This is a genomic window from Skermanella aerolata KACC 11604 (assembly GCF_000936425.1).
In the GTDB taxonomy this organism is placed as follows: Bacteria; Pseudomonadota; Alphaproteobacteria; order Azospirillales; family Azospirillaceae; genus Skermanella; species Skermanella aerolata.
In genome coordinates, this window is sequence record NZ_AVFK01000009.1 from 114,944 (window position 1) to 201,973 (window position 87,030).

The window sequence follows — 87,030 nt, forward strand, 5'->3', positions numbered from 1 at the left end:
GACCGTGCGCCGGATATCCAGCACCCTGCCCTGCCATTCCTCCTCCACGGCCAGCGGACGCTCACCCAGATCCTCGCGCGACATCGCCTTGTCGCTCAACCCGTCCCAGCTCAGCCGGGTATTGTGATCGACGAAGTCCTGCCACGTGGCGCCTTGCCGGACCACCTTGGTCGGCAGGTTCAGCAGGCGGACGAAGCAGTCGTTCCAGGCGACGAGGTTCAAGTCCTTGTCGTAGACCGCGACCCCTTGGGCGATGTTGTCCAGCGTCGCCTGGAGCAGGACGGACTTCTCGGCCAGCTCCGTTTCACGCCGCCGGGTCTCGTCGCGCTTGAGATCGGTGATGTCGGTGTAGATTCCGACGACCCCGCCGTCGCGGGTCCGCCGTTCGTTGACCTGCATCCAGCGTCCGTCGGCCAGCGCGTGGACATACGGCCCCTTAGGCTGCCGGTGCTCGGCCAGCCGCTGGTGCAGCCAACTGACTCCCCCGTCCCGGATGTCCTGGACCGACCGGCTCCGGACCGCCTGAAGCGCTATCTCGGTGAATGTCACTCCTGGGACGATCTGCTCGCTGAAGGCCGGCCAGAAGGCCAGATACTTGCTGTTGCACATGACCAGCCGGTCGTCGCCGTCGAACAGGGCGAAGCCCTCGTTGACGGACTCGATGGCTTCGGCCAGCCGGGCCTGGACCGTCTCCGCCAGTTCCTTGGCGCGGGCAAGGTCGCGGTTGGACCGCTCCAGCTCGTGGAGCGTCCGTTCCAGTTCGAGCGTTCGCTCGCGCACCTTGGTTTCCAGCACGATGGCGGTCTGGAACAGCGAGAAGGCGTTGCCCTGGAAATCCATGCTGCGCTCGACGCGGTCCATCAGGACCTTGTTGATCCGGCGCAGCTTCTCGTTCTCGTGCTCGAGTTCGGCGATGCGCCGCTGCTCCGCCGACAATCCCGGCTGGTGCGGAGGGGGAGCGAGGCTCAGGCTTTGCATCGCGCACCTATGGCGACGCCGGTGAAGGTCTGGTTGACGTGCATCGCGTTGAACTGCTCTCCATAGGTGCAGAACCCGATCACATTGTTCCGGGACAGCACCTTCGACACCAAATGCTTGATCTGCTTCTGCTCCATCTCCAGGCTGCGAAGAATACAGTCGCAGCCCAGGATCAGTTCCGGCTCCCCGACATCATCGCGCAGGCGGGCGAACAGGTTCTCCAGGTTCTGGACAAGGTCCACCCCTTCCGCGACCGTCAGCACGATCCCCTCGTCGATCGCGCAGAAGAACGTCAGGCTCTCGTCGTCGTTGACCTTCTGGATCGAGCGGACGTGATACTCGCCGCCGACCCGGACCACGACCGGATACGCCGCGAAGATCATCGACGTCAGCGGCTCGCCCTCCAGCCCGACCATGCGAGCATATTCCCGCCCCGCCGGCTCGGCATTGATCTCGGTCACGATGCGCCGTGCGGGATCGGCCTCGGTTACGACCATCTTGCGGTCGGAACTGACGAAATGCTCCGTGCGGAAGACGCTGAAGCGGCGGAAGGTGTCGACCAGCACCAGGACCGCGGCGTCGGTGTGGAACCGGCCGTCGTGCAGCACCCAGGTCTGCTCGAACTTCAGGTCGTCGCCGGCGGAGCCGCCGAACAGCGGTATGTCGCCAAGCGCCGAGTAGAGCGAACTGACCACCGGCTCCTCCCGGATCGACAAGCCGTCGATCAGGAGCAGCGCGAAGCTGCCGGAGGCGGCGTCCCGGTGTTCCGGAGAGGCGGCGTCGCGCTTTGCGGTCAGGCTGCGGACCAGCGCCTGGGCATGGGAGATCTCGAAGCTTTCCAGATCGTCGATCCGCTCGGCGACAGCCGTGAAGTCGCTGCGCGGAAAGCTGACACCCGTGATCGACCCCGTCATGTATCCGGCCGGCGTGATCTCTCCCGCCGTGGTGCAGCCGATTACCAGGGTATCGCCGAACACGTCGGCCAGGGCCTCCCCCAGCAGGGGCAGATCGTATTGCGGTGAGCAGAAGACCAGCACGAACGCGGTGTCCGGCTGGGCGATGGCGTCGTGCAGCTCGACCGCCGCCCGCCTGGGATCGATATCATGGCTGAAGCCCCGGCGCATCCGGGGACCGGCCGCATCGGCAAAGGCCTGGGGCCGAAGCCCCATGTCCGAATCGACACCCGTTGCCGCATTGGCTTCGACCGCCGGCTCCGGCGCCAGCGTGTCGGCAACGAGCTGCCGTACCGGCGCGCGTGAGGTCCGGCCACCGATGCGGCCGGTGCGAGGCCCCTTGGCCATCAAAACTACTCCGCCTTTCCCCTGTGCCGGAGCCTGGAACGAGGGAAGTGCCCGCAGCTCCCCTCCCGGCTCCCGCCTACGCATAAAATTACTCTCCCGGCATCACTTCTGCCAAGGGCGCTGCCCTAGGTGCGACGTTAGACCAAAGTCTAAGGTGGGGAGAGGCAAGGGGAACGGCGCCGTCATCCCACTTTCGGACATACCGGATTAGGCCACCCTCTACTCGAAAGTCTGACGTCTCAAGGACGCCCGCGACACTTAGTCTTCACACTGAAAAAATGCGACCGGGAGGAAGTAACGCATGGACATGTCCGGCAGCTATCGGATCACGGCCCCCAGGGAAAAGGTCTGGGCCGCCCTCAACGATCCGGAAATCCTGAAACAATGCATCCCCGGATGTGAGGAGATCGAGAAGCATTCCGACACCGAACTGACGGCGAAGGTCGTCGCCAAGGTGGGGCCGGTCAAGGCGAAGTTCGCCGGTAAGGTGACCCTGAGCGATATCGATCCGCCCAACGGCTATACCATCACCGGCGAAGGCAGCGGCGGCGCCGCCGGCTTCGGCAAGGGAGGAGCCGCCGTCAAGCTCAACCCGGATGGCCACGACGCGACGCTGCTGGAGTATACCGCCCATGCCCAGGTCGGCGGCAAGTTGGCGCAGATCGGATCGCGGCTGATCGACGGAACGGCGCGCAAGATGGCGGACGACTTCTTCGCGAAGTTCACCCAGGTCGTCGGTCAGCCCCAGGATGAGGCGGACGGCGAGGCCGAGACGCCGTCGCGGCAGGAAGCACCGGCTGTCGGCGGACAGGTCGCGGCTCAGCCTGCGGCGGCGATGGCGTTCTCTCCGCCGACTCCCGCGTCAGCTCAGGCCGAAGCCGGCGAGCCGCCGGTCGATATGCGTCTGGTCGCGATGGTCGGGGCCGCCACCGTCGCCTTCATGGCGATCCTGTTCTTCGTGGCGGGCGGCTGAACTCCTCCCCCGGATCGTGGACAGCGCCGGTCGCCATTCAGCCGCCATTACCTGCGGCTGAATGGCTCCTCGGATTTCATCGACATTCGTGTAGATTGCCACCTTCCATAAAAGTGCCGGCCTGGAGCTGGTCACGATCCGCGAGGAATCACGCAATGAAAAAGAATGTGTTGTTCGGCTTGGTGGCCGGTGTCGCCCTGATGGCCGGCGTTTCGTCGGCTTCGGCCCAGAATGCCGCCGAAGGCGAGAAGGTCTTCCGTCAGTGCAAAGCCTGCCACAGCCTGGAAGCCGGCAAGAAGGGCGTCGGCCCGAGCCTGAACGGTCTGGTCGGCCGTAAATCCGGCAGCGTCGAAGGCTTCGCCTATTCACCCGCGATGCAGAACGCCAACATCACCTGGGACGCGGAGAACCTGGCCAAGTACGCCGCCGATCCGAAAGGCTTCGTTGCAGGCAACAAGATGGCCTTCGCCGGCATCAAAAAGGAAGAAGACCTGAAGAACCTGGTGGCCTACCTGCTCGAAGCCGCCAAGTAAGTCTTCAAGCCTGTCCGGAAGGAAGCCCCGCCAGCGCCGGCGGGGCTTTTTGCGTCCTGGCCTGAAGGCTTCACCTGAAGGCCGCGCTCCCGGCGTTCCGGAAGTAATCCGGATCCTTTTCGCGCCACTCCCGCTCCAGCAGGCCGAATACCAGCTCGTCGCGGAACCGGCCGCCGACCGGGAAGCTCTCCCGCATCCTGCCTTCCAGCTTGAAGCCGAGCTTCTGCGCGACGCGCTGGGAGGGCAGGTTTTCCGGATCGATGCGCAGCGTGAACCGGTGCAGCCCCAAGGCGCCGAAGGCATGGTCGAGAACGGCGTGGACGGCCTCGGTGGCAAAACCCCGGCCGTGATGCTCCTTCATCAGGATGAAGCCCATATGGGCCGTACCGCCGACGATGCCGTTGACCGACAGGCTGCCGACCACGGTCAGGCGATCCGGTGAACGGCCCAGACGGGTGGCTATCGTCCATTGGCATGAAGAATGCGCCTCGGCTCCTTCAATGACATGGCGGAACAACGCCCGCGTGTCGGCGACGCTGCCGTGGCGGTCGCCGAAGAAGCGCATGGTGTCGCGATCGGCGAAGACGGGAAACAGGATGTCGGCATCCGCCAGGGTCAGGGCTCGCAGGATCAGCCGCGGAGTGGTCAGTGTCGCCGGGTCCGCCATGCCGTTTGCCGTTTCCTCGCGCAGTCTTGTCAGACGTCTTGTCAGGCCATAGGTCTTCCTGAACCGGAAGAACCTTGTACATCATTCCTGACACGTCACTGGCATGTCTCAAAAATATCCCAGGAAGCGGCAATCCACCCTTGGCTTCCTGTTAACCATAAACTGGCATCGTAGCGGTCGTTCTCCCCGCCCCGCTTTTTCCGCGAGACCGGCATAATGGCACCCGATACCTTCACCTTAGAGCCCGACCAGGAAGTCCACTCGATCCACCGCGACCGCATTGGCGAATTGCGCACGCGCCTAGCGCTCCTGCAGCAGGAAAGCGACCGGATAACGCGCGGCTTCGTGCGGCTCCACGCCTTGCGCGCCGAGATGGCGACACCGGGCGCCGATCTGGTCGGCCGCGTGGAGCAGCTGATCGCGCGTCACGAGGCGGACATCATCCGCACCCATGCTCTGCTGTACGATGCCTCGACCCTGCTGGAAGAAACGGAAAACCTGTGGGCACGGCAGGCGATGCAGCATATCCCGGCGGGTTCCTGACGGGCGCCCCGCCGCCGGTCCGCTCGCGATCCTGACCCTAGAAACAATTCAGGGCCGCCCTTGCGGGCGGCCCTGATCTTTTTGCCGTCAGGCGCGCCCGAGAGGCGCTTCGTTCAGTAACTGCTGGCTCAGCAGCATGCGCTTGAAGATGGGCTTGTGCTCCAACCCGTCCGGAATGTCGAAGCTGTAGTCGAGCAGGTCGGCGCCCTCGCTCATGTAGAGCAGGAGGTCGTGAAGACGGGCGAGTGTCTCGTGGTCGGCGGATACCATCGCCTTGTCGAGCAGGCCATGAAGTTCCTGCTCAACCTTGACCTCGTGCCGCTGGCTCATATCGCCCTCCTTCGCAAAAGAACAACTACCGGAACAGTCTGTCTTATAAGACCGGCTTTGAAGCCGGCGCATCGGATGCATCACTTATACGGACGAGCATCCTTTATGGATGCACCGAGCAGGCGGAGCAAACCTAAAGGAGACACCCCTGCATAATATCATAGGAAGTATGCCCTCTATCCTGAGGGCAGCTTGTCAGAGCCGCCGCCCTGTCCCGGCCTCGAAGACGTGACCGTTGTTCAGGCGGGGCATCAGCCTGATCGTTTCTCCGGGGCGGAACGCATGGCGCTCCACGAACATCGCGCAGGCGTCGAGATCGCCGATCCGGCAGAACACCAGCGTATCGTCCCCCGTCGGCTCTATCACCTGGACCAGCGCCGGCACGCCTTGCTGGGCGGAGTCGGTCACCAGATGCAGGTGGCCGGGCCTGATGCCGTAGGTGACCGGCTGGCCGTCGCTTCCTCCTATCAGGGGATCGACCGGAAAGCTGATGTCGCCCGGTACCTCGACCCAGGCGCTCCGGCCGTCGCGGCGGAAGGTCCCTTCGAAGAAGTTCATCGCGGGCGATCCGATGAAGCCTGCGACGAAGGTGTTGGCCGGGTAGTCGTAAAGCTCCAGCGGCGTGCCGATCTGCTCGACATGGCCGTCATGCATGACGACGATTCGGTCGGCCATGGTCATGGCCTCCACCTGATCGTGCGTGACGTAGATCGACGTCGTCCGCAGGCGCTGGTGAAGCGCCTTGATCTCGGTACGCATCTGGACGCGCAGCTTGGCGTCCAGGTTGGACAGCGGCTCGTCGAACAGGAAGACCTGCGGGTCGCGGACGATGGCGCGGCCCATCGCGACGCGCTGGCGCTGCCCACCGGAAAGCTGCCGGGGATAGCGGTCCAGGTACGGGATCAGGCCGAGGATCTCGCCGGCCTCGCGCACCCGCTTGTCGACCAGTTCGGGATCGGCCTTCCGCAGTTTCAGGCTGAAGGCCATGTTGTCGAACACGGTCATGTGCGGATAGAGCGCGTAGTTCTGGAACACCATCGCGATGTCCCGCTCCTTGGGCGGCACCAGGTTGACGATGGTGCCGCCGATCGAGATCTCGCCGCCGCTGATCTGCTCCAGCCCCGCCACCATGCGCAGCAGGGTGGACTTGCCGCAGCCGCTCGGGCCGACCAGGACGACGAACTCCTCGTCCTCGATATCGATGTCTATGCCGTGGATGACTTCATTCTGCCCGTAGGCTTTGCGGACCTGGGTGATCCCGACGGATGCCATGGCGTTCCCTGTCTCCCTGTTCGGCCACTCTGACGGCGGCGTTCGATTTCAACAGGGTAACGGGTTCACGCCAGGGCAACAAGCCGCCTTCTGGACGCCGTCAGGCAGCGGACGGAACCGGCATTTCCTCCGATCGGCCCTGCCACTGGTCGAGCACGCCGTTGACTAGGGCGGCGCTGTTGTCCAGCGCCTCCTGCATCAGGCTGAGCTGGTTTGGCCAGGGCATTTCGATCCAGCCGGTCGCCTCGCCGCTATCGCATTCCAGCGTGCCGAGAAACTTGCGGACGATCGCCTGCATGCGGCGATTGCTGATCATGCAGATCAGCATCAGCCGGCGGAGCTGGCGGTTTCGGGCCACGGTCATGATCCGGCGCACGACCCCCGATCCGATCCCCTGCCCCTGGAACTCGCGCTCGACGCTGACCGCCAATTCGCCCTCGCCCGGCCAGACCTTGGGCTCAGTCCTCAGCTCGGCGACGGCGCGAAGCTCTCCGCGCACGAAGCAGCCGACCATGATGGTGAAACGCCAGTCGATGCCACGGCAATAGGCCGCGATCGACTCGTCGGTCTTGAAACCGCAGAAGCGCGCGTAGCGGTCCTGGGAAGACAGCCGGAGCAGGTGGTCCCGGTAGACGTTGAGGTCGGTGGGGAGAAGCTTCCGGTAAAAGGTCATGATGGACTTCACATCCGTATCTTCGGGAACGAACGCCTTCAGTCCTTGGAACCTTTCCATCCCTTTGTATCGATGGGACAGGGTCGCTCGGGTAGAACGCCCTGTCTCCGGGTAGCCGTTGGTCTAGCCACTTCACCTATATTGCATCGCAGCAAACGGATGAAAAGGCCACCTGTTGCTGCTATGCACAAAAGTCACCGACCGGTGTTCACCATGTCACAGTTGGCGAGAGCGGCCGAGGTGGTTATGCTCGCGCTGGACACCATCGACCGTTGGATATCATGAGCATCTGGGGAAAGATCCTGGGCGGAGCGGCGGGTTTCGCCATCGGCGGACCGATCGGGGCGCTGCTGGGCGCCGTCGCCGGGCACGCCGTCGATCTCTATCGCGAAGACGAAACCGATCCGTCTTCCGCCACCACCACCGAAGTAGCGCCCGACGCCACCCAGCAGATCGCCTTCACGATCGGCGTCATCGTGCTGGGCGCCAAGATGGCGAAGGTCGACGGCGCCGTCACCCGGCATGAAGTCACCGCCTTCAAGCAGGTCTTCCACATCCCGGAAGACGAGATGAAGAATGTCGGACGGGTCTTCGATCTGGCCCGGCGCGACAGCCAGGGGTGGGAGCCCTACGCCCGCCAGATCGCCAAGTTGCTGGCCGACCGCCCCGCCGTGCTGGAAGACCTGCTGGACGGCCTGTTCCACATCGCCCGCGCCGACGGCGCGCTGCGCGACGCGGAGATCGACTATCTCCACGGCATCGCCCGGGTCTTCGGCTTCTCCGACCAGGACTTCAACCGCATCCGCGCCTGCAACGGCTGCGCCCAGAAGAACGACGCCTACGCCGTCCTCGGCCTGACCCCGTCCGCCACGGACGAGGAGATCAAGGTCACCTACCGGCAGCTCGTCCGCGACCATCACCCGGACCGGCTGATCGCCCAGGGGCTGCCGCAGGACTTCATCGACATCGCCAACGATAAGTTGGCGGCGATCAACGCCGCCCATGACCGCATCCGGAAGGAACGCGGCGCCGTGCCGGAACCAGCCTGAACCCGGTTTTCGGTACGCACGGGCACGATGACGCCCTGACCTGCCGATATAGCGCTTGCCCTGATAGGGGGTATTGCCTTTATAGCATCCAATCATGGCACCTACTCCTCCCCTGGTCGCGCTGATGGGCGCCACGGTCACTTTCGGCGGTCTGCCGGTGTTCGAGAAGATCGATCTCGGCATCGCGCGGGGCGAAAAAGTGTGCCTGGTCGGACGCAACGGCAGCGGCAAATCCACCCTCATGAAACTGTTGGCCGGGCAAATCCTGCCCGACGACGGCGAACGCTTCCTCCAGCCCGGCGCGCGGGTCGCTTATCTGGCGCAGGAGCCGTCGTTCGACGGCTACGCGTCCGTCCACGACTTCGTCGCGGAAGGCCTGCCGCCCGACGACCAGGATGCCTTGCACCGGGTCGATGCCGTGCTGGACCGCCTCGGCCTCGCCGGCGACCGCGCACCTTCGACCCTGTCCGGAGGGGAGGCGCGGCGCGCGGCCCTGGGCCGCGCCCTGGTCTCCGCCCCCGATGTCCTGCTGCTGGACGAGCCGACCAACCACCTCGACCTGCCCACGATTGAGTGGCTGGAAGGCGAGCTTCAGTCCTATCGCGGCGGCCTGCTGCTGATCAGCCACGACCGCGCCTTCCTGTCGAAGCTGTCGCGCCGGACCCTGTGGCTTGACCGCGGCGGCATCCGGGAAACGGAACGCGGCTTCGCCGAGTTCGAGACGTGGCAGCAGGAGGTCTTCGCCTCCGAAGAGATCGCCGCCCACAAGCTCGACCGCAAGATCGCCGCCGAGACGCAGTGGATGCGCGAAGGCATCAGTGCCCGGCGGACCCGCAACATGGGCCGCGTCCGCGCCTTGCAGCAGCTTCGCGTGGACCGCACCGAGCGGGTACGCGGCGGCGCCCAGGTCAAGCTCGCGGTGGCGGAAGCCGAGATCAGCGGCCGTCTGGTGATCGAGGCGGAACATGTCGCCAAGGGCTTCGACACCGCAGAGGGGCGGCGGGAGGTCGCGAAGGACTTCTCCACCAAGATCCTGCGCGGCGACCGCGTCGGCCTGATCGGCCCCAATGGGGCCGGCAAGACGACGCTGCTCAAGATCCTGACCGGTCAGTTGCCGCCCGACAGCGGCACGATCCGGCTTGGCGTCAATCTCCAGCCGGTCTATTTCGACCAGCGCCGGGCATCGCTCGATCCGGAGGCGACGATCCACCAGACGCTCTGCCCGTTCGGCGGCGATACCGTCACGGCCGGCGGTCAGGCCCGCCACGTCGCGTCCTACATGCGGGACTTCCTGTTCGATCCCAGGCTCAAGGACACCCCGACCAAGGCGCTGTCCGGCGGCGAGCGGAACCGGCTGCTGCTGGCGACCCTGTTCGCCCGGCCGTCGAACCTGATGATCCTCGACGAGCCGACCAACGACCTCGACATGGACACGCTCGACCTGCTGGAAGAGGTCCTGAGCGACTACGACGGCACGCTGCTGCTGGTCAGCCACGACCGCGACTTCCTGGACCGGCTGGTGACCTCGGTCATCGCGGTGGAAGGCGAAGGCGAGGTTCAGGAATATGTCGGCGGCTATTCCGACTACGCGATCCAGCGCCAGGAACGGAACGGCGAGGCGGCCAAGGTCCGCCGCAAGGAAACCGCAGCATCTGCGGCCTCCGCGGAACCGAAGCAGCGCAAGAAGCTGGGCTACCAGCAGCAGCGGGAACTAGACCAGCTGCCGAAGACGATGGAAGACCTGACGAAGAAGATCAAGGCGGCCGAGGCCAGGATGGCCGATGCCGACTTCTTCAGCCGCGACCCTGCCGGGTTCCAGAAGACCAGCGAAGGATTGACCAAGTTGCAGGCGGAGCTTGAAGCGGCGGAGGAGCGCTGGCTCGAACTGGAGGCGTTGCGGGAAGAGCTGGAAGCTTCCTCTTGAGCCGGCGCGACATGGTGATGGCCCTGATCGTCATGGTGATCTGGGGCTTCAACTTCGCTGTCGCCAAGTTTGGGCTGCGCGACTTCTCACCCATCTTCCTGATGTGCCTGCGGTTCGCCAGCGTCGCGGTCCTGCTGCTGCCGTTCGTCCGGATCCCCCGAGGCCAGATGAAGGAGATCTTCATCCTGTCGGTGCTGCTGGGCAGCCTGCACTTCCCGCTGATGTTCACCGGCCTGACGGGCGTGGACGCGGCGACGGCGTCGATCGCGATCCAGCTCCAGGTTCCGTTCTCCTCGATCCTCGCGGCCGTGCTGTACCGCGACAGGCTGGGCTGGAAGCGCGGCCTGGGCATGGCGATCTCCTTCGCCGGCGTCATCGTGATCGCCGGGGAGCCGAGGGCGCTCGACAACACCTTCTATCTGTTCCTGGTCATCGTCGCGGCCCTGATCTTCTCGATCGTCAACATCCAGATCAGACGGATCGGCGATATCAGCGGATTTGCGCTGAACGGCTGGATGGCGATCATGGCCGTCCCGCAGCTGTTCGTCGCCAGCCTGCTGATGGAGACCGGCCAGTGGCAGCAATTGCATACCGCCACATGGCTGGGCTGGAGCGCCATCGCCTATATGGCCGTCATGGTGACGATCGTCTCGTACCTGATGTGGTACCCGCTGGTGCGGAAATACCCGGTCAACCAGACGATGCCCTGGACCCTGCTCGCCCCGGTGTTCGGCGTAATCTCCGGCATCTTCGTGCTGGGTGAGCCGATGACGCCCGCCATGATCGTCGGCGGCGCCCTTACCCTGGTCGGCGTGGCGGTGATCGTGATCCGCAAGGCGCCCAAGCAGAACCAGAACCAGTCGGTGACGTGATGGCCGCCGCCATCCCGGTCGCCTCCTATCCCTCGCCCAACCACGGCCCCCGCCCCAAAGGCGTGCCGGTCGATATCCTGCTGGTCCACTACACCGGCATGCCGACCGGGCGGCAAGCGCTGGAGCGGCTGTGCGATAGCCGGGCGCAGGTCAGCGCCCATTACCTGATCGAGGAGGACGGCACCGTCTTCTCGCTGGTGGATGAGGACCGCAGGGCTTGGCACGCCGGGATCGGCTACTGGCAAGGCGAGCGCGACATCAACAGCCGGTCGGTCGGGGTCGAACTGGTCAATCCCGGGCACGAATGGGGCTACCGGCCTTTTCCCGGCGTCCAGATGGCCGCTTTCGCCGCCCTGGCCGGTGCCGTCATGGAACGGCATGGGATTTTGCCCCACCGCGTGCTTGCCCACTCCGACGTGGCTCCTGCCCGCAAGGAAGACCCAGGGGAACTGTTCGACTGGCGCTGGCTGGCGGCCCAGGGAATCGGTTTCTGGCCCGTCCCCTGTGCCCTGGACGACGGTCCGGGTCATGCCGTGGCGGAAGCGCAGGCCCTGCTGGCCCGATTCGGGTACGAAGTCGAATCGACCGGGGTACTCAATCCGCAGACTCGAGTCGCGGCGACGGCGTTCCAGCGGCACTTCATCCCCGAGCGGTGCGGATACGGGCTGGACGCGGTTTTCATGAGGATTCTCAGGGCGGCCGTCAGGCAGGCGGGCGCTTTTTCAGCGACGCCGCCCTGATATCCGGGCGCCGCCGCTCGCTTTTACAGCCCGGAATCGGAGTTCAGCCCGCAATCCTGTTGCAACGCACCCTGCCAGTCCCTAAGTTCCGCTCCGCCAGACGGCCGGATGACCGCTTTTCGCAGGGTGACCTGTGGGGAGAGGAAAGTCCGGGCTCCACGGAAATACGGTGCCGGGTAACGCCCGGCGGGGGCGACCCCAGGGAAAGTGCCACAGAAAGCAAACCGCCTGTCCGGCCTTACGGCCCAGCGGGTAAGGGTGAAAGGGTGCGGTAAGAGCGCACCGCGCTCCCGGCAACGGGGGCGGCACGGTAAACCCCACCAGGAGCAAGACCGAATAGGGAAGACATGGGCCTTTACGGGTCCAGGCGCGTTTCCGCGCTGTCGTCCGGGTTGGTCGCGTGAGGCATCCGGCAACGGATGTCCCAGATGAATGGTCATCACCCGCCTCATCCGTTCGGAAGAGGGATGAAAAGCGGGTACAGAACCCGGCTTACAGGCCGTCTGGCACCACTTAGTTAAGCAATCGCTAATTCAACTTTCAGGACGCAACCGGAGTCCCTGGATTTGCAGGCGCCGGAGGCTGGGACAACGGTGAGACCTAACGGGATAAACCTGTGGACAAGCTGTTGAAGAAGGTTCGGCTACATTTCCGCGACTCTTTGCTGACAGCCGAGTCGTTCACCGGATCAAGAATTTGACAACAAAACTCCTTCGTTCGTTATAGGAACAAATAGTGAACGAAGTTGAGAAACCGCCTTAAGATTAACTTGATGTTTACCATCTCCCTAAAAAGCGCGGGAGTCGCAATCCAACCTTGAGCGAACACGTACGCACCCGCGAAATTTCTTGATTCCAAAGGCCATTTACTGGCAACGGCATTGACTGCCCATGAAATCCCATGTTATCCCATACTCACCCAAGCACAGGGTCGGTACCCGTATGGCGTAGTTCGCCAGGGGTCGCCAACCAGGGCGAAGGTGGTGCGGAACCGAGGGTTCGGACCGCGGGGCTTGAGGGTTAGATGGCCGTCTTCTTGTCCACCTACTTGAATAAAGTCGACAAGAAGGGCCGGGTGTCGGTGCCATCTCAGTTTCGTACTGTGCTGGCCAAACAGTCCCCCGAGGGTACCGCGACCGGTCTGGTGGTCTTTCGCTCCCTACAGTTTTCTGCACTCGAAGCGTGTAGTCCGGAGCACATGGAAAAGTTGGCCGCCGATCTCGAACAGATGGATATCTCCGCCGAGGAGCGTGATCTCTATGAGATGACGATTTTCGGCGACTCTGTCCAACTGCCGGTCGATGGCGACGGACGCATCCTGCTGCCGCAGGACCTGATGGATTACGCCGGCATCACGGAACAGGCGTCTTTCGTCGGCCGCAGCAAGACTTTCCAGATCTGGGAGCCGGGCGCCTATCAGGCCCGCGTGGAAGAAGCCCGCGCCCAGAGCCGCGCCTCCGGCATCTCGCTCAGTTCGATCTCGTCGGCCCGCCGGGCGGCCGCCTCCCCGTCGAAGGATTGAGGAGGACGGCATGACCCTTCATCAGGATGACTCCACCTATAAGAGCGGACATATCCCGGTACTGCTGGCGGAAGTCGTCGCGGCGCTGGCCCCCCGCGACGGCGGCGTCTATGTGGACGGCACCTTCGGACGCGGCGGCTACGCCCGCGCCATCCTGTCGGCGGCCGACTGCACCGTCCTGGGAATAGACCGCGATCCTTCGGCCATCGCGGCGGGTGCCGAGATGGCGCGCGAGTTCGACGGCCGGCTCACGATGATCGAGGGTGCGTTCGGCTCGATGGATGCCCTGCTGGGCGAGGCCGGCATCGGTCAGGTCGACGGCGTCACGCTGGACCTCGGCGTGTCGTCGCCGCAGATCGATGATCCGGCGCGCGGCTTTTCGTTCCGCGCCGACGGCCCGCTCGACATGCGCATGGGAAATCATGGGACGACCGCCGCCGACGCGGTCAACACCATGGACGAGGGCGACCTCGCCAACGTGATCTTCCGGCTGGGCGAGGAGCGGCTGTCCCGCCGCGTCGCCCGCGCCATCGTGCAGGCCCGGACCGAAGCGCCGATCGAACGGACCTCGCAGCTCGCCGAGATCGTCCGCCGCGTGGTGCCGAAGAGCAAGGACGGCATCGATCCCGCGACCAGGACCTTCCAGGCGCTGCGCCTGCATGTGAACGACGAGCTGGGCGAACTGGACCGCGGCCTCGCTGCCGCCGAACGCCTGCTTCGCCCCGAAGGCCGTCTGGCGGTGGTGTCCTTCCACTCGCTGGAAGACCGTCAGGTCAAGGAATTCCTGCGGCAGCGCTCGGGCAACGCCCCGGCGCCGTCGCGTCACGCACCGGTCGGCACGGATGCTCCCAAGGCTCCGACCTTCCGTCTGATTTCCCGTAAGCCAGTGACGCCCGGACAGGCCGAACTGACCCACAACCCCCGCGCCCGGTCTGCCCGGCTGCGCGCGGCCGAACGCACGAAGGCGCCGGCCTTCGAGGAGGCAGCATGATCAGCAAGTCCACTGTGATCTGGCTCGGCCTGGCGGGCCTGGCGAGCGGCGCACTGTTCCACACCAGCTATCAGGTGCAGGGCCTGGGCGAGGACCTCGCCAGCCTCAACCGCGCCATCGTCCAGGAGCAGGAAGCGATCCAGATCCTGAAGGCCGAGTGGAGCTACATGAACGATCCGAACCGGATCGAGGAGATGGCGCGCCGCCATCTGGTCCTCGGCCCGACCACGTCGGAGCAGATGATCAGATCGGCGGCGATCATCCCGCAGCGCCTCGATCCGATCGATCCGAACAACCCGCACGGCCCGGCCCTCGTCGCCGGCACGACGGTCCCGATGCCGGCCCGCAAGCCCGGCGGCCTCGGCGGCGTGCCCGTGCCGCCGGCCGCCGGTTCCGTCGTCCTCGCCAGTTACAAGGTAGCCCGATGACCGCCATGCATGAGCAACCCGGCTGGACGGCCACCGAGCGGGAGGCTGCCCCCACCCAGACCGCCGCCCGCCCGCGAGCCGGCAGCAGGGCGGCCCATGCGCTGGAAACAGCCAAGAGCAGGCTGATGGTCACCATGGCCATCTTCAGCCTCGCCTTCGGCGCCGTCGGCATCAAGCTGGTGGACGCCACGGTCATGAGCCAGGGAGGAGACACCGGTCTCGCCCAGGCGGCCTCCGCCCACGCCATTCCCGCCAGCCGGGCCGACATCGTGGACCGCAACGGCGTGCTGCTGGCAAGCTCGCTGGCGACGGCGTCGCTGCATGCCGATCCCAAGCTGATCATCAACCCGGTCGAAGCCACGCAGAAGCTGGTCTCGGTCCTGCAAGGGCTCGACTACAACGACACGCTCTCCAAGCTGAAGAGCGACAAGCGCTTCGTCTGGATCCGCAGGAATCTCAACCCGCGCGAGCATTACGAAGTCAACCGGCTGGGCATTCCCGGCGTCTACTTCCAGCGCGAGGAGCGCCGGGTCTATCCGAACGCCAACCTGACGGCCCATGTGGTCGGGTTCACCGGTGTCGACAACAGCGGCCTGATGGGGATCGAGCAGTCGTTCGACAAGCAGCTTCGCGCGTCTAGCGAACCGATCCAGCTCTCCCTCGACGTCCGCCTCCAGCATATCGTCAAGCGCGAGATCCAGGCCGCCGTCGACGAGTTCCAGGCGCTCGGCGGCGCCGGCATGATCATGGACGTCAAGACGGGCGAAGTGCTGGCGATGGTCTCGCTGCCTGATTTCGATCCGCATGCGCCGACCAGCGACGAAAACGCCCGTTTCAACCGCAACACGCTCGGCGTGTACGAGATGGGCTCGACGTTCAAGATCTTCAATTCGGCGCTGGCGTTGGAATCCGGCAAGATCCACATGGGCGACAGCTTCGACGCGACCAAGTCGATCCGCGTCGGGCGCTTCTCGATCAGCGACTACCACGGCAAGAACCGCTGGCTGACCGTGCCCGAGGTCTTCATGTATTCGTCCAACATCGGCTCGGTCCGGATGGCGATGGAAGTCGGCACCCCCGCCCAGCGGGCGCTGATGGACAAGCTCGGCCTGTTGAAGCGCTCGCCGGTCGAGATCCCGGAAGTCGGCGCACCGATGGTGCCGAATCCCTGGCGCGACGCCAGCACGATGACAATTGCGTTCGGTCACGGCCTGTCGGTCAGCCCCGTCCAGATGGCGTCGGCCGCCGGAGCGGCCATGAACGGCGGTATCCTGCATCCGGCCACTCTGCTCAAGCGGGCACCGGACGCCGAAATTCCCGGGGTGCGCGTAATTTCGCCACAAACTTCGGACCAGATCCGTCGGCTGATGCGTCTGGTGGTAACACAGGGCACGGCGACCGGGGCAGCCGCACCGGGCTACGTGGTCGGCGGCAAGACCGGTACGGCGGAAAAGACGAGCGGTCATGGCTATGCGAAGAAAGCTCTCCTGTCGTCCTTCGTCGGCGGCTTCCCGATCAACGACCCGCGCTATCTGGTGCTGGCCATGATCGATGAGCCCAAGGGCAACAAGCGCACCTTCGGCTATGCCACCGGCGGCTGGGTCGCGGCGCCGCTGGCCGGCAGGATCATCAGGCAGGTCGGGCCGCTGATGGGGATCAACCCGATCGACGAGAACCTGCCGGAGATCCGGAACGCCACCGAAATCCATTTGAACCCCAGGGGAAGCACCCTTGCGTCTTACTGACCTCGTCTCCTCCAACCCGTCATCTGCCGCGCCGATCCAGGCCCGCGATCCCCTGATCGCGGGCCTGACGAGCGATTCACGCGCGGTCGAGCCCGGCTGGTTGTTCGCGGCGCTGCCGGGCATCAAGGCGGATGGAAGGGCCTTCATCGCCGAAGCCGTCAGGCGCGGCGCCGTCGCGGTGCTGGCACCCGTCGGCACGGCTGCTAACGGCGGCGTCCCCGATGGCATCGCCGTAATCGAGGACGATAACCCCCGGCGGCGGCTGGCGCGGATCGCCGCCCGTTTCTTCGGCAGGCAGCCGGAGACGGTGGCCGCCGTCACGGGCACCAACGGCAAGACGTCGACGGTGCAGTTCGCACGGCAGCTCTGGGCGCTTCTGGGCCGCAAGGCGGGCAGCCTCGGCACGCTCGGCATCACGGCGCCGGGGATGGACCGTTACGGCTCGCTGACCACACCCGACACCGTGTCCCTGCACCGGGCGCTGGCCGAACTGGCGGATGCCGGAGTCGATCATCTGGCGATGGAGGCGTCCAGCCACGGGCTCGATCAGTACCGTCTGGACGGCGTAAAAGTGGTAGCGGCGGGTTTCACAAATTTGTCACGCGACCACCTGGATTACCACGGCAGTATGCAGGCATACCTCGCGGCCAAAGCGATGCTGTTCGACCGTGTGCTGCCCCAGGGCGGCGCTGCGGTCCTCAACGCTGACACGCCCGAATTCACCCATCTGTCAGAGCTGTGCGCCCGGCGAGGTCATCGCCTGATCGGCTATGGCGCGCAGGCGAAGGAAATTGTCTTGGCTGATCTGCTGCCCCTGCCCCACGGCCAGCGCCTGAAGCTGGAAGTGTTCGGGCGGGTCCACGACATCGACCTGCCGCTGGCGGGCCGCTTCCAATGCATGAATGCGCTCTGCGCGCTGGGACTGGTGATCGGCTCCGGCGAGGATGCCGGCGAGGCGACGGCGGCGCTAGAAAAGCTCGGCGGCGTCCATGGCCGGCTCGAACTGGTCGCCAACCATCCCTCCGGCGCTCCCGTTTACGTCGATTACGCCCACACCCCCGACGCGCTGGAAACGGTCTTGCGGGCGCTCCGCCCCCATGCGGACCGGAAGCTGGTGGTGGTGTTCGGCTGCGGCGGCGACCGCGACCGCGGCAAGCGCCCGGTGATGGGCGAGCTGGCGGCCCGCCTTGCCGACCGCGCCATCGTCACCGACGACAACCCGCGCACCGAAGTCGCTTCGGCGATCCGGCGGGAAGTCCTGGCGGGTTGCCCGGATGCGGAGGAGATCGGCGACCGTGCCGAGGCGATCCGCGCCGCCGTCCGCGACTTGTGCGAGGGCGACGTGCTGGTGATCGCCGGCAAGGGGCACGAGCAGGGTCAGATCATCGGGACGGAAGTCCGGCCGTTCGACGATGCGGAGACCGCCCGCGCCGCCGTGCGGGAGGTCCTGGCCTGATGACCGAAGCCACCTCTTCTTCCGCGCCGGTGCTCTGGACTGCCCGCGATGCCGCGGCTGCTGTCAACGGCACGCTCCAGGGGGCGGACTGGAACGCGACGGGCGTCTCGATCGACAGCCGTACGGTCAAGCCGGGCGACCTCTTCATCGCCCTGGCCGGTCCGAACTTCGACGGCCACGCCTATGCGGCGAAGGCCTTAACAGCCGGCGCCTCGGCGGTGCTGGTGTCGCACCGGCCGGACGACCTCCCGGCGGATGCTTCCGTACTGCTGGTCGAGGATACCTTCGCCGCCCTCCAGGATCTCGGCTCGGTGGCGCGTCTCCGCGCCAAAGCCAGGATCGTCGCCGTCACGGGGTCGGTCGGCAAGACCAGCACCAAGGAAGCGCTGGCGGTCTGCCTCGGCGCACTGGCGCCGACCTTCGCCACGGCGGGCAGCCTCAACAACCATTGGGGCGTCCCGCTCAGCCTCGCCCGGATGCCCGCGGACAGCGTCTATGCCGTGTTCGAGCTCGGCATGAACCATGCCGGGGAGATCGGTCCGCTGTCGCGTCAGGTCCAGCCCGACGTCGCGGTCATCACCACGATCGAGGCGGTCCACCTCGAGTTCTTCAGCTCGGTCGAAGCCATCGCCGACGCCAAGGCCGAGATCTTCGAAGGCATGTCGCCCAACGGGACCGTGGTGCTCAACCGCGACAACCCGCACTATGCAAGGCTGGTCGCCGCAGCACGGACCAAGGGCCTGTCGCGCATCCTCGGCTTCGGCACGGCGGAAGACGCCGCCGCTCGCCTGACCGAGTGCTCGGCCCATGCGACTTGCAGCGCCGTCACCGCCGTCATCAAGGGCGAGCCGATCCAGTACGGCGTCAGCCTGCCCGGCCGTCACCACGTCATGAACAGCCTGGGCGTCCTGCTGGCGGTCCAGGCGCTCGGCGGCGATGTCGCGACTGCGGCGCAGGCGCTGGCAAAGGTCAAGCCGATCAAGGGCCGGGGCGTGCGGAAGCGGGTCAGGCTCGGCGGCGACTGGCTGACCATCATCGACGAGAGCTACAACGCCAGCCCGGTTTCGATGGAAGCGAGCTTTCAGGTGCTGAAGGCCAGTGAGCCGTCCGCCGGCGGCCGCCGCGTCGCGGTGCTAGGCGACATGCTGGAGATGGGCGAGAAGTCGCCGCTGCTGCATGCGGCCCTGGCGGAACCGCTCCGGGCCAACGGCGTCGACCTCGTCTTCTGCTGCGGTCCCAACATGAAGCGGCTGTTCGACAAGCTGCCCACGGCCATGCAAGGCGCCTGGGCGGAGAACAGTGCCGCACTCGCGCCCAAGATCGCGCAGGCTTTGCGCGGTGGCGACTGCGTCATGGTCAAGGGATCGCTCGGCAGCAGGATGGCACTGATCGTCGACGCGCTGTCTGCTCTCGGCGATGCCGATGCTCCGGTCGAAAATTCGGCTTTGAACGACACTAACGGCAAGACGGCTCGCGCCGTCCAGCAGGGTTGAGGCGATTATCAGATGCTCTATCACCTGCTGTTCCCTTTGGCAGATGATTTTATCATCTTCAATTTATTCCGGTACATCACGTTCCGGACCGGCGGGGCTATCCTGACCGCGTCGGTCATCAGCTTCGTGTTCTTCCCGACCCTGATCCGCTGGCTGAAGTCCAAGCAGGGCGAGGGGCAGCCGATCCGCAGCGACGGACCGGAAACCCATCAGAAGAAGAAGGGCACGCCCACCATGGGCGGCCTGATGATCCTGATCGCGGTCGTCATAAGCACCTTGCTATGGGCGGACCTGACCAACATCTACGTCTGGGTCGTGGTGCTCGTCACCATCGGCTTCGGCGCGATCGGCTTCGGCGACGACTTCCTCAAGCTGACCAAGCGCAACACCAAGGGCCTGCCCGGCAAGGGCAAGCTGGCCGGGCAGATCGGCATCGGCGCCGCGGCGGCCCTGGTCATCATGGCCTTCGCCCGCGATCCCGGCACGACCGGCCTTGCGGTCCCCTTCATGAAGGACCTACTGATCGATCTCGGCTGGTTCTTCGTGCCGATGGCTGTCTTCGTCATGGTCGGCGCCAGCAACGCGGTCAACCTGACCGACGGGCTGGACGGCCTCGCCATCGTGCCCGTCATGATCGCGGCAAGCTGCTTCGGCCTGATAGCATATCTGGTCGGCAACACCGTCTTCGCCAGCTACCTCCAGATCCATCACGTCCCCGGCACCGGCGAGCTGGCCGTCTTCTGCGGCGCCATGGTCGGCGCCGGCCTCGGCTTCCTGTGGTTCAACGCTCCCCCCGCAATGGTCTTCATGGGCGACACCGGTTCGCTGTCGATCGGCGGGGCGCTCGGCGCCATCAGCGTCATCACCAAGCACGAGCTGGTGCTGGCGATCATCGGCGGGTTGTTCGTGCTGGAAACGGTTTCGGTCATCGTCCAGGTCACCTCGTACAAGCTGACCGGCAAGCGGGTTTTCCGCATGGCCCCGTTGCACCATCACTTCGAAAAGAAGGGCTGGGCCGAACCGACCGTCGTCATCCGCTTCTGGATCATCGCCGTCGTGCTGGCGCTGGTCGGCCTGTCCACCCTGAAGCTGCGGTGACGCCATGATCGATCTGCGCCACCTCAAGGGAAAACGCTACGCCGTCATGGGGCTCGCCAAGTCGGGTCTCGCCACGGCCAAGGCGCTGACTTCAGCCGGGGTCGAGATCCTGGCCTGGGACGACGGCGAGGCCGGCCGTGCCGCCGCGATCGCCGCCGGCATCCCGCTGACCGACCTGAACACGGCTGATCTGTCCGGCATCGAAGCCCTTCTGCTGTCGCCCGGCATCCCGCACACATATCCCACGCCCAACGCAGTCGCGACGAGGGCGAAGGCCGCAGGCATCCCGATCGTCGGCGATATCGAGCTGCTGTACGGCGCGCAGCCCCGGGCCGCCTATATCGGCATCACCGGCACCAACGGCAAATCGACCACGACGGCGCTGATCGGCCACATCCTCAGCCTGACCGGCCGCCCGGTTCAGGTCGGCGGCAACCTCGGCACGCCCGTCCTAACATTCGAGCCGCTGGGCGAAGGCGGCGTCTACGTGCTGGAGATGTCCTCCTACCAGCTCGAACTGGTCCCCTCGGTCGCCTTCAACGTCGCCGTGCTGCTGAACGTCACCCCCGACCATCTGGCCCGGCACGGTGGGATGGACGGCTATATCGCCGCCAAGCGCCATATCTTCCAGCACCCGAAGCGCTCACACACCGCCATCATCGGCGTCGATGACGAGCACTGCCGCAAGGTCTACGACGAGCTTGAAGCGGCGCTGGAAAGCGCCGTCGTGCCCGTCTCCGCCGAGCACGAGACCAAGGGCATCTACGTCCTGGACGGCAAGCTGTACGACGGCGGCACCGAGCCGATCATCGACCTGAACACGATCCCGTCCCTGCCCGGCCGCCACAACTGGCAGAACGCGGCGGCGGCCTTCGCCGCGACCCATGCCGCCGGCGTGCCGGTGGAGACGATCCTCGAAGGTCTACGGACGTTCCCCGGCCTGGCGCACCGCCAGCAGCTCGTCGCCGACCGCGACGGCATCCGGTACGTCAACGACAGCAAGGCGACCAACGCCGACGCCGCATCCAAGGCCCTGGTCTGCTACGACCCGATCTACTGGATCATCGGCGGACAGGCGAAGGAAGGCGGTCTCGACGGACTGGAACCCTTCATGCCGCGCATCCGCCACGCCTTCGTGATCGGTCAGGCATCGGAACAGTTCGCCACATGGCTTGATGCCCACGGCGTGCCCTATACTCTCTGCGGCGATCTGAAGACGGCCGTACCCGCCGCCACCGACCTCGCGCGGGCAGAAGGGCTGCGCGGCGCCACGGTGCTGCTGTCACCCGCCTGCGCCTCATGGGATCAGTTCAAGAGCTTCGAACACCGCGGCGAGGTTTTCGCAGCGCTGGTCCACGCCTCCATCGACCGGTCCGCTCCCGCGGAAAAGGAAGTCGCGCCATGACCGCTTTCGCCCGGACCGACCATTCCATATTCGGCAAGTGGTGGTGGACGGTCGACCGCTGGACGCTGGCCGTGCTGGCGGTCCTGATGGGTCTCGGTATCGTGCTGGTCCAGGCGGCGAGCCCGGCCGTTGCCGAGCGGATCGGGCTGGACAACTTCCACTTCGTCCAGCGCCACATCCTGACACTGGTGCCGGCCTGCCTGCTGATGGTCGGCGTGTCGCTGCTCAGCCCGCGCGGCGTCCGGCGCACCGCTATCGTCGCCTTCATAATCTTCACGATCCTGCTGGCGCTGACCATGGTCATCGGGTTCGAGATCAAGGGCGCGCGGCGCTGGATCCATGTGCCGGGCCTGTCGATCCAGCCGTCGGAGTTCGTCAAGCCGGCCTTCGCCGTGGTTGCCGCCTGGCTGTTCGCTCATGGCCGCACCAGCGACCGGTTCCCCGGCGCCGTCGTCTCGATCATGCTCTACCTGATGGTCGTCGGCCTGCTGATGATGCAGCCGGACTTCGGCATGACCTTCGTCGTCTCGGTCGTATGGTTCGGCCAGTTCTTCCTGGCGGGCCTGCCGATCGTCCTGGTGGCGATCCTGGGAGCGCTCGGCATCGTCGGCCTGATAGGGGCCTACATGTTCTTCCCGCACGTGGCGAGCCGCGTGAACCGCTTCCTCGACCCGGCGGCGGGCGACAACTATCAGGTCACCCGCTCGCTGGAGGCCTTCCAGAACGGCGGCGCGTTTGGCACCGGTCCCGGCCAGGGCAGCATCAAGATGATGCTCCCCGACGCCCATGCCGACTTCATCTTCGCGGTGGCGGGAGAGGAACTGGGGCTGTTCTGGTGCCTCGTCCTGGTAGCATTGTTCGCCTTCATCGTCATCCGCGGCTTCATGCGGGTAATGCGCGACGACAACCTCTTCGTCGTGCTGGCCGTCACCGGCCTGCTGACGCAGTTCGGCCTCCAGGCCTGGATCAACATGGCGTCCAGCCTGCACCTGATGCCGACCAAGGGCATGACCCTGCCTTTCATCAGCTACGGCGGTTCGTCGCTGCTGGCGCTGGGCTTCGGCATGGGCATGGTGCTGGCCCTGACGCGCAAGCGCTTCGGCGGGGGAGACGGCAAATGAACCGAGACACTACCCGCGATACCCAATCCTCACCCGTAGTCCTGGCGGCCGGCGGTACCGGCGGGCACATGTTCCCGGCGGAAGCGCTGGCCCGTGAGCTTCTGGCGCGCGGCCAGCGCGTCGTGCTGGTGACCGATCGGCGCGGCAAGGCCTTCGGCGACGCCCTGCCGGAAGTGGAAGTCCACCGTATCCGCGCCTCCAGCTTCGGCAGCGGCATCATGGGCAAGATCCGGGGCATGTTCGAGCTGACGCTCGGCGCCTTCCAGGCCCGCCGGCTGATGTCCCGCCTTAAGCCCGCCGCCGTCGTCGGCTTCGGCGGCTACCCCTCCGTTCCCACGGTGCTGCTGGCGCAGCGCGCCCGCGTGCCGACGATCCTGCACGAACAGAACGCCGTCCTGGGCCGAGCCAACCGGCTGGCCGCTCCCGGCGCCGTCCGGATCGCGACCTCCTTCGCGGCCGTCTCGGCGGTCAAGCCGGCGGATGCCGGCAAGCTGGTCTTCACCGGCAATCCGGTCCGCCCCAACGTCGCATCCGTCCGCGACCTGCCCTATCCGCCCTTGGACGACGGCGGCGAGGTTCGCCTGCTGGTGGTCGGCGGCAGCCAGGGCGCCCGCATCTTCAGCGAGATCGTGCCCGAAGCGCTGGCTCTCCTGCCCGACGCGCTCAAGCGCCGGATCAGGATCGCCCAGCAATGCCGCCCCGAGGATCTGGAGGCGGCCAAAACAGCCTTCGCCAGGGCCGGCGTCGAGGCCGAGCTATCGACATTCTTCCGCGATGTGCCGGAGCGTCTGGCCGCCTGCCATCTCGCGATCTGCCGCTCCGGCGCCTCCACCGTCGCCGAACTGGCCGCCGTCGGCCGGCCCGCACTGCTGGTTCCCTATCCCTATGCGATGGACGATCACCAGACCGCCAACGCCCAGGCCGTGGCCGATGCCGGCGGCGCGTGGCTGATGCCGCAGACCGCCTTCACGCCGCAGGCGCTGGCCGACCGCCTGACGGCGCTGCTCGACCTGCCGGCGACGCTGACCAAGGCGGCGGAAGCCGCCCGTGCCCGCGGCGCCACCGACGCCGCGTCGCGTCTGGCCGACGTCGTCCTCGCCACCGGAAAAAGCGCATCCTTGACCCATAGCGCCCCCCACAGCGACCGGCCGAGGGCCGGCGCCGATCATTACTCAACCGAGGCCGCCGAATAAAATGAGAGCCCTGCCCCTGTCCATCGGGACGATCCACTTCGTCGGTATCGGCGGGATCGGCATGAGCGGCATCGCCGAGGTCCTGCGGAACCTCGGCTACTCCGTGCGCGGCTCGGACATCGCCGACAGCGCCAACGTCAAGCGCCTGCGCGCACTCGGCATTCCGGTCGAGATCGGCCATCGCGGCGAAAACCTCGCCGACGCCTCCGTCGTCGTGATCTCCTCCGCCGTGAAGAAGGACAACCCGGAAGTCGTCGCCGCCCGCCTGGCGCTGATCCCGGTCGTCCGCCGCGCCGAGATGCTGGGCGAGCTGATGCGCCTGAAGTGGTCGATCGCGATCGGCGGCACCCACGGCAAGACCACGACCACCAGCATGGTCGGCACCCTGCTGGAAGGCGCCGGGCTGGATCCGACCGTCATCAACGGCGGCATCATCAACGCCTACGGCACCAACACCCGGCTCGGCTCCGGCGACTGGATGGTGGTCGAGGCGGACGAGAGCGATGGCACCTTCACGAAGCTGCCGGCGCTGATCACCGTCGTCACCAACATCGACCCTGAGCACCTGGACCACTACGGCACCTTCGACGGCGTCAAGGCGGCGTTCGAGAGCTTCGTCCAGAACATACCGTTCTACGGCTTCGCCGCACTCTGCATCGACCATCCCGAAGTGCAGGCGATGATCCCGCGCGTCGCCGACCGCCGCATCGTGACCTACGGCTTCAGCCCGCAAGCCGATGTCCGCGCCGTCGATGTCGTCACCGGCACTGACGGCGCCCACTTCAACGTGGCGCTCAGCGACCGCGTCGCCGGCGAGCCGCGCATGATCGAGAACATCCACCTGCCGATGTTCGGCCTGCACAACGTCCAGAACAGTCTGGCCGCCATCGCCGTCGGCAACGAGATGGGCATAGAGGGCGAGAAGATCCGCGCCAGCTTCGCCCGTTTCTCCGGCGTCAAGCGCCGCTTCACCAAGACGGGCGAGAGCAACGGCGTGACCGTGATCGACGACTACGGCCACCACCCGGTCGAGATCACGGCCGTCCTCAAGGCGGCCCGCACCGCCGGCACCGGCCGTACCATCGCCGTCGTCCAGCCGCACCGCTATTCCCGCCTGCACAGCCTGTTCGAGGACTTCTGCGCCTGCTTCAACGACGCCGACGTCGTCATCGTCGCCGATGTTTACGCCGCCGGCGAGCAGCCGATCGAGGGCGCCGACCGCGACGGTCTGGTGGAAGGCCTGCGGATACGCGGCCACCGTCAGGTGCTGGCTCTCCCCAGCGCCGATGCGCTGCCGTCGATGGTCCACGATCTGGCCCAGCCCGGCGATTTCGTCGTCTGCCTGGGTGCCGGCAACATCACCGCCTGGGCCAACGCCCTGCCGGGCGAACTCGACCGCCTGAACGGCCTGAACGGGAACAATTTGGACGGGAAGAACCTGGACGCGATGAAGACGGCCGGCGGAGGGCGGGCATGACGGCGGCGCCCCGCATGCATCCCGAACCGCACCTGATCGACCGCCTTCCGGCGGTGCGCGGCCGGCTGACCGCCGACGCCCCGCTCGCCAACGTCACGTGGTTCCGCGTCGGCGGTCCGGCCGAAGCGATGTTCAAGCCGGCCGATGCGGCCGACCTCGGCGATTTTCTCGCCGGATGCCCGACCGACGTGCCCGTCACGGTGATCGGCGTCGCCTCCAACCTCCTGGTGCGCGACGGCGGCGTACCCGGCGTCGTGATCCGCCTGGGCCGCGCCTTCGTCGATGTGTCCGTCAACGGGTGCGAGATCACGGCGGGCGCCGCGGCGCTCGACCTCAACGTCGCCAACGCCGCGCGCGACGCCGGCATCGCCGGGCTGGAGTTCCTGTCCGGCATTCCCGGCACCATCGGCGGCGCGCTCCGGATGAACGGCGGCGCCTATGGCCGCGAGTTGTCCGACGTGGTCGTCTCCGCCACCGCGCTCGACCGCTCCGGCCTCTCGCACGCGCTGAGCCGCGATGACCTCGGCCTCAGCTACCGTCACAGCAACGTGCCGGAAGACTGGATCTTCACCTCGGCCGTGCTGCGCGGGCATCCCGGCGACCACGCGGACATTGGCCGCCGCATGCACGAGATCGCGACGTCCAGGGCGGAAAGCCAGCCCGTCAAAGCGCGGACCGGCGGTTCGACCTTCGCCAATCCTCCCGGTGAAAAGGCATGGGCACTGATCGACCGCGCCGGCTGCCGGGGCCTGACCATCGGCGGCGCGCAGGTGTCGGAGAAGCACTGCAACTTCCTGCTGAACCTCGGCACCGCCACCGCCGACGACCTGGAATCGCTCGGCGAGGAAGTCCGCCGCCGGGTCTACGAAACCTCGGGCATCGAACTCCGCTGGGAAATCCGCCGCATCGGCGTCCCGGCATCCTCAAGCACCCTCTCACCCCTCCGCTCACAGGGAAACCGGCCATGAGCCAGCACGTCGCCGTCCTTCACGGAGGCTGGTCCGCCGAACGCGAAGTCTCGCTGGTCAGCGGCGCCGCCGTGGCGTCCGCCTTGAAGGAACGCGGCTTCCGCGTCACCCTGATCGATGTCGGCCGCGACTTGCCCGCACTGCTGGCGGCACTCACACCCCGTCCGGACGTGGTGTTCAACGCGCTGCACGGACGCTTCGGAGAGGACGGCACGATCCAGGGCGTGCTCGACATCCTAGGTCTCCGTTACACCCATTCCGGCATGCTGGCCTCGGCCATCGCCATGGACAAGTCGGCCACCAAGCGGTTGCTGAACGGCGTAGGCATCCGGTCCCCCAACGGCATGGTCGCGACCCGCGAACAGGTGCTTTCCGGTGACATCATGCCGGCGCCCTATGTCCTTAAGCCGAACAACGAAGGATCTAGCGTTGGAATCCAGATAGTACGAGAAGGCGATAACAGACATCCTTCCTATGCCGAAAGTTGGAATCACGGTGAAACTGTTCTGATTGAACAGTATATTCCCGGCCACGACCTGACCGTTGCAGTCATGGGCGACCGCGCGCTGACAGTGACGGAGATCAAGCCGCACTCCGGCTTCTATGACTACTCCGCAAAATACACCGATGGCCGTGCCACTCATCTGGTACCTGCCCCTGCACCCAAGGAAGTCTTGGAAGAGGCGATGAGGGTTGCCGTTCTGGCCCATAATACTTTGGGATGCACCGGCGTTAGCCGCAGCGACTTCCGCTGGGACGATACGATTTCGGGTATTTCCGGAGTTTATTTCCTAGAAATTAACACACAGCCGGGTATGACCCCCTTGTCGCTCGTCCCTGAACAAGCGGCATACCTGGGTATCTCTTTCGGTGAACTGGTCGTCTGGATGGTGGAGAACGCCGTATGTCACGCGTGAACAAGCCAGCACTCTGCGCCCCACGGGATCTGCGCACCCGCACCGCCGAGCGTGCGCGGAGCGCCACCCAGAAAGCGACCCAAAAAGCCAACCGCCGCCGGTCCTGGCCGCGCTGGACGGGCACTGCCCTGAAGTTCGGCATGGTGGCCCTGCCCGTCGTCATGCTCGGCGGCGCCGGCACCTGGGCATACCAGACCGGCTGGTTCGGCCAGATGGGCAACCGCATCACGGCGGCGCTGATCGACCTGACCGTCGATGCCGGTCTCGAAGTCCAGGAAGTCCTGGTCGAAGGCCGCAACGAGACTGACCGCAACGCCGTGATGGCCGCGATCCAGGTCAAGCGCGGCGACCCGATCATGCAGTTCGATCCGGAAGCCGCCCGCGCCGGCCTGGAACGGCTGCGCTGGGTCGCCAACGCCACGGTCGAGCGACGCCTGCCCAACACCGTCTTCGTCAAGCTGGACGAGCGCCGCCCGATGGCGCTGTGGCAGCGCGACGGCAAGCTGGCGCTGATCGACCGCGACGGCGAGGTCCTGACCGAGCGCGAACTCGGCCGCTATAACAACCTGCTTCAGATCATCGGCGCCGATGCTCCCAAGCATGCGCAGGAATTGCTGGGCCATCTCAGCACGGTGCCCGCGCTGTTCCAGCGGGTCAACGCCGCCACCCGGATCGGCGGGCGCCGGTGGGATCTCCATCTGGCCAACGGCGTCATCATCCGTCTGCCGGAAAGCGATATCGGCGGAGCGCTCCATCATCTGGCCGATCAGGAAGCGAAGCAGCCGGTCCTCGACCGCGATATCGTCGCGGTAGACCTGCGCCTGCCCGATCGCCTGGTAATACAGACTTCGACCGCTGCGGCACAACGCCGCCGTGCTCCAGAGCAAAAGATATGATGTCTCCGATGTATTAATCTAAAGAGGTAATCCACACCAAATGCAGTATCGAAATCGTTGTTTGAAATACTGCATCTTGGGATGTTAATGTGAATACACGAATAGGCGACAGCCTGAGGGGATGACGGGCGTAGCAATGGCCTTCAACGCTGGCAAGAGAGTTAAGAGACAGGTTCGCGGCGGGGTAATCGCTGCACTGGACGTCGGCACAACCAAGGTCTGCTGCTTCATCGCACGGGTCGAGGACGGCGGCGTGCTGCGCATTACCGGCATCGGACATCAGGTCTCGCGGGGTCTCCGGGCCGGCACGATCGTCGATATGGACGCGGCGGAGCAGGCTATCGGCACCACCGTCCACACTGCCGAGCAGATGGCCGGGGAGACGATCCGCGAAGTGCTGGTCAACATTTCCGGCGGCCAGCCGACTTCGCAGACCTCCAACGTGGAAGTGCCGATCGGCGGCCATGAGGTCAACAACGCCGACGTCCGTCGGGCGCTGGCCCAAGCCCGCCAGTTCCAGGGTGGGGCCGACCAGGAGCTGATCCACTCGATCGCGGTCGGTTATGCGATCGACGGCAACCGGGGCATCCGTGACCCGCGCGGCATGTTCGGCGACAAGCTGGGCGTTCAGCTCCATACCGTCACCGCCGGCTCCAGCGCCGTCCGCAACCTGACCACCTGCATCGCGCGCTGCCACCTCGACATCGACAGCTTCGTCGTCTCGCCCTATGCGGCGGCGCTGGCCGCCTTGGTGGAGGACGAGATGGAGCTTGGCTGCACCCTGATCGATATGGGCGGCGGCACCACGACCATCTCCGTCTTCTTCGACGGCAAGTGCGTCTACACCGACTGCGTTCCCGTCGGCGGCGCCCATGTGACCAACGACATCGCGCGCGGCCTGACGACCCCCGTGGCCCATGCCGAGCGGATGAAGACGCTGTACGGCAGCGCCATCGCCAATGCCGCCGACGAGCGCGAGATCATCGACGTGCCCCAGGTCGGGGAGGACGAGCCGTCCCAGGCCAACCACGTCCAGAAATCCCTGCTGGTCGGCATCATCCAGCCCCGGCTGGAGGAAATCTTCGAACTGGTCCGTGCCCGGCTGGAAGTCAGCGGCATGGGCAAGGTCGCCGGCCGGCGCGTCGTCCTGACGGGCGGCGCCAGCCAGTTGCCGGGCATGCGCGACTTGGCGCAGCTCATACTCGATAAGCAGGTCCGGCTGGGCAAGCCCATGCGGATCAACGGGCTGGCCGATGCGACCGGCGGCCCCGCTTTCTCGACCGCGGCGGGCCTGCTGGCCTTCGCCGTGCAGAGTCAGGCGGAACTTCCCGGCTTCAGCGCCGAGGACGAACCGCCGAAACATCTTTGGGGGCGTGTGGGCTTCTGGCTCAAGGAGAACCTATGAGCCGGGGACAGGAACAGGCAACCGAACGGAACAGCGCGCCGCGCGGATCTCGGGACAGAGACATCCCGATCCGGACGGCGACTGGAATGCAAGCGTAAATCAGACCGGCGGCGACCGGTGGTGTCAACAGGAACAGTAATCCACTCAAGTGGATTCGGGCGAACTCAAGGGAACTGGAGGCTGTCATGATCAATCTCAGCATGCCGGAAATCGAAGTGGATCTGCGGCCGCACATCACGGTGTTCGGTGTCGGTGGCGCGGGCGGCAACGCCGTCAACAACATGATCAAGTCCAACCTGGAAGGCGTCGAGTTCGTCGTCGCCAATACGGACGCCCAGGCGCTGAAAGGCGCGCTGGCCGAAAAGCGCCTTCAGCTCGGCACGACGATCACGCGCGGTCTGGGCGCCGGGTCGCGTCCCGATGTCGGCCGCGCCGCCGCCGAGGAACAGCTCGCCGAGATCATGGGCTACCTTGAAGGCGCCAACATGGTCTTCATCACCGCCGGCATGGGCGGTGGCACGGGCACCGGCGCCGCTCCGGTGATCGCGCGCGCGGCCCGCGAGCAGGGCATCCTGACCGTCGGCGTCGTGACCAAGCCGTTCCACTTCGAAGGCGCGCACCGCATGCGTCTGGCGGAGAGCGGCATCAACGAGCTTCAGCAGTTCGTCGATACCCTGATCATCATCCCGAACCAGAACCTGTTCCGGATCGCCAACGAGAAGACCACCTTCGCCGACGCCTTCAAGATGGCGGACGACGTACTGCATTCCGGCGTTCGCGGCGTCACCGACCTGATGGTCATGCCGGGCCTGATCAATCTCGACTTCGCCGACATCCGGTCCGTCATGACCGAGATGGGCAAGGCGATGATGGGCACCGGCGAAGCCTCCGGCGAGCGCCGCGCGATCGATGCCGCCGAGGCCGCGATCAGCAACCCGCTGCTCGACGACGTGTCGATGAAGGGTGCCCGCGGCGTCCTGATCAACATCACCGGCGGCATGGACATGACCCTGTTCGAGGTCGACGAAGCCGCCAACCGCATCCGCGACGAAGTCGATCCCGACGCCAACATCATCTTCGGCTCGACCTTCGACCAGGACCTCGACGGCCGCATGCGCGTGTCGGTGGTCGCCACCGGCATCGAAGCCGAAAAGATCGCCCAGCCGCGTCCGGCCTCCGCATCCGCTCCCCTGAGCGTGGTCGGCGGCGGCGGCCGCAAGGCGATGTCGCCCGCTCCAGCACCGGCCGGCCTGTCGGCGCAGTCGCGTCAGCCGACCGACTACCACCACACCCTGATCGCCTCGCCCCCGCACCCGGGTGCGGCGCAGGGCCATGCCCCCTCCGCCTATACCACCCACGGTCACATCCCGCAGAACCAGGCTGTCCAGGGTCATGTGGGCCAGGGTCATGTGGGCCAGGGTCATGTGGGCCAGGGTCATCAGGGCCATCCGGTGCAGGGCCACACCACGGTCGGCAACACCGTCCGCACCTTCGTCGAGCAACCGCAGCACCATGCCGAACAGGCTCCGGTCGCCTATGCGCCGCCGCAGCAGGAGCCGGCCGCACCGCCGGCACCGGTCGCCGAGTCGCAGCCGATGCAGCATCCCGCCGAGTTCGCGGCTCCGCCGCGCGGCCGTGAACAGGACCGGGTCACCGGTCCGCTGCGCGGCCAGAACCAGGACGGCAGCTTCATCGCTCCGCGCCCGGCCGACGCCGGTCCGCGCCAGCAGGGGCCGTCGCTCAACGCCGAGCGCTTCATCGCCCCGACGGCGGCCCTGCCCGATCCGGCGCCGAAGAAGCGCGGCAGCTCGCTGTTCGAGCGGGTCACCGGCATCGGCCGCCGCATCATGGAAGGCGGCGAGCCGGAACAGCAGCAGCCCCGGCAGGCTCCGCAGCCCCAGCCGCAGGGGCAGCAAGCCGCCCCGGTCAGGCAGGCTCCCGCCGGCGCACCGCAGCAGCGCCAGTCCGAGCCGATGGACCGGCCGACGAAAATGAGCCATGCGGAAGAGGAAATGCTGGACATTCCGGCTTTCCTGCGCCGTCAGGCCAACTGACGGGGAGCTGACCCAGGGACCCGCCGCGAGGCGTTGATCGAGTTCAGCCCGACAGTCACCTTGAAACCCCCGGCCCTGTGGCCGGGGGTTTTTTCTTGTTCGAATGCTTATCCATGTATGTTTTTGATGTGATGGCCATCACACGATGACTATCCCGCACCTGCGTAACAATCCGTAACAAAGAGTGATTTGTACTATGGACTGGGTCTTGATAGGTATTAGTCGTGGGTTCCGCCCGAACCTCTAGGCAGTTTCTGAAGTATTGCTCCCACGAAGTTCAGCAGGTAATCAAGTGTCCGAACAAAGCCAGAATAACGAGACGAAGTTTCAGCAGACGCTGAAGAGCCCGATCAACTGCACCGGCATCGGCTTGCATTCGGGTTCCAAGGTCTCGATGACCCTGAAGCCGGCGGACGTGAATACCGGTATCGTCTTCGTGCGGACCGATCAACCCGCCGACCGCGCCGAAGTCCGTGCCGACTGGGATCGGGTGACCGATACCAAGCTCTGCACTGTCGTCTCCAACGATGCTGGCGTGTCGATCGGCACCGTCGAGCACCTGATGGCGGCGCTGCGCGGCTGCGGCATCGACAACGTGGTGATCGAGCTGAACGGCCCGGAAGTGCCGATCATGGATGGCAGTTCCGCTCCCTTCGTGTTCCTGATCGAGTGCGCCGGCATCCGGGAGCAGGAAAAGCCGCGCCGTCTGATCCGGGTCCTGAAGCAGGTTACCGTCGGTGACGGCACCCGGTTCGCGACCCTGTCGCCCTCGCCGTCGATGAGCTTCAGCTTCGAGATCGACTTCGCCAGCGCCGCCGTCGCCCGTCAGGAAAGCTACGTCAAGCTCACCAACGGCGCCTTCAAGGGCGAATTGGCCCGCGCCCGCACCTTCGGCTTCCTCCACGAAGTCGATCAGTTGCGGAAGCTCGGCCTCGCTCGTGGCGGTTCGCTCGACAACGCCATCGTCATCAACGGCGACAAGGTCCTCAACGAGGGCGGCCTCCGCTTCTCCGACGAGTTCGTGCGCCACAAGATCCTCGACAGCATCGGCGACCTGTATCTCGCCGGCGCCCCGATCCTGGGCCACTTCCACGGCTGCCGTTCGGGCCACGCCCTGAACAACCAGCTCCTCCGCGCCCTGTTCGCGGACAAGACGGCATGGTGCTACGTCGATGCCGAGGAAGTCGGCGCCCTGCCGATGAACTGGGACGTTCGCGTAAAGGTCGCCGCCGTCGCGTAACCGGCGGAAACCGGTCCGATTTGAAAAAAGCGCCGGAGGGCTTCCCTCCGGCGCTTTTTATATTTCAAATAATCTGCCGCTTCGCTCTAGACCGAGCTAAATACTACACCAACGGCATTGAAGACTATCCGGTGAGTTCCGGCAAAGATGTCGGGCTGAAGAGGCCCGACATCTAACGCTTCAAGCCGGTCAATGTAATGCCGTTGGTGTTATACCAGGGGCCGAAGACATTGACCCGTCTGGAAAGTGTCTGTTGGGCCACGGCCCAACCTACAGCTCCCGCTTCGTAGGTTGGGCCGTGGCCCAACACTTGCCTGCCGCCGGTCAAACTCTTCGGCTCCTGGTATTACATCACCCCCCGGCAGCCAATATCCCCCGCGCCGCCGCCGCATCCGTCAAGATCTGCTGCTTCAGCGCATCGAAGCTCTCGAACTTCCGTTCCGGCCGGATGAAGTCGATCATCCGCACCCGCAGGTGCTTGCCATAGAGATCGCCGGCGAAGTCGAACAGATGGACCTCCAGCAGTTCGCGCACGCCATCGACCGTGGGCCGGTTGCCGAGATTGGCGACGCCATCCGTCCAGACCGTATGCGTCCCATGGTCCACCCCGGCCTGAACAGCATAGACGCCGTAATGCGGCCGCAGGTACTCGCCCAGTTCCAGGTTCGCGGTCGGAAAGCCGATGGTACGGCCGCGCTGGTCGCCATGCTCGACCCGCCCTTCGACCTCCCACGGACGCCCCAACACGGCGGCGGCCTCGCGCGGCTTGCCGGCCGCCAGCAACTGGCGCACGCGGGTCGATGAAAATACCCCACCCGACATATCCGCTGCCGGCTTGACCTCCGTCACGCCGAAGCCCAGCGTCCGGGCCTTCTGGTACAGCAGCCCGACGTCGCCGCCGCGCTTATGGCCGAACACGAAGTCGTAGCCGGCGACCACATGACTGACGCCAAGGCCTTCGACCAGCACCTCGTTGATGAACTCGTCGGCGGTCTTGCTGGAGAAGACGGTATCGAAATGAATGACGAACAGCAGATCGACACCCAGATCCTCGATATGGCGGGCCTTGGTCCGGAACGGGGTCAGCCGGAACGGCGCGTCCGACGGCCGGAACAGGCTGCGGGGATGGGGCTCGAACGTCAGGACGGCCAGAGGCGCCCGATTGGCCTTCGCCACCTCGGCGGCAGCGCCGATCACGATCCGGTGGCCCTGGTGCAGGCCGTCGAAATTACCCAGCGCAACCACGGCACCGCGCGCATCATCGGGCAGATCTGTGAAGTGTCTGAACAGTTTCATACCGGGCACCCCCTTGCCGCCCGGACCTCGATTAGCTCAAAAAAACAGTGATGTATATAGGGCGCGCGCACCATTGGATAACCCCGGCCACGGCAGGCGCGCCACTGCCGGCCGAAGTCCGGCACCGATGTCAGCCGCGGGAAGGGACCATCAGTGTCGCGTCGCCGTCGATCACGACGGTCTCGCCGACCGAAACCACCGTTTTAAAGACCACGCGGCGCTTTTCCGCGATGACTTCAAGGACGGTGACCCGCGCGTGGACCGTATCGCCGATCCGGACCGGCGCCTTGAACTTGAGGTTCTGGCTCATATAGATGCAGCCCGGACCGGGCAGACGGGTGCCGAGAACGGTCGAGATGAAGCTTGCCGTCAGGATCCCATGAGCGATGCGGCCCTTGAACATCGTCGTGTTCGCGAACTCTTCGTTCAGATGGACCGGATTGGTATCGCCGGAGATACCCGCGAAGAGCACCACGTCGGCCTCCGTCACGGTCTTGGCATAGACGGCGGTCTGTCCGACGAAAATGTCCTCGATGAAATAGCCGGTCAAGCCATCGTTCAAACCACGCACGTCGTCCATAATCTTGGTCCCCTTCATCGGATACACAGTGCATGTGCATCCTCATCGCAGCATGTTGCAATGCGGCATAACCGCATCCCTGCGAAACATGGCAGATGATCTATAAACATCCGGTTAGCACTTTAGTACCAGAACGCCTTTCCACTGGCGTTCCCAAGGCTTCGGCGTCCCCCCGGCAGGCATCCCGACCATCCGAATCCTGATGGGGCATTTGACTTTCAGCTCAACAGCGCAACGGTCATTCGAGCCTGATGATTTTTTCAGCCCAGTGAAAAGGAAGAAAACGGATGACGTACGGCTTCGCCTTGATCACCGGCAGCACGACCGGCATCGGCGCCGCCTTTGCCAGATCGCTCCCGGACTCGACCAACCTGCTGCTGGTGGCGCGCAGCGAGGAAAAGCTGGCCGAGCGCAAGGCCGAGCTGGAGAGCCCAAGCCGCACGGTGGAAACCGTGGCCGCCGACCTGTCCACGACGGAAGGCCGATCCAGGGTGATCGACAAGGCGATGGAATGCGAGATCGACCTGCTGATCAACAATGCCGGCGCCGGCCGCCTCGCCAAAGTCCTCGACAATGACCCTGAAGCCGAACTGGCGACGGTCGAACTCAACGTGGTCGCCCCGACGGTCCTGACCCGGGCGCTGCTGCCGGGCATGATCGAGCGGGCGCGGCGCGACCATCTGCGGTGCGGCCTGATCCTGGTTTCCAGCACGACGGCGTTCCAGCCGATCCCGCTGCTCACCACCTACTCCGCCACCAAGTCCTTCGTGCTGGCCTATGGCGAAGGCCTGCACGAGGAGACCCGTCGCGAGCCGCTGGACCTGCTGGTGTTGTGCCCCGGCGCTACCCGCACCGACTTCAGCGAACGCGCCGGCTTCGACCTTTCACGCATTCCCGGCGCCTCCGACCCGATGGACGTGGCGCGCGAAGGCCTGGACCAGCTTGGCCGGCGGACGGTCCATGTCGTCGGCGCCGGGACTCGCGCAGCCCTGACGCCCTTCCTGATACCCAGGCGGATCGCCACCGGCGGCGCAGGCGCCGTCATGTCGATCCTGGGCAGGGTCAACCGCATGCGGCCCCGGCGGTTGTAACGGCCGTCGCTCAGGCCGGCCGCAAAGCCTGCCACAGGGTGGTCACCGCGAAACCGATGAACATGACGCCGGTCGCCCGGACGATCCAGATCTCTCCCGCCCGGTAGAGACGCCGCAGCGGCGGCGTCCCGACCAGCCAGATCAGGATGACATCGGCTATCAGGAACCCCAGGATCACGGCGCCCAGCAGCAATGGCGCGTTCGACACGGTCAGTGCATCCAGGTCCTGGGCAAGCAGCGCCGTGAAGACAGACAGCGTGACGGGATAGCTCTTGGGATTGGTGATGCCGAACATCAGCCCCCGGTGCAGCGGACGGCGAACCGAGGTGGATACCTGACCGGTAGCATCCCGTCTGACCAGCACCGCCCGTATACCCAGATACAGCAGATAGGCGCCGCAGACCACGGCCAGCACCTGGAACACGACAGGCGCGATCACCCTGGCCCCGATCAGGGCCGTCAGCGCCAGCATGGCCCACAGCGTATCTCCGACCAGATGGCCGATCAGGAACCCGGCCCCTGCCCGCCTGCCCTGCGCGGCGCCGATCCCAAGCAGGGCCAGCACGGCCGGACCTGGGGTCAGGACGACGATCGCTCCTGCCATCGCAGCCGCCATCAGGATCGATGCTTCCATTTCGCCCCACCCGCCTTATCGATATCCGTCCACCATTTTTTATGGCGCGCATGGTGGCGCGCCGGTCGTAAACCGGCAAGGGTGTTGCACGCATCCCCGGCATGATGGCATTCAATGCACATGACCTGAAAATGGGGAGAGCGTCCGTGCCCGATGTGACCTTGCCGGACCCCGCCGAACTGGCGGCGATGCCTCCGGTACTGGGTGAACCTCCCCCAGCCATCGGCATGCTGAAATTGCCCGACGGCGCCATGATTCGGCACGCCTGCTGGGAACCGCCGCAGTCGCCCCGCGCCACGCTTCTGATGCTGAACGGCCGCTCCGAGTTCATCGAGAAATACGACGAGCTGGCGCGCGGCTGGACCGCGCGTGGATACCGGGTCTTCAGCCTGGACTGGCGCGGCCAGGGACGCTCGACCCGCCCGCTGCCGCCGCCTCGCCAGCAGCGTCATTACCTGCCCGACTTCGAAGTGCTGGAGGAAGACCTTCAGTTCTTCCTGGAACGCATCGTCCTGCCCCGCCGCGCCGGACCGCTGGTGATCTACGCCCACTCGATGGGCGGCCACCTCGCTGCTCGCTTTCTGGCGACCGGCAGAAGGCACTTCGCCGCCGCCGTGCTGTCGGCGCCCATGACCGATATCAGCACCAACGGCGTGCCGCGTCCCATTGTGCGGGCGCTGTCCTCCATCATGACCAGGATCGGGTTCGGCACCGCCTATGCGCCGGGACAGGGCGACTACGACCCGCGCGGGCACAGCTTCGAAAACAATCCCGTGACCCATGATCCCAAGCGCTGGGCCGTCCATCACCAGTGGTTCCGGACCCATCCGGAACTAAGGGTAGGCGGCGTCACCTGGGCATGGCTGAACGCCACCTTTCAGTCGGTCGATCTGCTGGCCCGGACCGAGACGGTAGCCGGCGTCGATCTGCCGATCCTGCTGCTCAGCCCGCAACAGGACCCGCTGATCCCTCCCGACTCGCATCGGAAGTTCTGCCTGCGCTATCACAACTGCACCGTGATCCGTTACCCGGAGTCCCGGCACGAGATCCTGATGGAAACCGACGACCTGCGCGACCGGGCCTGGGCCGACATCGACCGCTTCCTGGAGCCGATCGTCGGTTCGTCCATCGAGGCCCAAGCCTCGTAGGTCGCCCTGAAGCAAAACGGCGGTGTTGGGCCACGGCCCAACCTACGAAGCAGGAGCCTGTAGGTTGGGTCGTGGCCCAACAAACACTGTCCACACAGGTCAATGTCTTCGACCCCTGGTATAAAACCAAAAATCTTACGAAGCCGGATACTCCGCGACGCCGCCATGGGCGCCCGACCAATCGACCGGGCTGTTCAGGAACTTCTCGACTTCGCCCAGGGTGTGCGTGTCGAAGTAGTTGTTGTCCTTGGCGACCCGCAGCACGTCCCACCACGTCGCCAGCGCGTGCAGGCGCACGCCGATATTGGCCATGTTGGTGTGGCTCTGCGGGAAGATGCCGTAGTGGAACACGACGAAGGTATCCGTCACCAGGGCGCCGGCATCGCGCAGCGCCTGCACGAAGTTGATCTTGCTCTTGCCGTCGGTCGTCAGGTCCTCGACCAGCAGCGTGCGGGCGCCTTCCACCACGTCCCCCTCGATCTGGGCGTTCCGCCCAAAACCTTTGGGCTTCTTGCGAATATACTGCATCGGCAGGGCCAGACGGTCGGCGATCCAAGCGGCGAAGGGAATGCCCGCCGTCTCGCCGCCGGCGACGATGTCGATCGATTCGAACCCGATCTCCCGCGCCAGCGTGGCCGTCGCGAAGTCGATGACGGCGCCGCGAGCACGCGGATAGGAGATGATCTTGCGGCAGTCGATATAGACCGGGCTCGCCCAGCCGGACGTGAAGATGAAGGGTTTCTCGCCGTTGAAATGCACCGCCTTGATCTCGATCAGCATCTTGGCGGTGAGCGTGGCGATGTAGTCCGGGTCGTAAGTCGCGCTGAGCGGGGTCATGGGCTAAATCCTAAAGGCGGGAGGCAAATGATAAGGACATCGTCAGTCGGCAAGGCGCCAGTTCAGGCGCTCGCCGCTCTGGAACGGCAAGACGGCGTCGCCGTCGGACGACAGGACTATCTCGGGAACGATCTGGTCGGCGCGCTCCAGCGTCACGGTATCCTCGTTGACCGGCAATCCGTAGAAGCGCGGGCCGTTGAGGCTGGCGAAGGCCTCGAAGCGGTCGAGCGCTCCTTCCTCCGCGAAGACCTGGGCATAGACCTCGACGGCGGTCGGCGCCGTGAAGACCCCGGCGCAGCCGCAAGCGCTCTCCTTGGCGGTCAGCGGGTGCGGGGCAGAGTCGGTGCCGAGGAAGAACGGGGCAGCCCCGGAAGTAGCAGCGCGGCGAAGCGCCAGCCGGTGCCGTTCGCGCTTGGCGATGGGCAGGCAATACAGGTGCGGTCGGATGCCGCCCGCGAAGATATGGCTGCGGTTGATCACCAGATGATGGGCCGTGATGGTGGCGCCCAGCCGCCCGCTGGTGTCGGCGGAGACGAAATCCGCCGCCTCCTGCGTCGTGATATGCTCGAACACCACCTTCAGGCCTGGGAAGTCCTTCAGCAGCGGGATCATGACCCGGTCGATGAACACCGCCTCGCGGTCGAAGATATCGACATCGGCGTCGGTAACCTCGCCATGGACCAGCAGCGGCATGCCGATCCGCTGCATCCGCTCCAGCACGCCCGCGACCTTGGCAAGGTCGGTGACGCCGTGGGCCGAGTTGGTCGTGGCATGCGCCGGATACAGCTTCACGGCGGTAAAGACGCCGCTCTCGTGCCCGCGCGCGATCTCGTCCGCATCGGCGCCGTCGGTCAGATAGCAAGTCATCAGCGGCTGGAACGCCGATCCCGGCGGCAGGGCAGCCTTGATCGCATCGGCATAGGCCGTCGCCTGCGCCACCGTCGTCACGGGCGGCTTCAGGTTCGGCATGATAATGGCGCGGCCGAACTGACGCGCGGTATACGGCACGACAGCCTTCAGCATCGCGCCGTCGCGCAGATGCAGGTGCCAGTCGTCGGGGCGACGGATGGTCAGCGTGGTCGGCTCAGGCGTGGGCGTTGATGTCATCGGCGTTGCATATCCGGTCCGGCTGGCGGGCTATGGGTCGCGTTTTAGAAGCTTTATGCCGCGGGCTCAACCGGCTTGCTCGTTGGGTCTGGTTTGCGCCGCCCCGTCGAACCCGCTAGATTGGCGCGCCTGCACGGATTTTCCGTTTTTTTGCCCCGAAGACGTTGACCAGAAGAAGCTGAAATGAGCCTGATCCAAGCCAAAACCCCGCCCGGCGTGATGGAACTGCTGCCCAGGGACCAGATCGCCTTCCAGCATTTTCTGGACACCATCCGGCGCGGGTATGAGCGGTTCGGCTTCCTGCCGGTCGAAACTCCCGTCTTCGAGACGGTCGACGTCCTGCTGACCAAGACCGGCGGCGAGACCGAGAAGCAGATCTATTTCGTACAAAGCACCGGCTCGCTCCAGCAGGCCAAGGCCCCGGAACTGGCTCTGCGCTTCGACCTCACCGTGCCGCTGGCCCGCTATGTCGCGGAGCACGAACACGATCTGGCCTTCCCCTTCCGCCGCTATCAGATCCAGCGGGTCTACCGGGGCGAGCGGGCGCAAAAGGGCCGCTTCCGCGAATTCTATCAATGCGACATCGATGTGATCGGCAAGGACAGTCTGCCGGTCGCCTATGACGCCGAGATGCCGGCGGTGATCTACCACGTCTTCCGTGAGCTGAACGTCGGCGGCTTCACGATCAACTTCAACAACCGAAAGCTCCTGGCCGGCCTGTTCGAGAACTTCTCGCTGGAAGACGGCGAGCGCCGCAAGCTGGCGCTCCGCGAGATCGACAAGATGGACAAGATCGGCCGGGACAAGGTGATCGACAGCCTGACCGGCGGCGACATCGCCCTGGACCGCGACCTTGCCGTCCGCTTGCTCGACGCCATCGGCCTGACCGGCAGCAACGCCGAGATCGTGGCGGCGCTCGAAGCGATGCCAGGCGACAGCGAGCTGTTCCACCAGGGCCTCTCCGAGCTGAAAGCGGTGCTGGAAGGCCTCCGCGCGCTCCAGGTCCCGGAAGAGTTCGTCAAGATCAACCCGGCCATCGCGCGGGGCCTGGACTACTACACCGGCACCGTCTACGAGACCTTCCTGAACGACTTCCCCGGCGTCGGCAGCGTCTGCTCCGGCGGCCGCTACGACAATCTGGCGAGCCACTACACCAAATCGAAGCTGCCGGGCGTCGGCATCTCGATCGGCGCCACCCGGCTGTTCTACCAGTTGAAGGAAGCGGGAGTCATCAAGGCGGACCGCAGCACCAGCGCCGTCTTGGTGACCCAGCTCGACCCGTCGCTCTCCGCCGACTACCTTGCCATCGCCGCCGACCTCCGCGCCGCCGGCATCAACACCGAGGTCCAGTTCGAAGCGTCCAAGATCGCCAAGCAACTGAAATACGCCGACCGAGCTGGCATCCGCTTCGCCGTCCTGATGGGCACCGACGAACAGGCACGCGGCACGGTCACGTTGAAGGATCTGACCAAGGCAGAACAGCATGACGTACCCCGCGCGGAGCTGGCGGAGCGGGTGCGCGGGTTGCTTTAGCCATCAGCTACAGCCATTAGCTACAGCCATTAGCTACGCCCGCAGTCCGGAACGCTGGATGTCGGGCTGAAGAGGCCCGACCTACGGATGACGCTGACCGAAAACCCGAGTGCCGACAAGGGATCAAGCCGTAGGTCGGGCCTCTTCAGCCCGACATCCTTGCCGGAAATCATCGGTCAATCGTCAATGCCGTTGGGATGAGGCGTCCACATACCGCCGAACCTCCAGCATGAATGGGATGCCGCCCTCGATCATCGCTTCGACCGGGGAAAGGTTCTGGAACAGCGGCCCGTATTGCGGAGCCGGGGCCAGCGGTCCGCCATCGCCTGATCGAACAGCAGGTTCCGCCCTCTGAAAACGCCGATCAAAGCCGAGGCCTTCCGACATCACCGGACGCCCGGCGTCACCAACCGCCCGTCCACCAGATTGACCCGCCGGCTGGTCTGCGCCGCCAGCCCCTCGTCGTGGGTGACCGTGATCACCGTCGTCCCTGTCTCCCGCGCCAGGCGCGCGAAGATGTCGAAGACCGTCTGGGCGCTCTTCGTGTCCAGGTTGCCGGTCGGCTCGTCGGCCAGGATGACGCGCGGACGATTGGCGAGCGCCCGCGCTATGGCGACGCGCTGGCGCTGCCCGCCGGAAAGCTGCGACGGCAGCTTTGCCGCCTGATCGCCCAGTCCCAGGTCCTCCAGCAAGGCTTGGGCACGCGTCCGCAACTCCGCCTCCGGGCTGCCGCCCAGCTTCCGCATCGGGATCATCACGTTGCCCAGCACCGTGAACTCCGGCAGCAGGAAGTGGAACTGGAAGACGAAGCCCAGCTTGGACAGCCGCAACGCCGCCAGTTCGGCGGCATCGGCCTCCGCCGTGTCGCGGCCTTCCAGGATGACCGTGCCGGAAGTCGGCCGGTCGAGCAGCCCCAGCAGGTAGAGCAGCGAGGACTTGCCCGACCCCGACGGCCCGGTGATCGCGACGAACTCGCCCTCCCCAATGCTGAGGTCGATGCCCTCCACCAGCGTCACCGGCACCGGACCGGGCAGCACCCGCCCTATCCCCCGAGCCTCGACCACCGCCGCCGTCATGCCGCACCCCGGATGATATCGACGGGGTTGGCCGCCGCCGCCCGCCGTGCCGGTATCCAGGCAGCCACCGCAGATGCTACCAGCGAGAACATGCCGCCGATCCAGTAATGGCTCAGCGACCACGCCAGGAAGAAGCGGTCGTTGCGCACCATCCCGCCGACGTCGAACCGGATGCTGCCCAGCAGCGAGGTCAGGCCGAAGCCGATGATCCAGCCGAGCACCGCGCCGATCATCCCGATCATCAGCCCCTGCATCAGGAAGGTCCGGCGGATGTCCGCCTCCGTCAGGCCGATGCTCTTCAGGATCGCGATGTCCCGCGACTTCTCGTACACCACGGTCGAAATGATGTTGTAGATGCCGAAGGCCGCCACGATCATGATAGCGCCCACGGTCGAGTACATGATGGCGTTCTGGATGCGGAAAACGCCGAAGACGCCCTCGTTCGCCTCCTGCCAGCTTTCGGTGCGGTAGCCGTAGAGCGCCTCGATCCGCGCCGCCACCTCGCGCGCCGCATCCACCTCCATCAGCCGTATTCGGATCTGGTTGATGACATTGGCGCGCGACTGGAGGATCTGGGCCTTCTTCAGCAGGATATACGCCTGCCCCTCGTCCAGGCTGACGATGCCGGTGCGGAACAGCCCGACCACCTTGACCCGCAAGATCACCCCGGCGGGAGAGATCGCGTTGAGGCTGTCGCCCATCTTGGCGCCCAGCTTGCTCGCCAGCCCCAGCCCCATGACGATGCCGTTGGCCGCACTCGCCAGATCGGTCAAGTGGCCCTCCACCATATCGTCCTCCAGCTGGGTGACGCGGACCTCCCGCTCGGGAACGATGCCGATCGCAACGGCGCTCTTGTCGGCGCTGCCGTAGCGCAGGATCACCGGCCCGTCGAGGGAGGGCGCCACCGACAGCCCCGGCCATTCCGACAGGGCCGATACGATCGTGCCCGCCTTGCGGATGCCCCGGATCTCGTCCCTCGGCTTCAGCCCGTGCAGCAGCACGGCGCCGCCCCGGAAGGCCGCCGCGACCGGCTGGACCGCCGGTTCGCGGAACTGGTCGCGGACGGTGATATGGGGGGAGGCGTTGATCACGGTATCGACGAAGTAGCCCTGGAACCCCTGCATCAGCGCCGCCATGGCGATGAAGAACCCTACCCCCAGCGCCACCCCCAGGACCGACACGATGGTTTGCCGCTTGCGCCCCAGGATATGGGTCAGCGCCAGATCGAGGAGCAGCGGACGGGCCATGACGGCACCTCTTGCGTTACTGTTTCAACCGCACCGGCGAACCGTCGTCAAGCGCCGCCGGCGGATCGATCACTACGGTATCGCCCTCCGCCAGACCGTCGCGGATCTCCACGACGCCCTGCCCGACCACGCCCATCACGACCGCCCGCCGCACGGCCCGTCCCTCGACCAGCACGAAGACGTGGCCGCCGGACAGGGCCCCCTGCGGCACCAGCAGCGCCGCGTCTTCCCGCCGCACGACGATGTTGCTCTCCACCGTCATGCCGATCATCAGCGGCGTCTCTGGAGGCAGGCCGATCCGGACGCGATAGCTCTTGTTGACCGGATCGCCCTTGGGCGTGATGTCGGCGACCTTCCCGTCCAGGATGCGTCCCGAGAACGCATCGGCCTTGATCAGCGCCGGCTGGCCGACCGTCACCAGCGGGATATCCTCCTCGTCGACCTCCGCCTCGATCCGCAGCGGGCTGTCCCGTCCGATCCAGAAAAGCACGTCCTCCGGCCGGGCGGTTTCCCCGACCTCGCCGTCGCGGCGCAGCACGGTTCCGTCCATCGGTGAGCGCAGCACATGGTCCTCGACCCGCTGGCGCGCGGCATTGAGGGTGGCGGCGGTTTGATCGAGCTGGCTGCGGGCACGTTCCTCGACCTGCGTCGTCGTGACGCCCCGCCGCGCCAGTTCGGATACCCGCTCCAGTTCCGACCGCAGGAAGCGCAGTTCGGCTTCCAGCTGTGCTACCAGCGCCCGGAGTTCCCGGTCGTCCAGCCGCATCAGGATCTGGCCGGTCTTGACCTCGTCGCCCTCGCGCGCCTCGACCGAGGCGATCCGCCCGGTCCCCAGCGGCTGAACCTTGGCCCAGGACACCGGCTCCACCGTGCCGCTGGCATAGACGGCCTCGACCGCAGGACCGCGCGTCACCGTCGCCGTCGCCACCGCCGGCGTCCCGTAGAAGCGCTGGAAAAGTCCGAAGGCGAGGATAGCGCAGACCAGGAGGAAGCTTGTTATGAGAAATCTACGTCTTATCCTGTGCATCTATCCGCCGATGGCCGTTCCAGCTCTTCACACCCCTCAATATAGGGCAAGGATCGCCCAAGCGTGCCATGATCCAGAACAAACCGGCGAGCGGCGCATTGACCCAGCATCCATTCGACCCTTCCACGGTCCCTCCCGCAATCCTCGTCCACGGCATCGGCGACCTGCGCGCCGCCCTCGAAGCCGCCTCGATCCTCGGCCACCCGCTGACCGTGCTGAGCATCCCCGGCGCCGCCGGTTCCGCCGGCCCGGCCTGGTTCCACGCCCTGATTCAAGCTGGCCAAGCCGAGTTCCCCCACGTCCCCCTGACCGGAGTGCTCGACTGCGCCGACCAGCCGGGGCACGCCCTGGCGGCACTCCGCGCCGGCTGCCGCGACCTTCTGCTGCACGAATCGGTGCCGGCGTGGCCGCGCGTCCAGGCCATCGCGGAAGCCTCCGCAGCCCGTCTCTACCGCTCGCGCGGCCCCATCTTCGATCCGCGCTTCTTCCGGGAACCCATCGGAGCGTGCCGTGAGTGGCTCGCGGTAAACCCATAGGAGGCAACGACGCGGCGTTGCAAATGCGGCCGCAAAAGGCTATGGAAAGCCGAAATTTCCGACTAAAACCAATCGGGACCTGGACCATGAAGATCACGCGCCGCGTCAAAGAGATCCTCGCCAACTACGAGAGCGACAATCCGGGTACAAAGGGCAATCTGGCCCGCATCCTGATGGAAGGCCGCCTCGGTGGTACCGGCAAGATGATCATCCTGCCGGTGGACCAGGGCTTCGAGCATGGCCCGGCGCGCAGCTTCGCGCCCAATCCCGCCGGCTATGACCCCCACTACCATTACCAGATGGCGATCGACGCCGGTCTGAACGCCTATGCCGCCCCCCTCGGCCCGCTCGAGGCCGGTGCCGACACATTCGCCGGCGCGATCCCGACCATCCTGAAGATGAACAGCGCCAACAGCCTGTCCCGTCAGAAGGAAGGCGCCGATCAGGCCGTGACCTCCAGCGTCCAGGACGCACTCCGTCTGGGCTGCGCCGCGATCGGCTTCACGATCTATCCCGGCTCCGACGCCATGTACGACCAGTACGAGGAGATCCGGGAGCTGAGCGCCGAAGCGAAGAGCTACGGTATCCCGACCGTCCTGTGGTCCTATCCGCGTGGCGGCAACGTCACCAAGGAAGGCGAGCTGGCGGTCGACATCATCGCCTACGCCGCCCACATGGCGGCCCTGCTCGGCGCCCACATCATCAAGGTCAAGCTGCCGAACGACTACCTGGAAAACGCCGAGGCCAAGAAGGTTTATCTGGAGCGCCAGATCGCGACCGGCACCCTGCCGGAGCGCGTCCGCCACGTGATGCAGTCGTGCTTCAACGGCCGCCGCATCGTCGTGTTCTCGGGCGGCGCCCACAAGGGCGAGGATGCCATTTTCGACGACGCCCGCGCGATCCGCGACGGCGGCGGCAATGGCTCGATCATCGGCCGCAACAGCTTCCAGCGGTCGCGTGAAGACGCGCTGGTCCTGCTCGACCGTCTGGTCAAGATCTACCTCGGGAAGGAATAACTCCCCGAGTTTCCCGCTCCCCGGCACCAGCCGGGGAGCGGGTCAATTCCCTGCCGGAGTTTTCCCAAAATGGCGGATTGCCGTCTCTACATCTGCACGCCGCCGGCTCTCGACCCCGCCACCTTCGCGCCCCTGCTCGAACAGGCCTTGGACGGCGGCGACGTCGCCTGTCTCCAGTTGCGGCTGAAGGATGTCGATGACGACACGGTCCGCCGCGCCATCGACGTCCTGCGCCCGATCACCCAGTCGCGCGACGTCGCCTTCATCTTGAACGACCGCCCCGATCTGGCGGCCGAGACCGGCTGCGACGGCGTCCATGTCGGCCAGACCGACTGGCCCTACGCCAAGGCGCGCAAGGCCGTCGGCGCCAATGCCATCGTCGGTGTGACCTGCCACGACAGCCGCCATCTAGCGATGGAAGCGGCGGAAGCCGGGGCCGACTACGTCGCCTTCGGCGCCTTCTATCCCACGACGACCAAGCCCTCCCACTACCGGCCCGAGCCGGAGCTGCTGGAGTGGTGGTCCGAAATGATGGAAGTCCCCTGCGTCGCCATCGGCGGCATCACCGCCGAGAACTGCGCCCCGCTGGTCCAAGCCGGCGCCGACTTCATCTGCGTCGTCACGGCGGTCTGGAACCACCCCGAAGGCCCGGGCGCCGGCGTCAAGGCGCTCAACGCCGCGATCGAAGCAGCGGCGGCAGGCTGAGCCCGCCGCCGCCGTACCGTCCGGCCGATTACCTCAGCGCGGCGCAAGCCCGCTGAATCCGCTGGCAGGCGTCTTCCAGTTCCGCCGTCGACGTCGCGTAGGAGATGCGGAAGAACGGCGCCAGACCGAACGCCGAGCCCTGCACCACCGCGACGCCTTCCGACTCCAGCAGATACGTGACGAAGTCCTCGTCCGTCTCGATCACCTTGCCGTCCGGCGTCGTCTTGCCGATCGTGCCCTCGCACGACGGATAGACGTAGAACGCGCCTTCCGGCTTGTGGCACTTGATGCCGGTCGCCTGGTTCAGCATCGACACCACCAGATCGCGGCGCTCCTTGAAGGCCTCGGCCCGCGTCTTGATGAAGTCCTGCGGCCCGTTCAGCGCTTCCACCGCGGCGGCCTGGCTGACCGACGACGGATTGCTGGTGCTCTGGCTCTGGATCACGCCCATCGCCTTGATCAGCTCCTTCGGCCCTGCGGCATAGCCGATCCGCCAGCCGGTCATCGCATAGGCCTTCGACACGCCGTTGATCGTCAGCGTGCGGTCGTACAGCGACGGCTCGACCTGCGCCGGGGTGGTGAACTCGAAACCGTCGTAGTTCAGGTGCTCGTACATGTCGTCGGTCATCACCCAGACATGCGGGTGCTTGACCAGCACATCGGTCAGCGCCTTCAGCTCCGCGCGGGTATAGGCGGCACCCGTCGGGTTATTCGGGCTGTTCAGGATCAGCCACTTGGTCTTCGGCGTGATCGCCTTTTCCAGATCGGCGGGCTGAAGCTTGAAGCCGACGGCGGCCGGGCACTCGACCGGGACCGGAACGCCGTCCGCCAGCAGCACCATGTCGGGATAGCTGACCCAGTACGGCGCCGGAACGATCACTTCATCGCCCGGATTCAGCGTCGCCATCAGGGCGTTGTAGAGCACCTGCTTGCCGCCGGTGCCCACCGTCACCTGCTCGGGCGTGTACTCCAGGCCGTTCTCGCGGCTGAACTTGGCGCAGATCGCCTTCTTCAGCGCCGGAGTGCCATCGACCGCGGTGTACTTCGTATCGCCCGACTTGATCGCCGCGATGGCGGCTTCCTTGATGTTGTCGGGCGTGTCGAAGTCCGGCTCGCCCGCCCCCAGGCCGATGATGTTGCGGCCGGCGGCCTTCAACTCTCGGGCTTTCTGGGTGACGGCGATGGTCGGCGACGGCTTGATGTTGCTCAGGCGGGAGGCGATGAACGGCATGGCATGGTATCCGGCTTGTATTTTTTTCAGGTTATTGCGGGCGAGACCCTACGCCGCGCGCCGGAATGTGGCAAGCGTCGGCGGCGCAACCCGGATAGGCGGCGAATGCGCCCAAGGCCCCCGAGCGCTCTATCCTCTATCGACATCGACCTATCCATTATGGTACAATTTTAGCCTATTGCAGTATTTCATTGCGGGAATGACGGGAACATCAGACCTGTGCATGCGATCGGCTTAACCCAGCTCCTGGTCTACACCGCCTTCATCGTGGTCGGCCTCGGCTTGCTCTACGCCTTCCGCCCGCCGCCGCCGCCCAAGGTCCGGGGGGAGCGGGTCAACCTGCGCAAGATCGTCGACAACCTCAACCATCCCTGCCTGCACGACGTCCGCATCATCGACAAGCAGGCCAGGATCGTCTGTATCGACCATATCCTGCGGCTGCCGGCCAGCGTCGTTCTGATCGGGACGGTCGCCGCGACCGCCAAGGGCGAGGTCACCGGCAACGAGTATACCCGGACCTGGAAGATCACCCATCGCGGTTCCTCCACCAGCTTCGTCAATCCGCTGCTGGAGCTTCAGCCGCTCAACGCCGCCTTCAAGCGCCGCTTCCCGATACTCCGGGTTCGCGGCATCGTCGTCTTTCCCGACACCGTCACCTTCACGGGGGAAACGCCCAAGGGCGCCATCCGCGCTTCCGACTTCCAGGCCTGGGTGGACGAGATCCTGAAGATGGACGGCACGATCAGTTCCGCGACCGAGCAGGCATGGCCCGCGATCACCTCCATGGTCGCATCGTCCCAGGCGCGGATCGAGCAGGCCCGCGCCCGCGGGTTGATCGGCGGCGGCGACCGGAAACCCGGCAAAAAGCCACGCAAACCCGCTCTCGCCATGGCCGCCCGCGCCCGCTGAACAAAACTCGAACACCGCCCAGGAAATGCGATCCGGGGGGTAGCAGACCGCCACCCGATCCCATATCTTACCAGTCATGACAATGCCCATGCTGATGCCGAAAGGCGCCTCCCTGCCGAAGCTGGAGGGGGGACGCCGCCTGGAGATCGTGTCCGATTACGTGCCGGCCGGCGACCAGCCGCGCGCGATCGAGGAGCTGCTGAGCGGCATCAGCCAGGGCGAGCGCGAACAGGTCCTGCTCGGCGTCACCGGCTCCGGCAAGACCTTCACCATGGCGCACGTAGTCCAGCAGCTCCAGCGCCCGGCCCTTGTCCTTGCCCCCAACAAGACGCTGGCCGCCCAGCTCTACGGCGAGATGAAGAGCTTCTTCCCCAACAACGCGGTGGAATACTTCGTCTCTTACTACGATTACTACACGCCGGAAGCCTACGTCCCGCGCACCGACACCTATATCGAGAAGGAAAGCTCGATCAACGAGCAGATCGAGCGGATGCGCCACTCCGCTACCCGCTCTCTGCTGGAGCGCGACGACGTGATCATCGTCGCGTCGGTGTCGTGCATCTACGGTATCGGCTCGGTCGAGACCTATTCGGAAATGACCTTCACGCTCCAGGCCGGGCAGATGGTCAACCGGACCGAGCTGCTGTCCCGCCTGATCGACCTTCAGTACAAACGCAACGACGTTGGTTTCGGACGCGGAACGTTCCGGGTGCGTGGCGATACCGTCGAACTCTTCCCGGCCCACCTGGAAGACCGGGCGTGGCGCATCTCCCTGTTCGGCGACGAGCTTGAAAGCATCTTCGAGATCGATCCGCTGACCGGCGAGAAGCTGATGGCGCTCCAGCTGGTCAAGATTTACCCCAATAGCCACTACGTCACGCCCAAGCCAACGCTGCATCAGGCGATCAAGGAGATCCAGCACGACCTGAAGGTCCGGCTGGCCGAGTTCGAGGCCGAGGGCAAGCTCCTGGAAGCCCAGCGGCTGGAGCAGCGGACTCAGTTCGATATCGAAATGATGCTGGCGACCGGCAGCTGCGCCGGCATCGAGAACTATTCCCGCTATCTCTCCGGCCGCAAGCCGGGCGAGCCGCCGCCGACGCTGTTCGAGTACCTGCCCGACAACGCCCTGCTGATCGTGGACGAGAGCCACGTCATGGTGCCCCAGGTCGGCGGCATGTACCGGGGCGACTTCATGCGGAAGTCCACCCTGTCGGACTTCGGCTTCCGCCTGCCGTCGTGCAAGGACAACCGCCCGCTCAAGTTCGAGGAATGGGACGCCATGCGTCCGCAGTCCGTCTTCGTTTCGGCGACGCCCGGCCCGTGGGAGATGGAGCGTACCGGCGGCGTCTTCGTCGAGCAGGTCGTCCGCCCGACCGGCCTGACCGACCCGCCCGTCATCATCCGCCCGACCGAGACCCAGGTGGACGACCTGCTGGCCGAGTGCAAGGAATGCGCCGCCAAGGGCCAGCGCGTGCTGGTCACGACCCTGACCAAGAAGATGGCCGAGGCGCTGACCGAGTACATGCACGAGGCCGGCATCCGCGTCCGCTACATCCATTCCGATGTCGAAACGCTGGAGCGGATCGAGATCATCCGCGACCTCCGCCTTGGCGCCTACGACGTCCTGATCGGCATCAACCTGCTGCGCGAAGGCCTGGACATCCCGGAATGCGGCCTTGTCGCGATCCTGGATGCCGACAAGGAAGGCTACCTGCGCTCGCGTACCTCGCTGATCCAGACCATCGGCCGCGCCGCCCGCAACGTCGACGGCCGGGCGATCCTCTACGCCGACAAGATGACCAACAGCATCAACGCGGCGATCGACGAGACCAACCGCCGCCGCGAGAAGCAGAAGATCTACAACGAGGCCAACGGCATCACACCGGAAACGGTCCGCAAGCAGATCTCCGACATCATGGAGAGCGTCTACGAGCGCGGCGACCGCGTCACGGTCAAGACCGGCGACGGCGACATGAACAACATGATCGGCCACAACCTCAAGTCCTACATGGCCGATCTCGAACGCCGCATGAAGACCGCCGCCGCCGACCTGGAATTCGAGGAAGCCGCCCGGCTGCGCGACGAACTCCGCCGCCTGGAAGCGATGGACCTCGGCCTGGAAGGCGCCGAAGCCCCCGCTATCGGCTTGGGAACCAACCGCGCCATCCCAGCCGGCAGAAGCACCGCCCCCACCCGTGGCGCCCAGGACGGCCGAGGCAAACCCCGCCCCCGCCGGCGCAAAGGACCCTGATCACCCGATGACCGATACTCCCAAAAACCTCGCCAAAGCTGCCCTGCCCGCCTGCCCGATCTGCGGCCGCCACGCCACCCCTGAGTTCAAGCCCTTCTGCACCGCCCGCTGCGCCGACGTGGATCTCAACCGCTGGCTCGGCGGCGTCTATCGCGTCGAAGTCAACGACCCCGAAGCCGAAATTGAAACCGACTTCGACCCCAGCCCGGAGCGGCTGCACTAACGGAAGCTTGACGCCAGCCGTCCATTCTCCCTATAGAAAGTGGTAGGTTTGTGCGGTTCCCGGATAGACTTCTGATGGGCACTGGTTGAAGGAGATGCAGCATGGGTCTGGACTACAAGGCCGGCAATCTCGGACAGACGCCCATGCGGACACGCAAGGCCAGCCCTGGGCATGTCCTTGTCGCCACCCCCGAACAGCAGCGCAAGGCGAGCCGCCTTCTCGACATCCTCGATCAGCGCGTCGCCCGCACCGGCTGGCACACCTTCGAGCCGGAAAAGCTGAGTTCCTGATTTCCGCCACACCAGTCCGACGTCTATGTCCTGTACCAGGTATTCACCCAGTATCCGGCCTCGCACAAGCTGGTCAAACTCTGGTACTGTGGTCACTCACGCTTCGAGAACGGCGTGACGCGCTTCGACTTCGAAGATGCCGACGATTTCTGAAGTCAGCCTGACCAGCAGCCCGCTATAGTCCAATCTATCGACAGGTCCAAGCATGCAGGAAGGCGGATGCCTGTGCGGAGCGGTCCGGTACCGGGTCGAGGGAGAACCGCTGTCCAGCGGCATCTGCCACTGTGAGACCTGCCGCTGGGCGGCCTCCGCACCCTCGCTCCCCTTCGCAGTCTTCCCCGCCGACCGCTTCGCGATCACAAAGGGCCGACCGGCGGAGTTCCACTCCTCCCCCCGCGTGACGCGCAGCTTCTGCGGCCTTTGCGGCTCCCCGCTCACCTACGACAACGCCGATGAACCGGACACCATCGACGTCATGACATGCAGCCTGGACTCCCCCGATGCCTTTCCCCCGACTCACCACGTCTGGGTCAGCGAAAGGATCGCCTGGGACGTCGGCGCCGACGGCCTCCCCACCCACGCGACGTCGAGACAGGCCGACGGCGAGACCTGAAGCGGCGCTCAGATCGCGGCGCGAATCCGCGCGCCGATCTGCGGATTGTCGATCCTCCGGTAAGCGCCCTGGATCAGGCTATAGATGCCGAAGGCGAACAGACCGGCCGCGACCGTGCCCAGCACCCATGGACCGTACGGCTGATCCTGAAGCGTCATCAGCACCTTGCCCAGCCCGCCCGATTCCGTCGAGTCCGACTGCCAAGCCGCAGTCAGGAAGAAGATGCCGGTCACCACGAAGACGGCGCCCTTGGCGCTCAGCCCGATCCGCCCGATCGGGCAGATCAGCTTCATCGTCCGCTCGTCAGCCTTCAGGTAGCGGCAGAAAGTCAGCTTCCACGCCTTCACGAACTGCCCGACCGCAGCCCCAAGCACGGCAACCCCGACGACGCCGACCATCCAGCGCCCGAACGGCTGCGACAGCAGCCACGCCGTCCAGTCCTGGGTCCCGTCCCCGCTCCCCGATCCGGCGCCCTGCCAACTGAACACCAGCGACAGCGCGAAGAACGCCAGACCGACATGGATCGCCCCGCTCGCCAGCAGACCACCCCGGACCACCAGCCCCTTCGCCTCGCTGCCGTGCCCGTCCAGGTCGAACCAGCCCTGCGCCACGCGCCAGACCGCATGCCCGACCAGTCCGAGCGCCACGATCCCCAGCAGCACCTTGCCGAACGGCTGAAAGAAGATCTCCCGGAGCGCACCTTTGGTATCGATTGGCTGCCCGCTCCCGATCGCCGCCACCATGGCGAACCAGCCCACCAGCAGATAAACGACGCCCCGCGCCGCATACCCAAGCCGCGCCAACCATTCGAAACGATCCGAGCTGTTCACGACAGCGCTCCCCATCATTATGCTTAACGCAGACCTAGCAACCGCAACTCACCAACCAGCGGCGCCCCCGCGCATCTTTCCGTCGATTAGCAATCAGCAACAACAATCAACCTATTTAGTTCCCCTTCCCGCCCGAAGACTTCGGAGTTCTCCAAGGAGACACGCCACGCCACCTATTTCCAAGCCTGACTCAAACGCTTTATTCTATCAAAGCTAGCATCCCAAACCCGCCCACCAAAACCAATCCGCAAAAAAGCACTCCAAGCAAAGCCCCAAAAAAAGCCCCTCTCCCTCCGGGAGAGGAAGGGGCCCATGCAAAGCATGGGAAGGTGAGGGAGCACGCCCCATCCCGCCGCCCCCTCACCCCACCCGCCAACGCCATTTCCCGTTAGCCAATTAGTAACAAAATTACCTCAATTTACCCCATACCCATCATACGACCGTAAGCGCAATCTCACCTGATCAAACCGGCCCATCGGCACCCAAAAGCGACCACACCGACACGAACCGACGGGACACGGAAGACACTTCAACAATGCTCAGGACTCTTGCGAAGCCAAGCGGCGACCGCCCCGGCAAAAAGGCCTGAAACGACTTCATGACGTTCATCGACCAGCGCGAAGACCCAAGTTGGATGTTCCGGGGCGTCGGTAACACGGTCTGGCGTGGCAGTACCGGAACGGGATCGCGGTCGGTAAAATCAGCTACTGAGAGGGCAAGGCCATGGGTCAGGTCAAATTCAAGGACGACAGGAAGCCTCTGATAGCGGAGGCAATGCGATCATCCGATCTAACGGACTTCGCATGCTGGGATGATCTCGACGCCCTTTCATCAGAAACCCAAGTCGCAAACATCGAAGTGTTCGATGACGAAATTATGTTGTCCGGTAAAAGCTTCGAAGGCGCCATCAACGTCTACCTGACACTGAATTACGGCAACGGAGACGATGCCACCTGGATATCGGCCGCTTTTCCCGGATCGTTCTCGGGAGTTCTACAAGACCGACAACCTGTTATCAGAAACGTGATCGTGGACACGTCCTCGTTCTATGCCTGACATTCGATACTGCGAATCAGCCCAACACCATTACATCCAGCTCCAGGAAATTTCCAATCAGAACCCGGCACGACTCAAACTTCACGGCGCGGCACCGAGCCAGCCCTGCCGAAACGACCCGTGACGCCGCCAACAGGTGAGAAGAAGATCATGACCAACCCTGACGATGCCGGGCTGAGTGACGCTGCTCTTGCCATTCTGCGTCCGGTCACGCTGGCCAAGCGGGCACGAGTCGTCGCCGGCCTGAGCCAGGGCACTTTTGCCGACACATACGGCATCCCCATTGGAACTCTCCGCGACTGGGAACAGCGTCGAAGCGAACCCGACGCGACGGCGGTGGCCTATCTGACGGCGATCACCAACGATCCCGTAGCGGTTGCGATCGCATACCGCAAATCCGCCGCCTGACCCCCTCGAACGCGACTGGAGACGACATATCATGGTCAGGGAAGACGAATATCTCCGGCTGCGCGCCGCCGAGGAAGATTTGGAAGACGTGCGCCTTTACGACGAAGCGAAGGCCAAGCCGTCAGAGTTCATCCCGCTGGAACTGACCGAGCGCATGCTCAACGGCGAAAACCCGATCCGCGTCTATCGCGAATACCGGAGCTTCACGCAGGACCAGCTTGGCGCGCAGGCCGGAATCAGCAAGCCGTTCCTCTCCCAGATCGAGAACGGTATCCGCACGCCCTCGCTCGACACCCTCAAGCGACTCGCGGAGGCGCTGCGGGTGGATATGGACGATCTTGTCTGATTGCAGCGGCTGACGGCCCCTGCCCCGGCGTTTAGCTGGACACCTTTAAGAGTGCCCTGAAACACGCTATTTAAGGTGCCTGCATTGGCATGAGGGAAAAGCACATGGCAAGCCTGATCCTGGCGGAAACGACCGCAAGCGTCTCCGAATTGAAGAGGAATCCCATGGGCACGGTAGCTGCCGGCGAAGGTTCCCCGGTAGCGATCCTTAATCGCAACGAGCCAGCATTCTACTGTGTCCCGGCCAAGGCGTTCGAAGCCATGATGGAACGCTTGGAAGATCTGGAACTCAATGCCATCGCCGAGGCTCGCAAGGATCAGCCTGTCATCAAGGTCACGCTTGATGAGCTTTGAGCTTGGCTTCCTTGACGATGCCTTGAAGGAGTGGCGAAATCTGGACAACGGCAACTGACAGCAAATCAAAAGGCAAGTGACCGAGCGATCGGAAAACCCCCGCGTTCAATTAGCTAAATTTTCCGGCCACAATGATCGTTACAAGATAAAACTGCGGAATTTGGGTTACAGTCTGTTCTACGAGGTTCGCGATCATCAGTTGATCATTGTCGTTATAGCGGTCGGAAAGCGTGACCGCAGCGAAGTGTACAAAGCGGCGGCGAAGCAATAGACGGCGTAGCAGCAGCCGACAAACGGGCGCGTCGATGTCGAGTGCCACTGCGCTATCATCAACTTGCGGGAAACTCGTCCTTGGCCGATCAATCTCTCTGGCGATAAGCATTAAGGAACACCGTGGTCTGTCCCCGTTTTCCCACCATCTGATCCTCTATCGGGCTGTACCCGAGGGGATCGAGGTGGTGCGCGTCATTCATGGCGCGTGCGATTTGAAAAATTAGCTTGACCACTCTGCAACGGTCGTTAGAGAGTGGATAAACTCCTAGTTACGATGTGCTAGCTAATAACGTAACATAGGTCGCGTTCGACAATTGAGCATGGCAATATCGCTAGATGAACAGACAATATATCTGCGGAGTATTCAATTGAGTCAAATTTCGGCAGAGTGGCTTCAACAAGCATTTGCGATCGTATCTGCGGGCATAGCCCTGATAACTGTTCTTTTTGGAGTGACTGCTGCTATCAAATCTGGGTTAGTCCGCTCTATTAAAATAGGCCCGCTTGAAATTGAAGGCATTACCCCTGAGCTTGTAGATATCCTTAAACAGCAAAGTCCTTCAAAAGAAGTTCCTGAAAAGCCTTTTGAAGTGGTTGCCTTGTCTAATTATTATAATCACGCTCTTAGGAGAGCTAACATAAGCTTCTGGTTTAGCATCATATTTGCATCAATCGGGTTCGGAGTTATTATTTTCGCTTTTGCTACGCATGATAACTCTGATATTTTGGGTACAGTCGTTAAAGCAGCGAGCGGCGCAATTATAGACGCGGTTGCAAGCTTATTCTTTGTTCAATCTACCAACGCCCAAAAATCCATGGCCGAGTTTTTTGAGAAGCTCCGCCTTGATAGACTTAATGCAGAGGCTAGGGAGCTTATTTCTGAGATTGAGAACATTGAGCGCCGAGATCAACTGAGAGCGCAACTTGTCCTAAAATACGCGGGAATCGAAAAACTCCTAGTCGGGAATTGACCCTCAATTCATTGAGGTACTTCTAACTGGCCTAACCTTGGAAATCTGACCTTGCCCGCGTGCAGCGCCTCCCATAGCACCCGCATTATGCCGCCTGCGTATTTTGCTGGCGACGCCAAACTTCCTCGAATGTCATAGGGTCCATATACCCCAAGGTCGAGTGCATTCGATGTCGATTATAGAAGATGAGCCAGTCGATGACCTCGTCTTTGGCTTGGCGTCGAGTTTCGAAGCGCATGCCATGCAGCCTCTCGACCTTCAACGAGCCGAAAAGCGTCTCCGTCACTGCGTTGTCCCAGCAGTTGCCGCGCCGGCTCATCGATCCAAGCATGCCGTAACCGCACAAGGTCTTCTGATAGTCGGCGCTGGCATACTGTGAGCCTTGATCGGAGTGGAAGATCAGGCCTTCGGCTGGCCGGCGCCGGAACCAGGCCATTGTCAGCGCATCGATGACCAGCGTCCTGGTCATCCGCTCACCCAATGCCCAGCCGACAACCTGCCGGCTGAAAAGGTCGATCACCACGGCAAGATACAGCCACCCCTCCTGGGTAGCGATGTAGGTGATGTCACCGGTCCAGACCCGATCCGGCTGGCCGGGCTGGAAATCGCGGTTGAGCCGGTTGTCCGAAACCGGCAGGCCGTGGTCGCTGTCGGTGGTGGCCTTGTATTTCCTTCGGGATCGAGCCCGAATGGCGTTGTCCTGCATCGTCCTGCGTACCCGTTCCTTGCCGACCCGGATGCCTCGCCGCCGCAGTTCCCGCCAGACCCGAGGCCATCCGTAAGCGGCCCTGGTTTCGGCATGGATCGCCTTGATGTGGGTCAGCAGGGCCATGCCGCTCACCCTGCCGTTCCCAGCTTCGTCCGGCGCCGCGGCGCGATCCGGATACTGCCGGAAGCCCCTGGCGCTGACGCCCAATACGGAGCATTGAGCCGAAACAGGCCAGATATGGCGATGCCGTTGAATAAAGGCGTACTTCACAACGACTCCCTCGCGAAGTACGCCGCAGCTTTTTTTAGGATGTCGCGCTCCATCCTCACACGTGACAATTCAGCCTTCAGGCGGCTGATCTCCATCTGCTCGGCGCTCACGCTCGAGGTTGCAGGTCCCTTCAAGCCTCCGTTGCCTGCTGCTTTGACCCAATTATGCAGCGTCTGCTCCGCCAGCCCCAGGTTCCTGGCAACAGTCGAAATCCGCTCGCCCCCATTGACCAGACGAACTGCCTCTTCCTTGAATTCCAGCGTGTAGCGCGCCCGCGTCGCTTTCTTCATCGTGCCTCCTATGTCGCCGATCTCACTCGGCTATGGGAGGCGCTGCACGCGGGCAAGGTCATCCGGCAGCTGACCTTGGATTACAGTCGAAATTTATGTTTTAGCATACCTCTAATCTATTATTACTCAAATCGGTTTCCTAATTAAATAATTCTAATTGCTGTTGCTGTAGTCTCTATAGTTAGACCGAGTCTGGACACGCTGGCCTCGGTGTGACGGTTGGGTATTACTCGGTGGGTTTTGCGTTGGTGGTGTCATTTGCGGAATAGCGCTTGGACCGGAAGTCATTGGCGTGATTTGATAGCCGGCTGATGAAAAAGCTTGCTGGAAAAAGCCTAGACCACTTCCACCTGTGTCGCCCGAACCGATTATAAGAGGCAGGCTTCCAAAATGAGCAAGAGCTCCGACCAGTTGGTTTGCCTCATCTTTCGTGACAACAAGGCAGTTCAGACCACTTCGCATACTGACAGAAACAAGGTCAATAAAACTGGAAGAATTTTGATCTGGTAGTAATTTAAAAAATGATCTTTCAACACTGTTACACTCTTTAATTTTCGGTAAAATAGCTTTCTTTACAAGCGAGACTGGCAAAATAGTTGGCGTTGATGGAGGGGTTCCTTCTGCTGATTCATCTGATGATGGATGCCACAGTACGTAGTGGCACCATTCCTCTTTGGCATTATAATTATTCTTCTTGATGGAAATATAATTTCCAAAATACTGCCATCTTATTAGTTTTTCAAGCTGATGAATATCTGTGTTGCGAGCTTTGAAATCTGGGTAACCAGAGTTGGCAAGTCGAATGAGAGATGAGTCTGAATTTTGCCTTTCTTTGTTAGCTACCCGCCAAAGATCTACTTGGCCATCTGGCTTAATACATTTGGCTTGAAAGAATGTAAGCGCAAGTCGATTTTGATCAATCTGGTGAGCAATGGCGAAATCACCTCCGCTCATACTCTCTGCTTTTTTACTCTGCTGAGCCCAATAAAGTTCGAGTTTTGGTTTTTGAAAATGTGGTAATTCCATAAACTCTTCGCTCCAGCCATGAACAAAGGCCCACCAAGAAAAAGCTGACGCCCAATGCCCCATAAGACTTGATGTGTGATGTTCCTCATCAAAATTTGCGGCAGTTGACGTCCACAACATGTCATGTACTGCCTGAACAGTGCTGGCGTAAAACGGGTCCAATAAAGCGCAATTTAAATCAAATTTCCGTTGATTTTTTCTTCCGAAATCAACGCTACTTGCTAAAATTTTTTGATTAAGACCTTCCACTGCTATATAGCGCGGAGAATTTATCTCTTCATCCGACGCATCATCAAAAATTTTATACATTGCATTTTCTCCTTTAAGAAACATATTCTAATTTATCCGACAGCAAGATTTATTTTGATAAGATCAATACCTCATAATGCGTTGTGACAGCTTAGATTGACGATATAACTTGTACTCTGTTTTCCGAAAGGATCTGCCGGAAAATACGTTCCTTGTTCTCCGTATCGATGTCGTACTGGTATGCTTCGGGGAAATGTCGCTCTCACAGCCCGTTGCCTGGAAAGTTGCCGTTCTGATATCGATATCGACTCAAATAGTTTATTATAAATTAACAGAGAGAAAGTCGCCCAACGACGCTCACCTCACGGACCATGTCGGGCTTCTGCCCTCATGCTTTCGAAGCACGGATTGCCAAGGAAAATCCCGTCACGCGCGCATTCTCACCGCCACCGGCACGCGTTCCAGCACCAAGCTTGACATCTTACCACAACCCGCTCAGAGTCGCCATACCTCCGCACCTGCGGGGCGGTCGAGCAAAGGAACGCCAATTCCCCCGCCCGACCTAACCATCAATGATCCGAGTGAAGGATTGCACATCGATGGCTACCGTCACCTTTACCACACCGCCCGGCGTCTTCGCGCGCCGTATTTTGTCGTCCGCCGCCGCGATGGTTTCGACCGTCGCGGCGGCGGCGGGACCGCTTGGCGCCGTGGATTTCCACGGCGCTGCGGTAGAACCGCCCGCCGGCTCCCCCGCTCCGTCCTGAGCCTCATGCGACGCTGACCGTCCGCCCGGCACCGCTGGCCCTCTCGGGAACCGGTCCGGCAAGCTGCATCCATCGGGAACGATCCGTTCCACGGTCGGCCGCCTGATCCCTGACGGGGATCGCGCGGTGAAGTCCCGGTTGCGCGCCTCCGTCGCCGTCCTGTCCGGGTTAGACGCCTGTCCCTCCCGCCCCGTCGGGCGCGGGTCGGCTGCCCGTGCGCGCTGTTCCGCCTCCGCACCATGTTCCCCCGCCACAGCGTCCTGCTGCCGCGGCCTTCTCCGAGGGATGGCCGGCAGCCGGCGCAGCGCCCAGGGTCCGTGTTTCCCTTCAGGTCCAGAACTAGGGTCCCGCTCAGCGGACCAAGGAGTTCGATCATGTATTCACTCGACAATCCTTCGGCCTGCTGGCCGGAGTTCGACTATACCCTGCCCCCAGGCAACGACGACGCCGAAGCGCCCTACAAACCCGCCCGCCAGTTCACCGGGCATCCGACGCTCGACGGCATGCTGATCGTCTGGCACGGCGCGGTCACCCCGGCGGGACCTCCCAGCTGGAAGGATCTGGCCGACAAGATCTGGCATCCGTGGAGCACGTCGCTGCTGCTGGTGGAATGCCGGGGCAAGGCCAAGCCTGTCCGCAGCGTCGAGGCTTTCCCGGTCGCGACCACGCTGCTCGGGCTGCCGCTGTTCTTCCGGGGCGATCTGCCGATGGACAACCCGTTGACGGCGGAACTGGCGGAGATGACGCGGCAGGTGTCCGACGCGCGGGCGATGATCCCGCGCATCCTGCCGGCAAGGCCGGCGGCGGACGGGAAGGCGTTTCAGCCGCTGGCGGTCGGGGTGCCGCTGGCGCCGGTCAAGGGGCCGTTCTGGCGGAGAGAGGTGCGGCAGGTGCTGTTTTCGGTCGTGCCGCCTGCGCCACGGGGCCGGGCTGCGGGGGTGAGAGTGCCGGCTTGACGGCGGAAGCGGCGGGGATTGACTGGGGTCGATGGGCGGCGGCGGCGGCGATTGCCGAGGGTAGAAGCGCTAAACATAGGCGTTCATGCCCTTCACGTTGACATTCTCCCCCACTCTACCGTCATGCCAAGACTTGATCTTGGCATCTCCCGGCGAAAGCTAACGTGAGGACTTCAACCTGAAGTATGGATGTCATCCCCTCATCTCCTGAAAGGAGATACCAAGATCAAGTCTTGGTATGACGGAAAGGCGGAAGAGACAGCCTAAGTTAGCACCCATGGGACTTGGAGCCTAGTACCTCCTGGCGAAGGCCTACGGAAGGACTTCAACCTGAAGTCTGGATGCCATCCGTTAAACTCCTGAAAGGAGGTACCCGGATCAAGTCCGGGTATGACGGGAAGAAGGGAGAGAATGGCTTCAAGTTCACGCTCGCTAGAAGAGGCTCCATGCGGCTCCACACGAACGCGCTTGCGCTTAGCGCCAATCTTAGGATAATATTCCAAATATTGTTCCTAACCCTCCCGCCGAAGAGTCATGCCATGCAAGCCCTCCCCGCCTCCGCCTCTCCCACTCTCCGCCTGACCGACCGGCAGGAGGCTTTCTGTCAGGCGATGGCCTGCAATGTCGGCGGGGCGGAGGCGGCGCGGCGGGCGGGGTACTCGCCCAAGGGGGCCAAGCAGCGCGGCGCTTACCTGATGCAGCAGCAGGAAATCCGCGTCCGGGTCCAGCAGATCCGCACCAGCCGCCGGCAGGAACATCAGAGCCTGCTCGACGAAGCGGCGGCCCAGGTGGAGGAGATCATCGACGACGCACAGGAAAATAAGCGCGGGTCCCTGGCGCTCCGCGCCATCGAGTTCCGGCTGAAGCTGCGCGGCGTCATCCAGGACCGGCGCATCGCGCATCACTGCCACATGGACCAGCGCCGGCCCGACGCCGACCTGGAAGATCTCGACTGCGATCCGGAGGAAGAGTTCGACGCTCTCCCCAACTCCCAGCCGTCCAACCCTCAACTGGCCGCCCCTCAGCCAGCCAGGGCGGCGATAGCGCGGAAGGCCCCGGTAGTGACCCTGGATAGTGACCTGCTGCGTTTTCTGGCCGGACCGCTCGACGCCGATTCGCTGCTAGGATCGACGGCGGCGACTGCCCTGATTCCGGCCCTGGTATCGGCCCCGCCCCGGCGTTTCCGGATGCCCCGCGTCGCCTGACGCGGCCAAATCGGCGTCAGCGGTTGACGTCCACCACGATCCGGCCCCGTATCCGGCCTTCCAGGAACAGCGGTGCCGTCCGCACCACGTCCGACAGCGGGATCGTACTGGTCAGCGCGTCCAGTTTTTCGACATCGAGGTCCGCCGCCAGCCGTTTCCAGGCCAGCAGCCGGCGTTCGCGCGGGCAGAAGACGGATGCGATGCCGGTCAGCGTCACCCCGCGCAGGATGAAGGGCGCCACGCTGCCGGGCAGATCCATGCTCTGGGCAAGGCCGCAGGCCGCGACCGTGCCGGCATAGCGGGTCTGGGCCAGTGCATGGGCCAGGACGGTGCCGCCGACCGAATCGACCACGCCCGCCCAGCGCTCCTTGGCAAGCGGCCGGAGCGGACCGTCCAGCACGTCGCGGCCGATCACCTCGGCGGCGCCCAGCGACTTCAGGTAGCCGCCCTCCGCCGGCCGGCCGGTCGAGGCCACCACCCGGTAGCCGAGCTTCGACAGCAGGCAGACGGCGATGCTGCCGACTCCGCCGACCGCCCCCGTCACCAGCACCTCGCCGCTCTCGGGCGTGACGCCGTGGTCCTCCAGCGCCAGGACGGCGAGCATGGCGGTGAAGCCCGCCGTGCCGATCGCCATTGCGCGCGATGTCGTGAAGGCGTCGGGCAGCGGGACCAGCCAGTCGCCCTTGACGCGGGCCTTCTGCGCCAGACCGCCCCAGTGGGTCTCGCCGATGCCCCAGCCGGTCAGGACGACCTTTTCGCCGGCGGGAAAGTCGATCCGGTCGGAGAACTCGACCGTCCCGGCAAGGTCGATGCCCGGCACCATCGGGAAGGAGCGTACGATCGGGGCGGCGCCGGTGATCGCCAGCGCGTCCTTGTAGTTGAGAGTGGAGTGGTCGATCCGGACCAGGACGTCGCCGTCCGGCAGGGCGTCGTCCTCCAATTGGCGGAGCGCCGCCTCCGGCTTCTCCGGCTCCGCCCCGGCGGACGGCTCCTCCAGCATCAAGGCCCTGAACATCCGCTCCCTCCCCCTCGGGCCGCTATCGGCCCGGTCTTTTCAGGCCAGCCGCCATCAGCCCCATTCGTCGTCTTCGCCATCGACGCTCATCGGCCCGGCGCCATAGGCCAGGATCAGGAAGAGACCGCCGGTGATCGACAGGTTCTTCATGAAGGCGATCATCTGCATCTGACGCTCCGCGCCCTCGAACCCCCAATAGTTATGGAAGAGGAGGGTCGTGATCACCGTGAAGACGATCAGTGCGGCAGCCCCGAAGCGCGCCTTGTACCCGATGGCAACCAGCAGGCCGCCGCCCAGTTCCAGCAGGATGGCGCCTGCCCCGAACAGCATCGGGATCGGCAGGCCCTTGGCCTCCACCGCACCGACGACTCCAGGCCAGCCCATGATCTTGTTGATACCGCTCATGATGAAGATCAGCGCCAGGAGCAAACGCCCCACCGGCACGGCAAAATCCCGCATAATTCCCCCCAATCAGATGAAATCGTTGAAGACCCAAGCAATCTTATGCGGGGAATAACAGGCCCCGACGACAAGGTAAGTTGGGTAACCCTAACCGCCGAGCGCACTCCCGCACAGCCTCACGCCCGCTTACCCGCGCGGCACGGTCAGCCGGGGCGGCGCCAGGAAGCCGTCGAGCGCCAGCGCAATCCCGCCCATCGGCACGGCATCCTCCCCCAGCGGGGAAACCCGGACGCTGACCTCCGCCGCCAGCGGGACCAGCGCCTGTTCCATCAGCGCCCGCTCCAGCCCCGGCATCAGCCAGGCGCCGACCACGGCAAGGTTGCCGCCCAGCACGATAAGCTGCGGGTTGAGAATGTTCACCAGGTTCGACAGCGCGAAGCCAAGATGCCGGCCGGCCTCGTCCAGCAGGTCGCGAACCTGCCCGTGCCCCTGCTCGGCCAGCGCCGCGACGGCACCGATATCGGCGGCCTCGATCCCAAGCCCGGCCAGCCGGCGGAGGATGGCGGCTTCCGACACATAGGTCTCCAGGCAGCCGCGTCGGCCGCAGCCGCACAGGTTGCCGCCCGGCACCACCTTGGTATGCCCGATCTCGCCGGCAAACCCGCCCGCCCCGCGATACAGCCGGCCGCCCAGGAACAGCGCTCCGCCGACGCCGGAATCGCCGGTCACATAGATGAAGTCGTCGGTCCGCCGGCACATGCCGAACAGCCGCTCCGCGATGGCCGCCGCCTTGGTGTCGTTGTCCACCTCGACCGGGCAGCCGAACAGCTCCTCCAGCATCGCGCGGATCGGCACGTCGCGCCAGCCCAGGTTGGGCGCCAGCACCAGCCGGCCGCTCCTGTCCATAAGCCCCGGAATGCCCACGCCGATGGCGCGCACGGCGGACCAGTCCTCGCCGATCTCGGCCAGCTCGCGGTCCACCGTCGCCCGCAGCGCCTTCAGCGCCGTGTCGATGTCCAGGCTGCCGGCAAGCTGGCAATGCCCCAGCACGGCGCCGGCCAGCGTCGTCGTGACGACGCGGATCGCGGACGGCTCCAGCCGGACACCCACCAGGATGCCGGCGCTGCGCGGGATGCTCAGCGCGGTTTCGGGACGGCCGACCCGGCGGGCCTTCGACTGCTCCGACCGCTCGACCAGCTTCAAATCCTGCAACTGGGCGACCACGGTGGAGATCGTCGCCTTGTCCAGCCCGGTAAGCCGGCCAAGGTCGCGCTGGGAGCTTTCGGGATGCTCCCGCAATGCGTGGAAGACCCGAGCCAGATTGATCTGGCGGATAAGAGCCGAGTTGACTCGGGCTGACACGGTGCTGTTCTCCCGCCCGTTTGACCTTATTTGGATACTAGGCTACGCTTATTTTTGTTCGATGGCCTATCTAATCTGAATTGGAGCGTCAAATAAGACGCCGACCTGTCGAGCGGGAGGACACAGACAAGATGAAGGCGATCAAGGGACCAGCCATCTTCCTAGCCCAATTCGCGGGCGATGCCGATCCGTTCAATAACCTCGGCGCCATTGCCCAATGGGCAGCCGGGCACGGCTTCAAGGGCGTGCAGATCCCGTCCTGGGACGCCCGCCTGTTCGACCTCGCCAAGGCCGCTGAGTCGAAGACCTACTGCGACGAGGTCAAGGGCACCCTGGCCGAAGCCGGCGTCGAGCTGACGGAGCTTTCCACCCATCTTCAAGGCCAGCTCGTCGCGGCCCATCCGGCCTACGACCTGGTCCTAGACGGCTTCGCCGCCCCGGAAGTCCGCAACGATCCGGCGGCCCGGCAGGTTTGGGCGGTCGATCAGTTGATGAAGGCGGCCAAGGCTTCGGAGAACCTCGGCCTGACGGCGCACGCGACTTTCTCGGGCGCGCTGGCGTGGCCCTACCTCTACCCCTGGCCGCAGCGTCCGCCCGGATTGATCGAGACGGCGTTCGACGAGTTGGGGAAGCGCTGGACTCCGATTCTCAACGAGTTCGACCGGGCCGGCGTCGACCTCTGCTACGAGATCCACCCCGGCGAGGACCTGCACGACGGCGTGACGTTCGAGATGTTCCTGGAGCGGGTCGACCACCACCCCGCATGCAACATGCTCTACGATCCCAGCCACTTCGTGCTCCAGCAGCTCGACTACCTGGGCTTCATCGACTGCTACCACCAGCGCATCCGGATGTTCCACGCCAAGGACGCGGAGTTCAACCCCTCCCCGCGCCAGGGCGTCTACGGCGGCTACCAGCCCTGGATCAACCGCGCCGGCCGCTTCCGTTCGCTCGGCGACGGTCAGGTCGATTTCGGCGGCATCTTCTCCAAGCTCACCCAGTACGGCTACGACGGCTGGGCCGTGCTGGAATGGGAGTGCTGCATAAAGCACCCGGAACAGGGTGCGGCGGAAGGGGCGGCCTTCATCGACGCCCACATCATCCAGGTCACCGAACGCGCCTTCGACGACTTCGCCGATTCAGGTGCCGACGACGCCGCGAACCGCAGGATGCTAGGCCTGTAAGGGCCGGGGGAGGATAACCATGACGATCAAGGGCAACTCACCCGACGGTACTGCTGCCCGACGCAGGCTGCGCCTGGGCATGGTCGGCGGCGGCCGGGGCGCCTTCATCGGCGCCGTCCACCGCATCGCCGCCCGTCTGGACGACCGCTGGGAACTGGTCGCCGGCGCGCTTTCCAGCGATCCGGACCGCGCCCGTGACAGCGCCGCCGACCTCTTCATCGCTCCCGACCGCGCCTATTCCGGTTTCGCCGAGATGGCGCGGGCGGAGGCGGCTCGCGAAGACGGCATCGACGCCGTCGCCATCGTGACGCCCAACCATCTGCACCACCCTGCGGCTCGAGCCTTCCTGGACGCCGGAATCCACGTCATCTGCGACAAGCCGATGACGGCCTCGGTGGCCCAGGCCGAAGACCTCGTCGCGGCGGTCGAGGCCAGCGGCAAGCTGTTCGCCCTGACCCACAACTACACCGGCTACCCCATGGTGCGGCACGCCCGCGAACTGGTAGCCTCTGGCGAGCTTGGCACCATCCGCGTCGTCCAGGCCGAATACCCGCAGGACTGGCTTACGACCTCGCTGGAGGAAACCGGCCAGAAGCAGGCCGCGTGGCGGACCGATCCGGCGCAGACGGGCGGAGGCGGCTGCATCGGCGATATCGGCACCCACGCCTTCAACCTGACGGAGTTCGTCACCGGCCTCCACTGCACCCAGATCGCCGCCGACCTCACCAGCTTCGTGCCCGGACGCCGTGTGGACGACAACGTCAACATGCTGCTCCGCTTCAGCAGCGGCGCACGCGGCATGCTGTGGTCCAGTCAGGTAGCGCCCGGCCATGAGAACGGTCTTCGGCTCCGCGTCTACGGCGACAAGGCCGGGATCGAGTGGCATCAGGAACAGCCCAACCACCTGCGCTTCGCCCGGCTGGGCGAGCCGCCGCAACTGATCACCCGCAACGGCCCCGGCTCCGGCCCGGCCTCCGCCCATGCCAGCCGCATCCCGGCCGGCCATCCCGAAGGTTATCTGGAAGGCTTCGCGCAGATCTACACGGACATAGCCGAACAGATCGCGGCGCGGATCGAAGGCCGCGACCCCGACCCTGCCGCACTCCTGGTACCGACGGTGGCGGATGGCCTGCGGGGTGTACAGTTCATCTCCGCCGCCGTAGACTCGAGCCGCAACAGCGCAGCCTGGACATCCCTTTCCCATACCTGAACCGAATTCCGGGAACCGCTATCATGACCCTGCGGAACATCGCCGCCGACCTTCACCTCGACGCCGACCTGCTTCAGGGAGGCACCCGCGTGGTGCGCAGCCCGATCGACGGAGCGGAGATCGCCCGCCTGACCGACGACACGCCCGATACGGCCGACGCCAAGATCGCCGCCGCCGCCGAAGCCTTCAAGACATGGCGCCTCGTCCCCGCGCCGCGCCGGGGCGAGCTGATCCGCCTGCTGGGCGAGGAACTGCGCTCCCACAAGGAAGCGCTGGGCAAGCTGGTCACGCTGGAATGCGGCAAGTCGATCCAGGAAGGCTACGGCGAAGTTCAGGAGATGATCGACATCTGCGACTTCGCCGTCGGCCTGTCGCGCCAGCTCTACGGCCTGAGCATCGCGTCCGAACGCCCCGGTCACCGCATGACCGAGACATGGCTCCCCCTGGGCGCCGTCGGCGTGATCTCCGCCTTTAACTTCCCGGTCGCGGTCTGGTCGTGGAACGCAGCGCTCGCCATCGTCTGCGGCGATCCGGTCGTCTGGAAACCGTCGGAGAAGACCCCGCTGACGGCGCTCGCCTGCCAAGCGCTGTTCGACCGTGCGGCGGCCCGCTTTGGCGCCGACGCCCCGTTCGGCTTGTCGTCCGTCCTGATCGGCGACCGCTCCATCGGCGAACGTCTGGTCGACGACAAGCGCATCGCTCTGGTCAGCGCCACCGGCAGCACCCGAATGGGCCGGGAAGTCGGCCCCCGTCTGGCCCAGCGCTTCGCCCGCTCCATCCTTGAGCTTGGCGGTAACAACGCGATGATCGTGACGCCGTCGGCCGACCTGGAGCTGGCCGTCCGCGCCATCCTGTTCGCGGCGGTCGGCACGGCAGGCCAGCGCTGCACCAGCCTGCGCCGGCTGATCGTCCACCGCGACGTCTACGAATCGCTGGTGCCCAGGCTGAAGGAAGCCTATGCTGGCATCCCGATCGGCAACCCGATGGACAGCTCCAAGCTGGTCGGCCCGCTGATCGACCGCGACTCCTTCGAAGGCATGTCCCGCGCCCTGGCCGCCGCCTCGGCAGAAGGCGGCATTGTCACCGGCGGCGCCCGCGTGCTGGCCGACCAGCACCCCGACGCTTACTACGTCGAACCGGCGCTGGTCGAAATGCCGGCCCAGACCGACACGGTCCGGCACGAGACCTTCGCACCGATCCTCTACATCATGCTCTACGATAACCTGGACGAAGCGATCGCTCTCCAGAACGACGTTCCCCAGGGCCTGTCGTCCTGCATCTTCACGACCGACCTGCGCGAGGCCGAACGCTTCCTCGCCGCATCCGGCAGCGATTGCGGCATCGCCAACGTCAACATCGGCCCCAGCGGCGCCGAAATCGGCGGCGCTTTCGGTGGTGAAAAGGAAACCGGCGGCGGCCGCGAATCCGGCTCCGACTCCTGGAAAGCCTACATGCGCCGCCAGACCGCGACGGTGAACTACTCCGACGCCCTGCCGCTAGCCCAAGGCATCAAATTCGGGTGAGGTGAGGCAGACGAAAGTCAGGGATCTAGGAGAAGCCGGATCGGGTCGTCGTCGATCTCTTCCCAGGTCCCCGGATCGAATGGATTGACCAGGGCAATTCCGGAAGCGCGGAAATCGCTAAGGTTCCGGGTCGCCACTCCGTAGCCTTTAGCGATTGCCGTCGCGGCAATCGCCTTGTCGCCATCCCTCAGCGCAGGGAACCTGACGGATATCTCCGCCCACTGCTCCGCCACGGCGACATCGATCGGCACGATCCGGTCGGCGAACCGGTCGATGACGGCCGCATACCACTCACGTTTATGAGCAAGCCGCATGTCTTCGCGGGTACGGACTTTCACGTCGGAGATCTGTTGGACCTTGCGTTCCAGAAGAACCAGCCATCGTCGCATTTCGGCGATAGTGATCACGCTGATGCGTATCTTGCCGGCATAGAACCTCAGCCACTCGGCGACATGCCTGTTATCGTCGGCGGCGGTTTTGTTCGACAGTATGTTCGTATCGACAAGCCACTCAGCAGGCGGCCTATCCGGCATTTCGGAGGCTCATGTCGAAGCCCTTCACATCCTCGGGCTCGAATGGGGATTCTGACAGAAGATGCCCGAAATTAGCATTCGCCTGCCGGACAAGCCTTCGGTAATCGTCCGGCGACAGGACCACCGCCACCGGCTCCTTGTGCCGCATCACCACCTGCGGTCCGCTCTCTTCCGCAGCCGCGATAACCTGGGTAAATTGCTGCTTTGCGTCAGCGGTCTGCCACTGTGCCATCGTGACCCTCCATAGGAATTATGGTCATTGTGGACATTTTTCGATTTCGGGTCAACGCTTCTATCCCACCGACCGCCGCGCGACATGCCCGATCGCGTAGGCTGCGGCGTTGATCAGCAGGGTCAGCGCAAGCAGCAGGATTCCCAGGCCCAGCGCCAGGGGCAGGTCACCCCGGCCTGTCTCCAGCGTGATCGCCGTGGTCATCGTCCGGGTATAGCCGGCGATGTTGCCGCCGACGATCAGGACGGCGCCGACCTCGGCGCTGGCGCGGCCGAAGCCGGCCAGCACTCCCGTCAGGAGGCTGAAGCGGGCATCCCATATCAGCGTCGGGATAGCGCGCCAGCGGGACGAGCCGAGGGAGCGAAGCTGCTCCTCGTACTCGTGCCACATGTCCTCGACGGTCTGGCGCGTGATCGAGATGACGATGGGCAGGACGAGCACGACCTGGGCGACGATCATCGCCGTCGGCGTGAAGAGCAGGCCAAGGCTGCCCAGCGGACCGGAGCGGGACAAAGCCAAGTAGACCAGGAGGCCGGCGACGACGGGCGGCAGGCCCATCAGGGCGTTGAAGAGGACGATGAACAACCCGCGTCCGCGGAACCGCGCGATCCCCAGCATGGCTCCCACCGGCAGCCCGACCAGCACGGCGATGCTGACGGCGGTCAGGGTGACGCGGAGCGACAGCAGCACGATATCGGCCAGGCGGGCGTCGAAATTCAGGATCAGGCCGGCGGCTGCGCCAAAGGCGGCGATCACGTCATGCATGGATGCTTCGTTCTTCCTTTCCCGACCCGGGTCTTTGTGCCGGGTCGTTGTCATTGACCGGCGCGCTCCGGTTCCCTAGGGTCGCGGCTCAATCTAATTCTCTCCTTAACTACCTCCCAAGCGGTGAATCGAATGTCTGGCGAACAGGAACTGGCATTGCAGGCAAAGGCGTGGCCCTTCGAAGAAGCGCGCAAGCTGATCGCGCGCTACAAGGGCAAAGCGCCGGCCAAAGGCTATGTCCTGTTCGAGACCGGATACGGACCGTCGGGCCTGCCGCATATCGGCACCTTCGGCGAAGTCGCCCGCACGACCATGGTGCGCCGGGCGTTCCAGGTGATGGCCCCCGACGTGCCGACCCGCCTGTTCGCCTTCTCCGACGATATGGACGGCCTGCGCAAGGTGCCGGACAACATCCCGAACCAGGAGATGGTGCGCGAGCACCTGGGCAAGCCGCTGACCAAGGTGCCGGACCCGTTCGGCAAGTTCGAAAGCTTCGGCCACCACAACAATGCGATGCTGCGGGGATTCCTCGACAGCTTCGGGTTCGAGTACGAGTTCCAGTCGGCGACTGACTGGTACGGCTCCGGCCGGTTCGACGAGGCGCTGCTGACGGTGCTGCGGAACTACGATGCCGTCATGAAGGTGATGCTGCCGTCGCTCCGCGAGGAGCGGGCATCCACCTACAGCCCCTTCCTGCCGATCTCGCCGACCTCCGGCCGGGTGCTCCAGGTGCCGATCCTGGAACACAACGCCGATGCCGGGACCATCGTGTTCGAGGACGAAGACGGCCAGAAGAAGGAAGTTCCTGTCACCGGCGGCAACACCAAGCTCCAGTGGAAGCCCGACTGGGGCATGCGCTGGCACGCGCTGGGCGTCGATTACGAGATGTCCGGCAAGGACCTGATCCCGTCGGTCGAGTTGGCGGGCAAGATCTGCCGCATCCTCGGCACCCAGCCGCCGGAAGGCTTCAACTACGAGCTTTTTCTGGACGACAAGGGTCAGAAGATCTCCAAGTCGAAGGGCAACGGGCTGTCGGTCGAGGAATGGCTTCGCTATGCCCCGCCGGAAAGCCTGTCGCTTTACATGTTCCAGAAGCCCCGCGTGGCGAAGCGGCTGTATTTCGACGTGATCCCGCGCGCGGTAGACGAGTATTTGGCGTTCGTGTCCAAGTTCCCGTCGGAGGAACCGGCGCGGAAGTTCGAGAACCCCGGCTGGCACATCCACAGCGGCAAGGTGCCCGCCGCCCGCAGCGACCTCAGCTACAATATCCTGCTGAACCTCGCCGGTGTCGCCAATGCCGAGAGCAAGGACGTGCTATGGGGCTTCATCAGCCGCTATGCGCCCGAGGCCAATCCGCAGAGCGCGCCGTTCCTGGACCGGCTGGTGCAGTACGCGATCAACTACTACCAGGACTTCGTCAAGCCGACGAAACGCTACCGGGCGCCGAACGAGGCCGAACGGGCGGCACTGACCGAGTTGCGCGACGAGTTGGGCAAGCTGCCGGCCGGAGCGAAGGCTGAGGAGATCCAGTTCCAGGTCTATGAGATCGGCAAGCGCCACGGCTTCACCGACCTGAAAAGCTGGTTCCAGGCGCTCTATGAGGTCCTGCTGGGCCAGACCCAAGGGCCGCGCATGGGCAGCTTCATCGAACTGTACGGGATCGAAAACACCCGCACGCTGATCGCCGAAGCCCTGGAGCGCAGCCCGGAGCCGCAGCCCGCCGAGTGAGGCGGACCGGCGGATACCCTTGGCATCCGTGCGGGGCTCGCCCACATTAGTGTTCTGCCTTATGATGGCGCCTGAGTTCAGGCGTCATCCCCGCGGCACCCCGTTCCGGAGTCTTGTATGAGCACGCTCGCCGTTACCGACGACATCTTCTTCAACCGCGCCGGCCTCGACCGCACCCGTACCGAATCGATCGTGTCCGATGCTTTGTCGGGGGCCGACGACGGTGAGCTGTATCTCGAGTACAGCCAGTCGGAAAGTCTGGCCTGGGACGACGGTAAGCTGAAGAGCGCCAGCTTCGACACCAGCCAGGGCTTCGGCCTGCGCGCGATTTCGGGCGAGGCGACCGGCTATGCCCATGCCTCGACCTTGTCGGAAGACGCGATCAAGCGGGCGGCCGAAACGGTCCGCGCCGTTCATGCCGGCCACAGCGGCACTATGGCGGAACCTCCGACCGGCACCAACCGGGCGCTCTACGAGGCGATCAACCCGCTGGCCCTGGTCGATTTCGAGACCAAGGTCAAGCTGCTGGCGGACATCGACGCCTATGCCCGCGCCCGCGACCCGCGCGTGCGTCAGGTCTCGGCTTCGGTCGGAGGCGAGTGGCAGGCGGTGCAGATCATCCGTGCCGACGGCCTGCGCGTCTCCGACGTCCGCCCGCTGGTTCGCCTGAACATCTCCGTCGTGGTGGCGGACGGCGACCGGATGGAGAGCGGCGGTCACGGCGTCGGCGGCCGGACCAGTTACGAGGCCTATTTCGACCCAGCCGCGTGGCAGGGTCAGGTGGACGAGGCGCTGCGTCAGGCGCTGGTCAACCTCGACAGCGTCGCGGCCCCTGCCGGCGAGATGACCGTCGTGCTCGGCAACGGCTGGCCTGGTATCCTACTGCACGAAGCGATCGGCCACGGGCTGGAAGGCGACTTCAACCGCAAGAAGACATCAGCCTTCGCTGGTCTGCTCGGCCAGCGCATCGCGTCGCCCGGCGTCACCGTGGTCGATGACGGCACGATCGAGGGCCGGCGCGGTTCGCTGACGGTGGACGACGAGGGGACACCCAGCCAGTCCACGACGCTGATCGAGGACGGCATTCTGGTCGGCTTCATGCAGGACCGCATGAATGCGCGCCTGATGGGCGTCAAGCCGACCGGCAACGGCCGGCGCCAGAGCTTCGGCCACCATCCGATGCCGCGCATGACCAACACGGTGATGCGCTCCGGCGACAAGACGCCGGAGGAGATCATCCGCTCCGTCAAGAAGGGCCTCTACGCCGTCAACTTCGGCGGCGGCCAAGTCGACATCACGTCGGGCAAGTTCGTCTTCTCCGCGTCGGAAGCCTACCTGATCGAGGACGGCAAGGTCGGTCCCGCCGTCAAGGGCGCCACCCTGATCGGCAACGGCGCCGACGCGCTGACCAAGGTCAGCATGATCGGCAACGACATGGCGCTGGACCCCGGTATCGGCACCTGCGGCAAGGAAGGCCAGGGCGTGCCGGTCGGCGTCGGCCAGCCGACCCTGCGGATCGATGGTTTGACCGTAGGCGGCACGGCGGCGTAACGGCTTTCTATTGAAATCATCCCTGCCCCGAAGCTTGGCGTCACCGCCGTGACGCCAAGCCTCTACGTTTTTGACGTTGGGTGGTCGATAAAACGGGGGGTTCACAAATTTTGCATTGAAGTGCAATCCGGTGCTGGACAGGGGGCCGAAATTTTCCTAAAAGCACGGCCCGGCGGTACTGCTTCTTCCTGTGCCGTCCAGGATGCCCAGGTAGCTCAGTTGGTAGAGCAGGGGACTGAAAATCCCCGTGTCGGCGGTTCAAATCCGTCCCTGGGCACCATTTTTCGGAAATTTCCGATTCCCCAAAAAAATCAGTAGTTCGCCAAATCGGCATCGGCGAACGCCGGCATTCCGATGCGCTCGTTTGGGAAAATCGCTCGTACGGTCGTTCCGACCCCTGGTTCGCTTTCGATTGCAAGCCGGCCGCCATGGCGGTCCATCAAACGCGTCGCGAGCCGCAGACCAATTCCCATTCCCCCGGCACTATGGGCCTTCACCGGGTCCAGCAACGTGAATCGCTCCAGGATGGTCGTCAGCCTATCGGCGGCGATGCCGACGCCTGTGTCGCGGACGACAATGGAGAGGCTGGAAGAAGGCTCGTCCGATGTCTCGGCTGTCATTATAATTTCGCCGTGTTGCGTGAACTTGACGGCGTTGGACAGCAGCACCCTGACTACTCTTCTCACCGCCCACTCGTCCGCCCAGAGAACCGGGGTTTCCGGCGGAATCTCGACCTTCAGCGACGTGCCCCGCTTTGCCGCCGCGGGCGCCGCCGTCCTCCAGGTGTCGCGAAGGATGTAGTCGAGGTCGACGGACTGCTCGTCGAGCGCTGCCGATGCATCTTCCTCCAGGCGGGCCAGATCGATCAGTTCTTCGACCAGCGAAAGCACCTGATGACCGGATTCGTTGATAGCCGCAATGGCGTCGGCGACGCCGCCAGGACCGACGGGTCCCATGATGCCGCCCATCAGCATATCGGAGTAACCAATCACCGCGTTGAGCGGGGTCCGCAATACGTGGCTGGCATGAGCGAGAAGCGTGGACCGTTCATGATCGGCACTCTCTGCGGCATCGCGGGCGGCCCGTAGCGAGGCTTCGAGCATCCGCTGTTCGGTGATGTCGCGAACGATGCCAAGGACATTGCCATCCCTGGACGGTAGCGGCGCCAGGGTCATGCTCCAGATCCTGAGCCCGTCCCCCAGTTCGATGATCTCTTCGCGGGTAAGCGCGACGCCGAGTTCGACGCACTCTCGATAGTGCCGCATGAGACTGATGGAGATTCGCTCGGGAACGGCCTCGGCGGAGGCTCCGCACAGTCCCGCAATAACGGGCAATCCGCTGATTTCCGCATAAGCCGCGTTACGAGCCTGATAGACCAGATCGCCGGTGGTCTTGAGACTGACGACGAACAAGGCTTCGGGTGAATACTCGAAATAAGTCCGGAAACCTTCTCGCTCCGCGCAGGTGCCCTCCGGGCAGTCCGCTTCGAACTCCCTGCCCTGCCGAGGTCCTTCCGCGATTTCCGCCGTTCCGAACACACCAGCGACGGTTCCGTCGGCTGCGAACTCGACTTCCCCGTCGAGAACGATCCACATCAGTCTACCATCGGGACGGATGATACGCACCGAATCGCAAAGAGCCGGCGGGATGGCTGCCGGGCCGGTACAGGCAAGTGATCTCAGGGCGACTCCGTCATCGGGATGCACCATGGCAAGGAACTCCCGGAACGACAGGCGAGCCATTCGGCCTTTACCAAGGATGTCGCAGAATCCATGCGATATCTTCATGAGCATGGTATCCGTGTCGAGCAGCCAGTATCCCCGCAGAAACGGACCTTCAGGGACTTGCAACGATCCGCCACAGACTGACTCCGGTGCCAGGATCAACCTCCCCATCTATGGCGCGCTCCCGAATACAGCTGGTCGGCATTCTTGACCGAAGCGATCAACGTGTTCAGCCAGCCTGGAGTCACTTGCTCGCGACGACACACATAGGCATATCCCAGCATATGAAAGATTCTATTAAAACATACTCCTATCTATGATGCCGTTGCCGGCGTTTCATAGACCCTGGTCGACAGGGTTTGCCTGCCAATAGGCGCGGAGGAATTCGACAACCATGTCGATCGCTTCAATCTTCCTATGTTTCCGGCTGCTCTCGGTCGGATTCACGTCGTTGTTGGCGAGAATTGCGTAAACCAGCGGTAGGGCATCATTGTCGTAACTGTACCGATGGTCATAATGGACTCCCAAGTACGTGCCGCCATCGAGACTCCAACTCGATCTCGCGCTGGGCCCGTCCGATACCGGCGTAACGCTCACGCATCTCCCCAGCGATAGAGTTCAGATCGTCCGCCGCCTGCATTGGGACCTGGAGGTCGACACGGACGATCTCTTGCCCGTTTATTTGGAGGTGCCGGTACCGCCGGACACGCCGCACTGCCGTTCGGTCGGTCATCGCCGCCCTGCTCCCAAGTTTTTCGGATTGTCACGTGACCGGATTACGTCAGCAAGGTTTTTCCGCAACTTGACCGCTGGACAGCATGGCCGATCTTGCCTATAAGCACGGCCTTGCCTCGCGGGTTGGCGCTTCTCGCCCCTGCGGATCCCGGCAGCGCCCAGGTAGCTCAGTTGGTAGAGCAGGGGACTGAAAATCCCCGTGTCGGCGGTTCAAATCCGTCCCTGGGCACCATTCCTTTCCCGACCGCTCGGATTGCGATCCAACCCTACCGTGGAACTGCGGCTGCGCAATGCCTGTTACCGGATCGTGCCTGCCCTTTCCGGACGATGGTATTCAGGGTTTCGAAAGGGTCCGTGATAAGGAATACAAGCAACGTACAAGCGCGTTAACTCTGTGTTCATTCGAAATCTTAGTGAAAATTATTATAGTATGTCATTAAAGTGGCCCATTGTTGCGCGTGAAACGTCAAATCTTTCAACTTCCATCACGAAGAGGCTAGCAATCCATTGGAGACCGTGTATGCTTCTGGAGTTATAGTCTGAAAGACATGGGAGCACGTCACGATGGTGAACGAGAATCACATTCAGGCTCTACGCGACCGCCATGCTCTCCTCGACAGGCAGATCGAGGCCCTCCAAAAGCAACCCGGCTCCGAAGATACCGACATCAAGAAGCTCAAGTTCGACAAGTTGCGCGTAAAGGACGAGCTGACCAGGCTCGCACAGCACTAACAAAGGGCGACCAGCCTTTTGAATGCCCTGCGGCCGCCCGGCGGACGTTTGGAGCCGGTCCGCCGCAGGGCGACATCCCTCCCCCACCCTACACTCACTTCCAATACTTCGAATTCCATCATCGAAGCGCGCCACCCTCATGACTGATGGGCGGTCGGACGATGCGCTCGAGTTGAAGGAATGCGCAGAACGCCTTATCGATCAAGGAGTTTGGCGAAAGCCGCCATCGCTCCGACCGCGACTGCCAGGATGCCGAGCGCTCCTGGCAAGCCGATCCATTCCGCCGCAAACCCGACCATGGGAGGACCGGCCAGGAAGCCGCTGTAGCCGGCCGTCGTCACCGCCGCGATCGCGGCTCCCGGCGACATTCCGGGCGTGCGTCCAGCGGCACTGAACAGGATCGGTACGATATTGGCGAGGCCCAGGCCGACAAGGCCGAAGCCCAGGATCGCGGCCAGCGGGTCGTGAAGCAGCAAGGCGCCGCCAAGGCCGATCGCGGCCACCAGCGAGCCCCACCCGACCATCGCCACGGGACCGAAGGCGGTGACCAGACGATCCCCGGTCAGCCTGCCGATCGACATGGTTGCGGAGAAAACGGCAAATCCCGCCGCTGCCAGTCCTGCCTCCGCGCCAAGGTCGAGGCGAAGGTAGACGGCGGTCCAATCGCCCATGGCGCCTTCGGTCATCAGGATGAAGAATCCCATGGCCCCGAGCACCAGCAGGCGACCGCGCGGCAAAACGAAATGCGCCCCGTCCCCTCCGCTGTCCACCGCATGGGGCAACAGGAAGCGCGCCGTCGCCAGCATCACCGCAAGTCCCAGCAGCGCGATGACGCCGACATGGGCAATGGGTGATACACCCAGCGGCAGAAGCACGACGGCGCTGCCCGCCCCTATTATGCCGCCGATACTGAACATGGCATGGAGCGACGACATGATGGGACGGCCGATCAACCGCTCGACCGCAACGCCATGGGCGTTCATCGATACGTCCATGGCGCCGTTGAACATCCCGAACAGCACGAGCGCCGCCACCAGAGCCGGCAGTGACGGAGCGAGCAGCGGCAGCGGGATGACGGCGCAGTAGAGCGATCCCGCCACCAGCGCCACGATACGGCTGCCATGCCGCGCCACCATCCAGCCGGCGACCGGCATGGATATCAGCGATCCGATCGCGATAGCGAGCAGCGCCAGTCCCAGGACACCGGGACTGAGGGCCAGTTTCTGCTGGACGGTCGGAATGTGCGGAACCCAACTGGCGAAGGCGGTGCCGTTGACCAGAAAGATGGCGGCGACCGCGATCCTGGCCTGAGCCGGTTTCATCGCTTCGGAGTCGCTCACAGCGTCCACGACGGCTCCCATCCGGCTCGGGTCAGGGGTGTGGCCGGCAAGGCTAGGTTTTCGGGAATCTGTGGGACGCTCATCTATGAAATCTTCTCCAGGCCATTCTAAAGGGTACCGGATCGGCATCCTGTCGTGAACGAACGGCGCGACCATAGGTCGGCGGAGTTAACTCCGATATGCCAATTATATCACAACGGCAGTAATCAGGCTCGTGGCAGATAAGCGCGTAGGAAGGCCTCAACGGCATCTTTCACAACCTTATCTACGTCCCCTTGCGCAACGCCTTCTTTCACCCCGAACAGAACGTGCAGATGCACCGGAGTTTGAAACATCCCGATCAGGTGCTCCGCCGCCCGCATGGGGGCCTCGATGTCGAGCTGCCCGCGCGCCGCCTTCTTCGCAAGAAAGGCGCTCAAGCTCGACCGCATCTGGTTCGGACCGGAGTCGAAGAAGATTCGCCCCAAGTCGGGAAAGCGCACGGCTTCCCCAATGACGACGCGGAAGATGGCGACCGCTTGCGGCGACAGGATCAGCGACAGGAAGTTGCGGCCGATTTCCGACAACGCATCGGTCAAGTCCAGATCGTCGACACTGGGAGCGAGCAGCAGCTGCGACTGTGCCCGGCAGGTATGGCTGACGATGGCCGCGAACAGCTCCTCCTTGCCGCTGAAATGGGCGTAGAGGGTGGCCTTGGAGACATTGGCCGTCCGCGCGATCGCATCCATGCTGGTGGCGCCGAAGCCCTGGCTCGTGAAGAGCTCCTTGGCTGCCACCATGATCTGCGCAGGTTTCGTCCCTTGCTTGAATTCGGCACCGCTTACGGACGCTGTCGGTTCGGTCCGGATATCCGGCGTGGCCGTCGTGGTCATTCCCTTGGCTCCGGCAGAGGTTTCCACCCTAAACTAAACCGTTCAGTTTAATCTTGACAAGACTGTAACTTTAGTTACTTCTGTGAGCAACTGAACTGAACCGTTCAGTTTGATTGCGCCGACACATAGCGGGTGTACCGCTGGCTTGGCGCCTCTTTCGTAGGGTGGCTTGATGCGCAAGGCGGTTCTGGTGGTGGTGGCGCTTGCGGCCGTGGCCGGTGGCGCTTATGGCGGCTGGGAATGGTGGAGCGTCGGCCGGTTCTTCGAGTCCACGGACAACGCCTATGTTCACAGCGACATCACGATCGTCAGCCCCAAGATCGCGGGATACGTATCCGAGATCCGGGTAGCCGAGAACCAGGAGGTCGCGGCCGGGGACGTGCTGGTCGTCCTGGACGACGCCGAATACCGCGCCCAGGCTGGACAGGCCGAAGCGGCGGCGGAAGCGGCCCAGGCCGCGATCGGCAGCATCGACAGCCGCATCGTTCTCGAACACTCCATGATCGCCCAGAGCGTCGCCTCGGTCGCCAGCGCCGAGGCCGACCTGCACCGCGCTCGGCAGGATTACGAGCGGGTCAAGAGCCTGGTCACCGGCGACAACGTCAGCAAGCAGCGCTACGACACGGCGGAAGCCGACCTGCGCAAGGCGGAGGCCGCCGTCAACAAGGCGGTGGCGGCGCAGGCCGCCGAGGGCGACCAGCTCGGCGTGCTCCAGGCATCCCGCAAGGAAGCGGAAGCGAAGCTGCGTCAGGCCGTCGCCAACCGGGACCTTTCCCACGACAACCTGCGGCACGCCGTGATCCGGGCGCCCGTCGATGGCGTGATCGGCAACAAGGGCGTCCAACTGGGACAATACGTCAAGGCGGGTACCGCGATGCTGGCGGTGGTGCCGCTGCCGGACGTCTATATCGTCGCGAACTTCAAGGAAACCCAGCTTGCCGGGATGAGGCGCGGCCAGCCGGTCGAACTTTCGGTCGATGCCTTCCCCAACCACACCTTGCATGGCACCGTGGACAGCTTCGCCCCGGCCAGCGGCGCCCAGTTCAGCCTGCTGCCGCCGGAGAACGCCACAGGCAACTTCACCAAGGTGGTCCAGCGCATCCCCGTCCGCATCGCGGTGGCGACCGACAACCCGCTGTCCGGCCTGCTCAGGCCGGGGCTGTCGGTCGAAGTGTCCGTGGATACCCGCGCCGAGGGTGTCGGGCCGCTGGCAGCCGGCGGTATCTTCGGAACGGCGGCGGCTGCCGAGCCGGCTACCCGGTAATGACCGCCGCGCACGCTCCGCGTGCCGTCACGGCACGGGACTGGATCGGCTTCTTCGCGATGGTCGTCGGCATGTTCATGGCGATCCTGGACATCCAGATCGTGTCGAGCAGCCTTGCCGAGATCCAGGCCGGCGTGTCGGCCAGCGCCGACGAAATAAGCTGGGTCCAGACGTCCTACCTGATCGCCGAGGTCATCATGATCCCGCTGTCGGGCATCCTGGCAAGGGTCCTGTCGACGCGCTGGGTCTTCGTCGTATCGGCGACCGGGTTCACCTGCATGAGCCTGGCCTGTGCCCTGGCCTGGAACATCGAGTCGCTGATCGTCTTCCGGGCGCTCCAGGGCTTCCTGGGCGGGGCGATGATCCCGACCGTCTTCGCGACCAGCTTCTCCCTGTTCCCGCCCGAAAAGCGGGCCGGCGTATCCGTCATGATCGGTCTGGTCGCCACCATGGCGCCGACCCTGGGACCGACGCTGGGCGGCTACCTGACCCAGAGCCTGTCGTGGCACTGGCTGTTCCTGATCAACGTGGTGCCGGGGCTGCTGGTCACGGGGCTGGTCTGGACCTTCGTCAATGTCGACAAGGCCGACCTGTCGGTGCTGAAGGGCTTCGATCTGGCCGGCTTGCTGTTCATGGCGCTGTTCCTGGGCACGCTCGAGTTCGTGGTCGAGGAAGGTCCGCGCAACGACTGGTTCGAAGACCATGCGATCGCCGCCGGCGCCGTGGTCTGCGTGGCCAGCGGCGTGCTGTTCTTCTGGCGCGTCCTGACCTACCACAACCCGATCGTCGGGCTGCGCGCCTTCAAGGACCGGAATTTCGCGATCGGCTGCCTGTTCAGCTTCGTGATAGGCGTCGGGTTGTATGGCTCCGTCTATATCATGCCGCTGTTCCTGGGACAGATCCGGGGGTTGAACAGCCTTCAGATCGGCATGGTCATGTTCGTCACCGGCATGTTCCAGTTCATGTCGGCACCGGTCGCGGGCATGATGTCGAAGAAACTAGACCTGCGCCTGATGCTCGCCATCGGACTTGGGATGTTCGGTAGCGGGATCTATCTGAACTCGATCCTGACGGCGGAGTCCGACTTCTGGGAACTGTTCCTGCCGCAGGCGGTGCGTGGCTTCTCGCTGATGATGTGCTTCATCCCGGTCAACACGCTGGCGCTCGGCACGCTGCCGCCGGCCCAGCTCAAGAACGCCAGCGGCCTGTACAACCTGATGCGGAACCTGGGCGGCGCCATCGGTCTGGCCGCCATCAACACGGTGCTGATCGACCGCTATGCCCTTCATATGTCGCGGCTGTCCGACAACGTGACCGTGGCGAGGCCGGGCATCCAGGACATGCTGGACGGGATCGCCGGACGGATGGGGAGCATCATGCAGGGCGACGCCGATCTTGCCGCCTTGAAGGTCGTCCAGGGCATCGTCCACCGCGAGGCGATGGTGCTGACCTTCACCGACTGCCTGCTGGTGATGGCCTGCGTCTTCGCCTTCGCGCTGATGCTGACGCCGCTGGTACGGAAGCCGCGCCAGACCGTCCCGGCGGATCATTGAACGGGAAAACTCTCGTTTCAGGACTGAAATAGAAAGTTATGCTCTAATAAGTAGACAAAAAGAAGCCTCTCCGCTTATTCCGTGATCCATCACGAAGCGGGAGGCTGGCTTGGACAATCCTGAAATCGGGCAACCGGACGAGACGGCGGATGTGGCGGTGCCGGTCACGTTGACCGTCAACGGCAGGCGCCATGACCTGATGCTCGATCCGCGCGTCACCCTGCTGGACGCCCTGCGGAATTATCTGGGTTTCACAGGCACCAAGAAGGGCTGCGACCAGGGCCAGTGCGGAGCCTGTACTGTCCTGGTGGCGGACCGCCGCATCGACTCCTGCCTGACGCTGGCGGTGATGAACCAGGACGTCCCGATCGTCACGATCGAGGGACTGGGTGCGCCCGAATCGCTCCACCCGATCCAGAAAGCCTTCATCGAGCACGACGGCTTCCAGTGCGGCTACTGCACGTCCGGGCAGATCATGTCGGCGGTGGCGCTGCTGGAGCACGAGAAGCCTCCCGCTTCCGATACCGAGATCCGGGAACGCATGAGCGGCAACCTGTGCCGGTGCGGCGCCTATCCGGGCATCGTCGAAGCGATCAGATGCGTCCGCGACGCCGCCAGGAACCCAGTTGCGGGAGAGGCGGCATGAACCCGTTCCGCTACGTAAAGGCGACATCGCCCGCCGACGCCCTGGCGCGCATGGGCCGGAACCCCGGCGCCCGCTTCGTCGCGGGCGGCACCACCCTGCTCGACCTGATGAAGCTGGGGGTCGAGACGCCGGATGTGCTGATCGACATAAATCATCTCGGCCTCGACGGCATCACCGAGGACCGGCATGGGCTGCATATCGGCGCCCATGTCTCGAACACCGATCTGGCGGAACATGACTCCGTCAAGAAGAAGTGGCCGGTGATGTCGCAGGCGATCCTGGCGGGCGCCTCGACCCAGCTTCGCAACATGGCGACCGTCGGCGGCAACCTGCTTCAGGGCAACCGGTGCGGCTATTTCCGCGACGTGGCGATGCCCTGCAACCGGCGCGATCCCGGAACGGGTTGCGGCGCATTGGGCGAACAGCCCGGCGTCGAAGGGATCAACCGCTACTGCGCCGTGCTGGGCACCAGTCCGTCCTGCATCGCGGCGCATCCGTCAGACATGTGCGTGGCTCTGGTGGCGGTGGACGCCAAGGTGAAGATTTCCAGCCCCGCCTTCGACCGGCTGGAGCGCGCCGAGGACTTCTTCCGGCTGCCGGGCGATACGCCCCAGATCCAGACGCGCCTTGGGCCGGATGAACTGATCACCGGCATCGAGTTGCCGGAACTGCCCGCCGGCGCGCGGTCCATGTACCTGAAGGTACGCGACCGCACGTCCTACGCCTATGCGCTGACATCGGCGGCCGTGGTGCTGACGCTGGACGCAAAAGGCAGGATCGACCACGCCCGCGTGGCGCTAGGGGGAGTAGGCTCGGTCCCATGGCGCTCGCACGAGGCGGAGAACGCGCTGTTGAGCAGCCCGCCGACCGAGGAGGCTTTCCGGGCGGCGGCGGAAGCGGCCTTCGCCGGCGCGGTGCCGTACCAGTACAACGGCTTCAAGATAGCGCTGGGCCAGGACACGCTGGTCCGGGTCCTGAACGAACTTGTGCGTCCCGGCGCCGGAGAGCGGCCATGATCCCGAAGAACGTCATCGGCGCCGGCATCGACCGGGTGGACGGGCCGCTGAAAGTGACCGGCGGCGCGAAGTATGCCGGAGACGTCAGCCTGGACGGCATGGTCTACGCCGTTCCGGTGACGAGCACGATCGCGCGCGGCAACATCGCGTCAATGGACACCAGCGCCGCCGTAAAGGCGCCCGGCGTCCGGATCGTGATGACGCGGGAGAACGCGCCGCCGCTGTTCAAAGGCGGCAACGACTATGACGACGCCTGCCAGTCCGGCGAGGACTGGATGCCGCTCCAGGACGACGAGATCTACTATGACGGCCAGATCATCGGCCTAGTCGTCGCCGATACGCTGGAGCGAGCGATCCACGCCGCCGATCTGGTCGAGACCAGCTACCAGTCCTGCCGGCCGATGGTCGATCTTACCGCAGCCCTGAAGAAGCCGGACGCTACCCAGCCGGCTACGGCGCTGGGTCAGCCGCTTCAGTACGAGCGCGGAGACGTCGATAAGGCACTGGCGAAATCGCCGGTCCGGATCGACCGGACCTACACGACGCCGGTCCAGCACCATAACCCGCTGGAACCGCATGCGTCGGTCGCGGAATGGTCCGACGACGGCAGTTCCCTGACGCTGCACGAGACGAGCCAGTGGGTCGTCAACAGCCGCAATTCGATCGCCCGGATGCTGGGCATCGACCAGTCCAAGGTTACGGTGCGGGTGCTGTCGCCCTTCCTGGGCGGAGGGTTCGGCTCCAAGGGCTATGCCTGGGCCTTCTCGGCGCTGACGGCCGCCGCCGCCCGCGAACTCGGGTGTCCGGTCAAGCTGGTGCTGTCGCGCCGCCAGATGTACAGCCTGAACGGCCACCGGCCGTCCACCACCCAGGCCGTGACGCTGGGGTCGGACCGGCGCGGGCGGCTGAAGGCGACGCGCCATCTGTGCGGCACCTACACGTCCAAGGTGTTCCAGTATATCGAGCCGGTCGTGCTCTCCACCCAACTGCTCTACAAGTGCTCCAGCCTTCGGACCGGGTTCGATCTGGCGCGCATGAATACCGGCACGCCGACCCCGATGCGAGGCCCCGGCGAGACGCCCGGATTGTTCGCGCTGGAATCGGCAATGGACGAACTGGCGTTCGCGACCGGCGTCGATCCGATCGATCTCCGCCGGCTGAACTATGCCGAGCGCGACCCGCGCACCAACAACCGCCAGCGCTGGTCGTCCAAGCACCTGAACGAGTGCTACGACAAGGGCGCCGAGGAGTTCGGCTGGAAGGACCGCCCGAAGAAGCCGGCGAGCCGGCGGGACGGGCGCTGGCTGATCGGCTACGGCATGGCGAGCGCCACGTATCCGGCGCAGAACACGTCTTCCAGCGTCAAGGTCAGCCTGACCGCCGACGGCAGGGCCGAGATCGAGGTCGCCAGCCATGATCTCGGCACCGGCACCTATACGATCCTCTGCCAGTTCGCCGCGAACGAGCTGGGCCTGCCGGTGTCGAAGGTGAGCTGCCGGCTGGCCGATACCTTCCTGCCGCCCAGCCCGTGCGCCGGCGGATCGCAGACGGTCGCCAGCGTCGGTCCCGCCGTGATCGCGGCCTGCAAGAACCTGCTGACGTTCCGTAAAGCCGGCATGCCGGGCGAGGAGACGGTGACGATCCCCGGCAGCCAACCCAACGGCTTCTCCTGGCAGTCCTTCGGCGCGCAGTTCGCGGAGGTGAGGGTCGATGCGGCGTTGGGCCGCATCCGCGTCCACCGCTTCCTGGGCATCTACGATGTCGGTCAAATCATCAACGAAAAGACCGCCCGCAGTCAGGTCCATGGCGGCATCATCCAGGGCATCGGCATGGCGCTGATGGAGGCGACGGCGTTCGATCCGTATTTCGGTCGGGTCATGACGCCCAACCTCGCCGACTATCATTTCCCGGTGAACGCCGATATCCACGGCATCCGCGTGTCGTTCATCGACGAGCCGGACCCGCATTTCGGCCCGATGGGCGCTCGCGGCCTGGGTGAATTGCCGCTGACCGGTGCGGCGGCGGCCGTCGCCAACGCCGTCTTCAACGCCACCGGCATCCGCGTGCGCGACCTGCCGATCCTGCCGGACACGATCCTGGCAAAGGGCTGAAGGATTGTCGGCGGGGAGTGTCCGGCGCTCCCCGCCAAGGCCATTTTCCAAGAACCCGGCCATTTTCGAAGAAGTGGTAGCCGCCGACAGCCATTCCCCCTGTTCACCTATGGTTAATTTTTGCGGGCCTATAAAAAAGGCAGCAACATACCGGGCGCTTAGTGGCGGGCTTCACAGCCGGAAGAACCGGCGTCGGTCAGACTGATCGTATCAGGCACTTAGCCCGCTTACTGTCCCGATGGAGAATTGTGTTATGGCCGCGTCCGTGACCCGCGCCCTCCAGGCGATCAAGCGTTACAACCGTCAACCCGACCAGATAGACAGCATCATCCTTGCTGCCATCAACATTACGCTGTGTCTTGCCTCCGATGGCGACGACAAGGTTGCCGAAGGCTTCAACCAGGATATCGTGACGAACGGCCAGCGCTTCGGCACCTGCCACTGAAGCCGGCGACTGTAGTGCCCATCCGGAACCGGTCCGGCTTGACCGGCGGCAGCTGCCGCAAATGGTCGCGGGTCTAAAAGGCAATGATACCGCTCCTGGACAGGCGCGTACCTATTTCCGCCATATTGATGTAATATTTCCTCCGCTCGAAGCGATTGCCTCTGTCCAGCCTGCCGTTTGCCGCGTCCTTCAGGGACTAATCCACGATACGGCACGATTTTCCAGGCAGAACTCGCGGACATCAAGCCGTTACCACACCGCCGCCACTGCCCCGAAAGATATGGGATACTTCCCCAAGTCTTTACCCGCTCGACATCTGCTTGCCGGACCGGTGATTATTCAACGGTTGCAAGCCCGACCGGACCTCTCCCCCATGCTGCATTGCAATGCCGCACTGCCGCAAACCTGGGCGGGTGCCGTTGACTCGGGTCCCCCATCGGCGTAAATCAAGCCCGCAAAACAAAAATCCGGGTTTTCGCACGAGCCGCGCTCGTCGCAGTGCGGCAGCCCAAGCGAGGATGTCAGATATGTCGAACGGCAGTCGGCCGCTTTCACCCCATCTGCAAATTTACCGACCACAGATCACCACCGTTCTGTCCATTTCTCACCGCATTACCGGTATCGTTCTGTCGGTGGGGGCCATCGTGCTGGTCTGGTGGCTGCTCGCCGCCTCCGGCGGGCCGGAGAGCTACGCGCGGGCTGCCGGGTTCCTGGGATCGTTCTTCGGCCTTCTGTTCCTGTTCGGCTGGACTTATGCCCTGTGGT

84 protein-coding genes, 2 tRNA genes and 1 other RNA gene (1 of these 87 running past the window's edge) are annotated in these 87,030 nt (G+C 64.4%); 60 read left to right on the forward strand and 27 right to left on the reverse strand.

From position 1 onward, the window contains the following. Together N826_RS45230 and nosP are read right to left on the reverse strand one after the other, a co-directional pair. A protein-coding gene (locus N826_RS45230) for a hybrid sensor histidine kinase/response regulator (protein WP_044429588.1) crosses the window boundary here: on the reverse strand, positions 1 to 978 show its beginning. It extends 1,686 nt beyond the left edge of the window; the window shows 978 of its 2,664 coding nt (coding positions 1–978); the start codon lies at positions 976 to 978; its stop codon lies beyond the left edge, outside the window. Further along, the gene (gene nosP / locus N826_RS13690) at positions 966 to 2,279 is read right to left on the reverse strand and encodes a nitric oxide-sensing protein NosP (RefSeq protein WP_244619601.1); all 1,314 of its coding nucleotides are present in this window, start codon (positions 2,277 to 2,279) and stop codon (positions 966 to 968) included. The genes N826_RS45230 and nosP overlap by 13 nt, the downstream gene beginning before the upstream one ends. Positions 2,280 to 2,580: 301 nt before the next feature. Here nosP and N826_RS13695 point away from each other — a divergent pair, with 301 nt between their 5' ends. Both N826_RS13695 and N826_RS13700 read left to right on the forward strand, forming a co-directional pair. Beyond that, a complete protein-coding gene (locus N826_RS13695) occupies positions 2,581 to 3,252 on the forward strand; it encodes an SRPBCC family protein (protein ID WP_044429590.1) in 672 nt (223 codons plus the stop codon). Between the two features lie 155 nt (positions 3,253 to 3,407). Then, positions 3,408 to 3,785 (forward strand): c-type cytochrome, encoded by a 378-nt coding sequence (locus tag N826_RS13700; RefSeq protein ID WP_044429592.1) that lies wholly within the window; start codon positions 3,408 to 3,410, stop codon positions 3,783 to 3,785. 70 nt (positions 3,786 to 3,855) lie between these two features. On the opposite strand, the gene N826_RS39975 is transcribed toward N826_RS13700, so the two are convergent. Next, positions 3,856 to 4,452, reverse strand: coding sequence for a GNAT family N-acetyltransferase (locus tag N826_RS39975; protein WP_052831205.1), 597 nt, complete (start codon positions 4,450 to 4,452; stop codon positions 3,856 to 3,858). Positions 4,453 to 4,668: 216 nt separating this feature from the next. On the opposite strand from N826_RS39975, the gene N826_RS13710 reads away from it, so the two are divergent. Continuing rightward, positions 4,669 to 4,995 carry a hypothetical protein gene (locus N826_RS13710; RefSeq protein ID WP_044429593.1) on the forward strand — a complete coding sequence of 109 codons (327 nt, stop codon included), beginning with the start codon at positions 4,669 to 4,671 and terminating at the stop codon, positions 4,993 to 4,995. A gap of 87 nt (positions 4,996 to 5,082) precedes the next feature. Here N826_RS13710 and N826_RS13715 read toward each other — a convergent pair whose 3' ends face one another. The 3 genes from N826_RS13715 to N826_RS13725 form a co-directional block, all read right to left on the reverse strand. Then, positions 5,083 to 5,325: a hypothetical protein gene (locus N826_RS13715; RefSeq protein ID WP_044429595.1), complete on the reverse strand. Its 243-nt coding sequence runs from the start codon at positions 5,323 to 5,325 to the stop codon at positions 5,083 to 5,085. A gap of 195 nt (positions 5,326 to 5,520) precedes the next feature. Beyond that, positions 5,521 to 6,597 carry an ABC transporter ATP-binding protein gene (locus N826_RS13720; protein WP_044429598.1) on the reverse strand — a complete coding sequence of 359 codons (1,077 nt, stop codon included), beginning with the start codon at positions 6,595 to 6,597 and terminating at the stop codon, positions 5,521 to 5,523. A gap of 100 nt (positions 6,598 to 6,697) precedes the next feature. Then, positions 6,698 to 7,270 carry a GNAT family N-acetyltransferase gene (locus N826_RS13725; protein WP_044429790.1) on the reverse strand — a complete coding sequence of 191 codons (573 nt, stop codon included), beginning with the start codon at positions 7,268 to 7,270 and terminating at the stop codon, positions 6,698 to 6,700. A gap of 281 nt (positions 7,271 to 7,551) precedes the next feature. On the opposite strand from N826_RS13725, the gene N826_RS13730 reads away from it, so the two are divergent. The 22 genes from N826_RS13730 to lpxC all read left to right on the forward strand — a co-directional run bounded on the left by N826_RS13730 (position 7,552) and on the right by lpxC (position 33,263). Next, complete coding sequence (locus N826_RS13730; protein WP_044429600.1) at positions 7,552 to 8,319, forward strand: TerB family tellurite resistance protein; 768 nt, start codon at positions 7,552 to 7,554, stop codon at positions 8,317 to 8,319. Positions 8,320 to 8,413: 94 nt separating this feature from the next. Beyond that, positions 8,414 to 10,243, forward strand: a complete 1,830-nt coding sequence (locus N826_RS13735) for an ATP-binding cassette domain-containing protein (RefSeq protein WP_044429601.1) — start codon at positions 8,414 to 8,416, stop codon at positions 10,241 to 10,243. Then, on the forward strand, positions 10,240 to 11,115 hold the full coding sequence (locus N826_RS13740) for a DMT family transporter (RefSeq protein WP_052831208.1): 876 nt from the start codon (positions 10,240 to 10,242) through the stop codon (positions 11,113 to 11,115). The genes N826_RS13735 and N826_RS13740 overlap by 4 nt, the downstream gene beginning before the upstream one ends. Beyond that, complete coding sequence (locus tag N826_RS13745; protein ID WP_044429603.1) at positions 11,115 to 11,855, forward strand: peptidoglycan recognition protein family protein; 741 nt, start codon at positions 11,115 to 11,117, stop codon at positions 11,853 to 11,855. The genes N826_RS13740 and N826_RS13745 overlap by 1 nt, the downstream gene beginning before the upstream one ends. Before the next feature lie 96 nt (positions 11,856 to 11,951). Further along, positions 11,952 to 12,366, forward strand: an RNA gene (rnpB, locus tag N826_RS39995) — RNase P RNA component class A. A 512-nt stretch (positions 12,367 to 12,878) separates the two neighbouring features. Continuing rightward, entirely contained in the window at positions 12,879 to 13,376 is a 498-nt protein-coding gene (locus tag N826_RS13750; protein WP_044429606.1) for a division/cell wall cluster transcriptional repressor MraZ, read from the forward strand. 10 nt (positions 13,377 to 13,386) lie between these two features. Next, positions 13,387 to 14,367, forward strand: coding sequence for a 16S rRNA (cytosine(1402)-N(4))-methyltransferase RsmH (gene rsmH / locus N826_RS13755; RefSeq protein ID WP_044429608.1), 981 nt, complete (start codon positions 13,387 to 13,389; stop codon positions 14,365 to 14,367). Next, entirely contained in the window at positions 14,364 to 14,795 is a 432-nt protein-coding gene (ftsL, locus tag N826_RS39980; RefSeq protein WP_052831212.1) for a cell division protein FtsL, read from the forward strand. Before rsmH ends, ftsL begins: the two co-directional genes overlap by 4 nt. Beyond that, the gene (locus tag N826_RS13765) at positions 14,792 to 16,540 is read left to right on the forward strand and encodes a peptidoglycan D,D-transpeptidase FtsI family protein (protein ID WP_244619600.1); all 1,749 of its coding nucleotides are present in this window, start codon (positions 14,792 to 14,794) and stop codon (positions 16,538 to 16,540) included. Before ftsL ends, N826_RS13765 begins: the two co-directional genes overlap by 4 nt. After that, a complete protein-coding gene (locus N826_RS13770; protein WP_044429612.1) occupies positions 16,527 to 17,996 on the forward strand; it encodes a UDP-N-acetylmuramoyl-L-alanyl-D-glutamate--2,6-diaminopimelate ligase in 1,470 nt (489 codons plus the stop codon). Before N826_RS13765 ends, N826_RS13770 begins: the two co-directional genes overlap by 14 nt. Next, the gene (locus N826_RS13775; RefSeq protein ID WP_044429614.1) at positions 17,996 to 19,489 is read left to right on the forward strand and encodes a UDP-N-acetylmuramoylalanyl-D-glutamyl-2,6-diaminopimelate--D-alanyl-D-alanine ligase; all 1,494 of its coding nucleotides are present in this window, start codon (positions 17,996 to 17,998) and stop codon (positions 19,487 to 19,489) included. Before N826_RS13770 ends, N826_RS13775 begins: the two co-directional genes overlap by 1 nt. Positions 19,490 to 19,501: 12 nt before the next feature. Then, complete coding sequence (mraY, locus tag N826_RS13780; RefSeq protein ID WP_044429616.1) at positions 19,502 to 20,587, forward strand: phospho-N-acetylmuramoyl-pentapeptide-transferase; 1,086 nt, start codon at positions 19,502 to 19,504, stop codon at positions 20,585 to 20,587. Positions 20,588 to 20,591: 4 nt separating this feature from the next. Next, positions 20,592 to 21,992, forward strand: coding sequence for a UDP-N-acetylmuramoyl-L-alanine--D-glutamate ligase (gene murD, locus N826_RS13785; RefSeq protein ID WP_044429617.1), 1,401 nt, complete (start codon positions 20,592 to 20,594; stop codon positions 21,990 to 21,992). Beyond that, positions 21,989 to 23,113: a putative lipid II flippase FtsW gene (gene ftsW, locus N826_RS13790; RefSeq protein WP_044429619.1), complete on the forward strand. Its 1,125-nt coding sequence runs from the start codon at positions 21,989 to 21,991 to the stop codon at positions 23,111 to 23,113. The genes murD and ftsW overlap by 4 nt, the downstream gene beginning before the upstream one ends. After that, positions 23,110 to 24,306 carry an undecaprenyldiphospho-muramoylpentapeptide beta-N-acetylglucosaminyltransferase gene (gene murG / locus N826_RS13795; RefSeq protein ID WP_044429621.1) on the forward strand — a complete coding sequence of 399 codons (1,197 nt, stop codon included), beginning with the start codon at positions 23,110 to 23,112 and terminating at the stop codon, positions 24,304 to 24,306. The genes ftsW and murG overlap by 4 nt, the downstream gene beginning before the upstream one ends. Before the next feature lies 1 nt (position 24,307). Beyond that, on the forward strand, positions 24,308 to 25,783 hold the full coding sequence (gene murC, locus N826_RS13800; RefSeq protein ID WP_044429624.1) for a UDP-N-acetylmuramate--L-alanine ligase: 1,476 nt from the start codon (positions 24,308 to 24,310) through the stop codon (positions 25,781 to 25,783). After that, positions 25,780 to 26,751, forward strand: coding sequence for a UDP-N-acetylmuramate dehydrogenase (gene murB / locus N826_RS13805; RefSeq protein ID WP_044429628.1), 972 nt, complete (start codon positions 25,780 to 25,782; stop codon positions 26,749 to 26,751). The genes murC and murB overlap by 4 nt, the downstream gene beginning before the upstream one ends. Beyond that, a complete protein-coding gene (locus N826_RS13810; RefSeq protein WP_044429631.1) occupies positions 26,748 to 27,668 on the forward strand; it encodes a D-alanine--D-alanine ligase in 921 nt (306 codons plus the stop codon). Before murB ends, N826_RS13810 begins: the two co-directional genes overlap by 4 nt. After that, the gene (locus tag N826_RS13815; RefSeq protein WP_052831214.1) at positions 27,656 to 28,564 is read left to right on the forward strand and encodes a cell division protein FtsQ/DivIB; all 909 of its coding nucleotides are present in this window, start codon (positions 27,656 to 27,658) and stop codon (positions 28,562 to 28,564) included. Before N826_RS13810 ends, N826_RS13815 begins: the two co-directional genes overlap by 13 nt. 136 nt (positions 28,565 to 28,700) lie before the next feature. Further along, on the forward strand, positions 28,701 to 29,969 hold the full coding sequence (gene ftsA / locus N826_RS13820) for a cell division protein FtsA (RefSeq protein WP_044429634.1): 1,269 nt from the start codon (positions 28,701 to 28,703) through the stop codon (positions 29,967 to 29,969). Positions 29,970 to 30,154: 185 nt separating this feature from the next. After that, positions 30,155 to 32,023 carry a cell division protein FtsZ gene (gene ftsZ / locus N826_RS13825; RefSeq protein ID WP_044429636.1) on the forward strand — a complete coding sequence of 623 codons (1,869 nt, stop codon included), beginning with the start codon at positions 30,155 to 30,157 and terminating at the stop codon, positions 32,021 to 32,023. A gap of 292 nt (positions 32,024 to 32,315) precedes the next feature. Next, complete coding sequence (lpxC, locus tag N826_RS13830; RefSeq protein WP_044429638.1) at positions 32,316 to 33,263, forward strand: UDP-3-O-acyl-N-acetylglucosamine deacetylase; 948 nt, start codon at positions 32,316 to 32,318, stop codon at positions 33,261 to 33,263. A gap of 351 nt (positions 33,264 to 33,614) precedes the next feature. Here lpxC and N826_RS13835 read toward each other — a convergent pair whose 3' ends face one another. Both N826_RS13835 and N826_RS13840 read right to left on the reverse strand, forming a co-directional pair. Continuing rightward, positions 33,615 to 34,559: a bifunctional riboflavin kinase/FAD synthetase gene (locus N826_RS13835; RefSeq protein WP_044429640.1), complete on the reverse strand. Its 945-nt coding sequence runs from the start codon at positions 34,557 to 34,559 to the stop codon at positions 33,615 to 33,617. A gap of 130 nt (positions 34,560 to 34,689) precedes the next feature. Beyond that, on the reverse strand, positions 34,690 to 35,139 hold the full coding sequence (locus N826_RS13840) for a MaoC family dehydratase (protein ID WP_044429799.1): 450 nt from the start codon (positions 35,137 to 35,139) through the stop codon (positions 34,690 to 34,692). 287 nt (positions 35,140 to 35,426) lie between these two features. Between N826_RS13840 and N826_RS13845 the strand changes: the two genes are divergently transcribed. Then, positions 35,427 to 36,230, forward strand: a complete 804-nt coding sequence (locus N826_RS13845) for an SDR family NAD(P)-dependent oxidoreductase (protein ID WP_052831216.1) — start codon at positions 35,427 to 35,429, stop codon at positions 36,228 to 36,230. A gap of 10 nt (positions 36,231 to 36,240) precedes the next feature. Here N826_RS13845 and N826_RS13850 read toward each other — a convergent pair whose 3' ends face one another. After that, complete coding sequence (locus tag N826_RS13850) at positions 36,241 to 36,864, reverse strand: LysE family translocator (protein ID WP_044429642.1); 624 nt, start codon at positions 36,862 to 36,864, stop codon at positions 36,241 to 36,243. Positions 36,865 to 37,010: 146 nt separating this feature from the next. Between N826_RS13850 and N826_RS13855 the strand changes: the two genes are divergently transcribed. Further along, the gene (locus N826_RS13855) at positions 37,011 to 38,012 is read left to right on the forward strand and encodes an alpha/beta hydrolase (protein ID WP_052831218.1); all 1,002 of its coding nucleotides are present in this window, start codon (positions 37,011 to 37,013) and stop codon (positions 38,010 to 38,012) included. 135 nt (positions 38,013 to 38,147) lie between these two features. Here N826_RS13855 and N826_RS13860 read toward each other — a convergent pair whose 3' ends face one another. Further along, on the reverse strand, positions 38,148 to 38,849 hold the full coding sequence (locus N826_RS13860; protein ID WP_044429643.1) for an orotate phosphoribosyltransferase: 702 nt from the start codon (positions 38,847 to 38,849) through the stop codon (positions 38,148 to 38,150). A 42-nt stretch (positions 38,850 to 38,891) separates the two neighbouring features. Then, positions 38,892 to 39,956 (reverse strand): dihydroorotase, encoded by a 1,065-nt coding sequence (gene pyrC / locus N826_RS13865; protein WP_044429644.1) that lies wholly within the window; start codon positions 39,954 to 39,956, stop codon positions 38,892 to 38,894. 183 nt (positions 39,957 to 40,139) lie between these two features. Here pyrC and hisS point away from each other — a divergent pair, with 183 nt between their 5' ends. Continuing rightward, on the forward strand, positions 40,140 to 41,489 hold the full coding sequence (gene hisS / locus N826_RS13870) for a histidine--tRNA ligase (protein ID WP_044429646.1): 1,350 nt from the start codon (positions 40,140 to 40,142) through the stop codon (positions 41,487 to 41,489). Positions 41,490 to 41,875: 386 nt separating this feature from the next. On the opposite strand, the gene N826_RS13875 is transcribed toward hisS, so the two are convergent. From N826_RS13875 to N826_RS13885, 3 genes are read right to left on the reverse strand one after another with little or no spacing between them, the layout of a single operon-like run. Beyond that, complete coding sequence (locus N826_RS13875; protein ID WP_044429648.1) at positions 41,876 to 42,565, reverse strand: ABC transporter ATP-binding protein; 690 nt, start codon at positions 42,563 to 42,565, stop codon at positions 41,876 to 41,878. Continuing rightward, on the reverse strand, positions 42,562 to 43,812 hold the full coding sequence (locus N826_RS13880) for an ABC transporter permease (protein WP_044429649.1): 1,251 nt from the start codon (positions 43,810 to 43,812) through the stop codon (positions 42,562 to 42,564). The genes N826_RS13875 and N826_RS13880 overlap by 4 nt, the downstream gene beginning before the upstream one ends. A gap of 16 nt (positions 43,813 to 43,828) precedes the next feature. After that, positions 43,829 to 44,839 (reverse strand): efflux RND transporter periplasmic adaptor subunit, encoded by a 1,011-nt coding sequence (locus N826_RS13885; RefSeq protein WP_044429650.1) that lies wholly within the window; start codon positions 44,837 to 44,839, stop codon positions 43,829 to 43,831. 68 nt (positions 44,840 to 44,907) lie between these two features. Here N826_RS13885 and N826_RS39985 point away from each other — a divergent pair, with 68 nt between their 5' ends. The 3 genes from N826_RS39985 (at position 44,908) to thiE (ending at position 47,096) form a co-directional block, all read left to right on the forward strand. Beyond that, entirely contained in the window at positions 44,908 to 45,375 is a 468-nt protein-coding gene (locus N826_RS39985) for a beta/alpha barrel domain-containing protein (RefSeq protein ID WP_052831220.1), read from the forward strand. A gap of 86 nt (positions 45,376 to 45,461) precedes the next feature. Then, complete coding sequence (locus N826_RS13895) at positions 45,462 to 46,391, forward strand: class I fructose-bisphosphate aldolase (protein WP_044429651.1); 930 nt, start codon at positions 45,462 to 45,464, stop codon at positions 46,389 to 46,391. 69 nt (positions 46,392 to 46,460) lie between these two features. Beyond that, positions 46,461 to 47,096, forward strand: coding sequence for a thiamine phosphate synthase (gene thiE, locus N826_RS13900; RefSeq protein ID WP_044429652.1), 636 nt, complete (start codon positions 46,461 to 46,463; stop codon positions 47,094 to 47,096). Between the two features lie 28 nt (positions 47,097 to 47,124). Here the strand turns inward: thiE and N826_RS13905 are convergent, their stop codons facing one another. Further along, positions 47,125 to 48,327 carry an aspartate transaminase gene (locus N826_RS13905; RefSeq protein WP_044429654.1) on the reverse strand — a complete coding sequence of 401 codons (1,203 nt, stop codon included), beginning with the start codon at positions 48,325 to 48,327 and terminating at the stop codon, positions 47,125 to 47,127. Positions 48,328 to 48,546: 219 nt separating this feature from the next. Between N826_RS13905 and N826_RS13910 the strand changes: the two genes are divergently transcribed. From N826_RS13910 to N826_RS13930, 5 genes are all read left to right on the forward strand, one after another. Next, entirely contained in the window at positions 48,547 to 49,236 is a 690-nt protein-coding gene (locus N826_RS13910; RefSeq protein ID WP_044429656.1) for a nuclease-related domain-containing protein, read from the forward strand. Between the two features lie 88 nt (positions 49,237 to 49,324). Further along, entirely contained in the window at positions 49,325 to 51,487 is a 2,163-nt protein-coding gene (uvrB, locus tag N826_RS13915) for an excinuclease ABC subunit UvrB (protein ID WP_244619599.1), read from the forward strand. A 7-nt stretch (positions 51,488 to 51,494) separates the two neighbouring features. Then, positions 51,495 to 51,710, forward strand: coding sequence for a DNA gyrase inhibitor YacG (locus tag N826_RS13920; RefSeq protein WP_044429660.1), 216 nt, complete (start codon positions 51,495 to 51,497; stop codon positions 51,708 to 51,710). Between the two features lie 101 nt (positions 51,711 to 51,811). After that, a complete protein-coding gene (locus tag N826_RS13925) occupies positions 51,812 to 52,000 on the forward strand; it encodes a hypothetical protein (RefSeq protein WP_044429662.1) in 189 nt (62 codons plus the stop codon). 205 nt (positions 52,001 to 52,205) lie between these two features. Beyond that, positions 52,206 to 52,613 (forward strand): GFA family protein, encoded by a 408-nt coding sequence (locus N826_RS13930; protein WP_044429664.1) that lies wholly within the window; start codon positions 52,206 to 52,208, stop codon positions 52,611 to 52,613. A gap of 8 nt (positions 52,614 to 52,621) precedes the next feature. On the opposite strand, the gene N826_RS13935 is transcribed toward N826_RS13930, so the two are convergent. Then, positions 52,622 to 53,443, reverse strand: coding sequence for a DUF1206 domain-containing protein (locus N826_RS13935; protein ID WP_169789349.1), 822 nt, complete (start codon positions 53,441 to 53,443; stop codon positions 52,622 to 52,624). Positions 53,444 to 54,166: 723 nt separating this feature from the next. On the opposite strand from N826_RS13935, the gene N826_RS13940 reads away from it, so the two are divergent. From N826_RS13940 to N826_RS43030, 6 genes are all read left to right on the forward strand, one after another. Next, complete coding sequence (locus tag N826_RS13940; RefSeq protein ID WP_044429668.1) at positions 54,167 to 54,499, forward strand: pPIWI-associating nuclease domain-containing protein; 333 nt, start codon at positions 54,167 to 54,169, stop codon at positions 54,497 to 54,499. A 150-nt stretch (positions 54,500 to 54,649) separates the two neighbouring features. Further along, complete coding sequence (locus N826_RS13945; RefSeq protein WP_044429670.1) at positions 54,650 to 54,907, forward strand: helix-turn-helix domain-containing protein; 258 nt, start codon at positions 54,650 to 54,652, stop codon at positions 54,905 to 54,907. A 31-nt stretch (positions 54,908 to 54,938) separates the two neighbouring features. Next, a complete protein-coding gene (locus N826_RS13950) occupies positions 54,939 to 55,253 on the forward strand; it encodes a helix-turn-helix domain-containing protein (RefSeq protein ID WP_044429672.1) in 315 nt (104 codons plus the stop codon). A gap of 104 nt (positions 55,254 to 55,357) precedes the next feature. Then, entirely contained in the window at positions 55,358 to 55,606 is a 249-nt protein-coding gene (locus N826_RS13955) for a type II toxin-antitoxin system Phd/YefM family antitoxin (RefSeq protein WP_044429674.1), read from the forward strand. Positions 55,607 to 55,682: 76 nt separating this feature from the next. Further along, on the forward strand, positions 55,683 to 55,877 hold the full coding sequence (locus tag N826_RS45955; RefSeq protein WP_211099277.1) for a type II toxin-antitoxin system RelE family toxin: 195 nt from the start codon (positions 55,683 to 55,685) through the stop codon (positions 55,875 to 55,877). A gap of 370 nt (positions 55,878 to 56,247) precedes the next feature. Further along, complete coding sequence (locus N826_RS43030) at positions 56,248 to 56,850, forward strand: TRADD-N-associated membrane domain-containing protein (RefSeq protein WP_147040722.1); 603 nt, start codon at positions 56,248 to 56,250, stop codon at positions 56,848 to 56,850. Positions 56,851 to 56,935: 85 nt separating this feature from the next. Here the strand turns inward: N826_RS43030 and N826_RS13970 are convergent. Together N826_RS13970 and N826_RS43035 are read right to left on the reverse strand one after the other, a co-directional pair. Then, positions 56,936 to 58,119, reverse strand: a protein-coding gene (locus tag N826_RS13970; protein ID WP_147040720.1) for an IS3 family transposase whose coding sequence is annotated in 2 segments (ribosomal slippage) — positions 56,936 to 57,867 and positions 57,867 to 58,119 — 1,185 coding nt in all. Because the reading frame shifts where the segments join, the coding sequence is not laid out codon by codon here. 153 nt (positions 58,120 to 58,272) lie between these two features. Further along, positions 58,273 to 59,454, reverse strand: a complete 1,182-nt coding sequence (locus N826_RS43035; protein WP_147040718.1) for a hypothetical protein — start codon at positions 59,452 to 59,454, stop codon at positions 58,273 to 58,275. Between the two features lie 539 nt (positions 59,455 to 59,993). Between N826_RS43035 and N826_RS13985 the strand changes: the two genes are divergently transcribed. The 3 genes from N826_RS13985 to N826_RS13995 all read left to right on the forward strand — a co-directional run bounded on the left by N826_RS13985 (position 59,994) and on the right by N826_RS13995 (position 62,322). Beyond that, positions 59,994 to 60,161: a hypothetical protein gene (locus N826_RS13985; RefSeq protein ID WP_157599340.1), complete on the forward strand. Its 168-nt coding sequence runs from the start codon at positions 59,994 to 59,996 to the stop codon at positions 60,159 to 60,161. 374 nt (positions 60,162 to 60,535) lie between these two features. Continuing rightward, positions 60,536 to 61,117 carry a hypothetical protein gene (locus N826_RS13990; RefSeq protein WP_044429684.1) on the forward strand — a complete coding sequence of 194 codons (582 nt, stop codon included), beginning with the start codon at positions 60,536 to 60,538 and terminating at the stop codon, positions 61,115 to 61,117. 539 nt (positions 61,118 to 61,656) lie between these two features. Then, a complete protein-coding gene (locus N826_RS13995; RefSeq protein ID WP_169789350.1) occupies positions 61,657 to 62,322 on the forward strand; it encodes a terminase small subunit in 666 nt (221 codons plus the stop codon). A gap of 16 nt (positions 62,323 to 62,338) precedes the next feature. Here the strand turns inward: N826_RS13995 and acuI are convergent, their stop codons facing one another. The 3 genes from acuI to N826_RS14010 form a co-directional block, all read right to left on the reverse strand. Then, positions 62,339 to 63,337, reverse strand: a complete 999-nt coding sequence (acuI, locus tag N826_RS14000) for an acrylyl-CoA reductase (NADPH) (RefSeq protein ID WP_044429686.1) — start codon at positions 63,335 to 63,337, stop codon at positions 62,339 to 62,341. 54 nt (positions 63,338 to 63,391) lie between these two features. Continuing rightward, positions 63,392 to 63,796, reverse strand: coding sequence for a DoxX family protein (locus tag N826_RS14005; protein ID WP_044429687.1), 405 nt, complete (start codon positions 63,794 to 63,796; stop codon positions 63,392 to 63,394). Positions 63,797 to 63,925: 129 nt separating this feature from the next. After that, complete coding sequence (locus tag N826_RS14010) at positions 63,926 to 65,101, reverse strand: ROK family transcriptional regulator (RefSeq protein WP_044429689.1); 1,176 nt, start codon at positions 65,099 to 65,101, stop codon at positions 63,926 to 63,928. Positions 65,102 to 65,232: 131 nt separating this feature from the next. Here N826_RS14010 and N826_RS14015 point away from each other — a divergent pair, with 131 nt between their 5' ends. Genes N826_RS14015 through amaB form a run of 3 tightly spaced genes read left to right on the forward strand, consistent with a single transcriptional unit; the run spans position 65,233 to position 69,018 of the window. Continuing rightward, entirely contained in the window at positions 65,233 to 66,285 is a 1,053-nt protein-coding gene (locus N826_RS14015; RefSeq protein WP_044429691.1) for a sugar phosphate isomerase/epimerase family protein, read from the forward strand. Between the two features lie 19 nt (positions 66,286 to 66,304). After that, entirely contained in the window at positions 66,305 to 67,495 is a 1,191-nt protein-coding gene (locus tag N826_RS14020; protein WP_044429806.1) for a Gfo/Idh/MocA family protein, read from the forward strand. Positions 67,496 to 67,518: 23 nt separating this feature from the next. After that, positions 67,519 to 69,018, forward strand: coding sequence for an L-piperidine-6-carboxylate dehydrogenase (gene amaB, locus N826_RS14025; RefSeq protein ID WP_084720741.1), 1,500 nt, complete (start codon positions 67,519 to 67,521; stop codon positions 69,016 to 69,018). Positions 69,019 to 69,035: 17 nt separating this feature from the next. On the opposite strand, the gene N826_RS14030 is transcribed toward amaB, so the two are convergent. Genes N826_RS14030 through N826_RS14040 form a run of 3 tightly spaced genes read right to left on the reverse strand, consistent with a single transcriptional unit; the run spans position 69,036 to position 70,548 of the window. Next, entirely contained in the window at positions 69,036 to 69,551 is a 516-nt protein-coding gene (locus tag N826_RS14030) for a PIN domain-containing protein (RefSeq protein ID WP_044429693.1), read from the reverse strand. After that, complete coding sequence (locus tag N826_RS14035; protein ID WP_044429696.1) at positions 69,541 to 69,783, reverse strand: type II toxin-antitoxin system Phd/YefM family antitoxin; 243 nt, start codon at positions 69,781 to 69,783, stop codon at positions 69,541 to 69,543. The genes N826_RS14030 and N826_RS14035 overlap by 11 nt, the downstream gene beginning before the upstream one ends. 60 nt (positions 69,784 to 69,843) lie before the next feature. Next, positions 69,844 to 70,548 (reverse strand): ABC transporter permease, encoded by a 705-nt coding sequence (locus N826_RS14040; protein WP_044429699.1) that lies wholly within the window; start codon positions 70,546 to 70,548, stop codon positions 69,844 to 69,846. A gap of 132 nt (positions 70,549 to 70,680) precedes the next feature. Between N826_RS14040 and N826_RS14045 the strand changes: the two genes are divergently transcribed. From N826_RS14045 to N826_RS14055, 3 genes are all read left to right on the forward strand, one after another. After that, the gene (locus N826_RS14045; protein WP_044429701.1) at positions 70,681 to 72,276 is read left to right on the forward strand and encodes a lysine--tRNA ligase; all 1,596 of its coding nucleotides are present in this window, start codon (positions 70,681 to 70,683) and stop codon (positions 72,274 to 72,276) included. 117 nt (positions 72,277 to 72,393) lie between these two features. Next, positions 72,394 to 73,827, forward strand: coding sequence for a metalloprotease TldD (tldD, locus tag N826_RS14050; RefSeq protein WP_044429703.1), 1,434 nt, complete (start codon positions 72,394 to 72,396; stop codon positions 73,825 to 73,827). A gap of 204 nt (positions 73,828 to 74,031) precedes the next feature. Next, a tRNA-Phe gene (locus tag N826_RS14055) sits at positions 74,032 to 74,107 on the forward strand. Between the two features lie 31 nt (positions 74,108 to 74,138). On the opposite strand, the gene N826_RS39990 is transcribed toward N826_RS14055, so the two are convergent. Further along, on the reverse strand, positions 74,139 to 75,614 hold the full coding sequence (locus tag N826_RS39990; RefSeq protein ID WP_052831224.1) for a sensor histidine kinase: 1,476 nt from the start codon (positions 75,612 to 75,614) through the stop codon (positions 74,139 to 74,141). An 828-nt stretch (positions 75,615 to 76,442) separates the two neighbouring features. Here N826_RS39990 and N826_RS14070 point away from each other — a divergent pair. Together N826_RS14070 and N826_RS41685 are read left to right on the forward strand one after the other, a co-directional pair. After that, positions 76,443 to 76,518 (forward strand) — tRNA-Phe (locus N826_RS14070). A gap of 332 nt (positions 76,519 to 76,850) precedes the next feature. Then, positions 76,851 to 77,018: a YdcH family protein gene (locus N826_RS41685; protein WP_084720743.1), complete on the forward strand. Its 168-nt coding sequence runs from the start codon at positions 76,851 to 76,853 to the stop codon at positions 77,016 to 77,018. Positions 77,019 to 77,212: 194 nt separating this feature from the next. Here the strand turns inward: N826_RS41685 and N826_RS14075 are convergent, their stop codons facing one another. Beyond that, the gene (locus tag N826_RS14075; RefSeq protein ID WP_211099278.1) at positions 77,213 to 78,367 is read right to left on the reverse strand and encodes an MFS transporter; all 1,155 of its coding nucleotides are present in this window, start codon (positions 78,365 to 78,367) and stop codon (positions 77,213 to 77,215) included. Between the two features lie 197 nt (positions 78,368 to 78,564). After that, a complete protein-coding gene (locus tag N826_RS14080) occupies positions 78,565 to 79,230 on the reverse strand; it encodes a TetR/AcrR family transcriptional regulator (protein ID WP_052831225.1) in 666 nt (221 codons plus the stop codon). 172 nt (positions 79,231 to 79,402) lie between these two features. Here N826_RS14080 and N826_RS14085 point away from each other — a divergent pair, with 172 nt between their 5' ends. From N826_RS14085 to sdhC, 7 genes are all read left to right on the forward strand, one after another. After that, positions 79,403 to 80,494 carry an HlyD family secretion protein gene (locus N826_RS14085; RefSeq protein ID WP_044429712.1) on the forward strand — a complete coding sequence of 364 codons (1,092 nt, stop codon included), beginning with the start codon at positions 79,403 to 79,405 and terminating at the stop codon, positions 80,492 to 80,494. Next, positions 80,494 to 82,047 (forward strand): DHA2 family efflux MFS transporter permease subunit, encoded by a 1,554-nt coding sequence (locus N826_RS14090; protein WP_044429715.1) that lies wholly within the window; start codon positions 80,494 to 80,496, stop codon positions 82,045 to 82,047. The genes N826_RS14085 and N826_RS14090 overlap by 1 nt, the downstream gene beginning before the upstream one ends. Before the next feature lie 109 nt (positions 82,048 to 82,156). Then, positions 82,157 to 82,693, forward strand: a complete 537-nt coding sequence (locus tag N826_RS14095) for a (2Fe-2S)-binding protein (protein ID WP_052831228.1) — start codon at positions 82,157 to 82,159, stop codon at positions 82,691 to 82,693. Next, the gene (locus N826_RS14100; RefSeq protein WP_044429717.1) at positions 82,690 to 83,709 is read left to right on the forward strand and encodes an FAD binding domain-containing protein; all 1,020 of its coding nucleotides are present in this window, start codon (positions 82,690 to 82,692) and stop codon (positions 83,707 to 83,709) included. The genes N826_RS14095 and N826_RS14100 overlap by 4 nt, the downstream gene beginning before the upstream one ends. Then, a complete protein-coding gene (locus N826_RS14105) occupies positions 83,706 to 85,820 on the forward strand; it encodes a xanthine dehydrogenase family protein molybdopterin-binding subunit (RefSeq protein ID WP_044429719.1) in 2,115 nt (704 codons plus the stop codon). The genes N826_RS14100 and N826_RS14105 overlap by 4 nt, the downstream gene beginning before the upstream one ends. Before the next feature lie 253 nt (positions 85,821 to 86,073). Further along, positions 86,074 to 86,265 (forward strand): hypothetical protein, encoded by a 192-nt coding sequence (locus N826_RS14110; protein WP_044429722.1) that lies wholly within the window; start codon positions 86,074 to 86,076, stop codon positions 86,263 to 86,265. Positions 86,266 to 86,792: 527 nt separating this feature from the next. After that, a partial coding sequence (gene sdhC / locus N826_RS14115; RefSeq protein WP_044429725.1) for a succinate dehydrogenase, cytochrome b556 subunit occupies positions 86,793 to 87,030 on the forward strand: 238 nt, incomplete at its 3' end.

Excerpts from the sequence above, each read along its gene's own strand:
- nosP (WP_244619601.1), bottom strand. The coding sequence starts at position 2,279 with ATGGCCAAGGGGCCTCGCACCGGCCGCATCGGTGGCCGGACCTCACGC.
- N826_RS13695 (WP_044429590.1), top strand. The coding sequence starts at position 2,581 with ATGGACATGTCCGGCAGCTATCGGATCACGGCCCCCAGGGAAAAGGTC.
- N826_RS13700 (WP_044429592.1), top strand. The coding sequence starts at position 3,408 with ATGAAAAAGAATGTGTTGTTCGGCTTGGTGGCCGGTGTCGCCCTGATG.
- N826_RS39975 (WP_052831205.1), bottom strand. The coding sequence starts at position 4,452 with ATGGCGGACCCGGCGACACTGACCACTCCGCGGCTGATCCTGCGAGCC.
- N826_RS13710 (WP_044429593.1), top strand. The coding sequence starts at position 4,669 with ATGGCACCCGATACCTTCACCTTAGAGCCCGACCAGGAAGTCCACTCG.
- N826_RS13715 (WP_044429595.1), bottom strand. The coding sequence starts at position 5,325 with ATGAGCCAGCGGCACGAGGTCAAGGTTGAGCAGGAACTTCATGGCCTG.
- N826_RS13720 (WP_044429598.1), bottom strand. The coding sequence starts at position 6,597 with ATGGCATCCGTCGGGATCACCCAGGTCCGCAAAGCCTACGGGCAGAAT.
- N826_RS13725 (WP_044429790.1), bottom strand. The coding sequence starts at position 7,270 with ATGACCTTTTACCGGAAGCTTCTCCCCACCGACCTCAACGTCTACCGG.
- N826_RS13730 (WP_044429600.1), top strand. The coding sequence starts at position 7,552 with ATGAGCATCTGGGGAAAGATCCTGGGCGGAGCGGCGGGTTTCGCCATC.
- N826_RS13735 (WP_044429601.1), top strand. The coding sequence starts at position 8,414 with ATGGCACCTACTCCTCCCCTGGTCGCGCTGATGGGCGCCACGGTCACT.
- N826_RS13745 (WP_044429603.1), top strand. The coding sequence starts at position 11,115 with ATGGCCGCCGCCATCCCGGTCGCCTCCTATCCCTCGCCCAACCACGGC.
- N826_RS13750 (WP_044429606.1), top strand. The coding sequence starts at position 12,879 with ATGGCCGTCTTCTTGTCCACCTACTTGAATAAAGTCGACAAGAAGGGC.
- rsmH (WP_044429608.1), top strand. The coding sequence starts at position 13,387 with ATGACCCTTCATCAGGATGACTCCACCTATAAGAGCGGACATATCCCG.
- ftsL (WP_052831212.1), top strand. The coding sequence starts at position 14,364 with ATGATCAGCAAGTCCACTGTGATCTGGCTCGGCCTGGCGGGCCTGGCG.
- N826_RS13765 (WP_244619600.1), top strand. The coding sequence starts at position 14,792 with ATGACCGCCATGCATGAGCAACCCGGCTGGACGGCCACCGAGCGGGAG.
- N826_RS13775 (WP_044429614.1), top strand. The coding sequence starts at position 17,996 with ATGACCGAAGCCACCTCTTCTTCCGCGCCGGTGCTCTGGACTGCCCGC.
- mraY (WP_044429616.1), top strand. The coding sequence starts at position 19,502 with ATGCTCTATCACCTGCTGTTCCCTTTGGCAGATGATTTTATCATCTTC.
- murD (WP_044429617.1), top strand. The coding sequence starts at position 20,592 with ATGATCGATCTGCGCCACCTCAAGGGAAAACGCTACGCCGTCATGGGG.
- ftsW (WP_044429619.1), top strand. The coding sequence starts at position 21,989 with ATGACCGCTTTCGCCCGGACCGACCATTCCATATTCGGCAAGTGGTGG.
- murG (WP_044429621.1), top strand. The coding sequence starts at position 23,110 with ATGAACCGAGACACTACCCGCGATACCCAATCCTCACCCGTAGTCCTG.
- murC (WP_044429624.1), top strand. The coding sequence starts at position 24,308 with ATGAGAGCCCTGCCCCTGTCCATCGGGACGATCCACTTCGTCGGTATC.
- murB (WP_044429628.1), top strand. The coding sequence starts at position 25,780 with ATGACGGCGGCGCCCCGCATGCATCCCGAACCGCACCTGATCGACCGC.
- N826_RS13810 (WP_044429631.1), top strand. The coding sequence starts at position 26,748 with ATGAGCCAGCACGTCGCCGTCCTTCACGGAGGCTGGTCCGCCGAACGC.
- N826_RS13815 (WP_052831214.1), top strand. The coding sequence starts at position 27,656 with ATGTCACGCGTGAACAAGCCAGCACTCTGCGCCCCACGGGATCTGCGC.
- ftsA (WP_044429634.1), top strand. The coding sequence starts at position 28,701 with ATGGCCTTCAACGCTGGCAAGAGAGTTAAGAGACAGGTTCGCGGCGGG.
- ftsZ (WP_044429636.1), top strand. The coding sequence starts at position 30,155 with ATGATCAATCTCAGCATGCCGGAAATCGAAGTGGATCTGCGGCCGCAC.
- N826_RS13835 (WP_044429640.1), bottom strand. The coding sequence starts at position 34,559 with ATGAAACTGTTCAGACACTTCACAGATCTGCCCGATGATGCGCGCGGT.
- N826_RS13840 (WP_044429799.1), bottom strand. The coding sequence starts at position 35,139 with ATGGACGACGTGCGTGGTTTGAACGATGGCTTGACCGGCTATTTCATC.
- N826_RS13845 (WP_052831216.1), top strand. The coding sequence starts at position 35,427 with ATGACGTACGGCTTCGCCTTGATCACCGGCAGCACGACCGGCATCGGC.
- N826_RS13850 (WP_044429642.1), bottom strand. The coding sequence starts at position 36,864 with ATGGAAGCATCGATCCTGATGGCGGCTGCGATGGCAGGAGCGATCGTC.
- N826_RS13860 (WP_044429643.1), bottom strand. The coding sequence starts at position 38,849 with ATGACCCCGCTCAGCGCGACTTACGACCCGGACTACATCGCCACGCTC.
- pyrC (WP_044429644.1), bottom strand. The coding sequence starts at position 39,956 with ATGACATCAACGCCCACGCCTGAGCCGACCACGCTGACCATCCGTCGC.
- hisS (WP_044429646.1), top strand. The coding sequence starts at position 40,140 with ATGAGCCTGATCCAAGCCAAAACCCCGCCCGGCGTGATGGAACTGCTG.
- N826_RS13875 (WP_044429648.1), bottom strand. The coding sequence starts at position 42,565 with ATGACGGCGGCGGTGGTCGAGGCTCGGGGGATAGGGCGGGTGCTGCCC.
- N826_RS13880 (WP_044429649.1), bottom strand. The coding sequence starts at position 43,812 with ATGGCCCGTCCGCTGCTCCTCGATCTGGCGCTGACCCATATCCTGGGG.
- N826_RS13885 (WP_044429650.1), bottom strand. The coding sequence starts at position 44,839 with ATGCACAGGATAAGACGTAGATTTCTCATAACAAGCTTCCTCCTGGTC.
- N826_RS39985 (WP_052831220.1), top strand. The coding sequence starts at position 44,908 with ATGATCCAGAACAAACCGGCGAGCGGCGCATTGACCCAGCATCCATTC.
- N826_RS13895 (WP_044429651.1), top strand. The coding sequence starts at position 45,462 with ATGAAGATCACGCGCCGCGTCAAAGAGATCCTCGCCAACTACGAGAGC.
- thiE (WP_044429652.1), top strand. The coding sequence starts at position 46,461 with ATGGCGGATTGCCGTCTCTACATCTGCACGCCGCCGGCTCTCGACCCC.
- N826_RS13905 (WP_044429654.1), bottom strand. The coding sequence starts at position 48,327 with ATGCCGTTCATCGCCTCCCGCCTGAGCAACATCAAGCCGTCGCCGACC.
- uvrB (WP_244619599.1), top strand. The coding sequence starts at position 49,325 with ATGCTGATGCCGAAAGGCGCCTCCCTGCCGAAGCTGGAGGGGGGACGC.
- N826_RS13920 (WP_044429660.1), top strand. The coding sequence starts at position 51,495 with ATGACCGATACTCCCAAAAACCTCGCCAAAGCTGCCCTGCCCGCCTGC.
- N826_RS13925 (WP_044429662.1), top strand. The coding sequence starts at position 51,812 with ATGGGTCTGGACTACAAGGCCGGCAATCTCGGACAGACGCCCATGCGG.
- N826_RS13930 (WP_044429664.1), top strand. The coding sequence starts at position 52,206 with ATGCAGGAAGGCGGATGCCTGTGCGGAGCGGTCCGGTACCGGGTCGAG.
- N826_RS13940 (WP_044429668.1), top strand. The coding sequence starts at position 54,167 with ATGGGTCAGGTCAAATTCAAGGACGACAGGAAGCCTCTGATAGCGGAG.
- N826_RS13945 (WP_044429670.1), top strand. The coding sequence starts at position 54,650 with ATGACCAACCCTGACGATGCCGGGCTGAGTGACGCTGCTCTTGCCATT.
- N826_RS13950 (WP_044429672.1), top strand. The coding sequence starts at position 54,939 with ATGGTCAGGGAAGACGAATATCTCCGGCTGCGCGCCGCCGAGGAAGAT.
- N826_RS13955 (WP_044429674.1), top strand. The coding sequence starts at position 55,358 with ATGGCAAGCCTGATCCTGGCGGAAACGACCGCAAGCGTCTCCGAATTG.
- N826_RS43035 (WP_147040718.1), bottom strand. The coding sequence starts at position 59,454 with ATGTATAAAATTTTTGATGATGCGTCGGATGAAGAGATAAATTCTCCG.
- N826_RS13985 (WP_157599340.1), top strand. The coding sequence starts at position 59,994 with ATGGCTACCGTCACCTTTACCACACCGCCCGGCGTCTTCGCGCGCCGT.
- N826_RS13990 (WP_044429684.1), top strand. The coding sequence starts at position 60,536 with ATGTATTCACTCGACAATCCTTCGGCCTGCTGGCCGGAGTTCGACTAT.
- N826_RS13995 (WP_169789350.1), top strand. The coding sequence starts at position 61,657 with ATGCAAGCCCTCCCCGCCTCCGCCTCTCCCACTCTCCGCCTGACCGAC.
- acuI (WP_044429686.1), bottom strand. The coding sequence starts at position 63,337 with ATGTTCAGGGCCTTGATGCTGGAGGAGCCGTCCGCCGGGGCGGAGCCG.
- N826_RS14005 (WP_044429687.1), bottom strand. The coding sequence starts at position 63,796 with ATGCGGGATTTTGCCGTGCCGGTGGGGCGTTTGCTCCTGGCGCTGATC.
- N826_RS14015 (WP_044429691.1), top strand. The coding sequence starts at position 65,233 with ATGAAGGCGATCAAGGGACCAGCCATCTTCCTAGCCCAATTCGCGGGC.
- N826_RS14020 (WP_044429806.1), top strand. The coding sequence starts at position 66,305 with ATGACGATCAAGGGCAACTCACCCGACGGTACTGCTGCCCGACGCAGG.
- amaB (WP_084720741.1), top strand. The coding sequence starts at position 67,519 with ATGACCCTGCGGAACATCGCCGCCGACCTTCACCTCGACGCCGACCTG.
- N826_RS14030 (WP_044429693.1), bottom strand. The coding sequence starts at position 69,551 with ATGCCGGATAGGCCGCCTGCTGAGTGGCTTGTCGATACGAACATACTG.
- N826_RS14035 (WP_044429696.1), bottom strand. The coding sequence starts at position 69,783 with ATGGCACAGTGGCAGACCGCTGACGCAAAGCAGCAATTTACCCAGGTT.
- N826_RS14040 (WP_044429699.1), bottom strand. The coding sequence starts at position 70,548 with ATGCATGACGTGATCGCCGCCTTTGGCGCAGCCGCCGGCCTGATCCTG.
- N826_RS14045 (WP_044429701.1), top strand. The coding sequence starts at position 70,681 with ATGTCTGGCGAACAGGAACTGGCATTGCAGGCAAAGGCGTGGCCCTTC.
- tldD (WP_044429703.1), top strand. The coding sequence starts at position 72,394 with ATGAGCACGCTCGCCGTTACCGACGACATCTTCTTCAACCGCGCCGGC.
- N826_RS39990 (WP_052831224.1), bottom strand. The coding sequence starts at position 75,614 with ATGAAGATATCGCATGGATTCTGCGACATCCTTGGTAAAGGCCGAATG.
- N826_RS41685 (WP_084720743.1), top strand. The coding sequence starts at position 76,851 with ATGGTGAACGAGAATCACATTCAGGCTCTACGCGACCGCCATGCTCTC.
- N826_RS14080 (WP_052831225.1), bottom strand. The coding sequence starts at position 79,230 with ATGACCACGACGGCCACGCCGGATATCCGGACCGAACCGACAGCGTCC.
- N826_RS14085 (WP_044429712.1), top strand. The coding sequence starts at position 79,403 with ATGCGCAAGGCGGTTCTGGTGGTGGTGGCGCTTGCGGCCGTGGCCGGT.
- N826_RS14090 (WP_044429715.1), top strand. The coding sequence starts at position 80,494 with ATGACCGCCGCGCACGCTCCGCGTGCCGTCACGGCACGGGACTGGATC.
- N826_RS14100 (WP_044429717.1), top strand. The coding sequence starts at position 82,690 with ATGAACCCGTTCCGCTACGTAAAGGCGACATCGCCCGCCGACGCCCTG.
- N826_RS14105 (WP_044429719.1), top strand. The coding sequence starts at position 83,706 with ATGATCCCGAAGAACGTCATCGGCGCCGGCATCGACCGGGTGGACGGG.
- N826_RS14110 (WP_044429722.1), top strand. The coding sequence starts at position 86,074 with ATGGCCGCGTCCGTGACCCGCGCCCTCCAGGCGATCAAGCGTTACAAC.